The 115,343-nt window shown below is 45.0% G+C and carries 117 protein-coding genes, 1 pseudogene and 2 riboswitches (1 of these 120 only partly in view); of the genes and pseudogenes, 102 read left to right on the top strand and 16 right to left on the bottom strand.

Annotated features, from left to right (window positions below; translation table 11 throughout):
• The 68 genes from kduI (ACHAL6_RS02320) to ACHAL6_RS01985 all read left to right on the top strand — a co-directional run.
• Positions 1–792 carry the 3' portion of a 5-dehydro-4-deoxy-D-glucuronate isomerase gene (gene kduI, locus ACHAL6_RS02320; protein WP_395268562.1) on the top strand. Its footprint begins 45 nt before the window's first position, so the window shows 792 of its 837 coding nt (coding positions 46–837); its start codon lies off the left edge, out of view; its stop codon occupies positions 790–792.
• A gap of 71 nt (positions 793–863) precedes the next feature.
• Positions 864–1,883 (top strand): TRAP transporter substrate-binding protein, encoded by a 1,020-nt coding sequence (locus tag ACHAL6_RS02315; protein WP_395268560.1) that lies wholly within the window; start codon positions 864–866, stop codon positions 1,881–1,883.
• Between the two features lie 85 nt (positions 1,884–1,968).
• Positions 1,969–2,460: a TRAP transporter small permease gene (locus ACHAL6_RS02310; protein WP_395268558.1), complete on the top strand. Its 492-nt coding sequence runs from the start codon at positions 1,969–1,971 to the stop codon at positions 2,458–2,460.
• A 1-nt stretch (position 2,461) separates the two neighbouring features.
• The gene (locus ACHAL6_RS02305) at positions 2,462–3,769 is read left to right on the top strand and encodes a TRAP transporter large permease (RefSeq protein WP_395268556.1); all 1,308 of its coding nucleotides are present in this window, start codon (positions 2,462–2,464) and stop codon (positions 3,767–3,769) included.
• A 42-nt stretch (positions 3,770–3,811) separates the two neighbouring features.
• Entirely contained in the window at positions 3,812–4,279 is a 468-nt protein-coding gene (locus ACHAL6_RS02300; RefSeq protein ID WP_395268554.1) for a YhcH/YjgK/YiaL family protein, read from the top strand.
• 325 nt (positions 4,280–4,604) lie between these two features.
• Complete coding sequence (gene kduD, locus ACHAL6_RS02295) at positions 4,605–5,360, top strand: 2-dehydro-3-deoxy-D-gluconate 5-dehydrogenase KduD (protein ID WP_395268552.1); 756 nt, start codon at positions 4,605–4,607, stop codon at positions 5,358–5,360.
• Between the two features lie 57 nt (positions 5,361–5,417).
• Positions 5,418–6,254 carry a 5-dehydro-4-deoxy-D-glucuronate isomerase gene (kduI, locus tag ACHAL6_RS02290; RefSeq protein WP_395268550.1) on the top strand — a complete coding sequence of 279 codons (837 nt, stop codon included), beginning with the start codon at positions 5,418–5,420 and terminating at the stop codon, positions 6,252–6,254.
• A gap of 42 nt (positions 6,255–6,296) precedes the next feature.
• Entirely contained in the window at positions 6,297–6,986 is a 690-nt protein-coding gene (locus ACHAL6_RS02285) for a GntR family transcriptional regulator (protein ID WP_395268548.1), read from the top strand.
• A 137-nt stretch (positions 6,987–7,123) separates the two neighbouring features.
• Positions 7,124–8,320 carry an MFS transporter gene (locus tag ACHAL6_RS02280; RefSeq protein ID WP_395268547.1) on the top strand — a complete coding sequence of 399 codons (1,197 nt, stop codon included), beginning with the start codon at positions 7,124–7,126 and terminating at the stop codon, positions 8,318–8,320.
• A gap of 92 nt (positions 8,321–8,412) precedes the next feature.
• Positions 8,413–8,613 carry a dodecin family protein gene (locus ACHAL6_RS02275; RefSeq protein ID WP_395268545.1) on the top strand — a complete coding sequence of 67 codons (201 nt, stop codon included), beginning with the start codon at positions 8,413–8,415 and terminating at the stop codon, positions 8,611–8,613.
• 188 nt (positions 8,614–8,801) lie between these two features.
• Entirely contained in the window at positions 8,802–9,194 is a 393-nt protein-coding gene (locus ACHAL6_RS02270) for a helix-turn-helix domain-containing protein (protein ID WP_395268543.1), read from the top strand.
• Positions 9,195–9,484: 290 nt separating this feature from the next.
• Complete coding sequence (locus ACHAL6_RS02265) at positions 9,485–11,467, top strand: methyl-accepting chemotaxis protein (protein WP_395268542.1); 1,983 nt, start codon at positions 9,485–9,487, stop codon at positions 11,465–11,467.
• A 270-nt stretch (positions 11,468–11,737) separates the two neighbouring features.
• Positions 11,738–11,824, top strand: a riboswitch (cyclic di-GMP riboswitch).
• A gap of 57 nt (positions 11,825–11,881) precedes the next feature.
• On the top strand, positions 11,882–13,714 hold the full coding sequence (locus ACHAL6_RS02260) for a FapA family protein (RefSeq protein ID WP_395268540.1): 1,833 nt from the start codon (positions 11,882–11,884) through the stop codon (positions 13,712–13,714).
• A gap of 19 nt (positions 13,715–13,733) precedes the next feature.
• Positions 13,734–15,623 carry a phosphate/phosphite/phosphonate ABC transporter substrate-binding protein gene (gene phnD, locus ACHAL6_RS02255; protein ID WP_395268538.1) on the top strand — a complete coding sequence of 630 codons (1,890 nt, stop codon included), beginning with the start codon at positions 13,734–13,736 and terminating at the stop codon, positions 15,621–15,623.
• Between the two features lie 269 nt (positions 15,624–15,892).
• Positions 15,893–16,366, top strand: coding sequence for a chemotaxis protein CheW (locus tag ACHAL6_RS02250; protein WP_395268536.1), 474 nt, complete (start codon positions 15,893–15,895; stop codon positions 16,364–16,366).
• 23 nt (positions 16,367–16,389) lie between these two features.
• Positions 16,390–16,875 (top strand): chemotaxis protein CheD, encoded by a 486-nt coding sequence (locus ACHAL6_RS02245; protein ID WP_395268535.1) that lies wholly within the window; start codon positions 16,390–16,392, stop codon positions 16,873–16,875.
• Positions 16,876–16,888: 13 nt separating this feature from the next.
• Positions 16,889–17,935, top strand: coding sequence for a chemotaxis response regulator protein-glutamate methylesterase (locus ACHAL6_RS02240; RefSeq protein ID WP_395268534.1), 1,047 nt, complete (start codon positions 16,889–16,891; stop codon positions 17,933–17,935).
• Complete coding sequence (locus tag ACHAL6_RS02235) at positions 17,926–18,696, top strand: CheR family methyltransferase (RefSeq protein ID WP_395268533.1); 771 nt, start codon at positions 17,926–17,928, stop codon at positions 18,694–18,696. Before ACHAL6_RS02240 ends, ACHAL6_RS02235 begins: the two co-directional genes overlap by 10 nt.
• A 14-nt stretch (positions 18,697–18,710) precedes the next feature.
• A complete protein-coding gene (locus tag ACHAL6_RS02230; protein ID WP_395268532.1) occupies positions 18,711–20,735 on the top strand; it encodes a chemotaxis protein CheW in 2,025 nt (674 codons plus the stop codon).
• A complete protein-coding gene (locus ACHAL6_RS02225) occupies positions 20,732–21,331 on the top strand; it encodes a chemotaxis protein CheC (RefSeq protein ID WP_395268531.1) in 600 nt (199 codons plus the stop codon). Before ACHAL6_RS02230 ends, ACHAL6_RS02225 begins: the two co-directional genes overlap by 4 nt.
• Before the next feature lie 18 nt (positions 21,332–21,349).
• A complete protein-coding gene (locus tag ACHAL6_RS02220) occupies positions 21,350–21,712 on the top strand; it encodes a response regulator (protein ID WP_395268530.1) in 363 nt (120 codons plus the stop codon).
• Positions 21,713–21,714: 2 nt separating this feature from the next.
• Positions 21,715–22,113: a chemotaxis protein CheW gene (locus tag ACHAL6_RS02215; RefSeq protein ID WP_395268529.1), complete on the top strand. Its 399-nt coding sequence runs from the start codon at positions 21,715–21,717 to the stop codon at positions 22,111–22,113.
• Between the two features lie 13 nt (positions 22,114–22,126).
• Positions 22,127–23,125 (top strand): flagellar motor switch protein FliM, encoded by a 999-nt coding sequence (gene fliM / locus ACHAL6_RS02210; protein WP_395268528.1) that lies wholly within the window; start codon positions 22,127–22,129, stop codon positions 23,123–23,125.
• Entirely contained in the window at positions 23,122–24,222 is a 1,101-nt protein-coding gene (gene fliY / locus ACHAL6_RS02205) for a flagellar motor switch phosphatase FliY (RefSeq protein ID WP_395268527.1), read from the top strand. The genes fliM and fliY overlap by 4 nt, the downstream gene beginning before the upstream one ends.
• Positions 24,223–24,349: 127 nt before the next feature.
• Complete coding sequence (gene flgM / locus ACHAL6_RS02200; RefSeq protein ID WP_395268526.1) at positions 24,350–24,628, top strand: flagellar biosynthesis anti-sigma factor FlgM; 279 nt, start codon at positions 24,350–24,352, stop codon at positions 24,626–24,628.
• Positions 24,629–24,641: 13 nt separating this feature from the next.
• Positions 24,642–25,013: a hypothetical protein gene (locus ACHAL6_RS02195; protein WP_395268525.1), complete on the top strand. Its 372-nt coding sequence runs from the start codon at positions 24,642–24,644 to the stop codon at positions 25,011–25,013.
• A gap of 11 nt (positions 25,014–25,024) precedes the next feature.
• Entirely contained in the window at positions 25,025–26,548 is a 1,524-nt protein-coding gene (flgK, locus tag ACHAL6_RS02190; protein WP_395268524.1) for a flagellar hook-associated protein FlgK, read from the top strand.
• A gap of 10 nt (positions 26,549–26,558) precedes the next feature.
• Positions 26,559–27,476, top strand: a complete 918-nt coding sequence (gene flgL / locus ACHAL6_RS02185) for a flagellar hook-associated protein FlgL (protein WP_395268523.1) — start codon at positions 26,559–26,561, stop codon at positions 27,474–27,476.
• A gap of 11 nt (positions 27,477–27,487) precedes the next feature.
• Positions 27,488–27,940, top strand: a complete 453-nt coding sequence (gene fliW / locus ACHAL6_RS02180) for a flagellar assembly protein FliW (RefSeq protein ID WP_395268521.1) — start codon at positions 27,488–27,490, stop codon at positions 27,938–27,940.
• A complete protein-coding gene (gene csrA / locus ACHAL6_RS02175) occupies positions 27,927–28,151 on the top strand; it encodes a carbon storage regulator CsrA (RefSeq protein WP_395268519.1) in 225 nt (74 codons plus the stop codon). The genes fliW and csrA overlap by 14 nt, the downstream gene beginning before the upstream one ends.
• A gap of 203 nt (positions 28,152–28,354) precedes the next feature.
• The gene (locus tag ACHAL6_RS02170) at positions 28,355–29,179 is read left to right on the top strand and encodes a flagellin (RefSeq protein WP_395268517.1); all 825 of its coding nucleotides are present in this window, start codon (positions 28,355–28,357) and stop codon (positions 29,177–29,179) included.
• 121 nt (positions 29,180–29,300) lie between these two features.
• Positions 29,301–29,777 (top strand): hypothetical protein, encoded by a 477-nt coding sequence (locus tag ACHAL6_RS02165; protein WP_395268515.1) that lies wholly within the window; start codon positions 29,301–29,303, stop codon positions 29,775–29,777.
• A 112-nt stretch (positions 29,778–29,889) separates the two neighbouring features.
• Entirely contained in the window at positions 29,890–30,267 is a 378-nt protein-coding gene (locus tag ACHAL6_RS02160; RefSeq protein WP_395268514.1) for a flagellar protein FlaG, read from the top strand.
• Between the two features lie 2 nt (positions 30,268–30,269).
• Complete coding sequence (fliD, locus tag ACHAL6_RS02155) at positions 30,270–31,670, top strand: flagellar filament capping protein FliD (RefSeq protein WP_395268513.1); 1,401 nt, start codon at positions 30,270–30,272, stop codon at positions 31,668–31,670.
• A gap of 14 nt (positions 31,671–31,684) precedes the next feature.
• Positions 31,685–32,059, top strand: a complete 375-nt coding sequence (fliS, locus tag ACHAL6_RS02150) for a flagellar export chaperone FliS (protein ID WP_395268512.1) — start codon at positions 31,685–31,687, stop codon at positions 32,057–32,059.
• Positions 32,056–32,439, top strand: coding sequence for a hypothetical protein (locus tag ACHAL6_RS02145; protein ID WP_395268511.1), 384 nt, complete (start codon positions 32,056–32,058; stop codon positions 32,437–32,439). The genes fliS and ACHAL6_RS02145 overlap by 4 nt, the downstream gene beginning before the upstream one ends.
• An 87-nt stretch (positions 32,440–32,526) precedes the next feature.
• On the top strand, positions 32,527–34,842 hold the full coding sequence (locus tag ACHAL6_RS02140; protein ID WP_395268510.1) for a methyl-accepting chemotaxis protein: 2,316 nt from the start codon (positions 32,527–32,529) through the stop codon (positions 34,840–34,842).
• Between the two features lie 552 nt (positions 34,843–35,394).
• Positions 35,395–35,781, top strand: a complete 387-nt coding sequence (flgB, locus tag ACHAL6_RS02135) for a flagellar basal body rod protein FlgB (protein ID WP_395268509.1) — start codon at positions 35,395–35,397, stop codon at positions 35,779–35,781.
• A 168-nt stretch (positions 35,782–35,949) separates the two neighbouring features.
• Entirely contained in the window at positions 35,950–36,384 is a 435-nt protein-coding gene (flgC, locus tag ACHAL6_RS02130) for a flagellar basal body rod protein FlgC (protein WP_395268508.1), read from the top strand.
• Between the two features lie 10 nt (positions 36,385–36,394).
• A complete protein-coding gene (fliE, locus tag ACHAL6_RS02125) occupies positions 36,395–36,733 on the top strand; it encodes a flagellar hook-basal body complex protein FliE (RefSeq protein ID WP_395268507.1) in 339 nt (112 codons plus the stop codon).
• A 252-nt stretch (positions 36,734–36,985) separates the two neighbouring features.
• Positions 36,986–38,554 carry a flagellar basal-body MS-ring/collar protein FliF gene (fliF, locus tag ACHAL6_RS02120; RefSeq protein WP_395268505.1) on the top strand — a complete coding sequence of 523 codons (1,569 nt, stop codon included), beginning with the start codon at positions 36,986–36,988 and terminating at the stop codon, positions 38,552–38,554.
• A gap of 10 nt (positions 38,555–38,564) precedes the next feature.
• A complete protein-coding gene (gene fliG, locus ACHAL6_RS02115) occupies positions 38,565–39,572 on the top strand; it encodes a flagellar motor switch protein FliG (protein WP_395268504.1) in 1,008 nt (335 codons plus the stop codon).
• Positions 39,547–40,296, top strand: coding sequence for a FliH/SctL family protein (locus ACHAL6_RS02110; RefSeq protein ID WP_395268503.1), 750 nt, complete (start codon positions 39,547–39,549; stop codon positions 40,294–40,296). Before fliG ends, ACHAL6_RS02110 begins: the two co-directional genes overlap by 26 nt.
• A 16-nt stretch (positions 40,297–40,312) precedes the next feature.
• Entirely contained in the window at positions 40,313–41,623 is a 1,311-nt protein-coding gene (gene fliI, locus ACHAL6_RS02105) for a flagellar protein export ATPase FliI (protein WP_395268502.1), read from the top strand.
• A gap of 32 nt (positions 41,624–41,655) precedes the next feature.
• A complete protein-coding gene (fliJ, locus tag ACHAL6_RS02100; RefSeq protein ID WP_395268500.1) occupies positions 41,656–42,072 on the top strand; it encodes a flagellar export protein FliJ in 417 nt (138 codons plus the stop codon).
• Between the two features lie 78 nt (positions 42,073–42,150).
• The gene (locus tag ACHAL6_RS02095) at positions 42,151–43,443 is read left to right on the top strand and encodes a flagellar hook-length control protein FliK (RefSeq protein ID WP_395268499.1); all 1,293 of its coding nucleotides are present in this window, start codon (positions 42,151–42,153) and stop codon (positions 43,441–43,443) included.
• Positions 43,444–43,461: 18 nt separating this feature from the next.
• Entirely contained in the window at positions 43,462–43,875 is a 414-nt protein-coding gene (locus tag ACHAL6_RS02090) for a flagellar hook assembly protein FlgD (RefSeq protein ID WP_395268498.1), read from the top strand.
• 2 nt (positions 43,876–43,877) lie between these two features.
• Positions 43,878–44,249 carry a TIGR02530 family flagellar biosynthesis protein gene (locus tag ACHAL6_RS02085; RefSeq protein ID WP_395268496.1) on the top strand — a complete coding sequence of 124 codons (372 nt, stop codon included), beginning with the start codon at positions 43,878–43,880 and terminating at the stop codon, positions 44,247–44,249.
• Positions 44,250–44,356: 107 nt separating this feature from the next.
• Positions 44,357–45,280 (top strand): flagellar hook-basal body complex protein, encoded by a 924-nt coding sequence (locus tag ACHAL6_RS02080; RefSeq protein ID WP_395268494.1) that lies wholly within the window; start codon positions 44,357–44,359, stop codon positions 45,278–45,280.
• Positions 45,281–45,371: 91 nt separating this feature from the next.
• Positions 45,372–45,569, top strand: a complete 198-nt coding sequence (locus tag ACHAL6_RS02075) for a flagellar FlbD family protein (protein WP_395268492.1) — start codon at positions 45,372–45,374, stop codon at positions 45,567–45,569.
• Positions 45,570–45,576: 7 nt separating this feature from the next.
• The gene (locus ACHAL6_RS02070) at positions 45,577–46,383 is read left to right on the top strand and encodes a motility protein A (protein ID WP_395268490.1); all 807 of its coding nucleotides are present in this window, start codon (positions 45,577–45,579) and stop codon (positions 46,381–46,383) included.
• The gene (locus ACHAL6_RS02065; RefSeq protein WP_395268489.1) at positions 46,376–47,128 is read left to right on the top strand and encodes a flagellar motor protein MotB; all 753 of its coding nucleotides are present in this window, start codon (positions 46,376–46,378) and stop codon (positions 47,126–47,128) included. The genes ACHAL6_RS02070 and ACHAL6_RS02065 overlap by 8 nt, the downstream gene beginning before the upstream one ends.
• A gap of 2 nt (positions 47,129–47,130) precedes the next feature.
• A complete protein-coding gene (fliL, locus tag ACHAL6_RS02060; RefSeq protein ID WP_395268488.1) occupies positions 47,131–47,598 on the top strand; it encodes a flagellar basal body-associated protein FliL in 468 nt (155 codons plus the stop codon).
• A gap of 11 nt (positions 47,599–47,609) precedes the next feature.
• Positions 47,610–47,948: a flagellar biosynthetic protein FliO gene (locus ACHAL6_RS02055; RefSeq protein WP_395268487.1), complete on the top strand. Its 339-nt coding sequence runs from the start codon at positions 47,610–47,612 to the stop codon at positions 47,946–47,948.
• Positions 47,941–48,705: a flagellar type III secretion system pore protein FliP gene (fliP, locus tag ACHAL6_RS02050; protein ID WP_395268486.1), complete on the top strand. Its 765-nt coding sequence runs from the start codon at positions 47,941–47,943 to the stop codon at positions 48,703–48,705. Before ACHAL6_RS02055 ends, fliP begins: the two co-directional genes overlap by 8 nt.
• A 13-nt stretch (positions 48,706–48,718) precedes the next feature.
• Positions 48,719–48,982, top strand: a complete 264-nt coding sequence (fliQ, locus tag ACHAL6_RS02045) for a flagellar biosynthesis protein FliQ (RefSeq protein ID WP_395268485.1) — start codon at positions 48,719–48,721, stop codon at positions 48,980–48,982.
• 9 nt (positions 48,983–48,991) lie between these two features.
• On the top strand, positions 48,992–49,750 hold the full coding sequence (gene fliR, locus ACHAL6_RS02040) for a flagellar biosynthetic protein FliR (protein ID WP_395268484.1): 759 nt from the start codon (positions 48,992–48,994) through the stop codon (positions 49,748–49,750).
• Between the two features lie 10 nt (positions 49,751–49,760).
• Entirely contained in the window at positions 49,761–50,831 is a 1,071-nt protein-coding gene (gene flhB, locus ACHAL6_RS02035) for a flagellar biosynthesis protein FlhB (RefSeq protein WP_395268483.1), read from the top strand.
• A 16-nt stretch (positions 50,832–50,847) separates the two neighbouring features.
• Positions 50,848–52,917 (top strand): flagellar biosynthesis protein FlhA, encoded by a 2,070-nt coding sequence (flhA, locus tag ACHAL6_RS02030; protein WP_395268482.1) that lies wholly within the window; start codon positions 50,848–50,850, stop codon positions 52,915–52,917.
• Positions 52,914–53,948, top strand: coding sequence for a hypothetical protein (locus ACHAL6_RS02025; protein ID WP_395268480.1), 1,035 nt, complete (start codon positions 52,914–52,916; stop codon positions 53,946–53,948). The genes flhA and ACHAL6_RS02025 overlap by 4 nt, the downstream gene beginning before the upstream one ends.
• The gene (locus ACHAL6_RS02020; protein WP_395268479.1) at positions 53,941–54,987 is read left to right on the top strand and encodes a MinD/ParA family protein; all 1,047 of its coding nucleotides are present in this window, start codon (positions 53,941–53,943) and stop codon (positions 54,985–54,987) included. The genes ACHAL6_RS02025 and ACHAL6_RS02020 overlap by 8 nt, the downstream gene beginning before the upstream one ends.
• Positions 54,988–55,000: 13 nt before the next feature.
• Positions 55,001–55,672, top strand: a complete 672-nt coding sequence (locus ACHAL6_RS02015; protein ID WP_395268478.1) for a flagellar brake protein — start codon at positions 55,001–55,003, stop codon at positions 55,670–55,672.
• A gap of 15 nt (positions 55,673–55,687) precedes the next feature.
• On the top strand, positions 55,688–56,398 hold the full coding sequence (locus tag ACHAL6_RS02010) for a sigma-70 family RNA polymerase sigma factor (RefSeq protein ID WP_395268477.1): 711 nt from the start codon (positions 55,688–55,690) through the stop codon (positions 56,396–56,398).
• 21 nt (positions 56,399–56,419) lie between these two features.
• Complete coding sequence (locus ACHAL6_RS02005) at positions 56,420–56,956, top strand: hypothetical protein (protein ID WP_395268476.1); 537 nt, start codon at positions 56,420–56,422, stop codon at positions 56,954–56,956.
• A 14-nt stretch (positions 56,957–56,970) separates the two neighbouring features.
• The gene (locus ACHAL6_RS02000; RefSeq protein WP_395268474.1) at positions 56,971–57,123 is read left to right on the top strand and encodes a hypothetical protein; all 153 of its coding nucleotides are present in this window, start codon (positions 56,971–56,973) and stop codon (positions 57,121–57,123) included.
• Positions 57,124–57,885 (top strand): flagellar hook-basal body protein, encoded by a 762-nt coding sequence (locus ACHAL6_RS01995; protein ID WP_395268473.1) that lies wholly within the window; start codon positions 57,124–57,126, stop codon positions 57,883–57,885.
• Positions 57,886–57,898: 13 nt separating this feature from the next.
• A complete protein-coding gene (locus ACHAL6_RS01990; protein WP_395268471.1) occupies positions 57,899–58,684 on the top strand; it encodes a flagellar hook-basal body protein in 786 nt (261 codons plus the stop codon).
• A gap of 20 nt (positions 58,685–58,704) precedes the next feature.
• Positions 58,705–59,268, top strand: coding sequence for a GNAT family N-acetyltransferase (locus ACHAL6_RS01985; RefSeq protein WP_395268470.1), 564 nt, complete (start codon positions 58,705–58,707; stop codon positions 59,266–59,268).
• A gap of 250 nt (positions 59,269–59,518) precedes the next feature.
• Here ACHAL6_RS01985 and ACHAL6_RS01980 read toward each other — a convergent pair whose 3' ends face one another.
• The 9 genes and pseudogenes from ACHAL6_RS01980 to ACHAL6_RS01940 all read right to left on the bottom strand — a co-directional run bounded on the left by ACHAL6_RS01980 (position 59,519) and on the right by ACHAL6_RS01940 (position 66,584).
• Positions 59,519–59,965 carry a MarR family winged helix-turn-helix transcriptional regulator gene (locus ACHAL6_RS01980; RefSeq protein WP_395268469.1) on the bottom strand — a complete coding sequence of 149 codons (447 nt, stop codon included), beginning with the start codon at positions 59,963–59,965 and terminating at the stop codon, positions 59,519–59,521.
• Positions 59,966–60,149: 184 nt separating this feature from the next.
• Positions 60,150–61,067 (bottom strand): VOC family protein, encoded by a 918-nt coding sequence (locus tag ACHAL6_RS01975; RefSeq protein WP_395268468.1) that lies wholly within the window; start codon positions 61,065–61,067, stop codon positions 60,150–60,152.
• Entirely contained in the window at positions 61,068–61,622 is a 555-nt protein-coding gene (locus tag ACHAL6_RS01970) for an NADPH-dependent FMN reductase (RefSeq protein WP_395268467.1), read from the bottom strand.
• Between the two features lie 255 nt (positions 61,623–61,877).
• Positions 61,878–63,158, bottom strand: a complete 1,281-nt coding sequence (locus ACHAL6_RS01965) for a methyl-accepting chemotaxis protein (RefSeq protein WP_395268466.1) — start codon at positions 63,156–63,158, stop codon at positions 61,878–61,880.
• A gap of 304 nt (positions 63,159–63,462) precedes the next feature.
• Complete coding sequence (locus ACHAL6_RS01960) at positions 63,463–64,329, bottom strand: IS3 family transposase (protein WP_395268784.1); 867 nt, start codon at positions 64,327–64,329, stop codon at positions 63,463–63,465.
• 20 nt (positions 64,330–64,349) lie between these two features.
• On the bottom strand, positions 64,350–64,670 hold the full coding sequence (locus ACHAL6_RS01955) for a helix-turn-helix domain-containing protein (RefSeq protein ID WP_395268783.1): 321 nt from the start codon (positions 64,668–64,670) through the stop codon (positions 64,350–64,352).
• Positions 64,671–64,898: 228 nt separating this feature from the next.
• Positions 64,899–65,033, bottom strand: a pseudogene (locus tag ACHAL6_RS01950) (transposase); the annotation flags it as partial.
• Between the two features lie 149 nt (positions 65,034–65,182).
• Positions 65,183–66,265: a HigA family addiction module antitoxin gene (locus tag ACHAL6_RS01945; protein ID WP_395268465.1), complete on the bottom strand. Its 1,083-nt coding sequence runs from the start codon at positions 66,263–66,265 to the stop codon at positions 65,183–65,185.
• The gene (locus tag ACHAL6_RS01940; protein WP_395268464.1) at positions 66,246–66,584 is read right to left on the bottom strand and encodes a hypothetical protein; all 339 of its coding nucleotides are present in this window, start codon (positions 66,582–66,584) and stop codon (positions 66,246–66,248) included. Before ACHAL6_RS01940 ends, ACHAL6_RS01945 begins: the two co-directional genes overlap by 20 nt.
• A gap of 488 nt (positions 66,585–67,072) precedes the next feature.
• Here ACHAL6_RS01940 and ACHAL6_RS01935 point away from each other — a divergent pair, with 488 nt between their 5' ends.
• A complete protein-coding gene (locus tag ACHAL6_RS01935) occupies positions 67,073–68,767 on the top strand; it encodes a methyl-accepting chemotaxis protein (protein ID WP_395268463.1) in 1,695 nt (564 codons plus the stop codon).
• 139 nt (positions 68,768–68,906) lie between these two features.
• On the opposite strand, the gene ACHAL6_RS01930 is transcribed toward ACHAL6_RS01935, so the two are convergent.
• On the bottom strand, positions 68,907–69,773 hold the full coding sequence (locus ACHAL6_RS01930; protein WP_395268462.1) for an ROK family protein: 867 nt from the start codon (positions 69,771–69,773) through the stop codon (positions 68,907–68,909).
• Positions 69,774–69,971: 198 nt separating this feature from the next.
• Between ACHAL6_RS01930 and ACHAL6_RS01925 the strand changes: the two genes are divergently transcribed.
• From ACHAL6_RS01925 to ACHAL6_RS01910, 4 genes are all read left to right on the top strand, one after another.
• Complete coding sequence (locus ACHAL6_RS01925) at positions 69,972–70,955, top strand: LacI family DNA-binding transcriptional regulator (RefSeq protein WP_395268461.1); 984 nt, start codon at positions 69,972–69,974, stop codon at positions 70,953–70,955.
• Positions 70,956–71,407: 452 nt separating this feature from the next.
• Positions 71,408–72,808: a PTS transporter subunit EIIC gene (locus tag ACHAL6_RS01920; RefSeq protein ID WP_395268460.1), complete on the top strand. Its 1,401-nt coding sequence runs from the start codon at positions 71,408–71,410 to the stop codon at positions 72,806–72,808.
• Between the two features lie 31 nt (positions 72,809–72,839).
• Positions 72,840–74,195 (top strand): glycoside hydrolase family 32 protein, encoded by a 1,356-nt coding sequence (locus tag ACHAL6_RS01915; protein ID WP_395268459.1) that lies wholly within the window; start codon positions 72,840–72,842, stop codon positions 74,193–74,195.
• Between the two features lie 220 nt (positions 74,196–74,415).
• On the top strand, positions 74,416–74,883 hold the full coding sequence (locus ACHAL6_RS01910) for a very short patch repair endonuclease (RefSeq protein WP_395268458.1): 468 nt from the start codon (positions 74,416–74,418) through the stop codon (positions 74,881–74,883).
• A 41-nt stretch (positions 74,884–74,924) separates the two neighbouring features.
• On the opposite strand, the gene ACHAL6_RS01905 is transcribed toward ACHAL6_RS01910, so the two are convergent.
• Positions 74,925–75,362 (bottom strand): VOC family protein, encoded by a 438-nt coding sequence (locus ACHAL6_RS01905; protein WP_395268457.1) that lies wholly within the window; start codon positions 75,360–75,362, stop codon positions 74,925–74,927.
• Positions 75,363–75,552: 190 nt separating this feature from the next.
• Positions 75,553–77,184 (bottom strand): ADP-ribosylglycohydrolase family protein, encoded by a 1,632-nt coding sequence (locus ACHAL6_RS01900; RefSeq protein WP_395268456.1) that lies wholly within the window; start codon positions 77,182–77,184, stop codon positions 75,553–75,555.
• Positions 77,185–77,772: 588 nt separating this feature from the next.
• On the opposite strand from ACHAL6_RS01900, the gene ACHAL6_RS01895 reads away from it, so the two are divergent.
• From ACHAL6_RS01895 to ACHAL6_RS01855, 9 genes are all read left to right on the top strand, one after another.
• Positions 77,773–78,888, top strand: a complete 1,116-nt coding sequence (locus tag ACHAL6_RS01895) for a helix-turn-helix domain-containing protein (protein WP_395268455.1) — start codon at positions 77,773–77,775, stop codon at positions 78,886–78,888.
• Position 78,889: 1 nt separating this feature from the next.
• Positions 78,890–79,093 carry a PLDc N-terminal domain-containing protein gene (locus ACHAL6_RS01890; RefSeq protein WP_395268454.1) on the top strand — a complete coding sequence of 68 codons (204 nt, stop codon included), beginning with the start codon at positions 78,890–78,892 and terminating at the stop codon, positions 79,091–79,093.
• Positions 79,093–80,010, top strand: a complete 918-nt coding sequence (locus ACHAL6_RS01885) for an ATP-binding cassette domain-containing protein (protein WP_395268453.1) — start codon at positions 79,093–79,095, stop codon at positions 80,008–80,010. The genes ACHAL6_RS01890 and ACHAL6_RS01885 overlap by 1 nt, the downstream gene beginning before the upstream one ends.
• Positions 80,007–80,768, top strand: coding sequence for an ABC transporter permease (locus ACHAL6_RS01880; protein ID WP_395268452.1), 762 nt, complete (start codon positions 80,007–80,009; stop codon positions 80,766–80,768). Before ACHAL6_RS01885 ends, ACHAL6_RS01880 begins: the two co-directional genes overlap by 4 nt.
• A 268-nt stretch (positions 80,769–81,036) precedes the next feature.
• Positions 81,037–81,798, top strand: coding sequence for an SDR family oxidoreductase (locus tag ACHAL6_RS01875; RefSeq protein ID WP_395268451.1), 762 nt, complete (start codon positions 81,037–81,039; stop codon positions 81,796–81,798).
• 72 nt (positions 81,799–81,870) lie between these two features.
• A complete protein-coding gene (locus ACHAL6_RS01870; RefSeq protein ID WP_395268450.1) occupies positions 81,871–83,319 on the top strand; it encodes an ATP-binding protein in 1,449 nt (482 codons plus the stop codon).
• 4 nt (positions 83,320–83,323) lie between these two features.
• A complete protein-coding gene (locus tag ACHAL6_RS01865; protein WP_395268449.1) occupies positions 83,324–85,981 on the top strand; it encodes a Z1 domain-containing protein in 2,658 nt (885 codons plus the stop codon).
• Positions 85,981–86,946, top strand: a complete 966-nt coding sequence (locus tag ACHAL6_RS01860; protein WP_395268448.1) for a PD-(D/E)XK motif protein — start codon at positions 85,981–85,983, stop codon at positions 86,944–86,946. The genes ACHAL6_RS01865 and ACHAL6_RS01860 overlap by 1 nt, the downstream gene beginning before the upstream one ends.
• A 22-nt stretch (positions 86,947–86,968) precedes the next feature.
• Positions 86,969–89,059 (top strand): AIPR family protein, encoded by a 2,091-nt coding sequence (locus ACHAL6_RS01855; protein WP_395268447.1) that lies wholly within the window; start codon positions 86,969–86,971, stop codon positions 89,057–89,059.
• A 114-nt stretch (positions 89,060–89,173) separates the two neighbouring features.
• On the opposite strand, the gene dcm is transcribed toward ACHAL6_RS01855, so the two are convergent.
• Positions 89,174–90,448, bottom strand: coding sequence for a DNA (cytosine-5-)-methyltransferase (dcm, locus tag ACHAL6_RS01850; RefSeq protein WP_395268446.1), 1,275 nt, complete (start codon positions 90,446–90,448; stop codon positions 89,174–89,176).
• A gap of 607 nt (positions 90,449–91,055) precedes the next feature.
• Between dcm and ACHAL6_RS01845 the strand changes: the two genes are divergently transcribed.
• Positions 91,056–91,361, top strand: a complete 306-nt coding sequence (locus ACHAL6_RS01845) for a DUF960 family protein (protein ID WP_395268445.1) — start codon at positions 91,056–91,058, stop codon at positions 91,359–91,361.
• 102 nt (positions 91,362–91,463) lie between these two features.
• Positions 91,464–91,889 (top strand): YkvA family protein, encoded by a 426-nt coding sequence (locus ACHAL6_RS01840; RefSeq protein WP_395268444.1) that lies wholly within the window; start codon positions 91,464–91,466, stop codon positions 91,887–91,889.
• 149 nt (positions 91,890–92,038) lie between these two features.
• On the opposite strand, the gene ACHAL6_RS01835 is transcribed toward ACHAL6_RS01840, so the two are convergent.
• Together ACHAL6_RS01835 and ACHAL6_RS01830 are read right to left on the bottom strand one after the other, a co-directional pair.
• The gene (locus ACHAL6_RS01835) at positions 92,039–93,205 is read right to left on the bottom strand and encodes an iron-containing alcohol dehydrogenase (protein WP_395268443.1); all 1,167 of its coding nucleotides are present in this window, start codon (positions 93,203–93,205) and stop codon (positions 92,039–92,041) included.
• Complete coding sequence (locus tag ACHAL6_RS01830; protein ID WP_395268442.1) at positions 93,198–93,989, bottom strand: DeoR/GlpR family DNA-binding transcription regulator; 792 nt, start codon at positions 93,987–93,989, stop codon at positions 93,198–93,200. Before ACHAL6_RS01830 ends, ACHAL6_RS01835 begins: the two co-directional genes overlap by 8 nt.
• Positions 93,990–94,255: 266 nt before the next feature.
• Between ACHAL6_RS01830 and ACHAL6_RS01825 the strand changes: the two genes are divergently transcribed.
• From ACHAL6_RS01825 to ACHAL6_RS01800, 6 genes are all read left to right on the top strand, one after another.
• A complete protein-coding gene (locus ACHAL6_RS01825; protein ID WP_395268441.1) occupies positions 94,256–95,590 on the top strand; it encodes a Na+/H+ antiporter NhaC family protein in 1,335 nt (444 codons plus the stop codon).
• 81 nt (positions 95,591–95,671) lie between these two features.
• On the top strand, positions 95,672–96,871 hold the full coding sequence (gene mtnK / locus ACHAL6_RS01820; protein ID WP_395268440.1) for an S-methyl-5-thioribose kinase: 1,200 nt from the start codon (positions 95,672–95,674) through the stop codon (positions 96,869–96,871).
• A gap of 21 nt (positions 96,872–96,892) precedes the next feature.
• Positions 96,893–97,945, top strand: coding sequence for an S-methyl-5-thioribose-1-phosphate isomerase (locus ACHAL6_RS01815; protein ID WP_395268439.1), 1,053 nt, complete (start codon positions 96,893–96,895; stop codon positions 97,943–97,945).
• Between the two features lie 11 nt (positions 97,946–97,956).
• Entirely contained in the window at positions 97,957–98,958 is a 1,002-nt protein-coding gene (locus ACHAL6_RS01810; RefSeq protein ID WP_395268438.1) for a 2-hydroxyacid dehydrogenase, read from the top strand.
• Positions 98,948–100,393: an FGGY-family carbohydrate kinase gene (locus ACHAL6_RS01805; protein WP_395268437.1), complete on the top strand. Its 1,446-nt coding sequence runs from the start codon at positions 98,948–98,950 to the stop codon at positions 100,391–100,393. Before ACHAL6_RS01810 ends, ACHAL6_RS01805 begins: the two co-directional genes overlap by 11 nt.
• 18 nt (positions 100,394–100,411) lie before the next feature.
• The gene (locus ACHAL6_RS01800; protein WP_395268436.1) at positions 100,412–101,071 is read left to right on the top strand and encodes an L-fuculose-phosphate aldolase; all 660 of its coding nucleotides are present in this window, start codon (positions 100,412–100,414) and stop codon (positions 101,069–101,071) included.
• 200 nt (positions 101,072–101,271) lie between these two features.
• On the opposite strand, the gene ACHAL6_RS01795 is transcribed toward ACHAL6_RS01800, so the two are convergent.
• Positions 101,272–102,162 carry a DMT family transporter gene (locus ACHAL6_RS01795; protein WP_395268435.1) on the bottom strand — a complete coding sequence of 297 codons (891 nt, stop codon included), beginning with the start codon at positions 102,160–102,162 and terminating at the stop codon, positions 101,272–101,274.
• 309 nt (positions 102,163–102,471) lie between these two features.
• Between ACHAL6_RS01795 and ACHAL6_RS01790 the strand changes: the two genes are divergently transcribed.
• The 12 genes from ACHAL6_RS01790 to heR all read left to right on the top strand — a co-directional run bounded on the left by ACHAL6_RS01790 (position 102,472) and on the right by heR (position 115,270).
• Positions 102,472–103,812, top strand: a complete 1,341-nt coding sequence (locus tag ACHAL6_RS01790) for an MATE family efflux transporter (RefSeq protein ID WP_395268434.1) — start codon at positions 102,472–102,474, stop codon at positions 103,810–103,812.
• Between the two features lie 85 nt (positions 103,813–103,897).
• Positions 103,898–104,902 carry a 3-dehydro-L-gulonate 2-dehydrogenase gene (gene yiaK / locus ACHAL6_RS01785; protein ID WP_395268433.1) on the top strand — a complete coding sequence of 335 codons (1,005 nt, stop codon included), beginning with the start codon at positions 103,898–103,900 and terminating at the stop codon, positions 104,900–104,902.
• Between the two features lie 159 nt (positions 104,903–105,061).
• Positions 105,062–105,208, top strand: a riboswitch (Lysine riboswitch).
• Positions 105,209–105,287: 79 nt separating this feature from the next.
• The gene (lysA, locus tag ACHAL6_RS01780) at positions 105,288–106,589 is read left to right on the top strand and encodes a diaminopimelate decarboxylase (RefSeq protein WP_395268432.1); all 1,302 of its coding nucleotides are present in this window, start codon (positions 105,288–105,290) and stop codon (positions 106,587–106,589) included.
• Between the two features lie 3 nt (positions 106,590–106,592).
• Complete coding sequence (locus ACHAL6_RS01775; RefSeq protein ID WP_395268431.1) at positions 106,593–107,795, top strand: aspartate kinase; 1,203 nt, start codon at positions 106,593–106,595, stop codon at positions 107,793–107,795.
• A 14-nt stretch (positions 107,796–107,809) separates the two neighbouring features.
• Positions 107,810–108,625, top strand: coding sequence for a diaminopimelate epimerase (gene dapF, locus ACHAL6_RS01770; protein WP_395268429.1), 816 nt, complete (start codon positions 107,810–107,812; stop codon positions 108,623–108,625).
• On the top strand, positions 108,612–109,595 hold the full coding sequence (locus tag ACHAL6_RS01765) for an aspartate-semialdehyde dehydrogenase (RefSeq protein WP_395268428.1): 984 nt from the start codon (positions 108,612–108,614) through the stop codon (positions 109,593–109,595). Before dapF ends, ACHAL6_RS01765 begins: the two co-directional genes overlap by 14 nt.
• Positions 109,592–110,488, top strand: coding sequence for a 4-hydroxy-tetrahydrodipicolinate synthase (gene dapA / locus ACHAL6_RS01760; RefSeq protein WP_395268427.1), 897 nt, complete (start codon positions 109,592–109,594; stop codon positions 110,486–110,488). The genes ACHAL6_RS01765 and dapA overlap by 4 nt, the downstream gene beginning before the upstream one ends.
• A complete protein-coding gene (dapB, locus tag ACHAL6_RS01755) occupies positions 110,485–111,204 on the top strand; it encodes a 4-hydroxy-tetrahydrodipicolinate reductase (RefSeq protein ID WP_395268426.1) in 720 nt (239 codons plus the stop codon). Before dapA ends, dapB begins: the two co-directional genes overlap by 4 nt.
• 15 nt (positions 111,205–111,219) lie before the next feature.
• On the top strand, positions 111,220–111,921 hold the full coding sequence (dapD, locus tag ACHAL6_RS01750; protein ID WP_395268782.1) for a 2,3,4,5-tetrahydropyridine-2,6-dicarboxylate N-acetyltransferase: 702 nt from the start codon (positions 111,220–111,222) through the stop codon (positions 111,919–111,921).
• A gap of 4 nt (positions 111,922–111,925) precedes the next feature.
• Entirely contained in the window at positions 111,926–113,107 is a 1,182-nt protein-coding gene (locus ACHAL6_RS01745; RefSeq protein WP_395268425.1) for an aspartate aminotransferase family protein, read from the top strand.
• 10 nt (positions 113,108–113,117) lie between these two features.
• Positions 113,118–114,251 carry a M20 family metallopeptidase gene (locus ACHAL6_RS01740; RefSeq protein WP_395268424.1) on the top strand — a complete coding sequence of 378 codons (1,134 nt, stop codon included), beginning with the start codon at positions 113,118–113,120 and terminating at the stop codon, positions 114,249–114,251.
• A 227-nt stretch (positions 114,252–114,478) separates the two neighbouring features.
• On the top strand, positions 114,479–115,270 hold the full coding sequence (heR, locus tag ACHAL6_RS01735; RefSeq protein WP_395268421.1) for a heliorhodopsin HeR: 792 nt from the start codon (positions 114,479–114,481) through the stop codon (positions 115,268–115,270).
• Positions 115,271–115,343: the final 73 nt, after the last annotated feature.

The following is a 115,343-nucleotide window of genomic DNA, read 5'->3' as shown; positions in this document are numbered from 1 at the left end:
CACTACACCACGGAAGAGATCAGAGACCATTACCTGGTGGAAGAAGTGTTTATGGCAGACGAAGCCAATTTCGTCTACTCCCATAATGACAGAATCATCGCAGGGGGAATCATGCCGGTGAATGAAAGTGTCATCCTCGGAGTGGGAAGGGAACTCGGCGTAGAGTTTTTCTTTCAGAGAAGAGAAGGCGGAATCATCAATATCGGTGGAGCGGGTCAGGTGAAAGTGGACGGGGAGCTGTTTGACATCGGACAGCATGACGGACTATACATCGGTATGGGTACGAAAGATGTGGAGTTCCTAAGCAAGGACAAAAATGATCCTGCAAAATTCTACTTCAACAGTGCACCGGCCCATCACAGCTTCCCCACCAGAATCATTACACTGGAACAGGCCAATAAAGTGCATCTGGGCAGCGTGGAAAACCTCAACAAGAGAACCATCCATCAGTATGTGCATCCGGCAGTATGCGAAAGCTGTCAGCTGGTCATGGGCATGACGAGACTGGAAGAAGGCAGTGTATGGAACACCATGCCATGTCATACCCATGAAAGAAGAATGGAAGTGTACTTTTATTTCAATCTTCATGAAAATGACAAGGTCTTCCATATGATGGGACAGCCTCAGGAGACAAGGCATATCGTTGTGAGCAATGAGCAGGCCATCATTTCGCCAAGCTGGTCCATTCATAGCGGAGTCGGCACAGGGAAGTACACCTTCATCTGGGGCATGTGCGGAGAGAACATCGAGTTCACCGACATGGACCATGTGGATATGCAGGACCTGAGATAGTCAGAAGGATTAAGAAAAAAAGTCAGAAGCAGTATCAAGTAAAAAATAAAATAAATTAAACGGGGGACGATATGAAAAAGATCGTATCAATCATGATGGCAGTAACAATGGCACTAGGCGTAATGGCAGGATGTTCAGCAGACAAGCCAGCAGCAGAAGAAGGAAACGGAGCAGCAGTAAAGGAAACGGTTCTGAAGATTGCGTTCAACCAGTCTGAGAATCATCCACAGTACAAGGCGCTGGCAACTTTCGGTGAAAAGCTGAAGGAAGAAACCGCCGGAGCATACAGCCTTGAAATCGCGCCCAATGCGCTTCTTGGAGACCAGAGAGCCACAGCGGAGCTTGTGCAGTCCGGAACCATCGCCATGGCAGTGGTAGGAAACCCTATCGTTGAAAACTTCAGCAAGGAATTTGCCGTAATCGGACTTCCATACATCTACGACAGTCTGGATCATCAGAAGGAAGTGTTCACATCAGGTGTTCTGGATGAACTCTTCGCTTCCACAGAATCCAATGGATTCTTTGTTGCAGGATCATTCACAGCAGGTTCAAGAAATGTATATACAGACAAGCCGATTGAAACACCAGAAGATCTGGCCGGATATAAAGTGAGAGTCATGGAATCAGACACCATGGTGAAGATGCTGGACCTTATGGGTGGCGTTGGTACACCGATGGGCCAGGGTGAAGTCTACACAGCAGTGCAGCAGGGTGTTCTTGAAGGTGGAGAAAACAATGAAGTGACTTACGCGGATCTCAAGCATTATGAAATCGCGCCATACTTCTCCTACACACAGCATCTTATGGTACCGGATCTGATCATCATCAATGATGACATCTACAATGGTATGACCGCTGAGAACAAGGAAATCTTTGATAATCTGATGAAGGAAACCATCATCAACGAATTTGAAGTATGGAATGAGAGTGTGGCAGCTGCCAAGGAAATCGCAGTGGAAAACGGCGCAACATTTGTTGAAGTCGACATCAAGCCTTTCCAGGAAAACGTGAAGCCGCTTCATGATGAAGTGACAGCTGCTTCAGAAGGTGCCAAGGCAATCTATGAAGCCATCAGAGGACTTGTAAAGTAAGTAAAGGCAGGCATTTGAGAATCTGGGAAGCGTGCTTTCCAGATTCTCTTTCATGAAGAAACCCTATTTGCAAAAGGAGCAAAATATGAAAACAATCAAGAATGGTTTGGATAGGATTCTAGAAATATTCTGCATAGCGATCATGGGCATCATGACGATCCTTGTTTCCTGGCAGGTGTTCACAAGATATTTTCTTAATAATCCAAGTGCGAAGACGGAAGTTCTTTCCCAGTACCTCTTCGTGTGGCTGGTCATGTATGGAGCAGCTTATGTGTTTGGAAAGAGAGACCATATGGCCATCGTCTTCATCAAGGACAAGTTCAAGGGCAATGTCAGAGTAGCCGCTGATATTCTAAGCGAAATCGTGGTAGCGGTTTTTGCAGTGGGTGTTATGATCTACGGAGGATTCATCTCCCTTGGAAACCAGATGGGACAGACCGATGCGGCGCTTCAGATTCCCATGGGTGTCATCTACTCCGCCATCGCTTTCAGTGGCGTGTGCATCATCTTCTACTGCATCTACAACATCAAGGAAACGCTGGATCAGAGACATGTCAGCGTAAAGGAGGCCATCTAATATGGATATTGCATTACAGGCAGGTCTTATTATGCTGGTTGCGGTACCGATCCTTCTCATCATCGGAGTACCCATCAGTATCGGAATCGGCCTATCCTCAACTCTTGCCATGGCACTGATTCTCCCTTTCGAGAATGCCATGGTCACATCGGCACAGAGACTGTTCATTGGAACGAACTCCTTTTCCCTGCTGGCCATTCCATTCTTCATTCTGGCAGGAAACATCATGAACAATGGCGGCATCGCCATAAGACTGGTCAACTGCGCCAAGGTCATCAGCGGGAAGCTGCCTGGCTCCCTGGCCCAGTCCAACATCGTTGCCAACATGCTTTTCGGAGCCATCAGTGGGTCCGGAGTTGCGGCAGCTGCTGCTGTGGGTGGCACCATGGGTCCTCTTCAGGAAAAGGAAGGGTACAGCAAGGAGTTCAGTGCGGCGGTGAACATCGCGTCAGCCCCTACGGGCATGCTGATTCCGCCAAGCAACACCCTCATCGTCTATTCCACGGTGGCGGGCAGCGTATCCGTTTCCGCCCTTTTCATCGCGGGATATATCCCAGGAATTCTATGGGGTCTTGGGGTCATGATCATTGCGGGGATCATGGCGAAGAAAGAAGGGTATATTTCTAAAGACAGCTATTCCCTGAAAAGAGGACTCATGGTGTTTCTGGATGCCATTCCAAGTCTTCTTCTCATTGTCATTGTCATCGGTGGTATCTTAAAGGGTGTCTTTACAGCCACAGAGGGTTCCGCCATTGCGGTGGTCTACTCGCTCGTGTTATCCTTTATCTACAGAGCGCTGAAACCCAAGGATCTTCCCAGGATTCTTCTGGATTCGGCAAGAATGACGGCTATTGTCATTTTCATGATCGGCGTATCTTCCATCATGTCCTGGGTCATGGCTTTCACCAATATTCCCCAGATCATCGCCAATGCGCTTCTGGGCATCACATCCAGCAAGATCATCATTCTTCTCATCATGAATGTGATTCTTCTGGTCATCGGAACCTTCATGGATCCGACTCCAGCAGTGCTGATCTTCACACCGATCTTCCTGCCCATGGCGGAGAGCTTCGGCATGCATCCGGTGCAGTTCGGTATCATGATTGTGTTCAATCTCTGCATCGGCACCATCACACCACCGGTGGGTCCTATCCTGTTCACCGGCTGCAAAGTAGGTGGCGTAACCATAGAACAGGTATTCAGGAGACTGATTCCGTTTTTCATTGTCACTGCGGTGATCCTGCTTCTTGTAACCTTCCTGCCTGAGCTGTCCATGACACTGCCAAGACTTCTTGATCTTGTGAAATAATAAAAGTCAAGTAGAACGAACTTTGAAGGGAAAGGTGTAAATATGATATTCAGTACAATCAGAACATGGAAAGAAGAAGAAAAGATCTATACCGACAGACTTCATAAAGCGCTTGCTTTTCTGGAGAACCTGGATCCTGATACTGTGAAGGATGAAAAATTCGTTCTGGAAGAGGGAACCATCTTCGGGTTTGTGACCTCAGTCCATACAGAGGAGAAGGCATCGAGAAGACCGGAATCTCACAGAAAGCACATCGATATTCAGTTCCTTCTAGAAGGAAGAGAAAAAATCGGATACATCAGAAAAAGCAGTGCCCTGAAGGTCACCTTGGATGAACTGGAGGAAAAGGATATCTGCTTCTATGACGGAAATCTGGATGGAGAGACTTTTCTTGATCTGAAACCCGGAGATTTTGCAGTGCTGTTCCCGGAGGATGTTCATAGACCACAGTGCATATCCGGTGATGAAACGGCCATCAGAAAATGCGTAATCAAGATCAGGGTGGATTAGAGCGGTAACATTTCCTGATAAAAGATAAACAGAAAAAGAGGTCAGTACAGCAGAAGTTCTGTACAGGAGAATCTGCTTCATAGGAGAAGGTGGGCATTGAATAGCCTGCCTTTCCTTATTTTGGTAAGATATTATGAAAATACTGAGACTGAAGAGAAGAGAAAAATTCTCATAATTGAGTCTGCTATCTGTGAAAAATATAATTAGCATAGCAGAGGAGAGGTGAACCTTTCATGAATAGATGTCAAAGTGGTTGCAAGGAAAGGGTATAGAGGATACAATGATTGTATATGATGTATACAATCTAAAAAACAAGGAGGCTGCAATGGATCGATTTTCATTAAAAGGAAAAGTTGCTGTTGTGACAGGTGCAAGAACTGGACTGGGTCAGGGCATCGCACTGGCTTTAGCGGAAGCGGGCGCGGATATCGTAGGTGTAGGGTCCACAACGCTGGATGAAACAGAGAAGCTTGTGACGGAGATGGGCAGACGTTTCCATGGAATCACTGCCGACCTTAGAAATACAAGGACCGTTGACCGGGTCATAGAAGAGACAGTGGAAAAGATGGGACATATGGATATTCTTGTGAATAATGCCGGTATCATCAGACGGGAAGACGCACTGGATTTCACGGAAAAGGACTGGGATGATGTGATGAACATCAACCTGAAGACGGTGTTTTTTCTATCCCAGGCGGCTGCCAGACAGTATGTGAAGCAGGGCACCGGAGGAAAGATCATAAACATCGCATCCATGCTCTCCTATCAGGGCGGCATAAGAGTCCCATCCTACACAGCCAGCAAGGCTGGCGTCAAGGGCATCACCATGGCCATGGCCAATGAATGGGCAAAGTACAACATCAACATCAATGCCATCGCACCAGGCTATATGGCCACAGACAATACAGAAGCGCTGAGAAAGGATGAGGAGAGAAGCGATGAGATTCTAAAGAGAATCCCTCAGGGCAGGTGGGGCACCAAGGAAGATATGGGCGGACCCTGCGTATTCCTGGCATCAGAGGCTTCAAGCTACATGAACGGATTCACCATGGCGGTGGACGGCGGATGGCTGGCAAGATAAGAACAAAGAAGACACAGGTTACAGAAACAACGAACAGAGACCAATAGGAGGATAAAAATGAAACTGGAAACAAGATATTCCACACATCCGGAAGATTCTAAATTTTATACTACAGAAGAAATCAGAGACCATTACCTGATAGAAGAAGTGTTTGCGGCAGATGAGGCAAACTTTGTCTATTCCCACAACGACAGAATCATCGCAGGAGGTATCATGCCGGTGAAAGAGGGGGTCAAGCTGGGTGCTGGAAAGGAACTGGGCACCGAGTTTTTCTTCCAGAGAAGAGAAGCCGGGGTAATCAATGTAGGTGGAGCTGGTAAAGTGAAGCTGGACGGAGAAGTGTTCGATATGAATCCGGAAGACGGACTCTACATCGGCATGGGCACGAAAGACGTGGAATTCATGAGCGTGGATGGAGAAAACCCCGCGAAATTCTACTTCAACAGCGCACCGGCGCATCACAGCTTCCCCACAAGGATCATCACGCTGGAAGAGGCGAAGAAGGTGCATCTGGGCAGCACGGAGAATCTCAACAAGAGAACCATCAATCAGTATGTGCACCCTGATGTGGTGGAAAGCTGTCAGCTGGTCATGGGCATGACGAAGCTGGAGGCTGGAAGCGTATGGAACACCATGCCATGCCATACCCATGAGAGAAGAATGGAAGTGTACTTCTACTTCAACCTCCATGAGAATGACAAGGTCTTCCATATGATGGGACAGCCCCAGGAAACAAGGCACATTGTCGTGAGCAATGAGCAGGCCATCATTTCTCCAAGCTGGTCCATCCATAGCGGAGTGGGTACAGGAAAATACACCTTCATCTGGGGCATGTGCGGAGAGAACATCGAGTTCACCGATATGGACCACGTGGATATGAACGATCTGAGATAGGCAGAATAAATCGGTTAAAAAGCAATGCAAGGAGAAATCATCATGGAAAGAAACAATTTATATAAAGCCAATACCATGGGTGATGATGTCTATGAACTCATGAAGAAGGACATTCTCAGTCTTGAAATCAAACCCGGAACCATGATCACAGAGCAGATCATCTGTGACAAGTACGGCATTTCAAGAACACCCAGCAGGCACGTGATGCAGAGACTGAGAGATGAAGGGCTCATCCACTCCATACCCTATAAAGCGAGCTATGTATCTCTTCTGGATTTTGACAGCATCCGGCAGCTGATCTACATGAGAACCGCCATTGAATCCCGAGTCATCCGGGATGCCATGAAAAGTAAAAGTGATGATTTACTCAGAAGACTGGAAGAGAGCCTGAAAAAGCAGGACAAGCTGCTGCAGGGAGAATTCACACCGGATGAGTTCTATGCACTGGATAGCGAATTCCACAAGAACTGGTTTGTTGAAACGGACAAATGCATTGTCTGGGAAGAGATTCAGAAGCTTCTTGTTCACTATACCAGATTTCGAATGCTTGATATCGTCGTGGTGAAGAACTTTCATGCCATCTACGAGGAGCATAAAAAGATTGTGGAGATGATCCGGGAAGACCGCTTCGAGGAAGTGGAGCAGATGATCACGAAACATCTCAACGGTGGAATCGAAAGACTTGGTGACAAGATCTATGGAGAGTATGCGGATTATTTCATAAAAGCATAAAGATCGGGAAAAGGTAGACTGAAAAGGTCTGCCTTTCATCCATTTCAAGAATAAAACAGAAAGAGAAAATCATGAAACCCCTTCATCAGGAGACAGGTTTCCTGGAAGAGAATTAGAAAGATGAGGATATTTTAGCTATGCAACGAGAAAATTTTTATACCAGACTGGATAAGAGAGAGAAGTTCATCCTGAATGCGGTATTTTATGTGTTTTTTGTCAATGGTATTTTTGCCATGGTCATGGGTTCACTGCTTCCGCTTATAAGCAGTGAGTACGGTCTATCCGATACGTTAAGCGGATCACTGATCTCTGCCCATTCCCTGGGGAATCTTGCTTCAGGATTTATCGCTGGAATCCTGCCGCTCTATCTGGGCAGAAAAAGATCCATCGTGATGCTTTCCAGTTTTGTGGTCATCGGATTTACGCTGATGATCGTAACGGGAAGCCCACTCCTTCTTCTAGTTGCCTTTCTTTTTACAGGAATCAGCAGAGGAAGCGTCAGCAACTTCAACAACACCATGGTCAATGAAGTGTCGGACAGCAGTCCTTCGGCGCTGAGCTTTCTGCATAGTGTATTTGCAGTTGGCGCCATCATCGCACCGATTCTCGTGATCTTTTCAACGAAAATTGCCGGAGACAACGGATGGAGACTCAGTGCCATGATCATCATTGTACTTACTTCCATATCTGTCATATTCTTCTCCAGAATGGATATGAAGGAGAAGGTTCAGGTGAAGGAAGGGAAGAAAGGCTACGAGTTTCTGAAGTCCAGGGTTTTCTGGGTTCATGCGGGCATTCTCTTCTTCTACCTGGCAGGAGAAGCCACCATCAACGGATGGATCGTGAAGTATTTCGTGGATGCGGACATCATGACCATCGGCTATGCCCAGGGGCTTGCATCCATGCTGTGGATGGCGATTCTTGCAGGAAGGCTTGCAGTAAGCTTCTATGGCGACCGTATAAAGAAGGAGACCCTTCTTCTTGTGACCACCACAGGTACGGTGCTGTTCTATTTCCTTCTATTATCCACAACCAATGTGACGCTGATCACCATCGCCATCTTCGGAATCGGACTATCCATGGCGGGGATTTACCCCACCACGGTTTCCAAAGTCGGTAGAACCATCAAGGATTTCCCCATGGCCATGGGGGTGCTGCTTCTTCTTGGAGGCATCGGTGCCATCGTGATGCCGATTCTCACGGGAGCCCTTTCGGATGCCTTCGGCATCTATGCGGGCATGAGCGCCATTGTGGTGGTGCTCATCATGATGATGGTGCTGGTGGTGCTTTCCATCCTTCAAGGGAAGAAAGGAGAAGTAGATTCCGTCAGCTAGGGAACTTTACAGAATGTTTCTTCAATTGTCATAGTATCGCTTCACTTCCTTGTTATGATATTCGTAATGAATATTCAATAGGAGGTAAGTAAATGTCAGTAGTTAAGGTAATCGAAGTTCTGGCGGAATCCAAAGATGGATTTGAAGCAGCCACAAAAGTAGCGGTGAAAGAAGCCGCCAAGACAGTGAAGAACATCAAGAGTGTATATGTGAAAGATATGCAGGCTATTGTTGAAGGAGAAGAAATCGTAAATTACAGAGTGAATGTAAAGATTTCTTTCAAAGTAGACTAATCAGAAATTGAAGAAGACTGAAGAGAACCACCTGAGGGTGGTTTTCTTACCGATTGGATCAAAGTGGAGAAGCTGACAGGGCTATGATCTCAATATGTCCCGGCGCAACCGGAAAGTGCGAAGATGCAACCGGACTTTTCTTTGAAAAGGAAGTGGTGTGAAGTATAATCTAGTAGAGGTGAGGCAGGATGACTTTTTCGGAAAAGCTGAAAAATCTAAGAAAGAAAAAAGGGATATCTCAGGAAGAGCTGGCTAAGGAACTTCATATCACGAGGCAGTCCATTTCAAAATGGGAGACAGCTGCAGCTTACCCTGATATGGAGAAAATGAAAATGCTCAGCGAATTCTATGGTATGACGCTGGACGAACTGATGAATCAGGAGTACACGGGAGAAAACGTGTCTCAATCGGAAAAAGAAGAAGAGGATGAGGAAGATCTGGATGAGAATCTGATTGTGGGGGGCTTCATCATCGGCATGGGACTAGGCGTCTTAACGGGCAATTTCCTTCTTGGTACGGCTGGCGGATTCATCGGAATCGGACTTGCATATGTCATAAAAGGGATAAAGAAAATCAGATAGGAAGAAGAAACGGTTTTTCACTACTAAATGCCACCTACGGGTGGTTTTTTCTTTTGCCCGGATATTAACATTTTCTCTAGGTGGTCGATATTATAAATGGTCTGACTACTATCCAATGCGTTGTGGTTTGACATTCACTTTATTAATCCATTATTTCATAAAGACGAAAGTAGAGGATGTGAGGATAGAAAAGGGGATGCTAGAGCATTGAGCTCTTTGGATAGAGTAATCATTACGATGAGAATCATGAGAAATATATTTCTCAGACAAAGTATGAAAGAGGGTAGAACATGAAAATTAGAAGTAAACTGATCCTGAGCTTCACGGCGCTCATCGCGCTCATCACCATTGCACTGGGCGCTGTGACCACCATTTCAGCTTCCGATATGATGAAAGAGAAGGCGGTGCGGGACCTTTCCTATAAGGCCATTGAAGGTACAAAACTTGTGGAGAGCGAAATGCACACCCAGAGGCTTTCTCTGGAGGTTCTTGCAGAGCTGGACCAGATGAAAGCCATGGGACTGCAAGACCAGTATGCCATCATCAGAAGACAGCTTCCGAAACTGGAGTTTGACGATATTGCGGTGATCCGACCTGACAAGACACTGAACTATACCTCAGGAAATGTGGTTCAGCTTCCATCGGATGACCAGGTTATGGAAATCTTTTCCGGAGAACAGGTCAGCTACTTCGGCATCAGCCCGGCCACTGGGGAGACAGTTCTTGTCTATGCCACGCCCATCTACATGAACACACGAGTGGTGGGCGGACTTCTTGGAAGATACAAGGGAGAAACCCTGAGCACCCTGACCAAAGGAATCCGCTATGGAGATACGGGATACGCCTATATCATTGATGCTGAGGGAACAGTCATTGCCCATAAGGATCTGGAAAAGGTGAACAGTCAGGCAAATCCCATAAAGCTTCAGGAAACAGACCCCGGTCAGAAATCGGCAGCGGAGCTCTTTGAGAAAATACTGGAAACCAGAGTGGGAGCGTCCGAGTATGAGCTGAATGGCAATCACTACTTTGCAGCCTATTCCCCCATCGAAGGAACAGAGTGGACACTGGTTGTGACTGCATCAGAAGCAGAAGTGCTGGGTACAGCCAATACGCTTCGAAACAATATTACATGGATCTCACTTCTGGCGCTGGTTCTTGGGATCATCTTCACCTACGTTCTTGGCAGTAGAATCGTTAAGCCGATTCTTCCGGTGGTGGAAAAGGCCAAGATTCTTGCGAAACTTGATCTGAGAGAGGATCTTCCTCTGAAAGCGCTTTCTTCCAAGGACGAAATGGGCGATATTTCAAGAGCTCTGCAGTCCATCATCGACAGTTTCAGAGACATCATTTCAAAAGTGAGTCTTTCCTCCGAAGAAGTGGCTGCTTCATCAAGGCAGCTCATGGCAAGTTCCGAGCAGTCTGCCATCACTTCCGAAGAAGTGTCCCGTACCGTGGAGGAGATTGCGAGAGGAGCGTCTGAGCAGGCTTCTTCCACAGAAGACGGTTCCGCCAAGGCCAACGCTCTTGGTGAAAGCATAGAGACCAACAATGAGTATATGCTTCAGCTGAACGAATCTTCCCTGCAGGTGGCGGAAATCGTAGGGATGGGGATGAGCGAGATGGAGAAACTTACAGCTATCACAGGGGAAAGCACGGCTTCTGTGAAAGAAATCGCTGAGATCATCGACCTCACAAATAAGAGTGCCAAGAACATCGGACAGGCCAGTGCCATGATTTCAAGCATTGCAGACCAGACCAATCTTCTGGCGCTGAATGCGGCCATCGAAGCTGCAAGAGCCGGAGAAGCAGGCAGAGGGTTTGCCGTGGTAGCCGAAGAAATCAGAAAGCTTGCAGAGCAGTCCGCCAGTTCAACCAAGGCCATCGATCAGACCGTATCAGAGCTTCAGAAGAATGCGTCTAATGCAGTGAAGACCATGGAAAGAGTGCTCAGCATCAGCAGCGAACAGGCTGAAACAGTGAATAACAGTAAAGAGATGTACAGCGCCATTGAGTCCGCCACCACCTTCTCCATCGAATACACAGAGAAGCTCAATGAATCCGGAAAGATCATGATGGAAATGAAGGAAGCCATCATGGATGCCCTGCAGAATCTGACTGCCATATCGGAAGAAAACTCCGCATCCACCCAGGAAGCTTCCGCTTCCATGGAAGAGCAGTCCGCTTCCATTGCTCAGATTGCAGGTTCATCTGAAAATCTGGCGAAACTCTCAGACGAGTTAAGGACTGTCATCGGGCAGTTCAGTATCTGATAGTAGATGATTCACTCCCCTGGAAAAAGAAGAAACTCTTTTTCCAGGGGAGTGTTTTCTTGCGATGCACTAAAGTGAATCAGAAAGAAAACACACATCTCAGTGAAGAAAAGACAATATTCTGAGTATGACACCTTAAATACTGAATATTACAACCGATATCATTACTAAAGTGTTATATAAAGAGGGGAAATCAGGCGATGGTGTTAGAAGATCTGGTTTCCAGGGAAGGATCCAGAGAAAAAGATCCTTCGGTTTAAGAGGATGAACCGAATCAAAAGGCAAAACCATCTGAAAAGTGGTGACGCAAAGCCAAGAGTCTAAGTCCTTACCGGATAGGATGGTCTGGCTGCCAAAAATCATGTTGGCCTTGAAGAGGTATTGCAAGGATACTTTCAAGGGGAGGGAGAAACGATGATATTTGAAGCACGAACGAGAGAAGAAGCGATTGTTATGGCAGGATCTCATTTTGGATGCTCTGCAGAAAGCCTGGCGGTGAAAGTCATTGAAAAACCGCACAAGAAAATGCTGGGGCTGAGGAAAGCGCCTGGGCGCTATGAAATAGAAGTCAGGATGGAGCATCAGGCGCCGAAAGAAAAAGAGAACGAAAACGGAACCGTTGAAGTGAAAGACGGGAAGATTCTGGCAAGAAATCCCAGAGGACGAGGAAGCGAGGCTTCTCTTTTCTTCAATCACCCTCAGATGACGCTGCTTGTCAATGGGGAAGAAAAGTCAGGCAACGTGATGCTGAGAGAAGAAGATGAGGTTGGGTATATCCTGACAGACATCGACCCAAAGGTCCACATCGGGGTGGAGCTCTCCGAAGACAATCTCATAGCCTATCTGAAGATCGATCGGGTCAAAGGAAAGCACTACATCCTGGAAGACCAGGAAAAGACCCATAGAGCTTCCCTGACTGTAGGGGAAGAGGACCTCAACTGTGAGACTGTTTCCGTGGAGGAAATAAGAGGGATCCTTCTGGATACAGGGGTTCTTCCGGAGTTCATAGAGGAGGAAGCGCTCAGAGTGGCATGCGGGAAAAAAGAGAGTGTGCATTTTGCCGCAGCAAAGGGGAAAGCGCCAGTGAAAAGTGAAGCGGCGAAAATCGTCTACTGCAAGGAAATCTTCGTGAAGGATATTCTGAGGGGCCTTGAGCCTGTCATCGAAAAAGGAACCCTTCTGGCGGAGAAAGTGGCGGAGGCCAGGCAGGGAACATCAGGTCTGGATGTCCGGGGCAATGAGATCCAGGTGCTGGAAGTGAAGGACAGAGACATCGAAGCCACAGACGGAGCCGAGCAGAACGGAAACAGAATCTATGCATCCAGAGACGGAAGACCCTATCTTAAAAACGGGAAGGTCGGGGTTGTGCCGCTACTCACTGTTGTGGGAGATCTGGACAAGGATACGGAGAACATCGATTTTGATGGGGACGTGGTGGTCAAGGGCAATGTCCAGGACAATATGATCATAAAGGCCACAGGAAACATCTCCGTCATCGGATCCGTCTACCATTCGGAGATTCTCTCGGATCAGAATGTGGAGATCCAGGGAAAGATCATCGGAGGAAGAATCCAGGCGGGAGACGAGAACAGTGCGTTTCATGTGCTTCTGCCCTTGGTTGAAAAAGCCATCAGCATCACCATGGAGATTTTTGCGGGACTTCAGATGGATGACAGTCGAGGCGTGCAGGAGATCATGGACAGCATCCATCAGGGGAAAGACAAGATGGATGAGGTGTTTCTTGAAATCGACAAGATCCGTTCTCTTTTCCATGAAACCCAGATGAAGATCGTGGAAGATCTCAGGAAATCCTTTGTGCACTGCTTCAAGGAAATCAAGCTTCTCCATAAGGATGGATTCATTGAGCTCAATGAGATTTATGAAAGACTCCAGGAACTGGAAGAGAGAATGAAGGAAGAGCTTTCCGATGAAAGAGTGGTCAAAGTGGTCTATGCGCAGAACGCCATCATCGCCTCCAGCGGAGACATCATCATCACCGGGGAAGGCAGCTATCAGGCGAAGCTGAGTGCAGGCAATGAGATTCGCTATGAAAGACCGGGGAATGTGGTCAAGGGGGGGACCCTTGTGGCTGGGAAATTCATAAGAGCCGGCATCATCGGCACCCCCAGCGAAATTGAAACCTTCTGCAAGGTCATGGATGAGGAAGGAGATATCACCGGCAGGTATTATAAAGGCACGACACTGATGATCCGGGACCGGATCCGGGAATATAGAGCAATAGAGTAGAAATCGGGGAGGAAATATCATGACCAGAAAAAAAGGGCTATACTACATCATCACCGGAGGAATGCTGATCCTTCTGCAGGTAGGCAACCACATACTTGATGCCGGAATGACAGGGGGAATCGTTACTGCACTTTTATCCATTCTAGTCGTTTTCAGAGCAGACCATCTGCTCCGAAATAGAGAAGAAGGAAAAAGGGAGAATCATGCAGGCAATGGGGACGGAGAAAAAGGTGCACTGGACGAAGCGCTTTTCGGGATTGCAGAGGACATGGGGTTTGATTCCCAGCAGCTGCTGTGGCTATCCAAGGACAATCTCAGCACCTTCAAGACGCTTGCGAAAATCTCCTATGACATCGACACCTTCAGTGAACAGAATGCGGCAAGCTCTGAAGAAATCAACGCCAGCGTCAATGAACTGGTGGGCACCACCACAAGCCTCAACGAGAGTGTTCTGGAGATTGAAAGACACTCGGTGAAGTCCATCGAGATGCTTCACAAGAATCAGGAAACCATCGGAAGCATCAGCGTATTCATCGGTCATCTGGCAAATCTCATCAGTGATGCGGTAGAAAACAATGTGGAGCTGCAGGAATCCTCCAACAAGATCAATGAGATTGTGGACTACATCCGTAAGATTTCCAGCCAGACCAATCTCCTTGCGCTGAATGCGGCCATAGAAGCCGCAAGAGCTGGAGAAGCGGGCAGAGGATTTGCGGTGGTTGCCAGCGAAATCAGAAAGCTTGCGGAGCAGACCGATGAAGCCATCACCGTCATAGAAGATGTGATCCGTGGGATCCTTGAGAAAATCACAAGGTCCAATAAAGCCATGGGAGAGATCGGTGAAAAGATGGAAGAGGCGGACCATGTGGTGAAAGAATCCTCTGCTGCCATCAAGGAGATCGGACAGGTTCTAAGAGATGTGAAAGACAATGTGGAAGAGCTGACCAAGGTTTCTCTTGCCCAGAAGAATACTACAGTGGAAATCGAAAAGGCCATTGAAGACGTGACCACCGCTGTGGAGGAGACCCATACCATCACAGCCCGGTCCATTTCTCTTGTGGAGACCCAGAACAGGAAGAATGAGGAAATGCTCAGTTATTCGCAGAAGATCAGTGAGGTGGCGGAGAAGCTTCAGAAAGAGGCGGCCAGCCTCAGGAAGGAAGATGAAATCATCTTCGGTGTGAATCCCTTCATTTCTCCTCTTCAGATCCGGAAGATGTATGTGCCGATTCTGGAGAGGGTGGCCCGATCCATGAACAGAAAAGCAAGAACCATCATCGTGAAGAACTACGAAGCCTTAAGTGATGGGGTGGGAGAAGGTATGATCGATGTAGGCTGGTTCTCTCCCTTCGCCTATGTCAACGCCCATGATGTCCATGATGTGGTGCCTGTGGTGACCCCTAAGGTCAGCGGGAAAGCCTCCTACAATGGATACATCATCGCAAGGAAAGATGGAACCGTGAAAACCATGAACGATCTCAAAGGAAAGAGCTTCGGGTATGTGGATGAAAACAGCGCATCGGGCTACCTCTATGCCAGAGACAGCATCAGGCAGCATAAGATGGACCCGGACAGGATTTTCAGTCAGGTGAACTTCCTTGGAAACCATGACAATGTCATCGAAGCGGTGCTGGCTGGAGAAATCGATGCTGGTGCCACCTATAACGAGGCTATGGATACAGCAAAAGCGAAGGGTCTTGACATCAGCCAGATTGAGATCATTTCAAAAACGGAAGACATCCCCAAGGATGTGCTGGCGGCAAGAAAAGATCTGGACGTGGAGATCATCAGAAAACTGAAGGATGCCTTTGTGGAATTCGACAGTTATGAAGGGATTGAGACCAAAGTCCAGGGATTCATTGAAAGTCATGATCATCAGTATGATGTGATTCGAAGACTGAACAAATAGCTGCGGGTAACAGACTTTGTAAAAGATAAGAGAGAACGAAAACAGGAAAGAGGGAAGATCTGAAAAGGATCCGCTCATGAGAAGCTTCAAAGAATTCAGAGGATTCTTTGAAGCTTCTGTTCTTGGATGCAGGGGAAAAAGAAGGAGGAAGGATAGCCTGTGTTCGAAGCTTCTGATCCTCAGGAGGCAATTTTATTTCACTGAAACATTAAATCATGGATAAAGCAGTCGATATAGTACATAACGAATATTTTATGGGAGTAGGTAAGATGAAACAGGTAATCATATTCAGCAACAGCAGTCAGAATTTTGCACTGGAAATAGAACGGATCGAGCGGATCATAGAATACAGCAAACCTAAAAAACTGCCGGAGACGGCGGATTACATCCAGGGGGTCATCAAATACAATGAGAAAGTCCTGCCCATCATCGACCTGAAGAAAAGGCTCTATGGCATAGATGGGGAGAAGAAGGAAAGCAGCAAGATCATCGTGGTTTTATGGAAAAGCGCGCATCTGGGTCTTGTGGTGGATGACATCCTGGGCATCCGGACCATCGATGAAGAGTCCTTCGAAGAGTCAAGGATCGGAGAGGAAAGCATTTCCAGTGAATACATCAGAGGGTTCATCAAGCTGGAGGAAGACATCATCATCCTGATGGATACGGATAAGCTTTTCAGTTTTGTCCAGGCCAGGGAAATCATGGAACTGGAAGAAGAGTCTCTAGAGGTCATGGAAGCGTAATAAAGAAGTTTGGTGGTTAGAAAATGGGAGAACAGAGGAAAGTCGGTATTGCTGACTACAAGATCGGAATGGAAGAGGATACACTGATCACGCTGGGACTGGGTTCCTGCGTGGGCATCGCTCTTTATGACAGGGTAAGAAAAATCGGCGGACTCAGCCATATCATGCTGCCGGACAGTACCGCATTCACCAGAGATATCAGGGAAGAGAAGTTTGCAGACCTTGCAGTGGAAAAGATGGTGAGGGAGCTCTACGGAGGGAAGCTGGAGACAAGAAATCTCGTGGCGAAGATTGCCGGAGGCGCCAGCATGTTCAAGTTTCCGGACAAGAAACTCACTTCCGACATCGGAAAGAGAAACGTGGAAGCAGTGGAAAAGGTCCTTTCCGAGCTTAAGATTCCTGTTCTGGGAAGCCATACAGGCGGATCCGTGGGAAGAACCATGGTGGTCCATCTCACGGATTTTTCTGTGGAGATCAAGACCGCAAGCAAGACAATAATCGTATTATAACGGAGGAAGAAGGATGCAAGTAAGACTGATGGTTGTGGATGATTCCGCCTTCATGCGGAAGATCATCTCGGATGCTGCATCAGAGATTGAAGGGGTCACCGTGGTGGGGACCGCAAGAAACGGACAGGATGCCATAGAAAGCATTGAAAGGTACAGACCTACAGTGATCACCATGGACATTGAAATGCCCAAGATGAACGGCATCGATGCCTTGAGGATCATCAAGAAGAATCATCCGGACATCCAGGTGATCATGCTCAGTTCCCACTCTGTAGAAGGAAGTGCGGTGACCATGGAAGCTCTGGAGGAAGGAGCCTTTGATTTCATCGAGAAATCATCGGACAGAGGAGACATAAGCTTCATCACCAGTCAGCTGGAAACAAAGCTTCTGACGGTGAACCAGATAGACGGAAAACCGGATAAGAAGGATAAGAACACTGCAGTCAGAACTGAGAGAAAAGAAGTCATGGGAACCTTTGACTACAGAAGGACAAAGGCCATCGTTATGGGGGCTTCCACAGGAGGACCCAAAGTGCTCTTTCAGATTGTACGAGCACTTCCAAGAGAACTCGATATCCCGGTATTCATCGTGCAGCATATGCCCAAGGGCTTCACGAAATCCTTTGCCGACAGGCTGGACAGTGAATGTCCGCTACGGGTGGTGGAAGCCGAAGAAGGCATGCTCATTGAAAGCGGTACGGTGTATGTGGCCCCAGGGGATTATCACATGATCATCCATGGAGGGAGAATCACCCTTAATCAGAACGCGAAGCTTCATGGCGTGAGACCTGCGGTGGACTTTCTCTTTGAATCCGCTTCGGAGAAATACGGGAAAGACCTTCTGGCCATTCTATTCACCGGCATGGGCAAAGACGGAGCAGAGGGTATGGAGAAGATCAAGGCTCTGGGAGGCTACACGCTGGCACAGAGCAAAGAAACCTGCGTGGTCTACGGCATGCCGGGATACGCCGTTACTAAGGGCGTTGTGGATGAAGTGCTGAAACCCGAAGAGATCACAGAAGAAATCCGAAAGATTGTGAAGGTGAAGAAATGGAACTAGAATTTGATTTTTTCAAAAGCTGGGTCAAGGAAAAACTAAAGATGGATCTGGGCGCTTATAAGGAAAAGCAGCTGCACAGAAGAATCACCACGGTGATGAACTCTTCCGGATGCAGAGATCTCAGAGCATATGCGGCCCTCATCGAAAAGGACAGTAATGTGAGAAAGATCTTCCTTGACTACATCACTATCAATGTGACGGAGTTCTACCGGAACAAGGAGATCTTCGATGAGTTCGAGGAAGTGATCCAGAAGGTGCTGGTACCGAGGTTTCAGAACCTCAAGGTCTGGAGCGCTGCCTGCTCCATCGGCGCAGAGCCTTATTCCATCGCCATGATCCTGGAGAAGAACAGGATCCGAAATGCGAAAATCTTAGCCACGGACATCGATGACACCATACTCATGAGAGCGAAAGAAGGGAAATACAAGGAGAGCGAACTGAAAAACGTTGCGCCTTCGGAGCTCAGTCACTACTTTCAGCAGTCGGGCAGCGAGTATCAGATTGCGGATACCATAAAATCCAGAGTGCAGTTCAAGAAACATGATCTGCTTCTGGACCGCTATGAGAAGAACTTCCATACGGTGATCTGCAGAAATGTGACCATCTATTTCAAGAATGAAGCCAAAAATGAAGTATACAGAAAAATCAACGAATCACTGGAAAAGGGCGGCATCTTCTTCACTGGTGCCACGGAAGCCATCTACAATCCGGCCAGCTTCGGATTCAGAAAGCTTTCCACCTTTCTATATGAGAAAGTCTAAGGGGGATATTTTTCATGGACGATACACAAAAATACAGGGATCTGTTTTTCGAGGAAACAGATGAATACCTGCAGAGTCTAAACGACAATCTGCTGATTCTGGAAAAGGATACAGAAAGTCCGGGCATCATAGATGAGATTTTCCGTTCCGCCCATACGCTGAAGGGTATGGCGGCCACCATGGGATATACCACCATGACGGAGCTGACCCACAACATGGAGAATGTGCTGGAGCAGTTCAGGCAGGGATCGCTGAAAGTCACAAGCGATGTGGTCAGTGTCATCTTCAAGTGTCTGGATAAACTCTCCGAGATTGTGGAAGATCTGAGAGACGACCATTATCCGGACTATGACATTACTGCTCTTCTAGGAGAGCTGAAGAGTCTTTCCGAGAAAGAGGAAACGTCGAAGAAAGAAGAAGGATCAGGAAAGAAAGAGACCTTAAGCTATGATGAAGTGAGCGACATGGATGCTTCCATCATCAGGCAGGCCATGGATAAGGGGTACAGAGCCTACAGCATCGTGGTGAGGGTGACACAGACCTGTATGCTCAAAGGCGCAAGAGCCTATCTTGTGGTGAACAAGCTGGAACAGTCCGGAGAGATCCTGGAGACCAATCCCGGCGTGGAAGAACTGGAGGAAGGAAACTATGAAGAGATCTTCAAGCTTCTCTATCTCTCTCAGAAGGAGCCGGAAGCGGTCCGTGAGACCATCGAGAATGTGGCTGAAATCGAAGAAGTGGAAATGAAGGAAATCACGGACGAAGACCTTCAGAATGTCTATGCGGTTTCCACAGAGAAGCCGGAAGAAGAGAAAACGGAGACCAGAGTTTCCGGAGAACATAAAGAGCACAGTAAAAGCAGGCAGGAAGAAAAGCATGGGACAGCCGCTCATGCCAGCCAGTCCATCCGAGTGGATCTTTCAAGGCTTGACAACTTCATGAATCTTGTGTCAGAGCTTGTCATCTACAGAACAAGACTGGAAGAGCTCAGCACCCAGTACAAGGCTACAGAGATCAATGAACCTCTGGAGCAGGTGGCGAGAATCACATCGGATCTTCAGGATCTGGTCTTGAAAATCAGAATGCAGCCGGTGAATGTGGTCTTCAACCGCTTCCCGAGAATGATCCGAGACCTGACCCAGGAACTGGGGAAAGACATGGATCTTGTCATCGAAGGAGAAGAAACGGAGCTGGACCGTACTGTGGTCTCTGAGCTCGGAGAGCCCCTGGTTCATCTCATCAGAAATGCTGCGGACCACGGCATCGAGTCCAGAGAAGAAAGAATCGCATCAGGAAAGGATCCCAAGGGAACCATAGAGCTCATCGCTTATCAGGAAGGAAACAAGGTGGTCATCAAGGTCAGCGATGACGGAAAGGGCATCGATCCGGAAAAGATCAGAGAAAGTGCCGAAAGAAAAGGCATTCCTACAGAAGGGCTGGATAAGAACGAACTGATCCAGCTGATCTTCTACCAGGGCTTCTCCACCAATACGGAAGTGACGAACATTTCCGGCAGAGGTGTGGGCATGGATGTGGTCCGTTCCAAGATCACATCGTTAGGTGGAAACATCGAAGTGGACAGCGTCATCGGCAAAGGCACAAGCTTTGTCATCAAGCTTCCGCTGACCCTCTCCATCATTCAGGCGCTGATGGTTCATGTAAGCCATGAAACCTTTGCCCTTCCACTGGGACTCATCGAGAAGGTGGTGAAGGTCAATGAAGGAGACATAAAAGACGCCCATAACGAGGAAGTCTACATCTACAGAGAAAAAGTGATTCCGGTGATCCGGATCAATGAAAAGCTTTCTCTTCCAGTGGATGCTACCGACCAGCACATCATCATGGTGAACATCGGCGGAAAGCAGTACGGCCTTCTGGTGGATGAGCTCATCGGTCAGCAGGAGATCGTCATCAAGAAGCTTTCCGGCAGCGTCGGAAAGATGAATGAATACCTTGGTGCAGCCATTCTAGGAAACGGAGACATCACACTGATTCTGGATGTGGGGAATCTCGTTTCCGGAAAGGGGGAGACTGCTTGAACAAGGAAGAATTCTCTCCCATGCAGCTGGACGTCCTGAAAGAACTTGCGAACATAGGAGGCGGCAATGCCGCCACAGCCATCTCCCAGATGGTGGGGAAGTTCATCAACATGAGCGTTCCCACCATCGAGATTCTAAGGTATGATGAAATCTACCAGAAGATCATGGGAGAAGAGGTGGAAGTCATCGCCGTGTCCCTGAGAATGATGGGAGAAGCCCACGGAAACTTCCTCTTTGTCTGTACGGAAGAGAATGCGGAGAAGCTTGTGAAAATGATGCTTCCTCCGGACTTTCAGATGAATGAGGAAATCGAGTATTCCGCGGTGAGCGAGCTTGTGAATATCGTGGTCACCTCCTACTTAAATGCCTTGTCCAGACTGCTGGACATTTCTCTGTTCTCCTCTGTGCCTGCCATTACGGCGGATATGTTCGGCGCCATTTTAAGCTACGCCTACATAGAGAATGAACAGTATGATGATCAGGTGATGATCATAAAGAATGAATTCATGTATGATGGAGCCAAGGTGGATTCCTCCTTGTACTTCATCCCTAGACCAGGGGTTCTTGAAAACCTCTTTCAGAAAATCGGAGTGTAAATTGAAGGGAGAATAACCATGTCAAAGAGAATTATGATAGTAGATGATGCCATATTCATGAGGATGAAACTCAAGGATATTCTGGAGAAGAACGGATACGAAGTGGTGGCGGAAGCCCAGAACGGTGCCGATGCCATTGAAAAATACAAGGCGGAAAGACCCGATATCGTCACCATGGACATCACCATGCCTGAAATGAACGGGATTGAAGCCCTGCAGGGAATCAAGAAGATCGATCCTTCCGCAAGGGTGATCATGTGCAGCGCCATGGGGCAGCAGGCCATGGTCATGGAAGCGATTCAGTCCGGCGCACTGGATTTCATCGTAAAGCCTTTTGAAACCGATAGAGTCATCGACTCCATCGTAAAGGCCTGTAAGTAGTCATGGAAAGGCAGATCATCGTTTTCACCCTGGGTGAAAAATATTATGCCGTGAATTCCGATCAGGTGGAGGAAATCAGCAAGCTGATTCCTTCCACTCTTGTGCCCAATGCGCCGAAGCACATAGAAGGACTGATCAATCTAAGAGGAAATGTGATTTCACTTGTGAATCTGGCAAAGCTTTTGCGCCTGGGAGAAGACCAGTGCTATAATAATATCGTTATACTTGACCGGCAGGACGAAAAACTTGGTATACTGGTTACTGAAGTAAAAGAAGTTCTGAAAATCGAGGAAAAGGATATTGAGAAAGTGTCCGCAGAGACGAAAAGCGGTGTAGTGGGTATACTGCAGCTGGAGAAGGAACTTGTGAACTACATCGATTTGGATCGTATTATTTCGTAAATGAGGGGATAACTTGAAACAGGTACTATCACAACAGGAAATCGATTCGCTGTTAAATGCGCTGAATACCGGAGAAATCAATCCGGAGGAGATTAAAGAGGAAGAGGAAAAGAATAAAGTCAGAGCCTATGACTTCAGAAGGCCTATAAAGCTTTCCAAGGAGTATGTGAACACGCTCTATATGATCTTCGAGAGCTTTGCGAAAAGCGCCTCCAACGTTCTTTCCACCATGGTCAGAAACAATGTGAATATGACCCTTGGTGCAGTGGAGCAGATCAGTTTTGATGAATTCGTGCACTCCATTCCCAATCCCACCATCATGGGTGTATTTCATAGCGAACCACTGAGTGGAAATCAGATTATGGAAATCAATCCGCAGTTTGGCACACAGGTTGTCGAGCTTCTATGTGGTGGGGCCAAGGCCAAGGAAAAGAAAGGACCCAAAAAGGAAAAGTTCACGGATATCGAGCTTGGCATCGTGGAAGATGTCATGGGAAATCTTCTGAAGGTGTTCAAGTCTTCCTGGAGCGAAATCATGGAGCTGGAGCCAGAACTTGATAATCTGGAAACCAATCCGCAGCTGGTCCAGTCCATGTCGCCAAACGAACCGGTGATTCTCATCAGTTTCGTTGTGGAGATTTTCGAAACCAAGAGCTTCATCAATATATGCATTCCTTATGTGTCCTTCGAGAACATCACGGACAAACTCAGCATCAGAAGCTGGTTTGACATGGGGAAGACATTTGAAGACTATAAATACAAGGACCAGATCGCAGAGCGGCTGGTGACGACAGATGTGGAACTGAAGGTGGAGATGGGCAAGACCATTCTGACCGTGGACGATTTTCTGCATCTTGAGACAGGGGACATTGTTCAGCTGGATATGAAGACAGACCATCCCATGAAGCTCTATGTGGAGGATAAGGTCCACTACCTGGTGCAGCCAGGTCTATACAAGGACAAGATGGCGGTACAGGTACTGCAATACGTGGAAGAGGATGTTGAGATATGAAAGAAAACTTTTTATCACAGGCAGAAGTAGACGCGCTGCTGAAGAAAAAAGCGTCTGCCGAAGAAACCGGACTGAAAGATACGGATAAGGATGTCATAGGGGAAGTAGGAAACATCACCATGTCCACTGCTGCCACCACCTTGTCATCCATCATAAACAGGAGAGTCTCCATCACCACACCGAGGGTGACTTATATAAGATTCGAGGAGATCATCGAGGAGTGCGAGGTTCCGAAGATCGTTTCCCGTATCGCCTTCAAGGAAGGACTCAAGGGAAACAACCTTCTCATGATGAATGTGGAGGATTCGGCTATCATTGCAGACCTCATGATGGGCGGAGACGGAACCAATGCCAACAAGGAGCTCACAGAGCTTGAGCTTTCCGCGGTTTCCGAAGCCATGAACCAGATGATCGGCTCCGCTTCCACTTCCATGGCCCAGATGCTGGGCAAGGGCATCGACATCAATCCGCCCATTGTGGAAGTATGGGATCATAAGGAATCCATCGACTACAGAAAGTTCATCAATGAAGAATACATCTGCAAGATCTCTTTCCACCTGTCAGTGGAAGGACTCATTGAAAGTGACATCATGCAGCTCTACACCCTGGATACCGTCAAGGAGATTGTGGGGATCATGATGGGCGAACCTGTGGCTGAAAAGAAGGAACCCGTCAGGGAAGAGCCGGTGAGAACAGCGCCCAGGGAAGAAGTCTACACGGCCCAGAGAGAAGAGAGAAGAGAAGAATCTGTAAAAGTGAAACAGACCTACGAGGAGGAAGTGGAAGTGCAGAAGCCGGTTTTTGCTCCAATTAAGGATACATCAGAACCTTCTCAGAAAAGAAATCTGGATCTCATCATGGATGTTCCTCTGGAATTCTCCGTGGTACTGGGAAAGACCAAAAAGACCATTCAGGATGTTCTGGCGCTGGGTGCAGGAAGCGTTGTGGAGCTCAACAAGCTCGCAGATGAGCCGCTTGAAGTGTACGTTAACGGTAAGCTCATCGCACACGGCGAAGTGGTGGTCATCAATGAGAATTTCGGCATCAGAATCACAAACATCATGAGCAAGGAAGCCAGAGTCAAGGGGCTGAAGTAGTTCCAACCCAATAAGATAATGATTTGCAGAAAAAAGAGGAGTTTATCCTCTTTTTTTGTTTTGGGGTTAACAAAACGGATTAATCTACGATACTATAGAATAAGAGAAATAAAGGCAGGTGAATTCCATGAAAATAGATCAGTTTCATACAGGTTATGTTAAGAGTGCGTATAAAACCAGCGATGAGAGAAAAAATGGTCATGTGGATGGAAAGACAATAGGAAAAAGCACCGTTGAAATCTCCACTCAGGCGAAGGCACTGGTGAAGAAAATCAATGAGTCCGAGGACAGCCATTTCAGTGAAAAGGTGGAGAGCATCCGAAGAAGCATTCAGGAAGGAAGCTACAAAGTGGATACCGATCAGATTGCAGACAAGATACTGGAAAAAATCGAAGAGCAGAAATAGAGGAAACAGATAGATGAATGAAACAGGAAAACTCCAGTCCATATTACGTGAACTCGTGCATCTTCTGGAAATGGAGAAAGAGGTACTCATTAAAAGTGATGCAGCGTCTCTTCTGAAAATCATAGAGAAGAAAAACCTGGTCATGAAGGCTGTGGAAGAGGAAAAGGTGAAAGGCGTAATTGCGGATGAAGAGGTGAGGACGCTTGGGAAAAGAATCGAAAGGCTGCAGGAGACGAATCTTCTTCTTACGAAGCAGGCGCTGACCTATCAGGAAGAGATCCTGAAGGCCCTTGCGAAAAGCAACACATCAAGGTTCAGCACCTATTCCGCCAAGGGGAGCTACAGCAGCGAAAAAGAAGTCAGACTAGTAGATCAGTCAGTATAGAGGAGTAGATTATGTCAGGATTATTCGGAACATTCAATGTGGCGGTGAAGGGGCTTAATGCCAATCAGACAGCCCTTCACACCACTTCACATAACATATCCAACGCAAATACGGAAGGATTCAGTCGTCAGCGCGTAGAGCTTAAGACCGATACTCCATATAATCTGTCTGGAGTAGGACAGCTGGGGACAGGGGTCAGGCTGCAGTCTGTGGTGCGTGTGGTGGATGAATTTGTGGACTACCAGATCAGAAAGGAAAGTACAACACTTTCTCAGTACAGTGCACAGCAGGACATCATGAGTCAGATTGAGATGATCTTCAATGAGCCCTCTGACACTGGCGTGAATTTCGCCATGGGAGAAATGTTCAATGCATGGCAGGAGCTGTCCAAGAATCCTGAAAGCCTCAATGCCAAAAGCATGGTGGTTCAGAAGTCAAAGAACTTCACGGATACGCTGAACCACATGTCCACTCAGGCGCAGGAGCTTAAGGGTGATGTGGTGGCGAGCGTTGAGAAAAACATATATGATGCCAACTCCATCCTTGATCAGCTGAATACGGTCAATGACCAGATTTTCAACATCTCGGTCAAAGGGCATAGCCCCAATGATCTCATGGATACTAGGGACCTGCTGCTGAAGAATTTATCAGGTCTATCAGAAATCAGCGAGAGCTATGATTCCTATGGTAGGGTTTCTGTGGAGATTGATGGTCAGACAGTGACCGGAAAAGAGAATGAAGAGAATAGGCTCAGTACCATTGCCGCCATAACAGTGAACAAGGACGGAGAATATTCTGCTCGAATCCACATCGGCGGAGACAGCAATAATTCTATCGAACATACATTGAGTGAGGCGGATCTGGAGAAATTTCAAGTGGGTGCGCCAGTGTTTTATAAAATGTCATCAGAAGAAGGTGTGCCTGGTGAACTCACAGCAGTGAACATCCAGTCGGGAACCATAGGCGGAAATCTTGCAGCCATGAATGAAGTGGATGCAAGAATAGAAGACCTTAATACCTTCGCGGAAGGAACAGCCGAGATGTTCAATTCAATCCATAATCATGCTGCGGAGGGAACTGTGGATTTCTTCACCTTTAAGGATGGCTCTGCTTCCGCACTGAATATCAGAGTCAATGATGAAATCGTGGCAGATGAAAGCATGGTCGCCACTGGGGCGAATCTGAATTCTCCTGCAGGGGATGGAAGCCGAGCACTTGAAATCGCAAACCTGAGAAACAGGAAATTTGATTTCAGTCAGATGGAATTCAGCGCAGCAGGAACTACCATGGAAGGCGCTTATGGAGATATCGTCATCAAAGTAGGAATCCGCGGGGAGCATGCAGCTAATATGGTGGAGAATCAGAGTGCGGTGCTGGCTCAGCTTTCAAACAGAAGGGAGTCTGTGTCAGGTGTTTCCATTGATGAGGAAGTGACCAATCTTCTGAAGTATCAGAGAAGTTATGAAGCCAATTCCAGAGTGATCAATACACTCAATGAAATGCTGGATACCCTGATCAACAGAACGGGTGTATAAGGAGTAGAGTATGAGAATTACCAATAATACCCTTACTGGGAATTATCTAAGAAACCTGAATAGAAATCTCAAGCAGATGCAGAAGTATCAGAATCAGCTTTCCACCGGGAAAGAAATCAGTAAACCTTCTGACAATCCCATTCTTGTGGCCAGAGTCATGGGGCTGGATAATAACATCAGAACCAATGAACAGTATGGAAGAAACATTGATGATTCCTTGGGGTGGACCGATACAGCCGATGGCGCTATGAATGAAATCACTTCAGTGGTGCAGAGAGCCAGAGAGCTGGTTGTCTATGGGGCAAATGGTTCTCTTTCTGACACAGACAGACTTGCGTTAAGAGATGAAGTGGAAATGCTGAAAGGTCAGATGGTTCAGATGCTGAACACCAATTATGACGGGAGATTCATTTTCGGCGGGCAGAAGACCACAGAGCCACCGTTCTCTATTGGTGCTGATGATAAGATGACATATGCCGGTGGTAAAAATGCGGATGGGGAAGGACTCATTTCCAGAGAAATTGCCCAAGGAGTTTCTATCCATATTGAAAGTGACGGATCTCAGATTACTACGGCGGATGATGCGATTACGAAAGATTTCGGAGCGCTTCTGGATAATGTGATTCTGGCTATGGAAAATGGAGACACAGATTCGCTGTCTGGTGAACTTCTCGGTGATATGGATGCGCATCTGGATAACGTCATTCGTTTCAGGTCCAAGATGGGTGCCGTATATAACAGGCTGGAAGCGGCAAAAGAAAGAAATGCTTCTGAGAGTCTCAGCATGACGGAGCTGCTGTCAAAGAGCGAGGACATCGATCTGGCAGAAAAGATGATGGAGTTTTCCATGATGTCCACTGTTTACCAGGCTTCCCTATCAACTGGTGCCAAGATTCTTCAGCCTAGTCTGCTAGACTATATAAGGTAGTGTGAAATAAGATGATGATAAAAACCAAATTTCTTGGAGAAGTGGAAATAAGAGAAGAAGATATTCTGGTTTTTCCGGATGGAATTCTGGGGTTTGAGGAAAGTAGGAAATTTATCCTTCTTCCTATTCCAGAGAATGAAATCTTCAGTATACTGCAGGATGTGGAGAGGGAATATGTATCCTTTATTGTCACCGATCCATGGAAGTTCAAAGAAGATTATGAGATGGAAGTTCCAGATAGTGAACTTCTTAAAATCAATATCAGAAAGAAAGAAGAGATTGCCATGCTAAATGTCGTCACCTTGTCTGACGTATTTGAGAAAAGCACCATGAATCTTCTGGCTCCCATCATCCTGAATACAGAAAATAGGATCGGGAAGCAGTATGTGCTGAGCAATGTGAGCTATAGCACGAAGCATCCACTGTTTGTAAAGAATGAGGGAACTGATCATGCTGATTCTTAGCAGAAAAGTGGGGGAGAGCATCATCATCGATGACAGGATCGAAGTGAAGGTGCTTGAAATAGTGGATGGAAAGATCAAATTAGGTATTGATGCACCGAAAGATGTGACCATACATAGAAAAGAAGTCTATGATGAAATCAGGGATGAGAATAAGAAAGCTTCCGATATATCCATGGAGAGCTTCAGTAAACTGAAAGGACCGCTGAAATAGCGGTTTTTTCAATTCATGGAAGTTGGTATGGATGTAGCGGTGAAACTGAAAAATTAAAAATATTTCAATTTACCCCTTAACATTGTTTATAGGTTTCCGATATAGATATCATAAGAGAAAGAAGGATGTACGGCCGATGTTCTTCTGACTTTTAACAAATAATGGCAAGGATGCCAACTTAAAATTCAAGGAGGAAAACAAACATGAGAATTAACAACAATATCGCTGCTATGAACACATATTCAAGACTGACATCCGCTCAGGGTGCTCAGGCGAAGTCACTGGAAAAGCTTTCTTCAGGTCTTAGAATCAACAGAGCTGGGGATGATGCTGCAGGTCTTGCAATCTCCGAAAAGATGAGAGGACAGATCAGTGGTCTTAATCAGGCAGCTAGAAATGCACAGGACGGGATCTCACTGATTCAGACAGCAGAAGGCGCACTTAATGAAACTCACTCCATTCTTCAGAGAATGAGAGAATTATCAGTACAGAGTGCCAATGATACAAATACAGCTGCTGACAGAGGAGAAATCCAGAAGGAAGTAGCTGAGTTGATCGAAGAAGTGGATAGAATAGCTACTACTACTCAGTTCAACGGTCAAAATCTACTTGATACAACTGGCGGTACTACTGGAACATTTACCCTTCAAATTGGCGCAAACACAACTCAAACTCTGGATGTAACATTAGCGGATATGCAGTCAGCTGCTTTAGGAGTAGATGGAATAAACTTAGGTACGGACGCTACTACATCCACTGCTGCAATTAAAACAATTGATGATGCGATTGCATTAGTTTCAGGTGAAAGAGCACAGCTTGGTGCAAAGCAGAACAGACTTGATCACACAATCAACAACCTGACAACTACTTCTGAAAACCTCTCAGCAGCTGAATCAAGAATCAGAGACGTTGACATGGCTAAGGAAATGATGAGCTTCACAAAGAACAACATCCTGAACCAGGCTTCAACAGCTATGCTTGCTCAGGCTAACCAGATGCCTCAGGGAGTATTACAGCTACTAGGATAATCAAAAGAATAGTTTTCTCTACAGGACTTGGATTCATTTCCAGGTCCTATTCCTTTGTCCGGATTTATTTTTTCTGAGAAGTGTCCGATATAGATAGCAAGAGAACTTATGGAGGTGAATCATGAAAGTTAATGGAACAGACCCCTTAGTCAAGCTGTTACTGGAACTGAACAAGCGAAGTGGAGAGGCATCTTCAACTTCTGAGAAGGTGATGATGGAAAGCCTGTCCAAGGAAGTGGAAGAAATACTTGCAAGAAGAGACGAAGTCCTCTTAAGAGGAGATACAAAGCTTAAAGCAGAAGTCCATTTCACCCGTCAGCTTCATGAAACTCCAGAGGCTTACCTTCAAAGGATTTCCTCTGAGATGGCGAAGATGAAAGAAACGGAGAGAAATCTACTTGATAGAGAAGATGCTGCGGTGAGCCTGCAGACAGATACAGTGGATAAAGCTTTAAGAGCAGGACTTCTCAAAGAACTCGTTGATCAGGAGAATAAAGTGGAAGGTAGATCTTCTGACACAAAAGATACCAGATGGCTTCTTGTTTTTACATTTATAGTGGTCTTCATTCTTCTTCTTTATCTACTCATTCTTCAATAAGAAATGTTTCAGAAGCTCTTAAATCCTACATGATATAGCCGACATAGATATTAATAGGCAAATTATCTTGAAAGAAGATAATAGGCTAATCGTAATTAAGGATGTGAACACTTTGATTCAGATTTCAGGAATAACCGATACCAACGTTAAGCCAGTACAGAAGATTGAAGCCTTAAAAGTAGAGAAAATCAGTCCTAATCTTAAAGCGGAACAAGCAGTAGAGTATAGAAAATTTCCCGATGATGAAGAGGAGAAGGATTTCACAAAAGATGAAGTGGAGCGTGCAGTCACAAGCACCAACAGACTTCTTAAGGATGAACATAAGACCATGTATAAGTTTGAAGTCCATGAAGGAACAGGCAGAGTCATGGTGAATCTTATCGATACAAAAACAAAGGAAGTAATCAAGGAGATTCCACCGGAAAAGATTCTGGATCTTGTGGCAAACATCTGGGAGAGAATCGGAATACTTGTTGATGAAAGGGGATAACTATGTCAATTAACTTCTTAGGGTCCTACTCAGGAATAGATCAGAGTACCATTGATCAGCTCATAGCGGTGGAAAAAAGACCACTGATTCTATTATCGGAAAAGAAAACGAATATGGAAACGCAGAAGAATGCCTGGAATGATGTAAGGACAAGACTGACCAATCTTTTTGATAAAATCAAGGCTCTGCAGAATTCAGAGACTTTCTCGTCAAAAATGGCTACTGGTGGAGAATCTGCGACACTCACCGTCAGCAAAAACACACCAGAGGGTACTTACGATGTCTCCGTGACGCAACTGGCCACTAGAGGTTCTGTTGTGGGAGGGATGATATCCGCAGCTGCGGGAGACAGTACCAAAGAATTAGGTCTTACAGGAAAGTTCTCCATCAATCCTGATGCACATGAATCAGGCAACGTCATAGAAGTGACAGCCACAGATACGGTAAGAACCATTTCCGAAAAGATCAATGCCATCAGTAACGAAAGCGGCGTGAGATCCGCCATCATCGACAATCGCCTGGTTCTGAGTAATGTGGAGACAGGGGATACGGCCATCAGTATTTCCGATGTGGAAGGTACCACTTTATCAGGTCTTGGACTAAGCACCATGGAGTTGCCTGAAAATGGCGGAGCAGAAGTCATTGCCGGTAAGAATGCGCTGTTCTCCGTAAATGGTGTGTCTGTGGAAAGAACCAGCAACAATGTGAGTGACGTCATTGAGTATACCACCATCAACCTGACGAAAGAGCATGAAGCGGGTCAGTCAGACTCCATCGTGGTATCCAAAGATATATCCAAAGTGGAAGAAGCGGTGAAGGGATTCGTGGATCAGTACAACTCCACCATGGACTTCATATCCGAAAAACTGAAAGCGGGAACGCCCGGAGAGGAAGCTTCCAGAGGAACCCTTGCAGGGGACAGCAGCCTCATCAGGCTCCAGTCCACCCTTCGTTCCATGGTCACTTCCTCCATTGCCAATGAGAACACGGGCATCGGGGACATCTCCCAGCTGGGCGTCAGCACAGTGGATAAGTTCGGACAGCTCTCCTTTGATGCATCGAAGTTAACGGAAGCGCTGAATAATGATCCTTTGATGGTGGAGAACTTCTTTTCCAGTGAAAATGCGGAAGGGAATGAAATCGGATTTGTATCCAGAATCAACGGATACATCGACAGTTTCTCTTCTTCCACCGGCATCATCAAAGGAAAGACAGACAGTTTTGACAGATCGCTGAAAGACATCAACAAGCAGGTGGAAAGCTTCAATCTGAGAATGGAAAGAAAAGAAGCCTATTATGTCAATATGTTCGCGAAACTTGATACCGCGCTCATGCAGGCGGAATCACAGATGGGATGGCTCACCAGTCAGATCGCATCTATGGCACCGACAAACAGCAAGTAGGAGGGAAACAGTACATGTACGCAGGAAACGCCTATGCCAGTGCAGGAAATGCCTATAAAAGCAATGAAGTCATGACGGCACCAAAGAAAAAACTGGTCATCATGCTCTATGACGGAGCCATAAAGAATCTGAAGCTTGCAAAGCTTGCCATGGCAGACAAGAATATTGAGAAAACCAACAATGCCATCATCAAAGCCCAGAACATTCTGGCGGAGTTCATGAGCACATTGAATTTTGATGAAGGTGGAGAAATCGCCAGGAGCCTTATGAATCTCTATCAGTATATGTATGACAGAACCATAAGAGCCAATATCGACAAGGATCCGGATATAGCGGATGAAGTCATCGGGCTTCTGGAAGAGTTAAGAGACACATGGAGTCAGATATGAGTTCTCTTGTTCTTCTTGAAGAGAAGTTCTGGTTACTCAGCGAAGCTTTAGCGGAAACGGAAATCGATGGAAAGAATGTGGAAGACTGCATCAGTGCCATCGAAAAGAACGACAGAAGATTCGAAGCGCTGAAAGCACTTCAGGTGAGGCTTTCGCTTACGAGAAGTGGTGAAACAGCAGTGGAAAGAAAGATGGAAAGTGAAACACTGACCATTCTGAAGAAGCTATCGGAAAACACAAAAAAGCTTCAGAAGAGAATTACAGAAGAGAGAAACAGTTCCGTAAAGTCCATGAATGATTTCAGTAATCTGAAGAAGATTTCAAAAAGCTACGTGAAAGCGGAGCAGGGTCCTGTCTTTGTGGACAAGGATTTCAGATAACAGACAGTGTTTTATAGAGTTTGAAGATGAAAATAAGTCGGCTGCTCAAGTTAATCAGCGGATAGGGGTATAAAGGGGAATAAGGTATTGAATGCTTTTTGGGAAAAATTAAAGACAGTGAAGAAAAAAGATCCATCAGTTCAGAAAGAAAAGAAGTTCAAGGTGAAATCCTTTCTTGAAACCGTAAAAGAGAAGAAAGAGAAAACGGGTAAAAAAGCGGATTTGAAGTCGAAGGGAAGTATTAGCGCTCTTTTCAGAAAGAAGTCTGCGAAGAAAGGTTCAGAGAACAGCAGTACGGTAGTAGAAGCAAAAAGCAGAAAGAGCATCGGCAGGAAGATGGTCGTCATGACGCTTCTTATGGTCACCATTCCGCTTCTGGTATCTAACATCGCAAGTCTTACCTATATGAACCAGAATTACGTGAAGGAGATGGAAGTCAATAACGATGTGCTGGCGGGAGCCATTGCAGATCAGGTATCCGCCTTCATCGAGAGGGGATTCAATGTCACAGAGCAGCTGGCAGTGAACAATGACGTGAGAGAATACAATGGTCTTGCCCAGTCCAGCGTGCTTTCCAGTACAGCCAGAGACCACGACTATTTCGATCTGATCTTTGTGGTGGATGACACCGGGATGCAGACCGCAAGAAGCAAAGGAAGACTGGGGAACAGTTCTGACAGGTTCTGGTTTACGAAGACCAAGGACGAAAAGGTCAAGTGGGTCAGTGATTCCTACTATTCACAGAATGGGGGAACACCAGTAACCACCATCGCCATGCCGGTATACAATCAGAACCTGACCTTTCTGGGTGTCATAGGTTCCGACATCAAGCTTACGGCACTGCAGGAACTCATATCAGAGCATAGTGAAGGCAGTAAGCTTGCTTTCATCATCGATGGCCAGGGAACAGTCATTGCCCATAAGAACTATAATATGGTCAAGGAAATGTTCAACTATGCCACCATGACCAAACAGGTACAGAGAAAAGATGCCTATGGAAAACCGGTTCTGGATGAATCAGGTGTGCAGATCGTCAATGAAGTGCCTGTAAAGGCACCAGCAGAGCTGAACGAGATCGCCAAGAAAGCCCTTGCAGGAGAAAGCGGATTCGAGAGCTATACAGACCTGGATGGCGTGGAAGTGGTCAGCGCCTATCAGCCTATAGAGCTTCCGGGGGAATCCGTCTCCTGGGCGGTGATCACCATCGAAAGCAAGGAAGAAGCCATGGCCTTCATCAACAATACGATCTACTTCAGTGTCGCCATTGCAGTGATCGCACTCATAGCGGCAGTAATTGTGGCATCGCTGTTTGCAAGAAGCATAGCCAAGCCCATCAAGACCTCCTCTCAGTATCTGAACCAGATCGCTCATGGTGACTTCACGGTGGATGTGGACCAGAAGCTTCTGAAAAGACAGGATGAGATCGGAACCATATCCAACGGGATTCATGGAATGAAGAATGCCTTACGGGATCTGGTAGGGAAAATCACGGAAACCTCCAATGGCATCAGTGCTCAGGTGGAGACGTCCATGAACAGCATCATCGAACTCAACACCAACCTTGAAAGCGTATCGGCAACTACGGAAGAGCTTGCAGCAGGAAATGAGGAAACAGCGGCTTCCACAGAAGAAATGGCAGCGGCTTCCTCGGAAATCGAAAAAGCGGTTCATTCCATTGCGGAGCGTTCACAGCATGGAGCCATTGCGGCAAGAAAAACGGCAGAGAGAGCGGACCTCACCCAGAAAAAGGTGAAGGATGCCCAGAAGAAATCAGAAGAAATCTTCATCAAGACCAAGGGTGACCTGGAAAAGGCCATCGAAGCATCCAAGGTAGTGGACCAGATCAGAGTGCTGTCGGATGCCATTCTGCAGATCACGGCACAGACCAACCTTCTGGCTTTGAATGCAGCCATAGAAGCGGCAAGAGCCGGTGAAGCAGGCAGAGGATTCTCTGTGGTGGCGGATGAAATCAGGAAACTTGCAGAACAGTCCAAAGATGCGGCCACCAAGATTCAGGATGTCACATCCAAAGTCACCTCTTCAGTGGAGCACTTATCTGGAAGCTCCAATCAGCTTCTGAGCTACGTGGAAAATGATGTTCAGAGCGACTATCAGAGTATGCTGGAAGTGGCAGCCAAGTACAATGAAGACGCCAGATATTTTGATGACCTGGTTACAGAGTTCAGTGCCACATCGGAAGAACTTCTGGCTTCCATAGAAAGTGTAACAGCAGCCATTGATGGTGTTGCCTCCGCAGCCAATGAAAGTGCCAGCGGAACATCCGACATCGCCGAGAAGATCTCCGAGTCCACCATGCAGTCCAGTCAGGTCATGGATGAAATGGAAAAGACAAAAGACCAGTCACAGAACCTGAAGAAGGAAACAAGGAAGTTCAAGCTGTAGAAAGCAGGACGTTTCATTGTGAATAGAAGTACATAGTAATTTGGATAATGGTGGAGGAAGGAGCAGTCCGACCTCCACCTTATTGTATGTGGAAGCAAGAAACATGCATGTTTTATGCCTGGAAAACATTTACAATGCATAAATATTTATAATAGATGAAGCATATAAAACTGGAAAATTATTTTCAAACAAATGCCAACAATGTGTTTGATTGATTTTATTGTGAAGGTTTAAATAATCGAAGAACAATATTCATAATATGTCCATAAATTTCAAATAGCAGAATCGTAAAAAAACGAATGTCGAATGAATTTGACGAAATATCGAATTACACTCATTTAAGGAAATATTCTAAAAATATGAAAAAGATCAATTTCATAAGAATAACGCATAATTAACGCTCATAAAATAATATATTGTTGATTTTACCGTATATAACTTGTAAAATGTTAAGAGTAATTGAAAAGGTGCTATGGCTGGATACCTTGATGATATCATCGTGTAGCAACCGAATGAAACATTGAAGAAATACCATGAATGGGAGGAAACACATTGAAGGACTTGACGTATCAGATACTGAAAAACGGACTGGATGCATCTTCATCAAGACAGAAGACCATTTCTTCCAATATCGCCAATGTGAACACGCCTGGATATAAGTCCAGCAAGGTTTCCTTTGAATCAGAACTTGCCAGAGCCATCGATCAGACTGGTGCAGCCATGGTGAAGACCCATGAAAATCATCTGGGTGGAGCCATTGCCTCAGAAGTGAAGGGTGAGGTCAAGGTCATGGACGGAACCAGTATGGATGAAACAGGAAACAATGTGGATATCGATAAGGAAATGGTGGATCTTGCAGCCAATGAAATCTATTATTCCGCACTCATTGAACAGGTGAACAGAAAACTCAGTAATATGAGCTATGTCATCAACAGATAATCAGATTCCTGCAATGGATCATCTCATGGTTTCTCATGGGGGGCTGATCCGGAAATTATGCATGCATATTTAATATATATGTTGCGTGCTACATATATGATATACAATATAATCCCACACAAGTTCTCATAAGTACAAATCATACTCTCTCATATTAGGAGGTCGACCATGTCTGTATTCAACTCCATGAAAATCAATGCGTCAGGATTGACGCTGGAAAGGCTTAAGCTTGATACCATCTCTTCCAACATCGCCAATGTGAATACCACAAGAACGGCAGAAGGCGGACCCTATCTTCGAAAAGAAGTCGTCTTTGAAGAAATGGTGGACAGGGCTCAGAGCAGACTGACAGGACGAATCGAGAATAGATCGGCTGGGGTAAAAGTCACTGAAGTCTATGAAGATCAGGAGAACCTGAGAAGCGTATATGATCCGGAACATGTGGATGCCGATGAAGAAGGCTATGTGCTGATGCCCAATGTGAATCTTCTGGATGAGATGGTAAGTCTCATCGAAGCCCAGAGGTCCTATGAGGCCAATGCCACCGCACTGAAGGCCAGTAAGGCCATGCTCAATAAAGCACTGGATATTTCCAAAGGATAGGAGAAGGTAAATGACACAGTTTATAAGTTCTTACAGTACAATTCTAGATCGCTACAATAACCTGGTCAGCCAGGGGAACAGTCCAGTTAAGAAAACCGACGAAAAGGAAATGGAAAGTCTCGGGCTTGGTGTAAGCTTCGGAGACATGTTCACCAGCCAGCTGGATAAACTCAATGCCAGCCAGATCCAGGCCGATGAACTGGCCATGGATTTTGCCTCAGGCAATACGGAAGATCTGCATCAGGTGATGATTGCGGCGGAAGAAGCCAGAATCAGCATGGAACTGGCCGTGCAGGTGAGAAACAAGATTATTGAAGCTTATAAAGAGCTAAGCAGCATGCAGCTATAGGTGGTCATAAATTAACGAGCGTAGGAAACAAGAGGAGCAATCTTTTCTTATATTGACCGGTATGGAGAACTTCAATCTGATCATAAGGAAAACAGACTGCTTGTATGAAGCTCGCTTCCCCATAACTAGAAGGTTCTATGACGGAAATAACGGGAGCGCTCTACAAGCAGTTTTTCGCTGCAGAAGATGAGGACAGCACGCAGTTGGCAAGAGGAAAAAGGGTAACACCTTACAGTAAGGAGCAATGCATTTATGGAAATGACCAAGGGGATCACCCAGAAAATCAAGGGCGGATGGGAGAAAATCGATCAGGGAAAAAGAAAGGCACTGATACTTGCAGTGACTGCAGTCACCACGTTTGTGATTCTTTTTTCCGTATACAGCAATCAGGTGACCTATGCTGCGCTATTCACTGGTCTTGAGCTTTCCGATGCGGCAGCCATCACCCAGGATCTGGATTCAAGAGGAAACATCAGGTACCGCATGGAAAACGGTGGTACGGATATCTATGTGGATGAGAAGCATGTGGACAAGTACAGGCTGGAACTGGCCATGAACGGCATGATGCCGGAAAACTCCACCGGGTTTGAGATATTTGACGATATGGGCATGATGGTGACGGACGAGGACCGAAAGATCATGTATCAGAGGGCTCTGGAAGGAGAGCTTCAGCGTTCGGTCATGTCACTGGAAGAGATCAGCAGTGCCAGAATTCATCTGGTCATGAGTGAAGAGAGCATATTCAATACAGAAAGAAGAGAGGCTTCCGCATCGGTCATCCTGAGCCTGAAGACTGGAGCGAAGCTTCCTGATGCATCCGTCAGCGGCATCATCGCCCTGGTCACCGGAGCAGTGGACAATCTGCCTGAAGAGAATGTCCGAGTCATCGACGCCCAGGGGAATCTCATCAGTCTGGGTCTATCAGCAGGCGGTGAGATGTCTGGCATCGGACTTCTGGATCAGCAGAGAGAAATCAAGAAGACTTTCGAACAGGAGATTGAAAACAGCATCCTGAGTCTTCTGGGACCAGCGCTTGGACCGGATAAACTGAAAGTGGCTGTCTATGCGGATCTGGATTTCGATGCGGAAGAAAATACCGTCATCAGCTATGAGAACCCTGTGGTTCGGAGCGAGCAGGTCAGCGTCACCGGCCCGGATCTTAATCAGGAAGAGATCATGGACAACCCAGCAGGAGACAATACTCAGAATGTGCTGGATGGAGAAGAAGGCAGCATGAGCACCTTCGACAGCATCATAAACTATGAGCTGACGGAATCCAGAACCAGCACCATCAAGGCACCTGGTAAAGTCACAAAGCTCTCCACTTCCCTTCTCTTTGACGGAAACCTGTCCGAAGGACAGCGTGAAAGCATTAGAAACCTCATTTCCACAGCCACAGGCTATGACATGGAAAGAGGAGACGTCATCAGCATCGAAGGCGTGGTCTTTGACAAGAGCTATCAGGAAGACCTGGAAAAGAAACTGGAGGAACAGAGACTTCTGGATGAAGCAAACAGAACCTTCATGGAGAAGTACTCGGATTACATCTATCTGGGCATCTTCAGTCTGCTTGGACTTGTCTTCGTCGTTTCCTTCATGAAGATCCTCTTCGGAAAGAAGAAGAGTAAAGAGGAAGACGAATACGCCCTTCTTCCACCTGCCATGGAGCAGCCTGAAGAAGGAAAGCCGGTGGACATCATAGAAGAGGTCTATCAGAAATTCACAGTGAAGGAAAATCAGAAAGAGAAGCAGATCAAAGAGTATGCCGAAGAGCATCCTGAGATCGCGGCGGATCTTATCAAGGCTTGGATGAAAGAATGAGGATGAAGGAATGCAGATGAAGGAAAACGGCATAAAAAAAGCAGCGATTCTGCTTATTTCATTGGGACCGGAGGTGTCCTCTCAGATTCTCAAACTCCTTCCGGATGACATGATCCAGAAGGTGACCTATGAGATCGCAAACATCGAATATGTGGAGCCCCAGGAGAGAGAGAAGGTCATAGAGGATTTCATGGATATGGCATCCGCCAGAGAATACATCGTGGATGGCGGAATCGATTATGCGAGGAATCTTCTGAACAAGGCTCTGGGCAGTGTGAGAGCCAAGGAGATCATGGAAGTGCTCACTCAGATCCAGCAGAGGGAAAAACCCTTTGCCATCTTAAGAAAAGCTGACACCCATCAGCTGGCCAACATGCTGGCCAATGAGCACCCCCAAACCATTGCCCTGATCATGTGCTACATTCAGCCGGATAAAGCGGCAAATGTGCTGGCGCTCTTTCCCAACGAACTTCAGACTGAAGTGGCGGAAAGGATCGGCGTCATCAACAGAACTTCTCCCGCGGTGATCAAGAAAATCGAAAGCGTAGTGCAGAACAAATTCTCCAACATCATCGAGAGCGACTCGGAAAACATCGGTGGCGTAAAAGCCCTGGTGGAGATCTTAAACTCTGTGGACAGAACCACAGAGAAGAACATCATCAGCGATCTGGAAAAGACGCAGCCGGAACTGGCTGAGGTCATCAAGGCGAATCTCTTCGTCTTCGAGGACATCGTCACTCTGGACAAGAGCTCCATTCAGAGAGTGCTCAGAGAAGTGGAGAACGAACAGCTGGTACTGGCGCTCAAGGGAGCCTCAGAGGAGGTTTCCACCGTGGTCTATGCAAACCTCTCCAAGAGAGCGGCGGACACGGTGCGGGAGGATATCGAGTTCATGGGACCTGTACGTCTCTCCACAGTGGAAGAAGCGCAGCATAAGATCGTGGGCATCATAAGAAAGCTTGAAGAAGCCGGCGAAATCGTCATAGGAAGGGGTGATTCCGATAGCATTATCGTATAGGATCATCAAGAACAGGAACGGCTATGCCCAGGAGGAAAGAAAACTCGAATCCCTGGACATTGAAGCCTACCGGGAGAAGAAAGAGAACCCGCCCCTCTATGATGCTGTGGCGGAAGGGGAAGACCCGGAAAGAATGATCCGGGAAGAAATCCGGAAGGAACTTCTGCTTTCCATGGAAGAAGAGAGAATAGCCCTTCTTGAAAAAGCAGGAGAAGAGATCGGGAAGGAAAAGGAAAAAGCTCTGGAAGAAGCCAGAAACCAGGGCTTTGAAGAAGGCTACATGGCAGGGAAGCAGGAAGGCTATGAAGAAACACTGGCCTTTCGCAAGAATGCCATCACCATGCTGGAGGAAGCCGAAGCTCTTTCAAAAGAGTATCTGGAAGAGAATGAAGAAAAAATCATAAAGCTCTCCGCAAGGATTGCGGAGAAGATCGTGGGAGAAACCATACAGACCCATGAAGACAGCCTGATGATTCTGGCAAGACCCATTCTTCAGGAATACGGAAAGACGGAGAACGTCATCGTGACCTGTCATCCGGATAAGGTGGCTTTCATGAAGTGCCAGATTCCAGAGATCAGATCCATGTGTCCCAAGGCCCATGTACTGATTCTGCAGGACAGAAATCTGGAGGAAAACGACATCCTCATCGAGAATGAGAATCAGATCACGGATCTTTCCATCAGGAAGCAGATCGAAAGATTCATAGAACTGGCAACCGAGTAACAGGAGGACCCTGACCATGACCGAAGTATCCTTTGACAGGCTGTACGAAAAACTGGATAAAAGCACCCTGGCGCTGAAGATGGGCAAGGTGAAGAAAGTCATCGGTCTCATCATCCATGCCGTAGGCCTGAAGGTCTTTGTGGGTGAAGTGTGCCATATCCTCATCGGAGAGGACAACAGAATCAGCGCGGAAGTGGTGGGGTTTCAGGATGAAAATGTGCTCCTCATGCCCCTGGGCGATGTCCAGGGCATCGGCCCCGGATGCCTGGTGCTTCCCACAGGAAATGCGCTGAAGGTGAAGGTGGGGGATGCGCTTCTTGGCACCACTTTAGATGGACTGGGTAATCCCATGGATGAGAGAAAGAGAAAGCTCACAGGCTATGGCGATATCAACAATGTGCCCCCCAATCCCTTTCAGAGAAGAAAGATCGAGAAGGTCATGAGCACCGGGGTGAAGGCCATCGATGGCGTCCTCACCTGCGGAGAGGGCCAGCGTATCGGCATCTTTGCCGGCAGTGGTGTGGGAAAGAGTACACTTCTTGGCATGATCGCCAGATACTCCGATGCCGATGTCAACGTCATTGGTCTCATCGGAGAAAGAGGCAGAGAAGTGCTGGAGTTCATCGAAAGAGACCTGGGAGAAGAAGGCTACAGGAAGTCCGTGATCATCTGCGCCACGTCAGACCAGCCACCGCTGGTGCGTCTGAAAGGAGCTTATGTGGCCACAGCCATTGCGGAGTATTTCAGAGACCAGGGAAAGAAAGTCATGTTCATGATGGATTCGGTCACAAGATTCGCCATGGCCCAGAGAGAAATCGGTCTTGCCATCGGAGAGCCGCCCACCACAAGAGGGTATACCCCTTCAGTGTTTGCAGCCCTTCCGAAGCTTCTGGAAAGAAGCGGCATGTCCAAGGACGGTTCCATCACAGCATTCTATACGGTCCTTGTGGAAGGGGATGACATGAACGAACCCATCGCCGATGCGGTGAGAGGAATCCTTGACGGGCATATCGTGCTTTCGAGAAAGCTGGCAGGCAAGAACCATTTTCCTTCCATCGATGTGCAGCAGAGCGTATCCAGAGTCATGAAGGAAGTGGTTTCCAGAGAGCATTATGACTATGCCGGAAAGCTCAAGGAAAACATGGCCAGGTATCAGGAGTCGGAAGATCTCATCAATGTAGGCGCCTATGCCAAGGGAAGAAATCCGGAACTGGACAGGGCGGTGGAACTGAAAATGTCCATCGACGGTTTCCTGAAACAGGAGACCGATGATTCCAGGCATTATGAAGATACAATCAGGGAACTGGAAAACATATTCAGGAAGTGATCTGAAAAAGACGGAAATGGAGGCTTCAGAAGATGAACTACAAATACAAAATGGAAAAGGTGCTGGACTACAGAAGCAATGTGGAAAAACACAAGGTGGAGGATTTCGCCAGAATCAGTCAGAAACTGGACCAGGAGAAGAAGCATCTGGACACAATCGAGGAAAAGCTGGAACAGAAGAAGAAGGAAGTATCCACGGATGTGCATGCCATGAAGATGTCCTTTCTCTACAAGGAGAAGCTGAAGGCAGAGCTGAGTCATCAGAAGAAGAAGGTGGAGGATATCGTCCACAAGGCCAACGACGCCAGGGAAGTGCTCATTGAAGCAAGAAAAGACCGTAAAATCATGGAACTGCTGAAGGAAAAGGACAAAGAGAAATTTCAGCAGGAAATGCTCCTTAAGGAACAGAAGGAACTGGACGATTTCACCATCATGAGATTCGCCAAGTGACTTTTATTCATACAGACACGTCAAAACAGTAAGGATGAAAGGGCACCAGTGCCTGATATTGAAAGGAGGTGAGAAAAAATGACAACAGAGACCATGCGGATCAGAAATGCAGTGAACATACCTAAGCCGGAAGCGAAAAAGGAGATCAGCGGCAAAAGCGCATTCAAGGAGATTCTCTCCACAACCATAGAAAGAAACGCCCCTGAGAAGAAAGAGCTGAAAAGGGAAAAATCGGAAGAAGAGAAGGATATGGAAGTGACCCGAGACAACCCTGAACAGGAGGAAGAAATGGCCGCCATGAACCTCTTTCCTGAAATGAAACCGGAGACGCAGGCGCCTTTAAAGGAGATCCATGAACAGGCTGCAGCAGGAATTGTGGAAGAAGCTGAAAGTGCTGTGGACAAATCTCAGACTGAAAAGAATCCGGTGAGTGCCCTTACTGGCCGGACACGAGAAGAGATGATTGCCCTGAAAGACCATCTGGAAGCAAGGAATCCGAAACTCATCGATATTCCAGAAGACCAGGGGAAAACAGGGATTCTGGCTGAAAATGTCATGAAAACGGTAGAAGGGAAAACAGAGGAATTTGCAGACACACTGAAGAATATCCATCAGCAGGAGAAACCGGAAGAGCTGACTGGTTACAAGAAATCAGAGGTTTCAGATCCCACCGGGAAACTGCAGAAGGAAACGGCAGATGAAGCAGCGGCAATGGAAACGCTTAAAGAGAGGGAAGCTTCAGGGACAAATCCGAGGCTGAATGCCGATGTGGAAGAAACCAGAGAGAGTGAGAAAGGATTCATGAACCTGAATGGGAAAGAACCAGTGAAGCAAGCGCATACTTCTTCGGAAGAGTCCGGTATGCTCACAGAAACCGTGAATCCGAATCATGAAATGAAGCTCAGAGAGTTTCAGGAGACTTCTCAGACGAAAACACCTGAGCACATCAATTTCGAGAAGACATTCGAAAATGCGGCAGAAGAAATCATGAAGACCGTGGAAACCATCCGAGAAGGAGACAGAACCACCATGAAGGTGAATCTTCATCCGGAAGAGATGGGCAAGATGGAAATCACGCTGACCATGGAAGACGGAAAGCTTTCCGGCAAGATTCTCCTGGAGAATCGGGAAATCAGGCAGATCTTCACGGAAAGACTGGACGAGCTTTCTAACAGCCTGAAGCAGAACATCCAGATCGGTAAATTCGAAGTAGGTGTAGGAGACAGAGGGGAAGGGAATCAACAGAGGCATCAGGGACAAAGACAGATGCAGAATCCTTTCAGAGGCTATCAGGTAAGAAAAGCAGAGACTACAGACTATGGGATGACAAATCCCGAGAGAAACCTGAAGGAAATCAATCTTCTCGCCTAGAGAAGGAAAGGAGAACATATGAGAATCAATGGAATCGGTATTCCAAATGAAGCCATGAATACGGAAAATGCGGCAAAAGCCAATGACGCCATGGGCGTGGATGACTTTCTGAAAATCATGACCGCACAGCTTCAGAACCTGGATCCCATGGGCGGAAACAGTGCAGACACAGGAGAATACATTGCCCAGATGGCCCAGTTCACCATGCTGGAGCAGCTGAGCGCATTATCGGAAAGCATGGAGAACATGAACACCCTATCTCAGCAGCAGCTGTCCTTTTCACTGGTGGGAAAGAAAGTATCCGTTTTTGACGGAGAAAACACCATAGAAGGCGTTGTGGACAAAGTCAGATACAGAGAAGGACTGGCCTATCCTGTCATAGGAGGCAGCGAATATCCCATGTACATGGTGCAGGAAGTGGGAGGTGAATAGACATGTCATTTAAGATTCAGAACGGACAGATCATCCCATCCCAGGGAAACCATGGGAAAGTGGAGAGAAAACCCGGCGGTGATTTTGAAAGACTCTATCTGGAATCCCTGAAAAAGACGAAGGAAACCGTAAAGCTTTCCGCCCACGCACAGGAGAGAATGGAAAAAAGACAGATCACACTCTCGGAAGAGGATATGGTGAAGATCAACGATGCGGTGGATACCCTGGAGAAAAAGGGTGCCCGGGAAAGTCTGCTTCTCTACAAGGATGCGGCCTTCATTGCCAGCATCAGAAACAAGACCATCATCACAGCCATGAGAAATGAGGAAATGGAGACCATAACAAACATCGACAGTGCAGTAAGCATAAGATAAGAATGGCCGGACCTCTTGAGGAAGCCATTAAAAAAGGCCCGTTGAACGACGGATACGGGTACAAGGAAAAATCAGAATAAATTGAAATCCTAGGAGGGAAAATACATATGTTAAGATCACTTTACTCAGGCGTAAGCGGAATGAGAAGCAACCAGACCAAGATGGACGTTTTAGGTAACAACATCGCCAATGTCAACACCACAGGATTCAAATCCGGAAGAGTGCGTTTCCAGGACATGCTGAGCCAGACTCTTGCCAATGCCCAGGGTCCTACAGCAGAAAACTTAGGTGGAATCAATGCCCAGCAGGTGGGGCTTGGTGTCAAGGTCGGCGCCATCGACACCATCATGACCGACGGTGCCCTGCAGCCCACCAACAGAGATCTGGACCTGGCTGTGGAAGGAACAGGATTCTTCATGGTGTCACAGGATGCGGATGCCCAGATGAAGTACTATACAAGAGATGGAGCCTTTTACAGAGACTACAACGGGAATCTGGTCAATGCGGGCGGATATCGTGTTCTCGGATTTGAAGAAGAGGGACAGGAAGCTCCTGCACCACTTAAAATTCTGAACACCATCGATGCTCTGGATGAAGAAGGGAACGTGATACCACTGGTGGATGGGGATAATAACCCTATTCTTGATGAAAACGGTGCAGCAATGAATGTGCAGGTGGATCTTCAGACCTTCTCCATCGACGGAAGCGGTATCATTTCCGGCGTATACAGCGACGGTAATGTCTACACCATTGGAAGACTGGCTGTGGCGAAGTTTGACAACAGTGCAGGTCTAGAAAAAGTGGGGAACAACAACTACAGAGCATCCAACAACTCCGGTGCGCCTGTGGTAGGCTCTGCCAACACCGACGGATTTGGCATCATAAGACAGGGTGTCCTGGAGATGTCCAATGTGGATTTAGCCAACGAATTCACGGAGCTCATCGTCACTTCAAGGTCCTACCAGGCCAACTCAAGAACCATCACCACATCCGATGAAATGCTTCAGGAACTGTTAAGTCTGAAGAGATAGTGAAATCTGGCTTAGAACTTTTCTTTCAGGAAAGAGGATCGCATAAAGCGTCCTTCTTTCCGAAGGAAAGCGGAAGCGAAAGGAAGGCCGTATGATACGACTTACAACCCTAAGCGGAACGGAATTTTATCTGAACACAGACCTTGTGGTGAAAATAGAAGCGCTACCTGACACGGTCATCACGCTGACCGACGGGAAAACCATGAGAGTCACAGAAAGACCTGAAATTATCATTGACAGAATCATAGCCTACAAAAGAAAGATCTATGCAGGAAGTCTGGAGGTATAGAAAGTAAATGAAGAAAAGTTATACAGCAATCATAGGTCTGGTTTCCGGATTTGCCATTCTCGTGATCTCCATCATGACCAGTGGAGACATCCGAAGTTTCATCAGTTTATCATCCATAGCCGTGACGGCAGGGGGATCCTTTGCAGCCCTTCTCATCAGTTTTCCTTCAAAGGATCTGATGAAGGTGCCAAAGATCCTGAAGCTGCTCATCGAGAAACCGGAACAGGACAGGGTAAGACTCATCACCACCTTCTCGGAACTTGCAAGAAAAGCAAGAAGAGACGGGCTTCTGGCCCTGGAGGATGATCTTACGGGCATGGAGGATGAGTTCATGGTCACAGGACTTCAGATGGTGGTGGACGGCATCGAGCCGGACATCATCAGAGAGATTCTGACCCTTAAAATGGAAACCACGGAAAGAAGACATCGTATGGGACAGAATATTTTCAGCAAATGGGGAGAGCTTGCGCCTGCCTTCGGTATGCTTGGAACCCTCATCGGGCTCATCGTCATGCTGGCGAATCTGCAGGATGCCGCTGCCATCGGTTCAGGAATGGCCGTAGCCCTCATCACCACATTCTACGGTTCTCTTCTGGCGAACCTGGTGTTCATTCCCATAGCCAGCAATTTAAGTGTACAGACCAATGAGGAAATGCTTTCCAAGGAAATGGCCATCGAGGGCATCATTGAAATCCAGGCGGGAACCAACCCCAGAATTCTGGAAGAAAAGCTGGTGACCTATCTTTCACCGGAAGAGATGACCATGATGAAGGAAGAGAAGGTATCCACACAAGAGGCCTTATCCTATGAGTAGAGAAAGAAAGAAGAGAAAGACGACAGAAACACCAGCCACCGGTGCACCGGCATGGATGGCCACTTTTTCGGACATGATGACGCTTCTTCTCACCTTCTTTATTCTCCTTTATTCGATTTCCAGCATCGATGCCATCAAGTTCAAGACCATCAGTGAGTCCCTGCAGTCGGTTCTCTCCGGAGAGACCAGCTCCAGCATCATTGAGGAAGATGGTCCCAATGATGACATTCCTCTGGACAATCCCCAGTATGAGCAGCAGGAAGACCCTGAGGATCCCAAGATCAAGGAAAGCACACTGGAGATGTACAACCAGGTGAAGGACTATGTGGAAGAAGAGGGCCTGGAAGCGGATGTTTCCGTGAGTCTCAACCGGAACGGCGTCTTTGTGAACATCAAGGAAGCCATCCTCTTTGAACCTGGTGAAGCCCAGATCAAAGAAGGCGGTCAGGAGATTCTGGGCAATCTGGAAGGACTGTTTCTGCAGTTCGACAATGAAATCGTCATAGAAGGACATACGGACAACATTCCGCAGCAGTCCTTCAGATTCCCCACCAACTGGGAACTGTCTTCCGGCAGAGCCACGGCGGTGGTCCGTTATCTGTGCGAGGTGAAGGATATACCGGAAAACAGACTCTCCGCCATCGGATACGGTGAGTTCAGACCCATTGCAGACAACAGTACGCCCCAGAACCGGGCACTGAACAGAAGAGTCAATCTCTTAATAATTATGGAAGGTGAGGAATAGTTTTGGCACAACAGTTAGAAGATGTGAAAGAAAAGAAGAAACCCAATGCGCTCATCATTATCATCATCATCATGAGTTTCGTTATCCTGATCGGCGCTGTATCCATGGTCTTCATCGCTACAGACATCAGCCTTTCGGATGTGATATCGAAGTTTCAGAAGCATGAGGAATATGTGATGCCGCTGGAAAGCTTTGTGGTGAATCTGGATACGGAAGGAAGGGGATCCACTTACCTGAAGACTCAGATGTCTCTGCTTTATACGGAAGAGGATTACGGAATGGTGCTGGAGAATAAGACCAGCCAGATCCGGGATCTCATCATAAAAGACCTCATGGAGTACAAACCCGATGATCTGCTGCTGGAGGGTGGCCTTGCCGCAGCGAAAGTGAAAATCAGGACCAGCATCAATGTGGCCCTGGGAGAAGACCTGGTGAAGGAAATCTACTTTACGGACTTTCTGATCCAGTAGAAGGAGAAAAGATGGATTTAAAACTGATATTTTCCCTGCTACAGACCTTTCTGGCGCTGGCTTTCGTGCTGGGACTTGCCTATGTGGTGCTCCGTTTCGGGAAGAAAGTCACAGACGGAAACACGACCTATGTAAGAATCGTGGAGAAGACCATGCTGACCAATCAGTCTTTTCTGGCGGTGATCAAGGTCGGCAGGGACTACCACTTGGCCAGCGTCACTTCCGGGGAAGTGAAGATCTTGAGGGATCTGGACCGGGAAGAGATCGAAGACCTACTAGAGGAGAAAAGAAGAAAGCTTGAGGAGAATCCCCTGGCGAATTTATGGAAAATGAGGAAAGACAGTGAATAAGAAACGTATATGGATACTCATCGCCTTTGTCATGGGATGGATGCTTCTTTCAGGAAAGGGAGAAACGGTCTATGCCCTGAATCTGGGTGATTTCGGCATCAATTTCAGCAATTCGGACAACTCTCCCCAGGCCACGGTGGATACGGTGAGGATTTTTCTCCTTCTGACCATTCTCACTCTGGTTCCTGCATTTGTGATTCTGACCACCTGCTTCACACGGGTGGTGGTGGTACTTTCCTTCCTCAGAAATGCCATGGGCTCCCAGCAGACACCGCCCAATCAGGTGCTCATGGGACTGGCCCTTTTCATCACCCTTTTTGTCATGACTCCGGTCTACAACCAGGTCATGGATCAGGCGGTGACACCGTTTCTGGAAGAGACCCTGACCCAGGAGGAAGCTCTGGATGCGGGGGCTGTGCCCATCAAGCGGTTCATGCTGGAGCAGACCCGGGAAAAGGATCTGGCGCTGTTCATGAGAGCGGGAAACCTTGAAAACATAGAGGATCCCATGGAGCTTTCTCTTACGGTGATCATTCCGGCTTTCACCATCAGTGAGCTGAGAATGGCCTTCTCCATCGGATTCATTCTGTTTCTGCCGTTTCTTGTCATGGACATCGTGGTCTCCTCGATTCTCATGTCCATGGGTATGTTCATGCTGCCGCCGGCCATGATCTCGCTGCCCTTCAAGATCCTTCTGTTCATTCTGGTGGATGGATGGTATCTGGTGGTGGAATCACTGCTGCGCGGATTCAGTTAAGGAGGGATGTTTTATGAATCAGGTTATGGCGCTGGATCTTCTTAGAAGTGCCTTTATGACGACCATCAAGGCGGCGACGCCGATCCTTCTCATCGCCATGGTGGTGGGACTGATCATCAGTATTCTTCAGGCCACGACTCAGGTTCAGGAACAGACCCTGACCTTTGTGCCCAAGATGATTGCAGTGCTTTTTTCGCTGATTCTACTGGGCGCCTTCATGATGAATACACTCATGGCCTTTATGAATCAGTCCTTCGACCTCATCGACAAGCTCTAGGGAGGCGCTATGTTTACACTTCAGGTACAGGCCTTTCTATACATCATGGCAAGGATCACCTCCTTCATTGTGGTGGTGCCCGGGTTTTCCCATAAGAGCATGCCGGGGACGATGAAAGTCTTTCTTTCCCTGATCCTCAGCTTTCTGGTCTATACCAGAAGTCCTGAGATTCTTGTTTATGAAGAGCTGCTGCTCTTCATGCTGGCGGTGGCAAGAGAAGTCATCATCGGACTTGCCATGGGCTTTGCGGCTAAACTCATATTCTCCGCGGTGGAAATGGCAGGTCAGCTCATCGACTTTCAGGTGGGCTATTCCATGGGCGCGGTCTATGATCCGTCCAGCGGCGCTACCTCTTCCTACTATGGAAGACTCTTCTACTGGATGAGCATCATGGTGTTCTTCATGCTGAATCTGCACCATACAATGCTTCTATCCCTCATGGACTCTTTCCAGGTGGCTCTGCCGGGACAGGTGGGATTTTCAGGCATCAGTCTGGAAGGAATCCTCTTTCTCTTTTCTCTGTCCTTCAAGATCGCCTTCAGTATCGCGGCGCCCATGCTGGTGGTGCTTCTGGTGACGGACATCGTCATGGGACTCATCAACCGGTCGGTGCCTCAGATCAATGTGTTCATGCTGGGGATGCCGCTGAAATCCCTTCTGGGGATGGTCCTCTTTCTCTTTCTTGCCGGATCTTTCATGAATCATGCAGGAAAGACGCTTTTCATGATGACCGATTATGTTACGAAAGCCGTAGAGATGTTCAGGTAAGGGAGCGCATATGCAGCAGGATAAACATTCGAAAACCGAGGAAGCCACCCCCAAGCGGCTCCGGGACAGCAGAAAGAAGGGGCAGGTAAGCAAGAGCCAGGATCTGGTCTCTTCTGTATCCTTTCTGGTCTTTGCGCTGCTCCTGGGGTCCCTTGGAAACTATCTTCTGCAGAACTCGGTGGAGTTTATGAGCCTTGCCCTGACCTATCATGTGGAGGAAGGACTGACCCCGAGCTTTGCGGGCAATCTCCTTGTCGAGTATGTCATGAAGATTCTTCTGATCTTCTTTCCCTTCGGACTCATTGCGGTCTTTGTGGGTGTGGTGGTCAATGTGATTCAGGTGGGGTTTCTCTTCACGTTGCAGCCCCTGAAACCGGATTTCAAGAGGCTTAATCCAGTAGAAGGCATGAAGAACATCTTTTCGAAGAAGGCGCTTTTCAATCTCTTCAAAAGCCTCATGAAGCTTCTCATCGTAGGATATCTCACCTATACGGGTCTTCAGAAGGTCATGGTGCCCATCATGAATCTGGGCGGTGTAGGCGTGGAGAAGATCTTCACATTCTTCATGGATACGGTGAGAACCTTAAGCATCGGCATCGCATCTTTCATGATCATCCTGGGCGTACTGGATTTCATCTTCCAGAAGAAGGACTACAAGAAGAATCTCATGATGACCAAGCAGGAGATCAAAGACGAGTACAAGCAGATGGAAGGGGATCCCAAGATCAAATCCAAGCGACAGCAGAAGCAGCGTGAAATGTCCATGGCGCGTACCATGCAGGGGGTGGAAGCCTCCACGGTGATCATCACGAACCCCACCCATATCGCCATCGCCATCCGCTATGAGCAGGGGGTGGACGAAGCGCCTGTGGTCATGGCCAAGGGGCTGGACTACATGGCCATGAAGATCAGGGAAAAAGCCAAGGAAATGGATATTCCCATCATCGAGAACAAGCCCCTGGCAAGAGGCATGTACTACAAGGTGGAACCGGGCAGCTCGGTGCCCCTGGAAATGTATCAGGCCATTGCGGAAATCCTTGCCCTGGTGTTCACCATGAAGAGGAAAAAGAAACTGTACTAGATAGGAGAAAAGAAGCATGCAGAGCGTAAGAGCGTCCTTAAGCAGTCTAAGTAAATACACGGAAATCCTGGTGGCTTTTGCGGTGGTGGGCATCATTGCCATCATCATCCTGCCCATGCCGGCATTTCTTCTGGACCTTCTTCTGACGGTGAACCTGACCATCTCCATCATGATTCTGGTCCTGACCCTCTTCACCAAGACCGTGCTGGAATTCTCCATCTTTCCCAGCATGCTCCTGGTCATGACCATGTTCCGTCTGGGTCTTAACATCTCCTCCACCAGGCTCATCCTTTCCGAAGGAAAGGCAGGAGAAGTCATCAATGCCTTCGCCACCTTCGTCACGGGAAACAACTATGTGGTGGGTGCGGTGATCTTCATCATCATCACCATCGTACAGATGGTGGTGGTCACAAACGGTGCAGGCAGAGTATCCGAAGTGGGTGCAAGATTCACTCTGGATGCCATGCCCGGAAAGCAGATGGCCATCGATGCGGATCTTAATTCCGGTCTCATCAACGAGGAGACGGCGAAAAAGAGAAGACAGGATCTGCAGAGAGAGGCGGATTTCTACGGCTCCATGGACGGTGCGTCCAAGTTCGTCAAAGGGGATGCCATCGCGGGGATCATCATCACCCTCATCAATCTTGTGGGCGGCATCATCATCTTCTCCCTGCAGGGGGGCATGACCATCATGGAATCCATCGGTCATTTCGGTAGACTCACCATCGGTGACGGCCTGGTCAGTCAGATTCCTTCCCTTCTCATCTCCGTGGCGTCTGGTATGATCGTCACCCGTTCCGGCAATGACAAGAGCTTCGGCTCCACCTTCAAAGACGAGCTGTTTTCCGGCTGGAAAGTCATGGGCATCGGCGCCGTGGTGATCCTTGCCATCGGGCTTGTACCGGCCTTTCCCACGGCACCTTTTGCAGGCATGGCTGCCCTTCTGGGCGCTTCCGCCTACCTGGTCTACGAGAACGACAAGGATGAGGCCAAGAGGAAGGTGAAGATGGAGGAGAAGAAGAAAGCGTCCAGCTTCAAGGAAACGGAAGAATCCGTCACTTCCTACCAGGTGGAACCCATCTCCCTTGAAATCGGCTACGGCCTGATTCCACTGGTGGATGAAGGCGCTGACACCAATCTTGTGGAGCACATCACTTCCATCCGGAAGCAGTGCGCCAGGGAAATGGGGATTCTCATCAGTCCCATCCGGATACGAGACAACCTGCAGCTGGACCCCCATGAGTATGTGATCAAGATCAAGGGGAATCAGATCGCAAGAGGCGAGATCTATGTGAACAAATACCTGGTCATCGATCCCGGTACCCAGGACTTCGATCTCACAGGCATCGAAACAGTGGAACCGGCCTTCGGCCTTGCTGCACTCTGGATCGAGGAGAAGGACAAGGAAAGGGCGGACCTTTCCGGATACACCATCGTGGAACCGGCCACGGTTCTTGTGACCCATCTGAAGGAACTGGTGCGAAAGCATTCCTATGAGCTCCTGGGCAGACAGGAAACCAAGCTTCTGGTGGATGAAATCAGAGAGAAATACGGCGTCATTGTGGAAGAGCTGATCCCCGGCATTCTGAGTCTTGGAGAAGTGCAGAAGGTGCTTCAGAATCTTCTCCGGGAGAATGTGCCCATCATCGATCTTGTGACCATCCTGGAAACACTGGCGGACCACGGCGTATCCATCAAGGATACGGAGATTCTCACAGAGCATGTACGTCATAAGCTCCAGAGAACCATCGTGAAAGATCATCTGGACCAGGAAGGGGAGTTGAAGGTTGTGACCATCGATCCTCAGCTGGAGGACCTCATCGGGTCCAACATCCACAAGTCCATGAACGGCTCCATACCGGTGCTGGAACCGGAGATGATCACAAGGATCTTCGGAAGCATACGCAGCGCTTACGATGAAGCCATGATGAAAGGGCATCAGACCGTGATTCTGGCTTCACCGAAGATCAGGACAGCGCTGAAGAATCTCATTGCCATGACATTTCCGGATTTCACGGTCTTGTCGCTCAATGAAGTACCCAATGATATACCCATAGAAGTAGTAGGGATGGTGGAATTCAGATGATCATAAAGAAATATGTGGTAAACGACATGAAGGAAGCCATGGTCCGGGCGAAATATGAACTGGGCACTGACGCCATCATCATCAGTCAGAAGATGGTAAGGCCAGGGAAATGGTACAGACTCTTCCGAAAGAGAATGCTGGAAGTCACCGTGGCACTGGAAGAGAATGTCCATGAAAAGAACACCAGAGAAAAGGAGAAGTTCAATCAGATTCTGCTGGAAAGAGAAAAAGCGAAGGCAGAGGAGAAGGCGCTGAAGGAAAAGGAGAACGCCAGGCTTCAAAGGATCTTCGGGAGAGACGAGAAAATCCGGGAACGCTGGGAGAACCATGTGAGAAATGAGGCGCTGGAGGGGGAGGAAATCACCCTGGAGAGAATCAGGTCATTCATTGCAAAGACCTATGTGGACCATGCCTACGACAAGGAGCTGCCCTTCGGGAGAATCAACGTGCTGGTGGGACCCACTGGAGTAGGCAAGACCACCACCATCGCCAAGATCGCTTCCAGAGAGCTTCTGGAAAAGGATCAGAAGGTGGGCCTTCTCACCATCGACACCTACAGAATCGCCGCGGTGGAGCAGCTGAGAAAGTATGCGAAGATTCTGGGCATCAAATGCGTCACCGTGAGTCAGCCCAAGGATATCAGAAAGAAGCTGAATCTTCTGAAGGACTGTGACATCATTCTTGTGGACACCATCGGAGCCAGTCCGAAAGATGAGGACCGTATAGACGAGATCCGGTCCTATCTGAATGAGCTGCCCGAAGAAAGGCATACCTATCTAGCCATCAGCATGTCCTCCCAGGTGGACACCAACAACCGCATCATGAAGAAATACAAGGAGCTCTCCTATCATTCCATCATTCTCACGAAATTCGACGAAGTGGAGAACTACAACAATTTCTGGAACATGATGGAGAACAATGTACTGCCGGTGCAGTATTTCTGTCATGGCCAGGTGGTTCCGGAGGACATCATGGAAGCATCCCTTGAGAATGTCCTATCCTATCTGTGGAGGGAGCTTCAGTATGAATGATCAGGCGGAATCCCTAAGAAAGAGAATGATGGCTTCAAAACGCTACAAAAGAAACAGAGCGGAAGAGAAAGCTTCGACGCCTCCCATGGAAGAGGAAAAGATGCAGGACATCATGGAAGCACAGGAAGAGAAACACATGGAAACCGGGAAACCGGCAGACGAAGAGAGCACAGTGGTTTCTATGGAGGTGCTGACAGAGGCAACGGAAGAAGAGGCGGAACGCATACCAGACGGTCTGGTGAAGATCTATGCGGTGGTCAGCGGAAAAGGAGGCGTGGGGAAGACCAATGTCTCTGTGAATCTCTCCATCGCCATGGCAGACAAGGGCAAGAAAGTGCTTCTCATGGATGCGGACATCGGCATGACCAATGCAGACATCCTCATGGGCATCCACTATGAGCATGATCTCTTCGACTATCTGGAAGGACGAGTAAAGCTTGCCGAGATCATCTATGAAGGGCCGAGAGGCATCAAGGTGATCTCAGGAGGAGCAGGTCTTCTGGAGATGAACCTGCTGGATGAGAAGGCCCAGAAGACCCTCATAAAGGACCTCATCGAGCTGGGCGGGTTTGATGTCATGGTCATCGACAACGGAGCGGGCATCAGCAGAGAAACGCTCAGTTTCATCACCTTCGCCCATGAAGTGATTCTTGTGACGACGCCCGAACCTACAGCCATCACCGATGCCTATCGGGTGCTCAAGACCATCAGTCATTATGAGCTGAAGTCCACGGTGAAGCTCATCGTGAACAAGGTCTCATCGAAAGAACATGCAGAGGAGGCTTTTGAGAAGCTGGAATCCACCTGCAAGGCCTTTCTTTCACTGGAGCTGGAAAACTGCGGATATATCTTCGATGATTCTCGAGTAGAGAAAGCTATCATGAAACAGGAACCAGTCATACTGTCGTACCCTAATGCATTATCTAGTGGAAATATACATGATATAGCTGGTATAATATTAGACGAAACTGTATTCATAAGCAATATTTCAACCATAAAACAGCTTGGAAATCGCTTTATGAAAATATTCGGTACGTAATAGGGGTAGAAATATGGAATGGATTGATATCAGAGAGAAACTACATATCACATGCGATGATGGAAGCGCCCTGGAGGGGATGATCACGGACAGAACCGATGACACCATCAGTTTTTCCATACCCGCTGATGACAGAAACTTCAGGCTCTTTCAGCCTGGAGAAAAAATCACTGGGGTCGTATTCAAGAAAAACAAAGGGGTCCGGTTTCATGGGGTCATCGCGGGCAGAATCAGCGCGGAAGCGCCCACCTACACCATATCCAAGATTGCAGGATGGAAAAGCGTCCAGAGAAGAAATTACGTCAGAGTGGAGTGTTCTGATCCGATGACCTATACAGCAGACCGTAATCTTATTGAATCTGTGGCTTTTTCCAGGGATCTTACCAGAGTGGAAGATGAGCTGGAAAAGCACATGAAAGCCGGCATGATGCTGGATATCAGTGCAGGAGGGCTGAAGCTTTTCTGCGAGGAAGACATCAGTGAAGGGCAGAAAATCATTCTGAAGTTTCCGATCCGAAATGAGGAGCAGATATTGAGGGGGACCGTGATGCATAAGCAGATGATCGTGAATCCTTCAGGCATCCGCTATTTCTACGGAATCAGATTTGACGATATACTAGAAAAGACCCAGGAAATGATCGTGAACTATGTCTTTCAGATCATGAGGAAAATGGGCAGGAAATAGTACGGGAGGTGACCCATGGGTTATCCAGATGCCAAGCCGGATTATAATGACCTGGTAATTAAATACATCCCACTGGTGAAGAGAATCGTAGGGAGAATAGACCCTGGAGAGGGAGACCTGGATAAGGACGATCTGTTCTCCATCGGCGTCATCGGTCTCATCGATGCGCTGAAGAAGTTTGATCCTCGTAAGGCGGTGCCTTTTGAAGCATACGCGACCCTGAGAATCAAAGGGAACATCATAGACGAGATGAGAAGGACCGGTCGCGTTTCCAGAGACAGGATTTCCAAGCTCAATGACTACTATGGAGCAAAGGAGAGACTGGAGCAGGAGCTGAAGAGAAGTCCTGATGAGCACCAGATCTGCGAGGAACTGGGCATCAGTGAGAAGGAGCTTTCAAAGCTCCACGAGACAGTGCATTATCTCTCCAAGGTGTCTTTCGAGACGACGCTTTTTCACAGAGACGGGAAAGCCGTGGAGCTTTCGGATCTCATCCGGGACCAGAATACGGAAACACCGGAAGAAGAGTATCTCCTGAAGGAGAGAAGACTTCTTCTTCGAGAAGCGGTGAAGAAACTCAATGAAAGGGAACAGATCATACTGGATCTTTACTATGTGCAGGAACTGACACTGAAGGAAATCGCCTATGCCATGGAAATCTCCATTCCCAGAGTGTCCCAGATCCATGGAAAGATCATTCTGAAATTAAGAGAACTCATGGCCTAGGCCATGCAGGAAGGAATCATCATGTTTTATTTTTTACTTTTTACAGGTACAGCGCTGATTCTGTACGGAATCATGGGCATCATAAAAGAAAGAGACTTAGGCAGACAGCCGTTTCTGCAGGTGGAGCACACATCGGAAGATGCAGTCTCCAGAGTGAGGACAAGGGAAGAGGACCAGGAAAGCGTTAGGGATCTCACGGACCGCATGGCGGAAATGGAGAAAAGCCTCTTTGATCATCTTCTGAAGTGGCAGATGGAGAAGAAAGAGCTTCTGGAGAAGATGGAAACAGGAAGTGCATCCACGGAAAAGCAGTCGACAGAAGACGTTTCTTCTGATCTCATCATGGAGGAAGTGCGAAAAGTCCCTGATGAGATTCTGGAGGAAAAGATCGAAGAGCAGGAAGAACCGTCAAAGAAGAAACCCATGCCGGAGAACATCAGAAGGGTCCTGGATTACGAGGAAGAAGGACTCAGTGTTCAGGAGATCGCCAACATCACCCGCATGAAGAAAGGGGAGGTTTTACTATTAAGAAACTTATCGAAACACTACAGAAAGTAAAATCAGAGGTCTATGTGGCACTGGGTACTGGAATCCTCATCGGAGCGATGCTCATGAACCTGTCCAGCATCATGAGCCTTGATCGAGGCATCGAAGAGAAAGCAAGAGACCTAGGCATGGTCTATCCGGAAGAAGTGCGCGTGAGCCTGGAAGAGGAGGAGAACTAGATGATTATCAGAAGTCTTTATAATGTGACCAGACAGATGAATGTGCTGCAGAAGAGGCAGGAGAACAACTCTGCCAATGCGGCCAATGTGAATACGCCAGGCTACAAGATGCAGGACCTGATCCAGAGAACCATGGAGGAGCATGAACTCTACAATCATGCTGGAGGAAGGGACAACAACAGAAGAGTGCATCTTGGCAGCATCAACCTGGGCACGGAAGTGGATGGTGCAGTAACCAGCTTCTCTCAGGGTTCCCTGAAGGAGACAGGAAGCGCCACGGATCTTGCCTTGAACGGACGAGGTTTTTTCACCTTGGCTCTTGAGAACGGGGAAACGGGATTCACAAGAAACGGTAATTTCAGAGTCAGTGAGGACCAGAGGCTGGTGACCCAGGAAGGGTATCCTGTCATGGGCGTCAACGGGCAGGGAAATCCCACGGAGATCTATGTGACAGGTGATGTGCTCACCGTGAGCCAGAGGGGATACATAAACGGTACGGATATCCGCCTTATGGTATCGGATTTCGAGGATACAGCGGCTTTTGAAATGCGAGGAGAGAGCATCTACATGACCGGTGGCGGAAACCCCATGGCAAGTGATGCGGAAGTGACCCAGGGCTATCTTGAAAACGCCAATGTGAACATCATGGATGAGATGGTGAAGATGATGGAAGTATCCAGAGAATTCCAGTCCAACCAGAGGGTTCTTTCGGTGCTTAATGAAACACTTCAGAAAACCGTCAATGAAATCGGAAGAAACTAGGGGGAACGGATAGATGTTTAATGGTCTTAAAATCGGAACCAGCGGCATGAGAACTGCCCAGAAGGTCATGGATAATGTGGCGGATCAGATTGCAAACTCAGATACCAATGGATACAAGAAGAAAGAAGTGAACTTCAGTGAGCTTCTCCGGAATGAAATGGGAGAAAATCAGGTGCAGCTGTCTCAGAATGCGCAGAACGCATCCATAAGCATCGGATCAAGAGCGGTCTATGCCAAGACGAACCACACCCAGGGAACCGTTGTGGGTTCTGAAGGTCCGTTTCATCTGGCGCTGGAAGGCAGAGGATACTTTGGGGTGGTGGACCCTGAAGGGAACCTGATGCTCACAAGAAACGGAGCTTTCCAGAAAAACGGGGACTCTTCCATTACAGATGAGAAGGGGAATCTGCTCAGCATGGAAACCTATCTTCCACAAAGCCAGTGGGGCGAAGAAAGCGACATCAGCATCAGCGAGGACGGCCTGGTTTCAGGCAGGGGACTTGATGGTGAGGGCGTGACTTTAGGAAGAATCATCCTTTATACGCCAGGTTCCAGCGATCAGCTGATTTCACTGGGGGAAGGAAAATATCTTCCCGGAAATGATGCGCCACTTCAGAACTCTCTGGATAATCCAGAAGGCGCTTATGCATCTGTAAGGCAGAGAGCCCTTGAAAAGTCCAATGTGGATCTTGTGGGCAGCATGACGGATATGATCATCACGCAGAGAGCCTACCAGGTCAACGCCAAGAGCGTGACCACAGCGGATGAGATGCTGGAAGTCATCAATACCATACTCTAGAATTTTCAGGTGGCAGGTGAATGAAGATGGTGGAAATTAGAACGCTTCAACCCGAGGAGGTTTCCTCAGCTGTAGAGCTTAAAGTCCGATGCTGGCAGGAAGAGCTGGCAGGAAAAGTGGAGCATGCACTTTCCTTCGAGGATGAACTGGGTTTTTTCACAGCATGGGCACAAAGCGAGAAGGAGCATGAGGACAGAAGAATCCTTCTTGGCGCATTTCTGAATGGACAGCTTCTTGGCGCTGCCTTCGGTTCCTTTGCGGAAGAGACGGATGCGGAAAATGCCATGGAACTGAACGGTCTCTGGGTGGAGGAAGACCATCGGGGGAAAGGCATCTCTCTGATGCTACTCAGGAATCTGATCCGTGAATACAGAACCCTGGGTAGAGATAAGATGGTGGTCTATAACCATCATTTTGCTCCTTCCAATCCTTATTACAGAAAGCTTCATGGAGAAGTGATCCGTCAGGAAAAGCAGCTGGATGGGCAGCTTCTTGTGGATGTGTTTCTCCATCCGCTGGATCTTCTGGACAGGAAGCTCAGCGAAATGCTTATGAAGCATGAGGAAGGGTTTCCGAAGCTTTAGAGCGGGACCTTACTAGATGAATCGGTACATACATGAGAAAGAACCCTCCTATGCGTGATAGGAGGGTTCCTCTGTTTCAGTGAGATGCTGATGGAGCGAACAGGTGATGAATCCGTATTTTCATCCTGGATGTATTGCTGCCTGCCAGGGCCAAGGGGCCTTGTGTAGTATGAGCCAAAGAAAAAAGCATTCCATGGGAACGCTTTTTAGGTATAAACTCATATTCTGATAGACACAAGGTCCATCTCATCTATTCTTCCGCATTTTTCCCAGTACTTTCTGGAGATAGGATTTCCAGGAGATCGTCCAGTGAACGCAGAATCACATCCACGTCATATTTTGGATTGTCGATGTCCTTGAATGTGCTCAGCAGAGTGCTTTCTTTACAGAGTTCATGGCAGGAGCTTTCATTCCCTATGAGAGAGACTTTTCTCTGGTCGGTCTCACAGACATGGTTTTCGATATAGCCAACTTCGATGAGTTTCCGGATGGCTTTGGATGCAGTGCTTTTCTTCATGCCCAGTCTGTCACAGACGCTCTGAAGATCTGTATGAGGATTGTTTTTCACATCCAGAACAATCATGAGTTCCGAGGGGTTCAGGTCCTCTTCTCTGGCGATGTCGGCAAGTCTTGAGCTCATTAGATGATTGATTTTCAGAAGCTTTGTGTAAAGCGCATCCATGATTTCAAAATTCATTGTTCCATCCTCCTTTCCATATCTAACGCTGGTATCACAAACTGAAAGCGTCACCATTTTGCACAAACAAGCTTTGAGTGCCCTGTGGCTTCAAAGCTTGTTCTTATGATGATGTTATTATATCGTCTATCTGTCTACTTTTCAACTAAAAGCCAGCGGATGAATCCGAAGAAGCGCATCTTTCCTAGGCTGTTACGGTATCCACTTCCAGTCTGATTTTAATGTGGGAAGGATCATAGAGATATTCTCCATCCTCTTCCATGAAGGTCTCCACCTGTGCTTCTTCCAGTCTGTTCTTCAGAGAAAGATACTCCTCTCTGTCGGCAAGGACCAGGGTATAGTAGTCCAGGCCCGCTGCGTCTTCCGGAGCGGGGACATCTGTCTGCTTCCAGGAATTGAAGGCGACTACATGGTACTGATTTTCTTCGAGACCCACATCGCCCATGGAAAAGTTTGTCATCATGAGCCCTTCAGCAAAGCCGATGATATCTCTGTAGAAGGTAAGCATGGAGAAAAGGCTGGATCCGTAAAGGTGGATGTGACCCATGTCCATGTCTTCCAGTGGTGCTTCGATGGCTTCATTCTCCTGAAGGGTTGCATATAAGTCGTCAAGATCCAGAGGATCCCTTCCGTCTGTCAAGGTGCCATCGGTGTACAAAAACTTCAGGTCACCGTCTTTGGATATGTAGTTTCCTCTTTCTCCGGTTCGCACATAAAGCTCAATGTCATTTCCCTCCAGATCTTTGAGATAGGTGGTTTTCGACATGCCGTGATCGGTGGGCGCATTGGGGTATTTCAGGGCAAAGAGCCAGGCGATGGCTTTGGCGAGCTCTTTCTCACTGGGATACAAGAGGGCGAAGTGGTACATTCCGGTGGTGTCATGATATCTTCTGAGCTCATCCACTCTTCTGAGATAGAGAAGAGGCTTCTTTTTGTCTCCAAGTACCGCATGATCTTCGCTTTCTTCATGAAGCGTCATCTTCAGTACTTCACGATAGAAGCCGATCTGCTGTTTCAGATGCTTCACTTTCAGATGGACCAGCCCTAAACGGGTTCTACTGGACAGTTTGGCCTTTCCAGTGGTATAGGGGATATTCTTCAATCAGCTCACCTTCCTGATGGTTTCAAAAGCTCTGGACCAGAGGATCACTTCATCCAGCATGGTGTTGGCGTTCACTTCATGATAGGGGGCTGGCGTAAATACCGAGAAGTTTTCAAAGTCTGTCATCAGGGAGAAGGAGACCATGGTTCGTACAGAAGCGAGTGAACGCTCTGCGTTGATTCCTCTCAGAGACTGTATAGCGAATGCTCCACCAAGACCGCCGTATCCGACATAACCTACAGCTTTGTTTCTGATTTCTCCATCCAGATAGTCCAGTGCATTCTTGAATGCTCCACCTACTGAACGGTTGTACTCAGGGGTGACAAACACGTATCCGTCGAAAGATGCGATCTTTCCAAGCCATGCACCGATGGCTGCCATCTGATGCTCATTGGTTTCTGCGCCTAAGAAGGGAAGATTGTAGTCCTTGAGATCTACCAGTTCATATTCCACATCTTCGTCCTTTCTGCTGCTGGCAAAGTCATACATCCACTTTCCAACGGCATCTCCATTTCTTCCTTCTCTAACGCTACCTACAATTATTCCTATTTTCATGATGTTCCTCCATATAATTTATATATTTTTGATTTAATTAGTCCACTTTTCAACTAACTTGAATCCATCATAAACTAATTTAGTCTACTTTTCAACTATTTTCTGCAGATATTTTAAAATATTTCTATCAATCAAAGAAAAATGCCGCTGTAAAACCATTTCTTTTGGCTTTACAGCGGCATCTCCCTAGGATCCTTGTACGCTAGTGGATCAGGACCATAGGGGTTTCTGTTTATTTTCATTGAAGGAACGGGATCAGATGATTTTCCTGAGTTCAGAAAGGTGATTCACTGCAATACCTGAGTTTCTTTCGATGTCCTTGAGTAGCCTTTCTGCAGCGTCGATGTTGCCCGCTTCATAGGCTTCGATGGCCTTCTTTGCACCTACGTGAATCTCGCTGTGCGGTTTTTCAATGCTTTTAATGATGCTGCTGATTTTACTGTCACTCAGGTCAAGGGTCGCAATCCATTTCCCAAGCCTGCAGGAGGAATGGTTTCCGACAGTGGTTGTGTCCAGGCTCACATACCCGAGAATCATGTTGTAGATTCTCCATTTCCACATGAGATGGTCTGTGACAGCCAGGTCTATAAGGGTTTTCGGATCCTTTGTGCTGGCATAGGCTAGGGCGTTCAGCCTGACTTCATCGATTTTCTGGGAGATGTCATAGAAGGACTGACCGGTGTGATGGGTCTTCTCCTTCAATAAGGCGGATTTCTCGTTGATTTCCATGATGTTGGCTGCAATTTCCTGGGTGGTGGCTGTCTGTTCTTCCACATTGGCTGATATGGAAGTGAAGCTGGACTCCACAGTGCTCATCATGCCGCTGATCTGGAAGATGCCGCTGGTGGCTTCATTGATGGAGTCTTTGGAATCAGCGAAACTGTTCACCACACGACCGATTTCATCAGAAGCACGTTCGATTTTCTCATTGAGTCCATCCACGATCTTCCTTATGATATCCACCTGCTCTTTGGTGCTTTCTGCAAGCTTCTTGATTTCATTGGCCACTACGGCAAAGCCGCGTCCGTTTTCACCGGCTCTGGCAGCCTCAATGGAAGCGTTGAGAGAAAGAAGATTGGTCTGGTCCGCCACGGATTTGATCACGTTGACCAGTTCGTTGATCTTCACGGTTTCTTCTGTGACTTCAGCCATGATTCCTTTGACACCATCAATCTCGCTGATGTTTTCTTCCACGCTGGAGAAGGTCTTTTCCACCTTGTCCAGGGCCGCATCGGTTTCCCCGCGGGCGGTTCTCATGTTGTCAGTGGATTTCTGGACATAATTTGAGATGTCCTCGGTGGCTGCAGTCATTTCTTCACTGCTGGCAGCGACGGTCTGGATCATTTCCGCCTGGGTATTGGCATCCATGATCATTTCTCTGACATAATCAAGACGGGTCATATACTGGAGAAGATCGTTGACCACCCCCATGGTGGACACAATGCACTTCTCCTTGTCTTGGAGAATCGCCTGGTATCTGTTCTCTTCAGTGCTCTGGGGAGCTGCTGTCTGTATCTGATCTTCAATTTTGTTCATGGTCAATTTTTTCCTGAACATATTATTCCTCCATTATCATCAGCTTATTTCGTTTCATGTGAACCGCGGAGTCTTTTCGTTTCCTTTGCTTCAAGAACTCCTGTCACATGTTATCTGTACCTTATTACTATCGGCTGATTTGAGGAGAATATAAGATTGTTCGGGTAATTAATCTGGACTGCGTGCAGGGATTGAAAGCGAATACACAAAAAGCAAAGGAGATTTTGAACCGCTCTAAGTCAAGTAGACAGTATAAATAACAAAAATAATTATTGAGTTCCATCACTTCGATGGGACTCATTTTCTATGCTGCCTTTTCCAGGATAGCACGGTAAGACATAGGCGCAAGGATATCGAGCCTCTTCTGTCTGCGTTCGTAGTTATATGTATGAATGAACTTGATGATGGCTTCCTGAAGTTCATGATAGGTACGGAACTCATTCAGATAGTACATTTCAGACTTCAGGATTCCCCAGAACCCCTCCATAGGACCATTATCGATGCAGCGTCCCACGCGCGACATGCTCTGCACCATGCCGGCTTGATCAAGTTTTTCCTTGAACTTCTTGTTGGTATACTGAAAACCGCGGTCACTGTGAAACAGTGGTTGGGCATCAGGATATTTTTTGACTGCAAGATCAAATGTGTCGAAAACCAGTTTGTTGTTGTTGCTTGCACCAATTGCAAAGGAAATGATCGCATTATCCTTAAGGTCAAAGATTGCACTGAGATAGAGTTTCCTGCCATCGCCGTACTTCATCTCAGTCACATCGGTCAGCCACTTCTCATTGAGTTTTTCAGCGGTGAAGTTTCTGTTCAGTATATTTTCCGCTGTAACCTCAGGAGTCGAGCGGCGATAGGCAGGTCGCTTTCGTCGGATGACCGACTTCAAGCCGACAAGGCTTGTCAGCCTGTATATGCGGCCATAGGAGCATATGGTTCCACATTCTTCTTTGAGTTCATCTCTGAGTCTTCTATAACCATATACACCCTTGTGCTTACCGTACAGAGTCGCGAGTTTATGCACAATATCCTCATTCTCGATTTCTCTGGTGCTCTTCTTTCTCCGAAGCCATTTGTAGTACGAGGATCTGTTGAGATTCAGTATTTTGCATAACCTTTCAATGGGATATGCCTTTTCTTCATGTAGTTCCTTTATAGCTAGATACAGCGGTTCCTGACGGACTCCGCTTAGCGTCGCCTCCTTTCCAGTTCCTCGAGTTTTTTTAGGAGGTCGATCTCCATCGATTTCTGCTCGATTTCAGCCTGCATCAGCTTCTTTTCAGCGCGCAAGCGCTCGACTTCAGTCATTTCTTCCTGTGTCTTGCTCTTTCCTCGTCTGTCGACGAGACCCTCTACACCATTTTTCTCATACTTGGAAACCCAGCTGTAGATCTGCTGATAGGATACCCCGTATTTCTCCATCGTTGCAGTATAGTCTCTGTTATGTGCGATACAATAGCTCACTATTTCGATTCGTTCATCCAATGAAGTGCTACGTCCTTTGGTCATATAGATTTCACTCCCTTTGCCTCCGGTGGAACGGAGTACTTTATGACCATTATACAGTTTTATCCACTCTCTGAGCTGCCAAGTGCTTCTAATTTTATACTTATGACATACATCATTAAGACTTCCTTTACCAGTAAGATAGTCCTGTACTGCTAAGCACTTAAGCTCCTTGGAATATCTTGTGTTGACACGCCCTTTGTCGATAGCCGATGATCCAAAAGTATTATACTTTCTTACCCAAAGTTCAACTGTGGAAGATCCTACCCTTAACTTATTACAGATACCACTAATGCTTATCTGCCCTCTCAGATACTTTTCTACGTACTCAATTTTAACTGCACTGCTAAATTTACTTTTTCTCATAAGAAAAACTCCTATCTAAGTATTCTTGAAACTTTTGTTATTTCAAGTGTCTACTTAGATAAGAGCTTATCATTTTGCAGCTCCGTTGCTTTTTGTGTTCTCTTATAACTCTCTTTTATTGAAGTTTTCCCATGTTATTTTTGTAGTGGTTATTCCTCTGCGTGAATGATTTCATACGAGGGGATCAGATCATGAAACTTTGAAAAGTCTATGTAGCGATCATGCTGAAGTCTTCCAACTAAAACAAAGGGGGCAATTCCGATTTTCTCTGCATATTCTTTGATGCTTTCCTGATTGGTATAGTCATACTGCAGAATGAAATGATCATAGTCCTTTTTTGAGATCAGATAGTTTGATGCGATTTCATCTGCTTGAGATTCTTCTTCTGTGCTTTCAAAATGAATGTGCACTTCTTTTCTTGAATGGTTCAGAAGATGTGCCACTTCATGGAAAAAAGTGAACCAGAATATATCTGCTCTTTTACCTCGTGCGCTTAAAGCTACAATGGCTTTGTGATCTTTCCAGATGGTTGCACCACAGATATATGTTTTTGGAATGTAATCCACGAGAACCAATGCAATTCCAACTTCTTTACATCGATTTTCTAGGAGAGGATAGAACTGCTGTGGAGCAAGCAAAGTCAATGCTCTGAATTCAGGAATCAGTTTTCTTAAGGCTGATTTATTAAAGGGAGAAACTGATTGTCTGATTCCTTCTGTTTCCGCTTTTCTCAGCCATGCAAGAATGCCATAATCTGATATGGGATTGGAACTGGTATGTGTTCTAAATGCCACCGCATGGGATTCTTTTATGGAATGGAGCGATGAGACGCCGAAAAATGTTCGGCAGTTCTTAACTCTTTTCGTACGATCGCGCTCAGGGGATACCCATCCATGGGCAGCCATATCTTTGTAGGGAATATTTTTTAGTACGATGAGATCTTCCTTCAGCGTTTCTTCTTCTTCCAGTCTTGATTTATTCAGCTGATAGTTCGCTTCAAGCTTCATCCAGAATTCAGCGCGAGGACCGATGACAGTTTCCAGTTTTAGTGCTGTATCATATGTTATTGGAGAAGTTCCATTAAGAATGTTACTTAAATGTTTCTCGGTAATCTGGATGCGAAGAGCCAGTTCTTTCTGTGTCATGCCTAAATACTCCATGTTTTCTCTTATGGTCTCTCCAGGTGAAACTGCAACAGTCGGAATGAAATTATTATCGGTTGTTTTTTCCATGATAGTCGATCACCTCCTCAATCTGTATAACGGTAATCAGTTCAAGCTTCTTTATGCTGCTTTCATCATCGATAACAGGTCTGAAGAGAAGACGATGCGGATGCATAAGATCGACAGCATACTGGTTTTTTCTGTCTCCTTCAAGTTTATGTAGTCTTGCAACCGGAATAGCTTTGATGTCAGCAAGTGTTGAAGCCGCAAGAAACTCACTGACTCGCTGCGTGAGTCTATTTCCTATTCCTGATCCATAATCCTTTTGTGCGATACTAGGATTTTCGCACTGCTTTCTAAGTTTATTTGTTCTATATTCTACTACCATTGTAATGAAAGACCTCCGACAAGTCAATTGAAATAATTAACCTGTAAGGTAAAATATTTCAATTATATAATTTAACCATTGACAATAGTATACTATTTAACAATAATTATTACAATTTTCAGATAAAATTTACAGTTCAAAACTTTTCTCTGATTCCGTTCGTTTTGGCATAAATTTTAGAAAGCATAAACCTTAAATTGTCAGTTTTTCTTACTGGGACTGCTCAATGAAATTATATGAGGTCGTTGCAGGTTTATTCATCATGAATCATATTCTGATCGGAACTATTTTACTACTTCAGCGAGAGATTATGGGACATGCATAAGGTAAGAGGAGAGAAGGTGGATATCACTTTGTGATTTCAGGATAAATACTTCCCACCGGAACTTAAAGAATGGATAACACCGTCGATATAGTTAAGGAGTAATGATAATGAATTATGAGCAATAATTCAAGAACATACAAAAGATGTAAGGTGGGACAACGCTATGAAAATCAAATGGAAAATCGCATTAACCTCATTCACACTGATTCTGATTCTGACGGTATCCATTCTCTTTACGACCCAGGGGCGTATGGGAGATCTCTTCAGTCAGGAGACAAGAAAAGAGCTGGAAAACTATTCCAGTATCGGCGCTGCTCAGCTGGACACTTACTATCCAGGTCAGTGGTCTCTGAAAGACGGTGTACTCTATAAGGGAAGTGAGAAAATCAACGAAAACTACGACTTCGTGGATGATTTTACGGATGGCACCCAGATTCTGGCAACACTTTTTGCAGCTGATACCAGGGTGTCCACCAGCATCAGAGGAGAAGACGGTGAAAGAGTAGTGGGAACAAAGGCTTCAGAGGAAGTGGTACAGAAGGTCCTTGTTGAAGGAGAAGTCTACTCGGGGAATGCGGATATTCTAGGAACATCCTCACAGACCTACTATGTACCCATCCGAAACGGAGCCAATGAAGTCATCGGTATGTGGTTTGTAGGGGTCTATACGGATGTGAAGAATGAAGCGCTGACCACCATCATGTACTTCATAGTAGGGCTAGCCCTTCTGTTTCTGGCACTGGGTTTCATCTTTTCCTATATCCTTGGAAAGAATATTGCCAAAGGAGTGGGCTACAGTCAGAACCACCTGAAGGAAATGGAGGAAGGAAACTTCAGGTTCGATATTCCTGAAAAGCTTCTTGGGAAGAAAGATGAAGTGGGAGATATGGCCCGGTCCTCCAGCCACATGAAGGAGAAGATTGCGGCCATCATCAAAGGCGTTCAGAAGGAGTCCAAAGCGCTGAAAGACATCGGCATACAGTCAGCGCAGCGTACGGAGACCATTCACTATAACATTCAGGATATCTCCGCCACCACAGAGGAGCTTTCCGCAAGTATGCAGGAGACCTCTGCCGCATCGGAAGAAATGACGGCTTCAGCAGATGAAGTGATGAACCTGGTGGAGAATATGCAGGAGAAAACCGTAAGGGGCAGTGCGTTCTCAGAAGATATAAAAAGTCGTGCGGAAAAACTCAGGGAAGCTGCAGTCTCCTCCCAGAAAAGTGCGAAAGACATCTATGAGGAGACAAACCAGAACCTTCGAGAATCCATCCGAAAAACCAGCGCTATCAATGAGATCAAGGAGCTTTCCCAGGCCATTCTAGCCATCACCTCCCAGACGAATCTTCTGGCACTGAACGCATCCATAGAGGCAGCCCGTGCCGGCGAAGCGGGAAGAGGATTTGCGGTGGTGGCGGATGAGATTCGTGTCCTTGCAGAAAACTCCAAGGAAGCGGTATCGAAGATCAACGACATCACCTACAATGTCTCCGATGCCGTCAGCGGAGTGGTGAAAGATGCGGAAAAGCTTCTGGCCTTCATGGATAATAATGTCATCGGAGACTACGAGATGCTGGTAAACACCAGTGAACGCTACAATGAGGATGCCAACAAGGTCAAAGGAATGGTTCAGGAGATCAGTGAAATGGCGGATACGCTTCTTGGCTCCATGGAGCAGATCAGAAGTGCCATCATGGACGTTACCAGAGCCGCTTCCGAAGGAGCGGAAGGATCTTCTCAGATTGCCCAGAAGATTTCCGATATCGCCATCCAGACCAATGACATTGTGAGTCTTTCTTCTGAAAGCAGAAGCAGTGCGGAAAAGATGGATGATAGCATGGGCTTCTTCCAGATCTAGAACAGGGCAGATGTTTATTGAAGTCTGATACAGAAGAGGCATAAAGAAAGGGTAATGAAAATCCCGAATCAGGACTGAAAGACAGTTCTGATTCGGGATTCATGCTTTATGCTATGTGTTTCTTACCTGAGTTCTTGTATTACTCAGCCATAAGGGCCAGGGCAAGTGCACCTTTGATACCGGACTCTGTACCCAGGGATGGTGTGACGATGTAGCTGTACAGATCGCTGAGCTGATCGGTCTTGATATAGTCATTCAGCTTCTCCTTGAGGATCCTTCTGATTTCAGGAAGCATATGGGTTCTTGCCATGACGCCTCCGCCAAGGACGATCTTTGTAGGAGAGAGCACAAGAATATAGCTCATAAGGGCTTCTGCCATGTATTCTGCGATGAAATGGAAGGATTCATGATCGTCTGGAATATCGATCCCTTTCATACCGGTTCTTCCTTCGTTGGCAGGACCGGCAGCAAGTCCTTCCAGGCAGTTTTCATGATAGGGGCAGGCTCCTTTGTAGGTGTCTCTGGGGTTCTTCGTCACCAGAATATGACCCATCTCAGGGTGAAGCATACCATTATGGATTTTGCCGTCAATGACGTATCCGCCCCCGATGCCGGTGCCCACGGTGATGTAGAGAAGGGTGTTTTCCTTTTCGTAATCCCCGAAGGTGATTTCTCCAAGGGCAGCGCCGCTGACATCCGTGGAGATTTCCACAGGGACATGGAGGTGTTTCTTCAGATTGCCAAGGATATCATAATCCGCCCAGGCGAGCTTGGGGGTGGATGTGATATAGCCGTATTTCTCTTTGTTTCTGCTTAGCTCCAGAGGACCGAAACATCCGATGCCAAGGGCTTCAATGCGCTTGTCCTTGAAGAATGCATAGATCTCCGGCATGGTCTCTTCCGGAGTTCTGGTGGGGATAGATACTTTTTCTGTGATTTCACCTTTTTCGTTACCGACAGCCAGAACGAATTTGGTTCCGCCTGCTTCAATTGCACCTAAAATCATATTCATTGCCTCCTGATAATATAGTTTTGTTCGCTGTAACAGTTCCACATTTTTTATTCTTCTTACTACTATAGTCAACGAAGAAATTTGTCATGTCAATGTGTACTTCGGGATATTTCTTTGAGCAGAGGTTATTGGTGGGACACATGCTTTGTGGTATGATTATTCTAAATACAGCAGTGAAAGGGGGCGTAGGGAATGGTTACCATCAACGATATCGCGAAACTTGCCGGTGTCGCCAAAAGTACGGTATCAAGGTATCTGAACGGTGGTTCTGTGAGTCAGAAAACCAAGGATACACTGGACCAAATCATCGCGGAGACGGATTATGTACCCAACACCTTTGCCCAGAGCCTGAAGATCAAGAAATCGAATCTTGTGGGGACCATCATTCCAAGGCTTAATTCCTATGCCACCAATGAAATACTGGGCAGTGTGGATAAAGCGCTGAAGGAAAAAAACTATCAGCTGCTCATCACCAATACGGACCAGGATGTGGACCGGGAAGTGGAAAATCTCTATGCGCTATCCAGGCAGAAAGTGGCTGGGATCATCCTTCTTGCCACAGTGGTGACCAAGGCCCATCGGGAAGCCATCAGTAAAATCGGCATTCCTGTGATTCTTCTGGGTCAGAGAAGCGATGCCACCTATGCCATCGTCCATGATGAGCTGGATGCAGGGTATCATATCGGAAAGCATGCGGTGGAGCTGGGACACAAGGAAGTGCTCTATGTGGGGGTCACGGAAACGGATGAAGCCGTGGGCAGACTGCGTAAAAAGGGGGTTCTGGATGGACTTTCCTTATCGGAAGACATCCATGTGGAGGAAGTCATTGTGGATTTCAACTATGACAAAGCCTTCCAGTTTCTCAAGGAGTATCTGAAAGGATCCAAGGCCACATATATCATCTGTGCCACGGACAACATCGCCATAGCCGCATACAAGGCTTCGATTTCTTTAGGAAGAAAAGTGCCAGAGGATGTTTCCATTTCAGGATTCGGCGGATATTCCATCACAGATCTCATTTCTCCTTCCATCACCACCGTGAAGTATGCCTACAAGGAGATGGGAAAGATCGCAGTGGAGAATCTTCTGCGTATCATAGAGGGAGAGGAGATTCCCCGAAGAATCACCTTAGGATGCGAGTTCCTGCCCAAAGAATCCACCATAGAAAGAAAATAGCTTAACGGAGGACCTGAAGTGATCTGCTTCAGGTTCTTCCTTTACTCTCCAGGTTTTTTTGTGAGATTTCTCCTATAACAGTTTCTGTTTTCTCTGATTCTGATGAAACCTGCTTTCATAATGGAATATATTATGAATCTGAAAATTTTTTCTGATACCCTTTACAAACAGAAAAGTATCCGCTACAATAATATCAATTAGAACCGGTTCCATTAATCAGAAAATACCACAAAAGAAGAACCATTGCAATAGGGCTCAGGAAATCCTTTACAAATCAATGGAAATCCATATTAAAAGAAACCTATCTGATTCATTATGAAGAAGATACCGCGAAATCACTATAACTAATCAGATGGAATTATATATACAGAGAATGTGGTGGAACCGGTACGAAAATCAAGAGCGATCTTGGAGAAGCTGCTGCTACGAGCGTAATCTTAGGAGGAAAGAAAATGAAACATGAAAAGTCGATTCAAGACATCCTGAATGCGGTGGGTGGAGAAGACAACATCAAAAACTTCGAACACTGTGCCACAAGACTGAGAATCATTCTGAAGGACAACAGCAAACTGGACAAGGATAAAGCGGAGAATGTCACTGGAAGCAAAGGGTATTTCTTCAACACCGGACAGCATCAGTTCATCTTCGGTACCGGTAAGGTCAATGAGATCCATGCGGAATTTACGCAGATGACGGATAAGGATGTCGATACCTCCTTCAAGGAAGATGTCTACTCCAACATGAACACCGGACAGAAGATCGTCAGAACCCTTGCGGATATTCTGATTCCCCTGATACCGGCACTGGTTACCACAGGACTGCTCATGGGTCTTAGAGGACTGCTTCTGGAGCTGGATGTGAACTTCACGCCAACCATGCTGAGCCTTTTTGAAATGCTGACCGATACAGCCTTTGCCTTCCTTCCTGTACTCATCGCATACAGCGCTACCAAGAAGTTCGGCGGAAATCCCATCATCGGTATCGTTGTAGGTCTTATGATGGTTGCACCTCAGCTTCCTAACGCATGGGCAGTGGCTGGTGGAAATGCGGAGCCTCTGGCATTCAGTCTGTTTGGGATTGATATTCCTCTGGTGGGCTATCAGGGTTCCATCATCCCAGCCATCGTGGCAGGGCTTCTGGTGGCAAAGATCGAGAAGAAGCTGAGAACTTTCGTGCCTCAGATGATCGACCTGGTTGTGACACCGTTTCTGACACTGACTATCACCATTTTCCTGATGCTGTTCATTTTAGGGCCCATCACCCATACCATGGAAATCTGGGTCACAGACTTCATCGTCATGCTGATTCAGGCGCCACTGGGCATGGGATACATCATCTATGCAGGCCTGCAGCAGGTACTGGTCATCACAGGACTGCACCACTCCCTGTCCATCATCGAGCTTCAGCTTCTGGCTGATACAGGAACCAATGTCCTGAATCCGCTGGGTACAGCAAGTATGGCCGGACAGTTCGGTGCAGCCATCAGCGCAGCGCTGATCATGAAGGATAAGCTGAAGAAGTCCAATGCGCTATCCTCTACTACATCCACCTTATTCGGAATCACAGAGCCGCTTCTCTTTGGTGTGAACCTGAGAAGCATGAGAATCTTCGCATCCGGAATCGTCGGTGGTGCAGTGGGTGGACTGGTTACCTACATCTTCGGTCTTACTGCTACAGGTATGGGCATCACCTTCATCCCAGGACTTCTCTTATACACCAGTTCTGCAGCATCCATGATCCAGTATCTACTGGTCATTGCAGCGGCATTCGGTACTGGATTCCTTGCTGTAAGGCTTCAGAGCAAGAGAATCTCAAAAGATATCAACGTTGTGAGAGAAGATCATATCAGTTAGCTCTTCAGTGAAGTTAGAGGAGAAAAGAAACATGAACAAAAGAATCAGTAAAAGTGGAGCCATGGATTTCCATGTGCTCCCACCGAAGGGGCTTCTCAATGATCCCAACGGGCTCGTTCACTATAAGGGAACCACGCACATCTTCTTCCAGTGGAATCCCCATGAGACAGATCACAGCTATAAGTGCTGGGGCCATGCCACCACGGAAGATCTCATCCACTACACCTATCATGAAGAGGCGCTTCTGCCAGAAGAGTGGTACGAAAAGAATGGATGCTACTCCGGAAGCGGTCTGGTTCATGAGGACAAGCTTTACCTTTTCTATACAGGGAATGTAAAGAATGAGAAGGAGGAGAGAGAAAGCTACCAGTGCGTGGCGGTATCAGAAGACGGATTTCATTTTGAGAAGCTGGGACCGGTCATCAGGGACATTGAAGGCTATACAGCCCATGTGAGAGACCCCAAGGTCTTCCGGCATGAAGACGGACTTTTCTACATGGTGCTGGGTGCCCAGAGAGAAGACCTCACGGGAGATACCATACTATTCCGGTCGGAAGATCTTCTGAAATGGGATTTTATGGGTTCACTCATGGAAGAAAAGGTGGATCTCGGCTATATGTGGGAGTGTCCGGATCTCATAAACTATAAGGACAAGAGTGTATTCATCTTTTCTCCTCAGGGGCTGGAGCCCCAAGGGGAGAAATACAGAAATATATTCCAGACGGGATACTATACGGGCACCTTCCAGAATGGTGTCTTCAGAAAAGACGATCACGACTTTACCGAAATGGACCGGGGATTTGAGTATTATGCGCCTCAGAGCTTTGCGTATCCTGATGGAAGGATCCTTTCCATGGGCTGGATGGGCACCATGGAGAAGGAGAAGGAAGAGGCACTGCCTACGGTGAAAGAGGGCTGGGTCCATCATTTATCCATCCTCAGAGAACTGAGTCTTTCTCCGGAAGGAAAACTCATCCAGAAACCCGTAAGAGAGCTTGAAAGCGCTCGGGAGAAGATTCTGGATGAGAATAGAGAAAGCTTCAAGGTGGAGATTGAAACACCCCTTGAAGTGAATCTGAAGCTCTCCGAAGGAAGTAGCAGCATGGAACTCCGCTATGGAGGAGACCTTCAGTTGAACTATGACGGATCTGCTTTCAGTGTGGAGCGCAAAGACTGGCTTACAGGAGAAAGAGAGTATCGCAGTGTGGAACTTCCTGAAGGTCTCACAGAGCTTCAGATGCTTCTGGATCATACCAGTGCGGAGATTTTCATAAATGGAGGAAGAGAAGTGGTTTCTCTTAGATTCTTCAAAGACGAAGAACACAATGAACTGCTGATCACTGGGAATGCGGACATGGACCTCCGGCTCTACGGATTGGTGTTCTAAATAATGAAGGAAGAAAGTGCTGCTTATTATGGTGGCACTTTTTCTATGAGAAGATTTTTGAAATCTGATAAAAGTGTTTTTCCGTGTGAGAAGCTGTATGTATGATGAGCGTTGAAATGTGATATACTTCAGGAAAAGAAGGGGGTTTCCAAAGTCTATGAATCATAGAATGGATTCCTTCTGAGAAATAAGCGTAATCAGCAGTGAAGTGATGAGTGTTATGGATAAGATCAGTCCAGAAGCAAGAAGCAGAAATATGTCCAGAATCAGAGGGAAGAATACGGAGCCTGAAAAATATATAAGAAGGCTTCTTTATCATGCCGGATTCCGGTACAGAATTCATTACAGGGAACTTCCTGGAAAACCGGATGTGTACTTGAGAAAATACCGGACAGTACTATTCATCAACGGGTGCTTCTGGCATAGACATGAGGGCTGCCGGTATGCCACGACACCGAAGTCGAATAGGGAGTTCTGGGAGAATAAATTCACTCGAAATGTGCAAAGAGACAAGGATGTCTATGATAAGCTGCAGAGTGAAGGGTACAAGGTGATTGTGATCTGGGAATGTACCATAAGAAAGATGATGAAAGAACGTGATTTTGAAACAGAAATTCTTTTCTCTCTGATTGATGAAATTAAAAAGGACTCTTTGAAGCATGAAAAACACCAGCCTGTTCATCTATAGGATGTAAGGGCTGGTGTTTTCAGTTCATCTAGTTTATCTATTCACCCATCGGTTTCGCTGTCATAAACCATGATTTCCCAGTAGATGCCAAACTTGTCACTGACTCTTCCATAAAGTGGACTCCAGAATGTTTTTTCCAGTTCAGAAATGACAGTGCCACCATTTTTCAGCTGATCAAATAGGTTTCTGATGACTTCTTCCTTGGGGTCTGAAATAACCAGGGAAACATTATTACCCTTGTTGAATGCACTGCTGCCTGATCCAGGATAAACATCTGAAAACATCACCGTTGTGCCTTGAATCAGCAGGCTTGTATTCATCACAAGGTCCTTAGCGTTTTCAGGGGAAGGCATATCGGAGTCATGCGGCATCTCATCGTAAGTGGCAATATGTGCTTTCGGGGTTTCAAATACTTCAGAGTAGAATTCTACTGCTTCTCGAGCGTTACCGTCAAAATATAGATATACTTCTAAAGCCATGAGGTTCACTCCTTTGTTTTATTGTACCTATCATAGTATTTCGATGTGAATGAAGTGTTTCGATATCTTTGCTATTTTTTGACAATTTCATGAAGCCTCTATCTACGTCTGGAAGGAATGGCAAGATTTCTTCTGATAGAGAAAAACCAGTCTGATTCATCAGGAATCATCAACCTGGCTTTCCATGAAATTATTCTTTATCCTCTTCTTCAACAGGTTGTCCTACACTGAAAAGAGCAGCCAGGTTCTCCCAGTTGGGCGGAAAGGCGTTCATTCCAGTCCAGACAGTGCCTCGATGTCCCTTGTATTTCACGGACAGTGTCCAGCCAGTACCATCCAGAATGCCGGGATCAATGTATTCATGATTCCAGTATTCCACATGAAGCGCTTTAAACTGTCTCAAAAGTTCTTCCGAAGCTTCTCTGGATAGTTCTCTAGATACTTTTAAACCATCCCTTTTTGAAGATGTTACCAGGAGTGCACCTTCTTCTGAGAATTTCAGGTGATAGCGGGTATCCCCTTCACAATAGCCTCCGATTTCAAAGACGATTTCTTCAGGATCGGATAGGTATTCTGGTGATTCAATGGACTTGAGCTTTTTCAGAAGCACAAGTAGAGAACCGTCCTCCATGATTCTGAAAAGCGCCTCTTTATCCACTTTATGGATTCGTAGCATATCCATGAGCATGGAGAGAATCTGATTTTCATTCAAGGTGTCTGGATGCGTGTAACGGAAGGAATCGTGTTCCCAGGGAAGCATAGCACCTAAGGAAATGGAATCCGAGCGGGTAAGGGTATATTCCAGACGATTTTCAAGAAACTGGAGAAACTCTTCTGCGAACTGGTCAGCCAGATCAGTGAAGGTCGGAACGGGCCTTCTGTATTCATTTTCCGGTATATCCTTCTTTATAGGATGCAGTTCTCCCATGGACTGAAGTTCCGTGATTTTTCCGATGTATTTTGTCAGAAGATGAAATCCGGGTATTTTCCGATCCCATCCCATGAATACCTCCCATTCATCATAGATGCCATAAAGCCGCTCATCCAGATAAGTTAAGGCTTTCTCTATGATCCACGAAGGAACACCATAATAGGCCTCTGCGATGGAACCCGTGATGGCAGCGAGGGTATCACTGTCTCCACCTACAGAAATGGCAGTTCGTATGGCATCTTCAAAGGAAGTGGACTCCAGGAAGGCTTCTATGGCCTGGGGTACAGTATCCTGACAGGTTTCATTGAATGCATAGGTTTCTCTGATTTCGTCGATGGTGAAATCCAGAGGATAGTAATCACCTTCGATTCTTCTTCTGATTTCACGCTTCGTATAGCCTTTACGGGCCATGAATATGCATAATGCAGTGGCTTCTGCACCCTTCAGGCCTTCTTCATGATCGTGAGAGACGGAGGTGATGGCTTCGGAAAGAGATGCGACTTCTGATTCTGTTTTCCCCGCAAACCCCACTGGACTGATACGCATGGCAGCACCGTTTCCATAGCTGTTGTAGGGTTTCGGATCGTGGCTGAAGATCCAGTCGTGGAATCTGCCTCCATACCCGCAGTGAGGATACTGCCGTCCTATTTTCTGCATATATTTCACTGTATTTTCACCAAGCAGGGAAAGATACTCAAAGTCTGAATCGATCTGGTCTAAAGATGATTTCTGTGTTTTTTCCGTTTCCATCATGGCTTTTGCTGCAGCAAGAGTCATGATGCTGTCGTCTGTCACAAAGCAGTCCTCTGTAAAAAGATCGAAGTCCTTGCTCCTGTGATTATGAAACTCGAATCGTGAACCGACAAGATCTCCTATGATGGCTCCTATCATGATCAGCACCCCCAAATACTATTTTTCGAGTCTGAAACAGGAATGTTCTGCTTCAGCGTTCTCTTCATGGTTTCACTATACTGGTTTCTATGTACTGAAAGAAGGACAATGAATAGGGCAAAATAAAGTAGTGAAATAGATTGGAAGTGGCAATAAAATATTTCTGAGAAGGTAGCAAGGGGGCGCATACTATGTGGTTGCATTTCTTAGAAAGGAGTGGATGTCTGACGGTTCTCTTATGGATAGTGTTTTTGCCGATCATGGTCATTGTGGATCTGATCAGAAGACAGAAATAACGCAGGGTATCACCTGTATCCTGCGGATATGAAATGAATGAAGGGTATGGCTATCAGAATAACCAGGCATTTGGATTCAGTACATGTGGATCCGAATGCCTGGTTTTTTACGGTGGTTTCCATGTCCGGATTCCCAATCTGTCTGTCCCTGAAATTAAAGTATCGTAATGGTTGATTTTATCAACCAAAATATCTTCAGAATCCATTGTAAGCTGCATCTCAATAGACCATAATGAAACTATAGAAAAGATAAGAGAAAATAATATAGGGTATCAGCGGGGAGGAAAGAGAGATGAAAGAAATCAATATAGCCAAAGTCATAACCCGGAAGAGAAAGGAAAAGGGGATTACCCAGGATGCACTGGCCGAGTATATCGGCGTGACCAAAGCTTCTGTTTCAAAATGGGAAACAGGGCAGAGTTATCCGGACATCACGCTTCTTCCGAAGCTGGCCACTTTCTTCAATATTTCCATAGACGATCTCATCAGTTATCTTCCTCAGATGGAAAAAGGGGAGATCAGACGGACCTATGGGAGATTCGCAGAAGACTTCGGAAAGAAACCTTTCTCCGAAGTCTACGAAGAGGTAGGAGTAGGCATAGACAAGTATTACGCCTGTTTTCCGTTGCTCCTTCAGATGAGTATCCTTCTACTGAATCATTATATGCTGGCCGAGACGGAGGAGCTTAGAAGCGAAGTGCTTGAGAAGATCCTTCACCTTTGCAGAAGAGTGAAGGAAGAAAGTGAAGATGTATGGCTCTCCAAGCAGGCCAATTCGATAGAAGCCATGACCCAGATGATCCGAGGAGAGTCTCTGGAAGTGCTGGAGCTGCTGGAAGGAACCATCAGACCCATAGGCGGAGATGAGATCACCTTGGCAGGAGCCTATCAGAGCAGAGGGGAAATGGAGAAAGCGAAATCCGTGCTTCAGATCAGCATGTATCACCACATCCTGAATTTCATTTCCACAGGCGCATCGTACCTGACACTGAATCTGGATGATCTGGAGAACTTTGAAGGGGTTCTTCGAAGGCTGCTGCCAGTGGCCGAAGCCATGAAGCTCATGGAACTCAATCCCAATGTCATGGGGCAGATCCATTTCGCAGCGGCATACGGTTATGCAGTACTGGGAGAAGAGGAGAAAAGCGTCAGCATGCTGAAGGAATATGTCAGGGTATGCAAGAAAATCTCCTATCCCTATAAACTCAAAGGAGATGATTTCTTCACCCTGGTGGATCCCTGGCTGGAAGATCTGGACCTGGGAAATGGTCCGCCAAGAGGAGAAAAGGTTGTAAAAGAGGGCATGCTTCATGCAGTGACCATGAACCCTGCATTTACTGTACTTCATGAACATACAGGCTACAAAAATATCATCAGTGAACTCACTGATTTCGTAGGAGGAAAATAAAATGTCATTAGAAAATCTGAGAGAATATCTACCCATTCTGATTCCCATCATCGTACTGCAGCTTGGACTGACCATTGCGGCCATCATCCATATTCTAAGACACGACAACTACAAGTTCGGCACAAGACCCATGTGGATTCTCATTGCATTCATTCAGACCATCGGGCCTCTTGTCTATTTCTTCTTTGGAAGAGGTGAGGAATAGTGGATGTATTAAAGATTGAAAGTCTCTCGAAAAAATTCGGCAGCCAGAAGGTGCTGGATGAGATCAGTTTTTCCGTAAAAGAAGGGTCCATTTTCGGATTCATCGGACAGAACGGAGCGGGCAAAACCACCACCATGAAGATGATTCTGGGTCTTCTGAAGAAAGATGCAGGTGAAATCTATGTAGCTGGAGAGAAAGTGAATTTCGGTGAAACGAAGAGCAACAGAAATATCGGGTATCTGCCCGATGTTCCTGAGTTCTACGGGTACATGAGTGCAAAGGAATATATGGCGCTCTGCGGAGAAATCACAGGGATGCCGAAAGAAAGAATCAGGGAAAGGACAGAGGAGCTTCTTCATCTGGTGGGACTTGAAAGCGGCAGGAAGAAGATCCGTTCCTTTTCCAGAGGGATGAAGCAGAGACTGGGCATTGCTCAGGCGCTACTGAATGAACCGAAGCTCCTCATCTGCGATGAACCCACCTCGGCGCTGGACCCCAAGGGAAGAAAGGAAATCCTGGATATCCTGTATAAGGTCAAGGGGAAATCCACTGTGATTTTTTCAACCCATATTCTTTCTGATGTGGAGAGAATCTGTGATGAAGTGGCCGTGCTTCATGGTGGAAAGATCGTTCTGGAGGGAACCCTCAGTGAACTGAGATCCAAGCACAGAAAGGAAGGGCTTGTTCTGGAGTTCATGAATGGACAGGAAAAGGAAACTTTCCTGAAGCATGAGAAGATGGCAGGCTATAGAAATGAGGCGAAGGAAAACGGCACAGGTGTAGTGCTTTATGGACCGGACCTTAGTAAAATGCAGCTGGATGTATATGAGGTTCTTGTGGTGCTGAAAATGACTGCGGTGAAGATTGAAGTCATGGAACCTACCATGGAGAATCTGTTTCTGGAGGTGGTAAAATGAGAAGCTTTCTAGCATTTACAAAAAAGGAACTGATGGAGAGCACCAGAACCTATAAGCTCTTTGTCCTTCTGACCGTATTCGTGATCTTCGGGTTCATGAATCCCATCATGGCGAAGGTGATGCCGGAGCTTCTGAATGAATTTCTTCCGGACAGCATCACCATAACCCTGGAAGAACCCAAAGCACTGGATTCCTGGATGCAGTTTTTCAAAAATGTATCCCAGACGGGCATGATCGTCATGGTCATTGTCTTCAGTGGCATCATGGCTAATGAAATCAGTAAGGGAACACTGACCATCATGCTGACCAAGGGACTGCAGAGAAAAGCGGTGATCCTGTCAAAATTCGCAGCAGGTGTGATGCAGTGGACGCTGGCCTATATTTTATGCTTTCTTATCACGTATCTCTACACTATCTATTTCTGGTCTATGAATGAAATCAGTAATCTGGGGCTTGCTGTGATTTCGTTATGGGTGTTTGGCATCATGCTTGTTGCACTGACCATATTCGGAGGACTTCTTTTCAAGAATACCTATGGAGCACTGCTTCTTACAGGTGGTGTTGTCATGATATTTACCATCCTTAATATATTTCCGAAGATCAAGCCTTATAACCCCATGACACTGGTATCAGATAGTATTCCGCTTCTTACGCGAGACTTTCTTCCCAGAGATATGATCTCAGCATTGGTGGTCACCATAGTGATTACTGTAGTGGTTCTCGTAAGTGCTTTAGTGGACTGGATCAGACTGAATTAGTTTAATTAACAAATAATATGTAATGTAGTATGACCGCTGAAAGGCGGTCATTTTAGTTATTGTGCTAATAATTAGAAGAAGGATAATCGACAATAGTATAAATAGAAAATGGGGCAAAAGGTGTTATCACTATAGTATATTATGTTTAGTAATATAATTCAGATATTTTCAATATTTAACTGTAATGGTTTACTGCATTTATAAAATTCGTTATAATGTTACTAGAGTTTTGAAAAATTATGAAATTTTCTGAGAGGTGAATAGAATTTTGTTTGACGATAAAGTATGTATTATAACAGGAGCCGCAAATGGCATCGGAAGAAATATTGCTAAGTCTTTTCATAAAGAAGGAGCAGTTATTGCATTTATCGATACTGATTTAGATAATGGGCAGAAATTACTCAGTGATATCAATGGTGAAGAAACGAAACACTTTTTTTTTCACGGGAATGTAGGAAAAGAAGAGGAGCTAAAGAGTTTTATCAATGAAGTTATTAAGAGATATGGAAAAGTGGACTATTTAGTGAATAACGCGTGTTACAGCAATAAGGGACTACTGACTTGTTGTTCTTACGAAGAATTTAATGATGTCCTTCGCGTTGGAGTTACTGCACCGTACTATCTTACGATGCTTCTAAAAGATCACTTTAATGAAGGCGCATCTATTGTAAATATATCCTCCACCAGAGCAAAAATGAGTCAGAGAGATACTGAGAGCTATAGTGCAGCGAAAGGTGGAATCTCTGCGCTTACTCATGCCATGGCTATGAGTCTTGCGGGATCAGCAAGAGTGAACAGCATTAGTCCTGGATGGATTGATACAACAAATGCTGAGAACTTTAGTGAATCTGATAAACTTCAGCATCCATCTCAAAGAGTTGGAAACCCGGAAGATATTGCAAGAGTAGTACTCTTCTTATGCGATCCGAAGTCTGATTTCATAAATGGAGAGAACATAACTGTAGATGGAGGAATGTCCAAGAAAATGATTTATCATGATGATGAAGGATGGAGATGCACTAGTAGATAGTAAGCTCCTAATAACTATACTTATATTAATTGTGGACGAAGAATATTTAACTATAAGGAGACATTACAAATAATGGAAAACTATATTACAGTACTACCAAATGCAGCTAGTCTCATTGAAAGTATGCGATCAATTGGATACTCATTTGAAACAGCTATTGCAGATATTATTGATAATTCTATTAGTGCACATGCTGAGGAAATTAGGATTTATAATAGAAAAATTGATGGTACACCATATGTTCAAGTTATTGATGATGGAGTAGGGATGTCGGATGATGAGTTAATTGAAGCAATGCGCTTAGGTAGCAAAAATCCTAATGAAATAAGAAGTAAAGATGACTTAGGTAGATTTGGGTTAGGCTTAAAATCTGCAAGTTTTTCTCAATGCAGGATATTAACAGTAGTATCTAATAAGAATGGGAAAACAAATGGGTATCAGTGGGATTTGAATTTTGTACAGGAAACTAATAGATTTCATGTAAAAAAATTATCATCAAGTGAATTGAAAGTACTACCCAATATCAAAGATTTAGAGAGAATGCAAAGCGGTACTATTGTTCAATGGGAGAATTTTGATAGAATATCTAATTCAAGTCATGATTTAGAGAATGAATTAAGTATACTTATGAATAAAACCATTGACCATATTTCTTTAATTTTTCATAGATTCATAGATGAAGGTCTTAAGATTTCAGTCAATTTCGAACCGGTTATTCCTAAAGACCCTTTTTTAGTTAAGCATGTAGGTACTCAGGAGTTAATAACTAAAAAAGTAAAGATTGATAATGAAATGATTCATTTGTACCCTTACATTCTCCCTCATTTTTCGAAACTGAATTCAGCTGATCAGAGAAAATCAGGTAAAGTTAGTGAGCATTACAAAGCTCAAGGATTTTATATATACAGAAATAAACGACTAATCATATGGGGTGATTATTTAGGACTAGCGAGAAAAAGTGAGTTAGGTAAAAATGTTAGAATTAGAGTTGATATACCTAATAGCTTGGATCATTTGTGGGAAATTGATGTAAAGAAAAGCAGAGCAAATGTTCCGAGCAAAATAAAAAATAATCTCCTATCTGCAATTTCAGATGGTGACTTAGTTTCAAAAAGAGTTAACACATATAGAGGGAAAAGAGAAATAAGTGAAGAAAGACCTATCTGGTTATTTTTGACGGGGAGAGAAGAAGAGTTTCATTTTGAAGTGAATCAGAAGAATGATTTATATATACAATTCATGAATACACTCGATGAAAATCAGAAAAGTTTATTTAATATGCTTTCAAAATCATTAGCTGCAAGTATTCCCTGTCAAACTATATATTCTCAAATTAGTGGAGGGAAAACAAATCAGAATCGAGACGATGATCTAGTTTCTGATCTCAAGTCAACTATCGAGCAACTTAGAAGCACTAAACTTGTGGATACTAATGTGTGGTTAAGAATGTTATTATCTGAAGAACCATATAAATCTAACGAAAATGCTGTCAAGTTTATTAATAAGGAATTAGGTGAGTAAATTAATGGATTTCAAAAAAATGTTATATAGCCAAATGGGAACTGTTGAAACAGAGCCACAGATAGTCACTTTAGCTGAGTCATTAAGAACATTACCATTTTTCACAGATCTTCCAGATGGAGAATACAATAAAATAGTGGATAGTGCTATAAGTACGCTTAGAGAATCCTATGGTCAAAGCTATGTGATTGAAAGCGATGTTAAACATGAGGCATGGTTTGAAAACTATTATAAAGATTTAGGAATTACTCGTTGGGATAGGTATGTTGATTATTTACGAAATCAGAAAGGGTTTTCTCCAGCAGTTATAGCTGGAATGAAAGAAAATTTATTTAAAATTACAGATTTTTTAGGTAATCCACATGGAGCAAATTTTAAACGTAAAGGATTAATCATAGGTGATGTGCAATCTGGTAAAACTGCTAACTATGTTGGATTAATGAATTTAGCAACTGATGCAAGCTATAAATTAATTATTGTTTTAACAGGTACTACAAATACACTAAGAGAACAAACTCAGATCAGAATTGAAGAAGGACTAGGTATTTCCAGGGCCGCCAAGGGTGTATCTACAATACTGAATAATGACTATAGTGAATTTTCTCATAAAAACCCAGTTTATCTAACAAGTAAAACCAGTGATTTCAAAGCAAGTTCAAAAAGAAACTTTCAATTATCTATTGAGACAACAAATGAACCGATTGTAATTGTCACTAAAAAAAATGTGACTGCTTTACGTAATATATATGAGTGGTTGGTTAATTATAGTAAACGAAATAAAAATGACGACCATATAGATTCTTCAGTGTTATTAATTGATGACGAAGCAGATTTTGCGTCAGTAAACACTAGATCAGAAGATGACAACCCTACTGCAATTAACTCAAAAATTAGAGATATATTAGAACTATTTACTAAAAGTAGTTACATAGGATTCACAGCAACTCCATATGCTAATATATTCATCAATCCAGAAAGCAACGAAGAGATGTATGGTCAGGATTTATTTCCAAAAGACTACATTTATGTATTGGGAGAATCAGATGAGTATCTCGGAGTACAGAGTATATTTGGTGAAAATGCAAAACACCCTAGTATCGTGGCTGAGATTCATACTGATGAAGTAGAGAAATATCTGAGGCTCAAACATAAAAAAGATGAATCATTCACGAATTTGTCACCAAGTATGAAAGATGCGATTAATCTGTTCTTTGTAGCTAATGTGATTAGGGACTTGCGTGGGGATAAAACAAAGCATCGATCAATGTTGATAAACATCAGTCGATTTACAAATATGCATAGCAAAATAAAGCATGTAGTACTTGATTATGTTAACGATGTACAAAAAGATATAAGATTGTATGGGAAATTACCATTAGATGAAGCTTTAGAGATTGATTCAATTGCCAGCATAAAAGAAAGTTATCTCAAAAATTATCCTAATATAAGCAAAGATTATTCCTTTGAGCAGATATTACGTAATATGAATGATGCTATCTATCGCATAAGTGTTGCCATTGTGAATAAAGATAACAAAGATTTGAACTATATCAACAATGAAAATGAAGGTGAAAGAGTTATTGTGATTGGTGGATTTGCCCTATCTCGTGGTTTAACGCTTGAAGGCTTGATGATTAGCTACTATTACAGAAACTCTGTCATGTACGATTCTCTGCTACAAATGGGTAGATGGTTTGGATATAGGCCAAATTACACTGATCTTTGCAGAATATTCATGACAGCAGATGTAGCGAGTGATTTCAAATTCATTGCAATGGCTACAGAGGAACTTAAAGATGATTTATTGATTAATTCAAAGCGCGGATTAACACCTAAAGAGTTTGGGATAAAGGTTAGGAGTGGTCAAACTGGATTGATAATAACATCAAGAAACAAAATGCGAGCAGGTAAAAAAATTACAGCTCGGATTGATTTTAATAAGGACATCATTGAAACAACTGCATTGACTTTAAAAAATACGAAAATTAATGAGCAGAATCGTACTTTAATCAAAGAGTTCATAGAAGTAAATAAAAATCGCATATCAAGGGATCTTGATCCCAATGAAAAAAGCACAACAATGGGGTTGGTCAATGTTGATTTAGTTTCAGTGATTCAATTTCTGGCAAGATATACACCCAGTCCAGGATCCAAATTCGATAGTGAGCTTATCATCAAATGGTTGAAAAACAATCGATTAGAAGATCTAGAACAGTGGGATGTAGTCTTTATTACGGGATCTCATGAAAATGAGTTTGACTACGGAAATGGAATCAAAGGAAAATTGTCTAAACGTACCATGATAGAGGTAAAAGATCTTGATGATGTATATAAGAATACAAATTCTCGACTTGGTTCCCCTTCAGATGGGCGATTTGGGCTAAGTGCCAGTCAGCTTGAAAAAGTGAAGACAAAGCACGGCGGCTATGATAAAACAATTTCCCAAAGAAAGTATTTGGACGCGGAATTCAATCATAAACCAGTTATACTCATATATTCAGTGTTTCCACTTATTGAAGGTAGTGATGCTCAGATTGAAGAATTTTTTCCGTTGCTGTCAATCAGTATTCCTGAACTAGACAGAAAGAAAAGCTCACCAGTAGTGTATACTGTCAATCGTATTTATCAAGAACTTACAGATGTGGATTTGGAGGAAGAGTGATGAACGAAAGAAGATTTAGTGAATACAAGCGGACATTTTTTGAAATTCAAAAAGATGTGAATAGAGACAACAATGTATTCTCACCGCAAAAAAGAGGCAAGAATGTCAAAATTCTTGCGGGTGTAGATCATGAAGATTTCGCGATTTCTGTTGTTACTAAAGAACGTGAGTTAAATCTAGTGAGTACTGAATTAATAAAAGTTCGTAAAATTAGTCTTAAAAACAATGAAATGGCTATATTATTTATTTTAACAGATGAAAATTTATTATCGATTTTCATATCTTTTGCAATTGATTTAGAAAATGTAGTTGATTTGGATGATAATGTTACAATTGTAGAAATATATAACAGATATCTCTATTGGCAAAAAATGTTCAATGCAGAGAAGAAAAAGTTTTCTGAATCAACAATTAAAGGACTTCTCTGTGAGCTTCATATAATCGAGGCGTTCATGATTCCTAAGTATGGAGCAGATGAGGCAGTTCGTGGCTGGATAGGTTCAGAAAGTGAGCGAAAGGATTTTGCATACAGTGATGGAATATGGTATGAAGCAAAGGCAATCAGTTTTGGAAAAGATACAGTAAGAATATCTTCGGTTGAACAGCTTGAGTCCAATACTGAGGGGATTCTTCTGGTTTCTGAACTAGAAAAAACTAGTTCAGAAAACCCACATGGAGTAAGATTAATTGATCAGATTAATCGAATTCGGGAATTGATTGAACTAGAAGATATTAATTTGAGTTTTCTGAATAAAATCAGTTTACTAGGATTTACACTCGATATTATATCAGATCCTGAACATGAAGCTAATCACTTCAGATATATTATTCACACTACACACTGCTATAATATTGATGATTCTTTCCCGAGAGTAAAGCGTGAAGAACTACCTATTGCTGTTGGACAAGTTAGTTACGAGCTTATTCTTGCAAAAATAGAAAATAAAATTATCGATTTCAAATAAATGCGACAAGATAGGAGATAAAATGGAATTTCAAGAGTATATTGAATCTTTTACCAATGATGTTCAAGCAGATGCTGATACATTTCAAATCAGCATTGAAGAATCTTTTTTGACTAATATTGCAGATAAATTGGTTGAGAATGAAACTATTTCGGATTATGAAATTGGATATTTCAAGAAGGCTGGAAGGCAGAATAAACGTATTGAAATAAATGGATACAATTATGAAGAGGCTGATGGTACATACAATTTTTTCGTGGTGGATGATTTAGATGATTTTAATTCACCTTTAAATAATGCTAGGCTTGATACATTAATAAAACGTGCCGAAGAATTGGTGTTCTGCAGTATAGAAACAAAATTCTTGAGTTGGGAAGAAAGCAGTGTTGGTTATGAAGTAGCTAGTCATATTTATAAACTATATAATAATATCAAAAATCAAGAAACTGATTATGATTTAAAGAAAATCAGAATTTATATTTTTACAAATAAGCCAATTAGTTCGCATTTCAAGAATATTAAACGTGAAAAGATTTATGATATTCCGGTGGAGTTTTCTGTTTATGATGGTGGTAAACTTTATGAAATGGCGAAAGCGGGATTTGAAAAAGAGCCTGTAGACATAAGGTTAGCTGATTATGGAATAAGTGGAATTAATGCGATCAAATGCACTTCAAGAGAGGGAGAATTTGAAAGCTACCTTGCTTCCTTACCAGGTTCAGTATTAGCAAATATTTATCTGGAACACGGAACACAAGTTTTAGAAGGGAATGTACGTGCGTTCCTAAGTGTTAGAGGCAAAGTAAATAAAGCAATACGTAAAACGATTCTCAGTGAACCTGATAAATTCTTCATTTTAAATAACGGTATCACAGTGACGAGTAGTGGAATTAGATTAGAAAGTAATGCTAATGGACTCTGTATTCATGAAATCAAAGATTTACAGATTGTAAATGGTGGTCAGACTACTGCTTCGTTAGCCAATGCTATTGTAAAGGATAAAGTTGACTTATCAAGTGTTCAGGTAATGATGAAATTATCAGTTTTAAATAATCATGAACTTTCAACAAAGCTTGTTCCAGAAATATCGAGATCTTCTAATTCACAAAACAAAGTAGATGAATCAGATTTCTTTTCAAATCATCCATTCCACGTGAAAATCGAAGATTTATCAAAACGAATATTATCACCAGCAGTAGATGGGAAACAGTATCAAACAGGTTGGTTTTATGAGCGTGCTAGAGGTCAATATACTGTTGCACAGATGAAGATGACACCAGGACAAGTAAAAGCCTTTCTTTTGAAAAATCCTAAGAATCAAGTAATAAAGAAAACTGATTTGGCAAAATATATAATGGTGTATGATGGGTATCCAAGTGAAGCTAGTAAAGGTGCACAGTATGTAATGAAGAAGTTTTCTGCAATGGTTCAGGGCGTAGATGGTGATGGAGGATTCTGGGAAAAGGATTCATCAAGTGTAAATGAAACATACTTCAAGGACCTTGTTGCAAAAGCAATCATTTTCAAAGAGACCGAGAAGCTCGTTTCAAATTTGGAATGGTATAAAGAGATAAAAGCATATAGAGCTAATATTGTGGCTTATAGCATTGCAATTCTATCGATGTATGCTAAGAAGAGAAAAAAGCAGATTGATCTAAATAAAATTTGGAATACACAGCATATGTATGACTCTTTACAGAATCAGTTAAGAATTACTTCCAAAGAAGTTTATGATTTTTTAACAGGGCCTAGAGAAACTCAAAATGTAACTGAGTGGGCGAAAAAAGAAAAGTGCTGGTCTAATGCGAAACAGGTGAACTGGACAATTATTCAGGATTTTATTGATTCACTAGTTCCAGAAGTAAAAGAAAAGAAGAACGGTATTAATGAAGCTATTGTAGATTCAATGAAATTTGTAACTGATCGTGGTCCGGAATTTTGGAACCCTTTAATAGCTTGGGGAAAAAAATATTTATATTTAAACCCTCAAGAAGAAGGGATTTTAAAATCTGCAGTAAAAATTCATACAGAAGGCAAAATTCCCACAGAAAGGCAGTTTGCAGCAATTGTACGAATATACAATTCATTGGTATCTAAAGGTTATAATACTTGACGTTTTTGTGACATTTATGAAAGCAACAATGAATGACATCGAAACAAATAAACTTTAATCAAAATCCTTCTATACAATAGGCGTATAGAAGGATTTTTGATTTGCAAAATAAATTTATACAGTTCTTTTGAATGGAATAATATTATCATGTTTGAAGAAATGCTGATTGATATAATACATTTTAGCAAAAATTTCTTCTAGCACATTTACTACAATACTATTTCCAGCTAATTTTAATAATTTTGAGTTTGATAGAATTTTCCTGTTATTGGTGATCGGAATATTATTTTCCATTAGAGCATCGTAATCATATTCATCAAAACCCATTAATAGAAAGGCTTCGCGTGGTGTCAGGTTTCTATAAGGTGCTTTGTGGGAAGGAAGATCTAATCCATGGAGGATTAAACCAGCATTTGGATTTCTATCTTGTTTAGTAGTTATAGTTTTTGCAAGAAATCCATTTGTAATGATACCATCAGCAAGAATACACGAATCATCATGAATGGTTTTCCTTGATGTAGTCCAATTGGGAGTGCTTTCAATAGCTTCGTTCCGGTAAGTTTCATTGCTATAATCTAATCTTAAGAACGGTTCAATATCAGGAGCTTCATTAACTTTATTAATATCAGAGTTGTCTAAATAATTATATATATCGTTCCAATTATCATCGGCTAAAATACTCAACATATACGTACGCACACGATTTTGTGGTATTCCAAAATTCTTAGCGTTCAGATCTAGTTCTGCGTAATTTTTATATCCCATTGACTGCAACTGTTCTTTCCATATATTAAAGTTGTCAACATTTCTTGGGCTCTTGATAGCTGTGACATTCTCCATTAAGAGGTAACGAGGTTTTTGCAAATCATTTTCATCATATTCTTTAAGAATCCGTTCTATTTCCCACAACAAGCTTGAACGATTATTCGAATCTCGATCAATACCTGAAAAGTTTTTATGCCAATAGCTAGATATTGATAAATCTTGGCAAGGAAAACTATATGTTAGCAAGTCAGCTTTTGGTAAGTCCCATGCATGAACAGTTGAGATATCAACTAAATTATTATTCCTGTCTATTGAATGACATATTGCCTTCAATTGATTAAGAGGCATACGTTTTAATGCTTCTTCAGATAATGGCTTCTTACCATCTGAACTTAGATTGTATTTGCTCAAATTTTGGCATAATTGCTCTTTTGTTAGATTAGCATATTTTGATAAATCCTGCTTTCCGTTATGAATGATATCATAAGCGTACATTGCACCGACTTCCCATTCTACAGTTGCCACAATATTGTAATCAAAATTTGGTTCTCTTTGCTTTATTCTATCAAGTGCTTTTACTTGTGAGCCTATGCCACTGAAAGTCTCAATTACATTGAAAGTCATTTTCTCCTCCTATTAGTTTCAGTGTTTTTATTGAAATATAGTCTTGAAAACAAAATAAGACTAAGCTTTTCAACATATATTTTCTTGTTGATTTGATAATTCAAAAAGATTACCTATATTAAATTATAGCATATGAAATGTTTATTTAAAATCGATATACTTTATCATGAGGGTAATAAGTTATGGGGAAATGAATGAGGAAATAACTTAATGAACATACCATTGTGCGATTGGAATCAAGAATAACAAAACCTTTCAAATTTTGCTGAATGGCATAAAAAAGATCGTTAAAAATGACAGCTTCGATTTAGATTTCAAATCAATGAACAGAAGTTATGAGTTAGCCATAATCCTAACATTGACAGTTGGTATTACCAAACAGATACAAACATTTATATTTGAGTCTGCCAACTGTTTTTTTTTATAGTATTGTACATACTAATTCCCTTAAGATTTAATTGTTTCTAGCGGTACGTATTGCTAGTCCTTATCCTATGGACTTATATTTAGTTTTCATCTTCCTTTTAAACAGATAATCTAAACTATAATGAATACAAATCTTCTTTCCTACTCATAATACTGGTATCAAAAACAGGAGGGAAAGAAGATGAAAGGAAGAAAATTTCAGGGTGCACGCTACGTCACAAGAGGAATCAGTGGCTCACTGACTTATGAGCTGCAGCTTCTCATATGGGATCTCATCGATCAGCTGGAAGTGGAGCAGGATTATCTGCAAGTATTCAAGCTGGAAGATAAGAAGGGTGAAGTGAAGCTGACGCATAGACAGGAAGAACCGGATTATAGGAAGGACTACATATTGAAAGCCAAGGAATTTTCCATAGAGTCAGACAATAAGATCTTTGTGATTGATGATGGAGATTACTCCACCATGATGTTTGCTTCCGAATACTGATAATGAGCAAGTGTTTATCAAGTTCCTTACTCTGTAGAGATACACAGTATATTCATGATCCTATGGTATAATATCTCCAAATGAATACGAGGAGTGTTGAACATGGAATTTGATAATAAGGAACTGGAAGAAAAGAAATATGAAGAAGCATATTCTGAACCAAAGCTTTTTGATAAGATCAAGAAGTTTGCAAAGAAAGCTGGAATCAAAGTAATCTATCTGGCACTTCTGCTGTTCTATACACTGCAGCAGAAAGAGACACCTAGAAAGGCTAAGTCTGTCATTATTGGTGCACTTGGATATTTTATATTTCCTATGGATCTGATTCCGGACTTCATACCCGTTGCAGGATTTACAGATGATCTCACAGCACTAGCAGGAGCCCTTGTTATGGTAGCAATGCATGTGAACGAGGATACGAAGAGAAAAGCTAGAGAGAGGTTACACGTCTGGTTTGGTGATTATGATCATTCAGAACTGGATACCATCGACGAGAAGATGAAGAAGGATGAAATAATAGAAGAGTAAATCAAGATTTATGTTTGCAATCTAATAATAATGATAAGCACTGTAATTGAAATGTAGGAAGCTTTTTAAGTAATAAATCAAATAAAAAACTCCATAACCTTAATTGGTTGGTGGAGTTTTTTATGTGGGAAAATATCAAGAGACTTTAATTAAAGTGCTAAATTAAGAATCTCGATGATTCTGCTGTTATCTAGTGGAATATAGTGTCCAACAGTTTGAGTATCATTGTTTGTGGCTCTATTAGCCATTAATTCAAAGTGTGTAGCGCTGATTCCCAATTCCCCTAACGTTGTTTTCAGACCTAGAGACCTGAAGAACTCCTTAAGCTTATCTGCTAAAATCAGAGCCATTTCTTGTGCTGTGTAGTTCTGATAGTCTACCCCATAAATTCTGTTTGCCAACTGAGCTAGTTTTTCGGGTTTTTCATTTGCTATATACTTGCACCAAGCAACAAATACAACAGCCATTCCTTCACCGTGGGTGATACCATACTGAGCGCTGATTTCGTGTTCAATTCTGTGTGAACCCCAATCGGAAACTCTTCCGGTATCAAGAATCCCATTATGAGCTATTGAAGCGAGCCATTGTATTTCAGATCTTGCATCAATGTTTCTTGGATTTGTCATGAGTCTCTGAGAGTTCAGCAATACTGCCTTGATGGCACCTTCAATCATATAATCTGTTGTATCTACATGGAGGGTGTCTGAAAAATATCTCTCCAACAAATGAGACAGGATATCAGCGCATCCACAAGAAGTTTGGTATTTTGGAAGAGTAAGAGTGAATTTTGGGTTCATGATTGCGAACTTGGGTATTATCATGTCATCTTCAAATCCTAATTTACTTAGATCGTTCGAGATGATTGCTGCGTTAGACGTTTCTGAACCGCTAGAAGGGAGAGTTGTAATAACACCAACAGCGACGCTTGTTTCTGGTAAAGCTTTTCCGGCGAAAAAGTCCCATGCATCTCCGTCATAAGGAATTCCTAAAGAAACGGCTTTAGCTGTATCAATAGCGCTACCACCTCCAACTGCAAGAATGAAATCTACTTCATGTTGTTTCCCTATATTCACTAATTCTCTAACTAGTTCAATTTTAGGATTGGGTACAACGTTTGCTGATTCGTTAAATGTGATATTCAGATTGGAACAAGCCTGCTTTACTGTATCCCATATTCCAAGCTCTTTGATGAAATCACCGCTATAAATAAGAAGCAAGGAATTTACATGATATTCTTTTAAAAGATTTTCAATTTCCTTTTCTGAGTCCTGTCCGAAAATAATTTTTGAAGGGTTTTTGTACTGAAAATTAATCATTTGAGCTCTCCTTTATTATGTAGTCTAATTTAATATTAGTATTATTCAATGTATTCAGCCATTCTTTTGAAAGGCTTTTATCTGTAACTATTGTTTCAATTTTACTCAAGTCTGCGATGACAAATTCTGCGGAATCATAGAACTTTGTGTGATCAGCGATGAGAATATGTTGTTTAGCCTGATTGAGCATAGCTTTTCGAACTCTGCTTTCTTTATAGTTATTGTCAAGTAGTCCGAGTTTTAAATCTATTGCAGGACAACTAAGAAATACTTTGTCTGCATTATAGTTCTGAAGTGAATCGGTGGCCTGATATCCAACAAATGAGTTTGAACGATGTCTGAATTCCCCACCTATAACTATTAATTTGATTTGAGATGATTGTTTTGAAAATAAATTTGAGATTCTAAGTGAATTAGTAATTATTGTCAATTTAATATTTGAGTTAAATATGAGTTGCGCTAATTTCAAACAAGTGGTACTGCAATCCAAAATTATGGTATCAGACTCCCTGATGTAGTTTTTCAAGACGTATGAAGAAAGTGCTTCTTTTTCTTTTGAAAAAATTGTTTCTCTGATTTCAATTGGAGCTCCTTTATCATCTTTCTCAGGTAAAAATGCACCCCCATGAATTCTTTTAAGAGCATTTTTATTTTCCAACTCTTTTAGATCACGACGAACAGTTTCTTCACTACAAGATAATTGGCTGCTCAAGTCTGAAATTAATACACTTCCGTACTTGTTAAGCTCTGATAATATAATTCTATGTCTTTCGATTTTAAGCATGTTATTACCTTCCAATCAATTTATTAACTGAATACACGATACCACAAAATACCACAAATAACAACATTTAGCATGATATTTTTATTACTATATTTGGGTATTACGTTTACATACAAATAAAAACCACAAATAATCACAAAAATTATGTTGACTATTATTGTGTTATGTTGTATTTTGTGTATATGGAAAACGTTTTAAGAGGGAGGTGAAAATGTCTGAGCAAAACGTTATCGAAATTATATAACTTATATTAGGGGGTAAAAAAATTGAAAAGTAAAAATCAAGGTAGCTTTATGGGGCTTCTGCCACTGGTAATTTTCTTAGTACTTTATTTTGCCATGGGTATTATTACTGGGGACTTTAACAACTTACCATTAATGATTGGTATTTTTATTGCTTCAGGCATATCATTTTTCATGAAAAGTCCAGTTGCAGAAAAAAAGAGCTTTGTTGAAAAGGTTGAAATATTTACTAGAGGGGGGGGTGAGAGCACATTAATATTAATGGTAATCATCTATATGCTAGCGGGAGCATTCTATAAAGTTGCTGGAGCAATGCATGCTACTGATACCGTTACAAATATCGGAATTTCTATTCTCCCACCAAATCTAATATTACCAGGGCTATTTGTGATTGGTTGTGTACTTAGCTTCTCTATGGGTACATCGATGGGGACAGTCGCAGCGTTGATGCCGATTGCTATTGATATAGCTAATAAAACTGGTGTAAACATTGCATTAGTTAGTGGTGTTGTTGTGGGTGGTGCTATGTTCGGAGATAACTTATCATTCATTTCCGATACTACTATTGCAGCAACAACTACACAGGGAATTGCTATGAAAGAAAAGTTTAAAGCAAACTTCCTAATGGTTCTCCCTGCTGTGATCATAACGATTGTTGCATTAGCTTTTTGGCCAGTGGACAAAGCAAATATTATGACTCCAGGAACAATCAATCTAATTAACTTAGTTCCATACGTTTTAGTCATCGGATTATCATTAGCCGGATTACATGTTATTCCAGCGATGACAATATCTGTTTTAAGTGGTGTAGCTGTTGGGTTATTCCATGGAGACTTTACTTTTGTTGAGTCTTTTGGAGTTGTCCATGAAGGTATGACTTGGATGCAGGATATGGCAGTTATAGCAGTATTCGTTGGTGGTCTAGTCGCTATGATGAAGTATTTGGGTGGTATAGACTGGTTATTATCCAGATTATCTAAAAATACAAAGACTAAGAAAGGTGCCGAACTAAGTATGGCTGCGTTAGTAAGTTTAGTTGATGTTGCCACTACAAACAATACAATTTCAATTATTGCTGTTGGTCCAATTGCAAAAGATATTTCAAATGAATATGATATCTCACCACAAAGGACAGCAAGTATACTTGACTTATTCTCATCAGCATTTAATGGCTTGACTCCTTATGCGGGTCAATTATTAACGGCTGGTGCATTAGCAGGAATTTCACCTGTTTCGATTATGCCATTTGTTTGGTACTCAATTCTTATGATTATATTTGGGGTAATTTCAATTCTCATTGGTTGGCCATATGGAAGTTCACAAAAGAAAGAAAAAGAAATTGAAAAAGAACTAGCTTAATATCAATTATTTAGGAGAAGAGAAGTGTAAATTAAGCATTACTCTTCTTCTAAAATTTATAGGAAAAGTAGGTGCGCTTGATTGAATAAATATAATGAACATTTTTTACTTGATACTGAATCTGTTAAAGATTATGTAGTAAGTAAACTGAATTATTTTAAGCCTGAAGAAAATATTGATGCACAGGAAATTGGAGATGGAAACATAAATTATGTATTTAAAGTATGGAATCCATTGACAGGTAAATCAATAATTGTTAAGCAGGCAGATAAACTGCTTAGATCATCCGGAAGACCATTAGACATGTACAGAAATAGAATTGAAGCTGAGATTCTAAAAATACAGAGGAATCTGGCTCCGGAATATGTTCCTGAAATTTATTTCTATGATGAGAATATGTATGTTTTAGCTATGGAAGATATTTCAGAATTTAAGAATATGAGAACCGAAATGTTGAATGGTAAAATCTTTGCACATTTTTCGGATAATGTCTCTACATTTTTAGCAGATACACTAATTCCTACTACGGATCTTTTTATTTCAAGGTCAGAAAAGAAAAATAATGTAAAGAAATTTATGAATCCTGAGTTATGTGATATAAGTGAAGATTTAGTTTTCACAGAGCCTTATTGGGATTATAAAAAAAGAAATATTATTTTGAAAGAAAATCTTGATTTTGTTAAAGAAAATTTATATGACGACAAGGTATTACATTTTGAAGTGGCTAAGTTAAGAGATAGGTTTATGAATTACCCACAAGCATTAATACATGGAGATTTACATTCAGGATCTATTTTTGCAAATGATTCAGGGATCAAAATTATTGATCCAGAGTTCGCATTTTATGGTCCAATTGGATACGATAGCGGGAATGTTATTGGAAACTTATGTATGTCATGGGTTAATAAAGAATTCACTGATGCTAGTAATCAACATTTCATTGACTGGATAAAAGCATCTATTTTAGATATCATGATAAAACTAGAAAGTAAGATTACTACGAAGCTAAAAGAGTCAACAGAAAATGGATTATATAAATATAGTTTTAAACAGTTTTATACGAATAGTATAATAGAGGATACATACGGATATGCTGGAACGGAGATTATAAGACGAGTTGTTGGTGATTCAAAGGTCAAAGAAGTTACATCCGTTGAAGATCCAGTGACTAGAATTCCTATGGAAAGAGCTATGATAAAAGTAGGGATTTATCTCATAAAAAATAGGTATAACTCTATTGATCTGAATGATTTGCAGAAAATCATCAATGTAGAAAAATAAATTTAGAAAGAGGTCCAAGATATGGAAAGATATGATCATGATTTAGCCTTTATGCTGCAGTATGAAAATATAGCTTGGTATGAGAACGGGAAGGTAAGAATTCTTGACAGAAGAATCTATCCAAGAGAAGTCAAGTTTGTTGAGTGCAATTCCTATCTCGAAGTCAAGCAGGCCATTGCAGACATGGTAACCCAGAGCGCAGGGCCTTATACAGCTGCAGGAATGGGAATGGCTTTGGCTGCTTATGAAACAAGGGGAAGATCCTTAGAAGAACAGTATAGCTTCATGGAAAGAGCTGCCTACGAAATTGCTAATGCTAGACCAACGACGGCAAATCGAATGGGCAAAATTACAGCAAGCTGCCTGAAGACATATAAGGAAGCTCTGACTAGCGGAAAAGATCCAATAGAAGCGGTATTTCTTCATACAGTGGAATCTTTAAATAGAAGATATTCCATCATGGAAAAAGTCGGAATCAATCTGGCAAAACGATTTCCGAAAAATGGAAGTGTACTGACGCAGTGTTTCGGAGAGACAATCATTGGGATGATGTTGAGGGCTGCTAAAAACAGCAACAATGACATTAAAATATATAATGCCGAAACAAGACCTTACCTTCAAGGTGCAAGACTGACTTCTACCTGTTGTGCACAGATGGGGTTCGATACCACAGTGCTTACAGACAATATGATTGCGTATGCCATGGAAAACAAAGGCATCGACATGTTTACATCCGCTGCTGATTCGATTGCAAGAGATGGCCATATCGCTAATAAGATTGGAACCTTTCAGATTGCGATACTAGCCAAACATTTTGGTGTTCCCTATTATGTGACAGGAATTCCTGATGTGGACAAGCTCACAAGAGATGATATTAAAATTGAAGAAAGAGATCCTAAGCAAGTGCTGAGTTGTAATGGATTGAGAAACACAATAGATGAGGTGAAAGCCATCTATCCATCTTTCGATATTACTCCGCCTCATCTAATAACGGGTATAGTTACTGATAAGGATATCTATGTTCCTAATTGCATAAATGATTACTTTGACTCAGAAATTAATGCGTTTTACTAGGAGGGATGAAATTGAAGTTATTCATACGTGCACCATTTACCAGTGAAAAAATCGAAGAATTAAGAGAACTATTTACAGAAATAGTCTATGAGCCATGGACGAAGAATGGCCAGAGATACTATGAAGATGATATGATTGAAGCACTTCGGCAGCATCAGCCTGATGTCCTTATCACGGAACTTGATAAAGTGACGGACAAGGTCCTCAGGAATTACAAGAATCTGAAGGCAGTAGGTGACTGCCGCGCGGTTCCTGCGAATATAGAGGTGGATGCCTGTACCAAGAATGGTATTCCTGTTATCTGCACCCCAGGTAGAAATGCTCAGGCGGTGGCGGAAATGTTGGTGGGGCTCCTACTTTCTTATATGAGGAACATCATTCCATCGGTAAACTGGGTGAAAAAAAAGAAATGGGTTGAAGGTACAACTCCATACCACTTATGGATGGGGAATGAATTAAGCGGGAAGACAATCGGATTTGTTGGGTTTGGTGCAGTGGGACAAGCAGCAGCAAGAATACTGGAAGCCTTTGGCTGCAAGATCACCTATTATGACCCCTTTGTAAAGATTGAGAACTCTAATTATGAGAAAAAGGAACTTGCAGATTTATTTGGTTCCTCAGACATCATTTCTCTTCATCTGCCTTCCATTCCTGAAACAGAGAAAATGATAGACCTTAACCTTATGAAATCAGTGAAGAAAAACGCCATACTGATTAATACAGCCAGAAGCTCCGTCATAGATATGGAAGCTTTAGAAACTGTAATCAAAGATGGGGTTATAAGTGGTGTAATATTGGACGTCTTAGACAATGAACCACCTTCTGATGAAGATCTGAGACTGATTAAGTATGAGAATGTCCTCATCACGCCTCACATCTGCGGCGCCACCTATGAAGTTACAGATCACCAGTCCACTATAATGACTGAAAGACTGAAGAAGTATTTCCAGGAAGGACTCAAAGAGGGTGTACTATATAACTATAGGGATCTTGGAGAAAGAGATGAAAAGTAAGAATTATCTGGTGGTCGACTCAGGAACAGGGAACTGTAAAGTGGCCTTGGTTGACGCTACAGGACATATCGTGGACGTAGAGTCCTTTGAAAATAAATACTATAAAGACTATTCCTATCCGGATGCACAATACTTCATGCCCCAAGAATGGGAAGAAAAAATTCTGTCCACCTGCAAGGGGCTTATTGCAAGGAACAGAAATACAAGGATTGATGCGGTGATATCAACTAGTGCCCGTCAAAGCATAGTGTTGTATGATGAAGATTCCCAAGCATACTATGGACTTCCGAACATAGATAATCGTGGAAAGACATGGATGGACGAAATCACCGACAGAACAGAAATCTATGACAAGACTGGTAGATGGGTGACGGAGGATTTTCCTGCAGCTAAGATGTTTGGCCTTAAGAAAAAGCAGCCTGAATTATTCAATAATATGTATAAATTCACCAGTGTCAGTGAATGGGTTGGAAGTATCTTCACAGGGAAAATATGTATTGAGCCTTCTCAGGCATGTGAAACTCAGCTTTATAATATCAACATTGGGAACTGGGATGCGTCCCTATGCCACAGTTATGAAATACCAGAGACTACGTTGCCTGAGATAATGGATGCGGGCAGTAAGCTAGGGGATGTGAAGGGGAGCGTACTAGAGTATCTGGGGTTAGAATATCAAACGATTTTCATCGTTGGAGGAGCAGATACTCAAATGGCTCTGAAGGGAATCAGCATTGAGGAAAATGAGTTTGGAATCATATCAGGCACTACATCTCCAGTCCTTACTTTGAATCGAAAGAAAATATATGATGCTGAAGAAAAGTGCTGGGTGAATTTGGATCTGGGCTCAGACCATTATGTCATAGAAACCAATCCAGGTGTGACAGGGTTGAACTATCAGAGATTGAAGAATCTCATTGCACCATCAATATCTTATGAAGAAATTGAAGAGATGTATGACAAGATGAATTCATATAAGTGCACCGTGTCTCTGACGTCTCTCGACTTTGCAAATAAACGATCTCTGGGTTCTGGAGGTATTATATTAACTTCTCCACTAAATACTATGGAGAGTATTTATGACATATTATGGGCATCCATAGCAGATATTGCATGCTCTATCTACACACAATATCTTAATCTGAATAGCATGACCAGTAATGCCAAAGACTACATCAAATGTGGTGGTGGTGGTTTCCGTTCTCGAACCTTATGTCAAATGCTGTCGGATATGACAGGAAAGAAGATAATCTTGTTTGACAGATATCAGCAGGCTACTATTATCGGGGCAATTGTCCTGGCAAACCGCTATTTCAAGGAAGAGTCAAATTTTGAATTTTTTATGTTGGAAGAATATACACCCAAAGAAGACAGCTTAGTTCAGCAATATTATAGTGAATGGATCAAGAACCGTAAATTAATTAGTGAAAGAAAATAAAAAAAGTGGAGGAAAGAAATGTTATTAGAAAACGAAAGAAATTTAATTGTAGAATATGGTAAAAAGATGAGTGCTTCAGGCTTGACATCTGGTACAAGTGGAAATATCAGTATTTATGTTCCTGAAAAAGGTATGATGGCTATCAGCCCATCTGGCATAGGATATTTCGATACCAAGCCAGAAGATGTGGTAATCATGGATCTTGATTCCAATGTCATAGATGGACATAGAAAACCCTCAAGTGAATGGGCACTTCACTCAGAAATGTACAAGAGAAAGCCGGACTGCAGATCTGTAGTGCATACACACTCCATGTACTGTACTGTTTTCGCATCTCTGCATCAGCCTCTTAGAGCTGTGCACTATGTGCTTGCGGATGCTGGAGTAGCTACAGTGCCATGTGCACCTTATAGAACATTTGGAACTGTTGAGCTGGCTCAGGTGGCAGGTGAGTACATTGGCGAAGGAAATGCGGTTCTGCTTGCAAATCATGGTATGTTGGCATGCGGTGGTTCAATAAAGAGTGCATACGGCTTAGCCAATGGACTTGAATACTGTGCAGAGCTAGAGTATCGAACTAGAGCTATTGGAAAGCCTGTAGTGCTTGATGATGAAGAGATGGCTAATATTATTGAAAGATTTAAAACTTATGGTCAAGTAAGTAGAACTGAAGGATAGCGAATCCGATTATATGGTACTTTTAGTGTGAGAATATAAAAGATATATATATATATATATATATATCGACAGTCAAAAACAATCCAGATGGCAGCCTGAGAGCTCCCTTCTGGATTGTTTTCATAGATCTGATATTTAAGTTTTCAATTCTGAAAGCTTATTCTAATTAAGTGTATTAATTAATTATTGGGAGAGGTTTGTTAACCCATGAAGATGACAGCAACACCTAGTACACCGATGAGGGCACCCATGACTTCATTGGCCTTGACCTTTTCCTTGAAGAAAATGATACTTACCGGAATGATCAGGATGGGCACGATGGCCATGAGGGTAGAAGCAATGGCCGTGGACGTGTATTTCACTGCCATAAGAGACAGAGATACACCTACCACAGGTCCGAAGATGGAACCGATGGTGATGCCTGTCATGGCATTCTTGTTCTTGAATGTGCTGAAGAAACCAGACCACTTCTTTGTTGCCGTTATGATGATGATGAATCCTAGGATTCCAGCAAAGATTCTGATTTCAGTGGCGACGAAGGGATTGAGATCTGCCACACCCACTTTGGAGAGGATGAGCCCAAGTGCCTGACCTACAGCGCCTAAGAAAGCGAAGGTGATCCCTTTGATGGGATGTCTTACAACGATCTTATGACTTCCCTTGTCTTTTCCCATGACCACGATGGCGATTCCGATGAAAGTCAGCATCATCCCTGCAATCTGGATGAAGCCCAGTTTCTCACCTAAGATGAAATAACTCATCACTGCCGTGATGGGTGGAGCCAGCGCCATGATCAGCATGGATACTCTTGCACCGATTTCAACGAAAGCCTGGAAGAGGAACATATCCCCCAGAACAAAGCCTACAAGTCCTGAAAAGAGCAGTGCCTGGAAAGCTTCCGGGGTTACATTAAGATTCCTGAAGCCGCTGGTGATAAAGAAATTAATAACTGTAATAATGACTAGAGAGACCACAAGTCTCATGAGATTCAGAACCAGAGAACCGACTTTCTTGCCTGCGTATTCAAAGGATACAGAAGATCCTACCCAGCAGAAGGCGGTAAGTATAGCAGCAATTTCGCCAATAAACATCTAACATCCATCCTGTCCTATTTTATTTTTCATTTCATTATCTTAACACAGCATCAAAGGATTTCATAGAAAATTTAAAGTTCTCTGAACTGGCGTAAAACCTGAAATTAGTTCTGAAACAGGACAGTATGACAGCAGGAAAATTCAGCCGTAAATAGAATGACAATATTTGATATGAAGAATTGGATAAATGGCAAATTCAGTGCTTTGACGAAGAAGTGAAAATTGGGTATAGTATTATGAGCTAAAAGCGCTGAAAGTACCAGAACCGGTTAAGAAATGCGCTTTTCTGAAATGATCGGAGGACCTATGAGCGTAAAGTCTAAAGAAAGAAATCAGTTATATAAGACATTTTTTAAATATGTATCCTTGAACGTCATCAGCATGATCGGATTTTCCGCCTTTATCCTGGCGGACACCTTCTTCATCGCCAACGGCATCGGAAAGGATGGTCTGGTATCCTTGAACCTTGTAATACCGGCTTATACCGTGGTCTATTCCATGAGTCTTCTGCTTGGAACTGGTGTTGGAACCGTCTACTCCATCTATCGTGGAGAAAAGAAACCGAAACGAGGAAATGAAGTGTTCACCCAGATGATGATTCTGGGCATTTTCATCGGGCTTCTCTTCACCATCATTGGGCTGCTGTTTCCTGATGAGATCGTGATGCTTTTAGGGGCAGAAGGCCATCTTGTCGAGATGTCCAGAGACTATACCTACACAGTATTCAACTTCTCCATTGCCTTCATGGTGAACAGTATTCTTGTAAGCATGGTGAGAAACGACGGACATCCAAGGCTTGCCATGATCGCCATGATGACAGGCAGTCTCAGTAACATCCTTTTGGACTACATCTTCATCTATCCCCTTGGGATGGGCATGTTCGGTGCTGCCCTTGCCACAGGCATCGCACCGATACTAAGCATTCTTGTGATGGTACCTTTCTTCATTAAGAAGAAGCACCATTTCAGGTTTGTGAAGACAGAGATGAGGCCCTTGGAAATAAGAAAGGTAGTCTCCATCGGCATTCCCACCTTCATCACAGAGCTCTCCTCAGGGCTTGTGATTCTGCTCTTCAACCTGGTGATTCTTCACTACATCGGAGAGATCGGTGTGGCAGCCTATGGCATCATCGCCAATCTGGCGCTGATTCTCATCGCAATCTTTTCTGGAGTAGGGCAGGGGATTCAGCCCATCATCAGCTTCAATCACGGTCAGGGAAATCAGGAGAATGTGAGAAGAACACTCAGACTGGGGATTCTTTTCTCAGCGGTGCTGGCGGTGCTTCTCTACAGCATATTCATCGGTAACTCCGATGAGATCATCAGGGCGTTCAACTCGGAAAACAATCTGGAGCTCCACCGCCTGGCCAAGGAAGGCATGCGGATCTATTTCACCTCCTTCCTCTTTGCCGGAATGAACATCACCATCATCTCCTATTTTTCAGCCAAGGCGAAACCGAGACCCTCCTTCATCGTTTCGCTACTCCGAGGAATACTGCTGATTCCACCGGTACTTCTCCTCTTTGCAGATGCCATGGGCATCACTGGAGTATGGATCACCATTCCACTGGTGGAGCTTCTGGCGCTACTCATCTCACTCACGCTGCTCCATATGGAAAGAAGAAAAAGAATGCAGATGCCTTTATAGGGTCTGCATTCTTTTTATGGTTCAGGAGCGCTTCATTCGTGATAAGATAGAAAGAGAATACTCTATATACTGGGGGAGAAAAATTATGAGAATACCATATGAAACCATGCTGAATGAATTCAAGAGGGTCCTCACCGACCGCGGAGTCTCTGAGGACATCGCCTTTGAAGCGGCGGAGAACTTTGCCATGACAAGCCTTGACGGAGTCTATTCCCATGGCGTCAACAGATTTCCGAGAATCGTAAGCTACATAGACCGCAAGGTCATCAATCCCAAGGCCCTGCCCGAATGCGAGATGCATTTCGGTGCCATGGAAAGATGGAACGGGAACCTGGGACTTGGAAACATCAACGCCAAGCGTGCCATGAAAAGAGCCTGCGAACTGGCTGAAGAAAACGGAATCGGGGTTGTGGCACTGAGAAACACCAATCACTGGTTAAGAGGCGGTGCATACGGATGGCAGGCCGCCGAAGAAGGATACATCGGCATCTGCTGGACCAATACCATGCCTAATATGCCTGCCTACGGCGGAAAGGACCATAAGATCGGCAATAATCCTTTCATCATGGCAGTGCCAAGAACCAGCGGGGAACATGTGGTACTGGATATGGCCATGTCCCAGTTCTCCTATGGAAAGCTGGAAGACTACAGAATGAAAGGGAAAGAACTGCCCATTCCTGGTGGATATGATCAGGCAGGGAAACTGAGTACGGATCCGAAAGTCATCGAGGAAACCAGAAGAGTTCTGCCCATCGGTTTCTGGAAAGGAAGCGGACTTTCCATCGTGCTGGATATGATTGCGACGGTTTTAGCCGGTGGCAACGCCACTCGTGATATCGCCAAGGATGACCAGAATGAGTCGGGACTGTCCCAGGTCCTCATAGCCATCGATCCGAAGAAATTCAGTACAGCAGGAGAAATCGACACCATGGTCACCCGCATTGTGGAAGACCTGAAATCATCGGAAGTGGATGAGGAAATCGGCAGGGTATCCTATCCCGGTGAATCCACCATCAAGAGAAGAAAAGAGAATCTTGAAAAAGGCATTCCCGTGCTGGAAGAAGTCTGGAACAGGATCCTTGCTCTGTAAAACCTGCTTTGAAAATCTCTGAAAAGTTTATCGGTTAAAAGGATTACATCAGGTGACAACGGGAAACAAATTAAGAGATGTATAATTATTCAACGATTATAAGCGATTCGTTTGACAATAAAACAAATTAAATGTAAGATAGCAATAATTTAATACAGCCGTGTGAAAAGAGGTCGCGTCTAGTCAAGAGTACCGTGAAAGGGAAAGGGGCTGACGCCGAAGTACATTGTACTGGGCCCTGACTGAACAAGTCAGGGACTATTTCCAGATCGTTGCCCAATGGTCTGGAAGTGCGCTTTAACATGGCAGGGCGACTGCAAGGTATATTCATGACCGTGAGCATTCGCTCACGGTCATATTTTTTTATCTGCAGGAGGACAAACCCATGAGACTATATGGAACACAGAGCATCATAAACAATCATCTTCACATCGGCGGTGTCAGTACTAAGGACCTGGCCAGAACCTATGGAACCCCCCTCTACATCATGGATGAGGAGGAAATGAGATCCAGAACCAGGCTATTCAGAGAGAATTTCATCCATGAGAGAATCGAGACGGAAGTGATCTATGCCTCCAAGGCGTTCATGACAAAAGCCATGGCAAAGCTCATAAAGGAGGAAAATCTATCGCTGGATGTGGTCTCAGGAGGAGAGCTCTTCACAGCACTTGCAGCGGGCTTCCCAGCGGAGAAGATCTTCTTTCACGGAAACAACAAATCTCTGGAAGAACTCGTCTATGCAGTGCATAGCGGCGTAGGAACCATCATTCTGGACAATGAGGACGAGGCGGAAAGACTGAGAGGGATTCTGGAAGAGAGAGAAAAGAAGCAGAGAGTGATTCTGCGGGTGAATCCCGGCATCGAAGCCCATACCCATGAATACATCAGCACCACGAAGAATGATTCGAAATTCGGTCTCAGCATCTTCAGTGCAGACACCGTGGATCTCATAAAAACCCTTGATGCGGATCCCGTCTTTGACTTTCGAGGTATCCACTGTCATATCGGATCCCAGATCTTTGAAGAGGAATCCTACTTCAAAGCTGTGGAGGAAATGCTTGGCTATGTGGGTAACCTGAAAGAGAAGGGCATAGCGATTAGGGAACTGAACCTTGGTGGAGGCTTTGGGGTCTCCTATGAGGAAAAGGATACGCCCATGGTGTATGAAAACTTCCTGAAAGCACTCCTTGAACATGTAGCAGGGATTTCAGAGCAGATGGACCTTCTGCCCCTGAAAGTGCTCATCGAGCCTGGACGTGCCATTGTGGCCAATGCGGGAACCACACTTTACGAGGTGGGTGGAACCAAAACCACCTATGGGGGAAAGAAGTACGTCTTTGTGGACGGCAGCATGGCCGATCACATCCGTACGGTTCTCTACGATGCAACCTATACAGCATGCCTGGCAGACAGGATGGAGGATCCACAAGAGGAAGTCTATACGGTGACGGGAAAAGCCTGCGAGTCCGGAGATATTCTGGTGAGAGAAGCGCATCTTCCGGTACCGGAAAAAGGAAACCTTCTGGCGGTGTTTTCCACAGGTGCCTACCACTACTCCATGGCGTCCAACTACAACCGCCTGAGAAAACCGCCGGTGATCTTCGTCAGAAGCGGAAAATCAAAGGTTGTGGTGAAGAGAGAGACCTATGAGGACCTCATAAGAAATGATCAGATGGAGGAATATTAAGCGATGAGAACAGTACTGAAATTCGGCGGATCCTCGGTGGCCGACCTTGCGAGAATGAAAAGCATCGCAGAAAAGCTTGCGAGAAGACAGATTGAGGGAGAAGAGCTGGTGGTGGTGGTCTCCGCCATGGGAAAGACCACCAATCAGCTTCTGTCCATGGCAAGGGAAGCATCGGAGAATCCGTCTAAAAGAGAAGTGGATATGATGCTGGCCACGGGAGAACAGATCTCCATAGCCCTTCTCACCATGATTCTTCAGGAGAAAGGAGTGAAGGCCGTATCCCTAACGGGATACCAGGCAGGCATTCTCACGGAAGGCATTCATACGAAGAACAAGATCAGAGACATTGATCCGAAAAACATCGAAAAATATCTGTCCGAAGGATATATCGTAGTGGTGGCGGGATTTCAGGGATTCAATGAAAGCGGCGAAATCACCACCCTGGGAAGAGGAGGATCCGATACCACAGCAGTGGCTCTGGCGGCAAAGCTTCATTGCCACTGCGAGATCTATACGGATGTGGACGGCATCTACGGAGTGGATCCGAGGCTCTATCCCAGGGCAAGGCACATGGACTCCATCACCTATGAGGAGATGAAGGAAATGGCATTTCTCGGTGCCAAGGTCATGGAACCCAGATCCGTGGACATTGCCCAGAACTACGGCGTCATCATCTATGTGGGCTCTGCCCACGAAGACAAAAGAGGAACCTATATACAGGAAGGAGAAAAAAACGTGGAAGAGAGAAGCATCACCGGTCTGTCGGTACTGGAAAACATCATGATGGTCACCATCAGTCATCTGCCGGAAAGAAGCATCCATACGGCAGACATTTTCACAAAACTGGCAGAAGAGGAGATCAATGTGGATATGATCAGTCAGACGCCCATGCCGGACGGATCCGTAACGCTTTCCTTCACGGCTTCAGCCGAAGACAGAAAGCTCATGGAATCGGTGCTGCACGAAGTGGTGGATGAGCTCCCCGGAGCGGAGCTGACGACCACCACTGAGATTCTGAAGGTATCCGTGGTGGGATCAGGTATGAGGACCCAGAGCGGTGTAGCGGCTAGAATCTTTACGCTCTTTGCGCAAAACGGCATCACCTTCAAGCAGGTGAGCACATCGGAGATCTCCATCTCCTACACCATGGAGAAAAAGCATAAGGAGAAGGCGGTAGAGCTCATTGCAGATGCCTTTTCTCTGTAAGGAGGGTGAGAAACATGAAATTCACAAAATATCACGGGACCGGAAATGACTTCATAGTCCTAATAGAAAAGGATCTGGAGGGAAGAGAAGAAAGTGAAACGGCCAAAGCCCTCTGTCATAGAAACTACGGCATCGGCGCAGATGGACTGCTCATCGTGAAGGAGTCTCAGGTGGCGGACCTTAAAATGGCCTACTACAATCAGGACGGCAGTGTTGCACCTATGTGCGGAAACGGGCTGAGATGCTTCGCAAGGTTTGCCCATGAAAATGATCTGGTGGAAAATGACCGGTTCCAGGTGGAAACCCTGGCGGGGATTCTTCCAGTGGATGTATCTTCTGGGTATGAGAGAATCCGTATCGGGCTCATGAAGCCATCTTTTCATCTCACTGCACCCCATGTGAGAAGGGAGGTTTATGAGGGGGAAATTCTGAACCTTGCGGTCAATGGAAGAAGCTATGATCTTCATGTGCTCTTTCTCGGGACCCTGCATGCTGTGGTCTTTACGGAGGATGAAGTGCCCTATGAGGATGCCGATGGCCTCTGTCACCATGAATTCTTTCCGGAGCACATCAACGTGAACTTCGTAAAGGTGGAAAGCGAAGAGGCCATAAGGCTTCTGACCTTTGAACGCGGAGTGGGCTACACGCTGGCCTGCGGAACAGGTGCCGCATCCGCTCAGGTGACTGCCCATAAACTGGGCTTCACGAAGCCCAAAGCAAAGGTCCATGTGGATGGAGGAATGCTTGAAGTCACTGTAAAAGACCAGGTGTTTCTGGAAGGACCCGCTGTATGCATTGCGAAAGGAGAGATGGAAATTGGACAAGCTTAATCTGGCCATAGTAGGAGCCACCGGTATGGTGGGCAGAACCTTTCTGACGGTTCTGGAAGAGATGGAACTTCCTCTCGGGAATCTGGTGCTTCTGGCATCGGAAAGATCTGCCGGAAAGAAGGTTCTCTTTCAGGGAAAAGAGATCGAGGTGGAAGAGCTCACGGAAGGCTCCTTTGACAAGGAAAGATTCCAGTACGCCCTCTTCTCTGCAGGAGGAAGCATCTCAGAGATCTATGCACCGATCGCCACCCAAAACGGCATCACCGTCATCGACAACAGCAGTCAGTGGCGTATGCATGAAGAAGTGCCTCTGGTGGTTCCGGAAATCAATATGAAGGCTGTAGAAGACCATCTTCTCATCAGCAATCCCAACTGTTCCACCATCCAGTCCGTTCTGCCACTGAAGGTGATCCATGATCTCTATCAGGTGGAAAGAGTAGCCTATACCACCTATCAGGCGGTGTCGGGCTCCGGGCAGAAAGGTGTGGAGGATCTTCTGGGCACAAGAGCAGGAAAAGAGCCTTCCTTCTATCCCAAGGTCATTTCCGATAACTGCCTTCCGCAGATCGATGTGTTTCTGGAGGACGGTTATACGAAAGAAGAGCAGAAGATGGTCGATGAGACCAGAAAGATTCTGGAGGATGAAAAGATGAAGGTCACAGCCACCTGTGTCAGGGTACCTGTTCTTAACGGACACAGCGTTGCCATGAATGTCACCTGCAGAGAGAAGATCGATTACGAGGCGCTTAGAAAAGCGCTGGCTTCCTCTGAAGGAATCATCTATTACGAAACAGACTATCCCACAGCCAGAGATGCCACGGGTCAGGACCAGGTCCTTTTGGGCAGACTGAGAAAAGATGAGAGCCTGGATAATTCACTGCACCTCTGGTGCGTGGCGGACAATATCAGAAAAGGCGCAGCAAGCAATGCTGTGGAGATTTTAAAGAGAGTATGGGAGGAAAGAAGATGAGTTTATGGATTGGAGCGGGGGTTGCCCTGATCACCCCTTTTAAAAACGGAGAGATTGATTACGCGTCACTGAAGCGTCTCATAGAGTGGCAGATTGAGGAAGGTACAGATGCGCTCATCATGGCAGGTACCACAGGAGAGTCCGCCACCATGTCCAAAGAAGAGAAGCTGGCATTATTCAGCTTCACCGTGGATCTGGTCCAGGGCAGAGTGCCTGTCATTGCAGGCACAGGGTCAAACTGTACCAGTGACACCATCTCCCTTTCCGTGGAAGCGGAAAGGATAGGTGTGGACGGACTTCTTCTGGTGACGCCTTACTACAACAAGCCCAGCCAGAGAGGACTTTATGCACACTACAAGGCTGTGGCGGATGCGGTGAAGCTTCCCGTCATACTCTACAATGTGCCAGGACGGACCTCTGTGGATCTTCTGCCTGAAACCGTGGTGAAGCTTGCGGAGATTTCCAACATCGTCGGTCTCAAGGAAGCTTCCGGTGAACCGGACAGAGCGGCAGTCATTCTGCAGGAGGTGAAGGAGAACTTCAGAGTCTACTCCGGAAACGACAATGAAATCTATGACTTCATGGCCAAGGGAGCCCATGGCGTCATTTCCGTCTTATCCAATGTGGTGCCTAAGGCGGTCCACGAGATGGTCTATGACTATGTGGAAGGAAGAGCGGAAAAATCTCTTGCGAGTCAGAGGGCATATGAAAATCTGACGTCCTCTCTCTTCATGGAAACCAATCCGGTACCGGCCAAAGAAGCGCTGAACCTCATGGGATACGAGGCAGGGGAGTTCAGGCTGCCTCTTGTGGGGCTGGAGGAGCAGAACAAGGAGAAACTGATCTCTGTTCTCAGAGCCTATGGTCTCATGGAAGGGGGCGCAGGAAGATGAAAGTGATTCTATTCGGCGCAGGAGGGCAGATGGGCAGAGCCATTTCAGCCCTCTATGAGGAAGATCATCCGGAGGTGGAAGTGGTTCTGGTGGACAGGGAAGAGAGTGCCTATGTATCTTCCATGGGCGGCGCGGATGTGGCCATTGATTTTTCAGGGAAGGAGGCCCTCGGCACCATTCTCTCCTACTGCAGGGAAAATCAGGTGCCTCTTGTTATTGGAACCACCGGTCATGAGGAGAAAGACCTGGCTGAAATAGAAGAGGCGGCCAGACTCATTCCTATTATTAAAAGCGGAAACTACAGCCTGGGGGTCTATGTGCTGAAGCATCTGGCAAGAGAAGCGGCGAGGCTTCTGGGAGAAGATGCGGATGTGGAAATCATCGAGAAGCATCATAACAGGAAAAAGGATGCACCCAGCGGTACAGCGCTGCTACTGGCTGATGCGGTGGATGCAGGCGGCGTTCCTCATGAAAGGGTCTATGGACGAGAAGGGGTCTCTCCCAGAAAGAAAGGAGAACTGGGCATTCATGCAGTGCGTGGAGGAAGCATCGTCGGAGAACACACAGTGCTTTTTGCACTGGAGAGTGAAAGTCTGGAGCTCGTCCACAGGGGAGAATCCAGAATGCTTTTTGCCAGAGGAGCGGTGAAAGCGGCGCAGTTCATAATAAACCAGAAACCGGGTCTGTATGCTATGGACCATATGATGAAAGGATGATTGAAAATGAGTGAAATGATGTTACAGGATGCCTATGCCATTGCGGCATTCATCAAAAATGCGGAAAAAAGCACCCCGGTGAAGCTCTATGTGAACGGAAATCTGGAGGGGGCCGATTTCGGAGCCCTGAAAGTGTTTGGTGAGGGGAACAGCCGGATCCTCTTCGGAGAAGCAAAGATGGTGGAGGAATTTCTGTCTCTGTACAGGGAGAAAATCACCGATATGGTGCTGGAAAACGACAGAAGAAATTCTGCCATTCCCCTTCTGGACCTGACAAAGATCGATGCGAGAATCGAGCCGGGTGCCTTCATAAGAGACCATGTGGTCATCGGGAAAGGGGCAGTGATCATGATGGGTGCGGTCATAAACATCGGTTCCGTCATCGGTGATGGCACCATGGTGGACATGAATGCCGTGGTGGGCGCAAGAGGAACCATCGGAAAGAACTGCCACATCGGCGCAGGCGCCGTGGTGGCAGGGGTTCTGGAGCCGCCCTCAAAGACTCCGGTGATCATCGAAGACGGGGTCCTTATTGGAGCCAATGCGGTGATTCTTGAAGGCGTCAGAGTCGGAAAGAATGCGGTGGTGGCGGCAGGAGCCATCGTCACGGAAGATGTTCCGGAAGAAGCGGTGGTGGCGGGTTCTCCTGCAAAGGTGATCAAATACAAGGACGACAAGACACGGGAAAAGACGAAACTTCTGGATGATTTGAGGTGAGAATATGACGCTTATGCGTGAAGATCAGAACTATGTACTGAATCTCTATAAGAGAATTCCTCTGGAGATCGCCCGCGGAGAAGGCATGTATCTCTATGACAGGGAAGGAAACAGATATCTTGATTTCTATTCAGGGATTGCCGTGAATACCCTGGGTCATGGACATCCTGCGATAGCGGATGCCATCAGAGAGCAGATGGACGCTTTTCTGCATCTCTCCAATTACTTCACAACATCCGCTCAGGTGTCCCTTGCGAAGAAGCTGGTGGAAAACAGCTTTGCCAGCAAGGTGTATTTCGCCAATTCCGGTGCGGAAGCCAATGAAGCCATGCTGAAACTTGCACGTAAATACGGACAGGGCTTCCATGGAGAAAAAACCAGGTTCGTATCCGTGGACAGGGGCTTTCATGGGAGAACCATGGGCAGCATGAGTGTCACGGGGAATGGAAAGTATAAGGACCAGTTCGGGAAATCGCTTCAGGATGTGGTGCATATCCCACTGAATGATGTGGATGCCTTAAGAGAGGCTGTGGATGAAAACACCTGTGGCATCATTTTTGAGATCATACAGGGAGAAGGGGGACTTAGGCAGGTCACAGAAGAATTCATCGCCGCCATCAGAGAAGAAGCAAGAAAACATCATGCGCTGATTCTGGTGGATGAGGTGCAGACTGGGCTCATGAGAACGGGGAATCTTTTCTCCCATGAAGCCTATGGCCTGACTCCCGATGCCATGACTCTTGCCAAAGGGCTTGGGGGAGGACTTCCCATCGGCGCCATGCTGGTTCATGAAAGTGTGGAAGATGTACTGAAGCCGGGAGACCATGGATCCACCTTCGGTGGCAATCCAGTGGCCTGCGCTGCGGGGAATGCCATGCTTTCCGTGCTTCTGGAAGAGGGATTCAAGGAAGAGCTGAAGGAGAAGAGCGGATATCTTCTGGAAGGCCTTGAGATGCTCATGGACCGGCATCCGCTGGTCATCCGTGAAATCCGGGGAGAAGGACTCATGCTGGGACTGGTTGTGGGCGCTCATGCGGAAAGAGTGAAAGAGAGAGCGCTGGAGCATCATCTTCTGCTTAATGTGACGGGCAATGAAGTAGTGAGGCTTCTTCCGGCACTGATCCTCAGCAGGGAGGAGATCGATCTTTTCATTGAAACCATGGATGATGTGCTCAGCGGGATATAAGGAGAAGAACATGGATATGGAGATGCTGTTTGAAGAAGTGAAAGAAATAAGAAGAGACCTGCACCGCATACCGGAGCTTTCCTTTGATCTGCCTCTGACATCAGGCTATATCAGAGAGAAGCTTCTATCCTACGGCTATGAACCTGTGAAAACGGCAGGAACAGGCTGGATTGCGGTGCTTGAAGGAAAGTCGGGAGATGCTGTGGCCTTTCGCGCGGACATGGATGGGCTGAAAGTGACGGAAAAAACAGGCAGAGCTTTTTCTTCAAAGCATGAAGGCTTCATGCATGCCTGCGGTCATGATGGACATATGGCCATGCTGCTTGGCTTTGCCAGATGCCTCAAAAGCTTGGAGCAGCCGGAAAAGACTGTGGTTCTTGTCTTTCAGCCGGCAGAAGAAGGCCCGGGCGGAGCAAGGGTCATCATGGAAGAGAGAATTCTTCAGAAACTGAATGTGAAGAGAATCTATGGTTTCCATCTCTATCCAGGCCTTGCCAAGGGGAAAATCGGACTCTGCAGCGGACCTTTCATGGCCAGAAACGGAGAGTTCGACATCACAGTTCAGGGGGAAAGCAGTCATGCAGGACAGCCTCATCTGGGAAATGATGCCCTGGTGGCCGCGGCTCAGATGATTCTTGCCATACAGAATATCCTCTCGAGAAATCTTGATCCCCTTTCGCCTGCAGTGATCCATGCGGGCATGCTTCACGGTGGATCGGCAAGAAACATCGTGGCAGGAAGTGCCAGGATCGAAGGCACCATCCGAGCCTTTTCCAGAGAAACCTATGAGGATATTAAAAGTGCTCTCAAGAGAACGGTGGATGGCATAGCTATTATGAACAGAGCAGTCATGGACCTTGAAATACGGGATTTCTACCCGGAAGTGAAGAACGATCGGATTCTTGTGGAAGAGATCCGAAGTCTGCTCAGTGAAGAGGAAGTGGAGATCATGAAGCCTTTGATGCTGGCGGAAGACTTCTCCTTCTATCAAGAAGAGATTCCAGGCGTCTTTCTGTTTCTTGGCACAGGAGATGAAGCGGCAGGGCAGATCCATCCTCTTCATCATGAGAAGTTCGATTTCGAGGAAAGTGTTCTTCTCACAGGAATCGAGATGTACAGAAGGATACTTGAATCGCTATCATGACTGAAATGAAATCCACTTGTCCCGAAAAATGATCAGCACCATAGTATGATGAGGAGTCTCTTGATGTTCAGGACTTTGAAGCGCCTATAATATCACGTTAAGTGGTATTATGGGCGCTATTTATTATTTTATTGCGTAATGTGAAGTTTAGAGATATTATGAGGACAAGAACACGGTATGTGATAAAGAAGATAAAGAAGATAAATAAGATAAAGGAGATATATGATATGAAAGAAATAACCTTGAAGAAACTGAGAAATTTCAATAAGATCATGGGTGGCCTGCACTTTGTACAGGGAGCCATCATGCTGTTTCTGGCTACCAGCGTCATTCAGAAAATAGGAGAGTTCCAGCCCACCATCACCCAGAACTATCTGGAGTTCAATCAGCAGACCATGTCCCTGGAGCTGACATCCAAGGCGCTCTTTGACCTTCCTTTCGGCATTCTGGTTGCGCTCTTCCTGTTTATATCGGCAGCAGCCCACGCACTGGTCTCCATCCCTGAAAGGATGAACCGGATCTATAATACGGATCTGGAAAAGGGCATCAATAAATTCAGATGGTTTGAATATTCCTTAAGCTCATCCATTATGATCGTGCTGATTTCAACACTGTTCGGAATCTACGACATCGCATCTCTGCTTCTGATCTTTGCAGTGAATGCTTCCATGAATCTTTTCGGACTGGTCATGGAGCAGCTGAATTCCATGAGAAAGAAGGAAGATGTGGACTGGGGTCCATTCATCTGGGGATCCATCGCTGGTATTGCACCATGGATCGCCATCCTTCTCTATATGTTCGGAACAGGTGAATTTGATCGTGTACCATGGTTTGTATGGGCCATCATCGGAACCTACTTTGTGGCATTCAACACCTTCCCGGTGAACATGGTGCTGCAGTACAAGAAGATCGGAAAATGGAAGAACTACATATATGGTGAAAGAGTATACATCGTACTGAGCCTGGTGGCAAAGTCCATCCTGGCATGGCTGGTACTGTTTGGTGCCATGCAGCCATAGAAGAAGATCCTTAATTTGCCATGACACACCCCTTAATAATCAGGAAGAACTGCTTCCATCCTTTACTGGATGA

The sequence above is a fragment of the Proteiniclasticum sp. C24MP genome (genome assembly GCF_043951855.1).
Taxonomy (GTDB): Bacteria; Bacillota; Clostridia; order Clostridiales; family Clostridiaceae; genus Proteiniclasticum.
The sequence above is the reverse complement of the archived record's forward strand: the minus strand, read 5'-3'. Positions and strand labels throughout refer to the sequence as shown.

Coding starts and splice junctions, on each gene's coding strand:
- ACHAL6_RS02235 (WP_395268533.1), top strand. CDS start 17,926: ATGGAACTAGAATTTGATTTTTTCAAAAGCTGGGTCAAGGAAAAACTA.
- ACHAL6_RS01865 (WP_395268449.1), top strand. CDS start 83,324: ATGGATTTCAAAAAAATGTTATATAGCCAAATGGGAACTGTTGAAACA.
- ACHAL6_RS02055 (WP_395268487.1), top strand. CDS start 47,610: ATGGATTTAAAACTGATATTTTCCCTGCTACAGACCTTTCTGGCGCTG.
- ACHAL6_RS01945 (WP_395268465.1), bottom strand. CDS start 66,265: ATGGAAAAAACAACCGATAATAATTTCATTCCGACTGTTGCAGTTTCA.
- ACHAL6_RS01915 (WP_395268459.1), top strand. CDS start 72,840: ATGAACAAAAGAATCAGTAAAAGTGGAGCCATGGATTTCCATGTGCTC.
- ACHAL6_RS01920 (WP_395268460.1), top strand. CDS start 71,408: ATGAAACATGAAAAGTCGATTCAAGACATCCTGAATGCGGTGGGTGGA.
- ACHAL6_RS02220 (WP_395268530.1), top strand. CDS start 21,350: ATGTCAAAGAGAATTATGATAGTAGATGATGCCATATTCATGAGGATG.
- dcm (WP_395268446.1), bottom strand. CDS start 90,448: ATGACTTTCAATGTAATTGAGACTTTCAGTGGCATAGGCTCACAAGTA.
- ACHAL6_RS02025 (WP_395268480.1), top strand. CDS start 52,914: ATGATCATAAAGAAATATGTGGTAAACGACATGAAGGAAGCCATGGTC.
- ACHAL6_RS02095 (WP_395268499.1), top strand. CDS start 42,151: ATGACAACAGAGACCATGCGGATCAGAAATGCAGTGAACATACCTAAG.
- ACHAL6_RS02270 (WP_395268543.1), top strand. CDS start 8,802: ATGACTTTTTCGGAAAAGCTGAAAAATCTAAGAAAGAAAAAAGGGATA.
- fliE (WP_395268507.1), top strand. CDS start 36,395: ATGACACAGTTTATAAGTTCTTACAGTACAATTCTAGATCGCTACAAT.
- ACHAL6_RS02275 (WP_395268545.1), top strand. CDS start 8,413: ATGTCAGTAGTTAAGGTAATCGAAGTTCTGGCGGAATCCAAAGATGGA.
- fliS (WP_395268512.1), top strand. CDS start 31,685: ATGTACGCAGGAAACGCCTATGCCAGTGCAGGAAATGCCTATAAAAGC.
- ACHAL6_RS01985 (WP_395268470.1), top strand. CDS start 58,705: ATGAAGATGGTGGAAATTAGAACGCTTCAACCCGAGGAGGTTTCCTCA.
- ACHAL6_RS01930 (WP_395268462.1), bottom strand. CDS start 69,773: ATGATTTTAGGTGCAATTGAAGCAGGCGGAACCAAATTCGTTCTGGCT.
- ACHAL6_RS01845 (WP_395268445.1), top strand. CDS start 91,056: ATGAAAGGAAGAAAATTTCAGGGTGCACGCTACGTCACAAGAGGAATC.
- ACHAL6_RS02010 (WP_395268477.1), top strand. CDS start 55,688: ATGGGTTATCCAGATGCCAAGCCGGATTATAATGACCTGGTAATTAAA.
- flgK (WP_395268524.1), top strand. CDS start 25,025: ATGTCAGGATTATTCGGAACATTCAATGTGGCGGTGAAGGGGCTTAAT.
- ACHAL6_RS01815 (WP_395268439.1), top strand. CDS start 96,893: ATGGAAAGATATGATCATGATTTAGCCTTTATGCTGCAGTATGAAAAT.
- ACHAL6_RS01775 (WP_395268431.1), top strand. CDS start 106,593: ATGAGAACAGTACTGAAATTCGGCGGATCCTCGGTGGCCGACCTTGCG.
- fliY (WP_395268527.1), top strand. CDS start 23,122: ATGAAAGAAAACTTTTTATCACAGGCAGAAGTAGACGCGCTGCTGAAG.
- ACHAL6_RS02285 (WP_395268548.1), top strand. CDS start 6,297: ATGGAAAGAAACAATTTATATAAAGCCAATACCATGGGTGATGATGTC.
- ACHAL6_RS01745 (WP_395268425.1), top strand. CDS start 111,926: ATGACGCTTATGCGTGAAGATCAGAACTATGTACTGAATCTCTATAAG.
- ACHAL6_RS02075 (WP_395268492.1), top strand. CDS start 45,372: ATGATACGACTTACAACCCTAAGCGGAACGGAATTTTATCTGAACACA.
- ACHAL6_RS01870 (WP_395268450.1), top strand. CDS start 81,871: ATGGAAAACTATATTACAGTACTACCAAATGCAGCTAGTCTCATTGAA.
- ACHAL6_RS01990 (WP_395268471.1), top strand. CDS start 57,899: ATGTTTAATGGTCTTAAAATCGGAACCAGCGGCATGAGAACTGCCCAG.
- ACHAL6_RS01840 (WP_395268444.1), top strand. CDS start 91,464: ATGGAATTTGATAATAAGGAACTGGAAGAAAAGAAATATGAAGAAGCA.
- ACHAL6_RS02245 (WP_395268535.1), top strand. CDS start 16,390: ATGGGAGAACAGAGGAAAGTCGGTATTGCTGACTACAAGATCGGAATG.
- ACHAL6_RS01805 (WP_395268437.1), top strand. CDS start 98,948: ATGAAAAGTAAGAATTATCTGGTGGTCGACTCAGGAACAGGGAACTGT.
- ACHAL6_RS01980 (WP_395268469.1), bottom strand. CDS start 59,965: ATGAATTTTGAAATCATGGATGCGCTTTACACAAAGCTTCTGAAAATC.
- fliJ (WP_395268500.1), top strand. CDS start 41,656: ATGAACTACAAATACAAAATGGAAAAGGTGCTGGACTACAGAAGCAAT.
- ACHAL6_RS01860 (WP_395268448.1), top strand. CDS start 85,981: ATGAACGAAAGAAGATTTAGTGAATACAAGCGGACATTTTTTGAAATT.
- ACHAL6_RS01855 (WP_395268447.1), top strand. CDS start 86,969: ATGGAATTTCAAGAGTATATTGAATCTTTTACCAATGATGTTCAAGCA.
- dapB (WP_395268426.1), top strand. CDS start 110,485: ATGAAAGTGATTCTATTCGGCGCAGGAGGGCAGATGGGCAGAGCCATT.
- ACHAL6_RS02165 (WP_395268515.1), top strand. CDS start 29,301: ATGAAAGTTAATGGAACAGACCCCTTAGTCAAGCTGTTACTGGAACTG.
- yiaK (WP_395268433.1), top strand. CDS start 103,898: ATGAGAATACCATATGAAACCATGCTGAATGAATTCAAGAGGGTCCTC.
- flgM (WP_395268526.1), top strand. CDS start 24,350: ATGAAAATAGATCAGTTTCATACAGGTTATGTTAAGAGTGCGTATAAA.
- ACHAL6_RS02005 (WP_395268476.1), top strand. CDS start 56,420: ATGTTTTATTTTTTACTTTTTACAGGTACAGCGCTGATTCTGTACGGA.
- ACHAL6_RS02065 (WP_395268489.1), top strand. CDS start 46,376: ATGAGTAGAGAAAGAAAGAAGAGAAAGACGACAGAAACACCAGCCACC.
- ACHAL6_RS01965 (WP_395268466.1), bottom strand. CDS start 63,158: ATGAACAAAATTGAAGATCAGATACAGACAGCAGCTCCCCAGAGCACT.
- ACHAL6_RS02310 (WP_395268558.1), top strand. CDS start 1,969: ATGAAAACAATCAAGAATGGTTTGGATAGGATTCTAGAAATATTCTGC.
- ACHAL6_RS01900 (WP_395268456.1), bottom strand. CDS start 77,184: ATGATAGGAGCCATCATAGGAGATCTTGTCGGTTCACGATTCGAGTTT.
- fliI (WP_395268502.1), top strand. CDS start 40,313: ATGACCGAAGTATCCTTTGACAGGCTGTACGAAAAACTGGATAAAAGC.
- ACHAL6_RS02085 (WP_395268496.1), top strand. CDS start 43,878: ATGTCATTTAAGATTCAGAACGGACAGATCATCCCATCCCAGGGAAAC.
- flhB (WP_395268483.1), top strand. CDS start 49,761: ATGCAGCAGGATAAACATTCGAAAACCGAGGAAGCCACCCCCAAGCGG.
- ACHAL6_RS01790 (WP_395268434.1), top strand. CDS start 102,472: ATGAGCGTAAAGTCTAAAGAAAGAAATCAGTTATATAAGACATTTTTT.
- ACHAL6_RS01955 (WP_395268783.1), bottom strand. CDS start 64,670: ATGACCAAAGGACGTAGCACTTCATTGGATGAACGAATCGAAATAGTG.
- ACHAL6_RS02070 (WP_395268490.1), top strand. CDS start 45,577: ATGAAGAAAAGTTATACAGCAATCATAGGTCTGGTTTCCGGATTTGCC.
- dapA (WP_395268427.1), top strand. CDS start 109,592: ATGAGTTTATGGATTGGAGCGGGGGTTGCCCTGATCACCCCTTTTAAA.
- ACHAL6_RS01895 (WP_395268455.1), top strand. CDS start 77,773: ATGAAAGAAATCAATATAGCCAAAGTCATAACCCGGAAGAGAAAGGAA.
- ACHAL6_RS02015 (WP_395268478.1), top strand. CDS start 55,001: ATGGAATGGATTGATATCAGAGAGAAACTACATATCACATGCGATGAT.
- ACHAL6_RS02305 (WP_395268556.1), top strand. CDS start 2,462: ATGGATATTGCATTACAGGCAGGTCTTATTATGCTGGTTGCGGTACCG.
- ACHAL6_RS01800 (WP_395268436.1), top strand. CDS start 100,412: ATGTTATTAGAAAACGAAAGAAATTTAATTGTAGAATATGGTAAAAAG.
- ACHAL6_RS01740 (WP_395268424.1), top strand. CDS start 113,118: ATGGATATGGAGATGCTGTTTGAAGAAGTGAAAGAAATAAGAAGAGAC.
- ACHAL6_RS01910 (WP_395268458.1), top strand. CDS start 74,416: ATGGATAAGATCAGTCCAGAAGCAAGAAGCAGAAATATGTCCAGAATC.
- ACHAL6_RS02300 (WP_395268554.1), top strand. CDS start 3,812: ATGATATTCAGTACAATCAGAACATGGAAAGAAGAAGAAAAGATCTAT.
- ACHAL6_RS01905 (WP_395268457.1), bottom strand. CDS start 75,362: ATGGCTTTAGAAGTATATCTATATTTTGACGGTAACGCTCGAGAAGCA.
- ACHAL6_RS01995 (WP_395268473.1), top strand. CDS start 57,124: ATGATTATCAGAAGTCTTTATAATGTGACCAGACAGATGAATGTGCTG.
- ACHAL6_RS02195 (WP_395268525.1), top strand. CDS start 24,642: ATGAATGAAACAGGAAAACTCCAGTCCATATTACGTGAACTCGTGCAT.
- lysA (WP_395268432.1), top strand. CDS start 105,288: ATGAGACTATATGGAACACAGAGCATCATAAACAATCATCTTCACATC.
- heR (WP_395268421.1), top strand. CDS start 114,479: ATGAAAGAAATAACCTTGAAGAAACTGAGAAATTTCAATAAGATCATG.
- fliF (WP_395268505.1), top strand. CDS start 36,986: ATGGAAATGACCAAGGGGATCACCCAGAAAATCAAGGGCGGATGGGAG.
- ACHAL6_RS02230 (WP_395268532.1), top strand. CDS start 18,711: ATGGACGATACACAAAAATACAGGGATCTGTTTTTCGAGGAAACAGAT.
- ACHAL6_RS01890 (WP_395268454.1), top strand. CDS start 78,890: ATGTCATTAGAAAATCTGAGAGAATATCTACCCATTCTGATTCCCATC.
- ACHAL6_RS01830 (WP_395268442.1), bottom strand. CDS start 93,989: ATGCTTAAAATCGAAAGACATAGAATTATATTATCAGAGCTTAACAAG.
- ACHAL6_RS01935 (WP_395268463.1), top strand. CDS start 67,073: ATGAAAATCAAATGGAAAATCGCATTAACCTCATTCACACTGATTCTG.
- flgC (WP_395268508.1), top strand. CDS start 35,950: ATGTCTGTATTCAACTCCATGAAAATCAATGCGTCAGGATTGACGCTG.
- phnD (WP_395268538.1), top strand. CDS start 13,734: ATGACCAGAAAAAAAGGGCTATACTACATCATCACCGGAGGAATGCTG.
- kduI (WP_395268550.1), top strand. CDS start 5,418: ATGAAACTGGAAACAAGATATTCCACACATCCGGAAGATTCTAAATTT.
- flgL (WP_395268523.1), top strand. CDS start 26,559: ATGAGAATTACCAATAATACCCTTACTGGGAATTATCTAAGAAACCTG.
- ACHAL6_RS02020 (WP_395268479.1), top strand. CDS start 53,941: ATGAATGATCAGGCGGAATCCCTAAGAAAGAGAATGATGGCTTCAAAA.
- ACHAL6_RS01795 (WP_395268435.1), bottom strand. CDS start 102,162: ATGTTTATTGGCGAAATTGCTGCTATACTTACCGCCTTCTGCTGGGTA.
- ACHAL6_RS02240 (WP_395268534.1), top strand. CDS start 16,889: ATGCAAGTAAGACTGATGGTTGTGGATGATTCCGCCTTCATGCGGAAG.
- ACHAL6_RS02260 (WP_395268540.1), top strand. CDS start 11,882: ATGATATTTGAAGCACGAACGAGAGAAGAAGCGATTGTTATGGCAGGA.
- ACHAL6_RS01925 (WP_395268461.1), top strand. CDS start 69,972: ATGGTTACCATCAACGATATCGCGAAACTTGCCGGTGTCGCCAAAAGT.
- csrA (WP_395268519.1), top strand. CDS start 27,927: ATGCTGATTCTTAGCAGAAAAGTGGGGGAGAGCATCATCATCGATGAC.
- ACHAL6_RS02315 (WP_395268560.1), top strand. CDS start 864: ATGAAAAAGATCGTATCAATCATGATGGCAGTAACAATGGCACTAGGC.
- kduD (WP_395268552.1), top strand. CDS start 4,605: ATGGATCGATTTTCATTAAAAGGAAAAGTTGCTGTTGTGACAGGTGCA.
- fliQ (WP_395268485.1), top strand. CDS start 48,719: ATGAATCAGGTTATGGCGCTGGATCTTCTTAGAAGTGCCTTTATGACG.
- flhA (WP_395268482.1), top strand. CDS start 50,848: ATGCAGAGCGTAAGAGCGTCCTTAAGCAGTCTAAGTAAATACACGGAA.
- dapD (WP_395268782.1), top strand. CDS start 111,220: ATGATGTTACAGGATGCCTATGCCATTGCGGCATTCATCAAAAATGCG.
- ACHAL6_RS02170 (WP_395268517.1), top strand. CDS start 28,355: ATGAGAATTAACAACAATATCGCTGCTATGAACACATATTCAAGACTG.
- ACHAL6_RS02280 (WP_395268547.1), top strand. CDS start 7,124: ATGCAACGAGAAAATTTTTATACCAGACTGGATAAGAGAGAGAAGTTC.
- fliR (WP_395268484.1), top strand. CDS start 48,992: ATGTTTACACTTCAGGTACAGGCCTTTCTATACATCATGGCAAGGATC.
- ACHAL6_RS01940 (WP_395268464.1), bottom strand. CDS start 66,584: ATGGTAGTAGAATATAGAACAAATAAACTTAGAAAGCAGTGCGAAAAT.
- ACHAL6_RS02145 (WP_395268511.1), top strand. CDS start 32,056: ATGAGTTCTCTTGTTCTTCTTGAAGAGAAGTTCTGGTTACTCAGCGAA.
- ACHAL6_RS02265 (WP_395268542.1), top strand. CDS start 9,485: ATGAAAATTAGAAGTAAACTGATCCTGAGCTTCACGGCGCTCATCGCG.
- ACHAL6_RS02090 (WP_395268498.1), top strand. CDS start 43,462: ATGAGAATCAATGGAATCGGTATTCCAAATGAAGCCATGAATACGGAA.
- ACHAL6_RS02080 (WP_395268494.1), top strand. CDS start 44,357: ATGTTAAGATCACTTTACTCAGGCGTAAGCGGAATGAGAAGCAACCAG.
- ACHAL6_RS01880 (WP_395268452.1), top strand. CDS start 80,007: ATGAGAAGCTTTCTAGCATTTACAAAAAAGGAACTGATGGAGAGCACC.
- ACHAL6_RS02250 (WP_395268536.1), top strand. CDS start 15,893: ATGAAACAGGTAATCATATTCAGCAACAGCAGTCAGAATTTTGCACTG.
- ACHAL6_RS01970 (WP_395268467.1), bottom strand. CDS start 61,622: ATGAAAATAGGAATAATTGTAGGTAGCGTTAGAGAAGGAAGAAATGGA.
- fliG (WP_395268504.1), top strand. CDS start 38,565: ATGCAGATGAAGGAAAACGGCATAAAAAAAGCAGCGATTCTGCTTATT.
- ACHAL6_RS01835 (WP_395268443.1), bottom strand. CDS start 93,205: ATGATTAATTTTCAGTACAAAAACCCTTCAAAAATTATTTTCGGACAG.
- dapF (WP_395268429.1), top strand. CDS start 107,810: ATGAAATTCACAAAATATCACGGGACCGGAAATGACTTCATAGTCCTA.
- ACHAL6_RS02215 (WP_395268529.1), top strand. CDS start 21,715: ATGGAAAGGCAGATCATCGTTTTCACCCTGGGTGAAAAATATTATGCC.
- fliW (WP_395268521.1), top strand. CDS start 27,488: ATGATGATAAAAACCAAATTTCTTGGAGAAGTGGAAATAAGAGAAGAA.
- fliD (WP_395268513.1), top strand. CDS start 30,270: ATGTCAATTAACTTCTTAGGGTCCTACTCAGGAATAGATCAGAGTACC.